The following is a 113,281-nucleotide window of genomic DNA, read 5'->3' as shown; positions in this document are numbered from 1 at the left end:
CGGTGGCGGCTCCCCACGGCTTCATGGCCCCATCGTGCCGCGCAGCACCGACATCCGTGGCGGTTTCGGGGATCCCGGCACGATCGTCCGCGCAGCACCATCGGATCCGGCAACAGGCAGCGCCGCGACGAGGTGGCCGGACCCCGCGGACGGACGGAGGAGGACCGCCGCCCGGGGGCCCGGCCGGCCCTGCTCCTACGACTCCCTCCGCCGCAGGAGCAGGACGCCGGTGGCCAGCATCAGGCTGCCCAGGAGCAACGACCCGGTGAGGCCGGCGGCCGCACCAGTGTCGGGTAGCAGCCCCGACAGGCCGCCGGCCCCACCGCCCCCGTTCCCGCCGCCGGTGTCGCACAGGATGGTGATCTCCTGCACGGGAGCGGGCGCGGAGCGGAGGGTCTTGCGGGCGGTGTCGACGCGCTGCACCGCGCCCACCTCGTGCGTGCCGCAGGAGAGCGGCTCGTCGAAGGTGAACGTCCAGGTGCCGTCGTCGTCGACCTCCGCGCTACCGACGACGGCGCCGTCGAGCAGGATGTCGACCGTCGAGCCGGGCTCACCGGTGCCGGTGATCGTCGGCGTGCGGTCGTCGGTCGTCCCCGGGGCGTCGACCGTCGGTGCGGCCGGCGCGGGGGTCTCGACCACGAAGTCCGAGGTGCCGGGCTCGCTGGTGTTCCCGGCGGCGTCGGTCTGCGTCACCTCGACCGTGTGGGGGCCGTCGGGCAGCGGCGAGGCGACGTCGAGCGACCAGGTCCCGTCGCCGCCGACCTCCGTCGTGCCGACCACGACGCCGTCGACCGTCACCTCCACGGTCGCCCCCGGCTCGCCGGTCCCCGTGATCGTCGGGGTGCGGTCGTCGACCTCCTCGCCGTCACCCGGCGAGGTGATGACCGGCGCCGCCGGCGCGGTGGTGTCGACGACGACCTCGACCGGTTCCGAGGGCCCGCTGGTGTTGCCGGCCTCGTCGGTCTGGGTGGCGGTGACCTCGTGCGGTCCCTCGGTGAGCGGCTCGGTCGGGGTGAAGGTCCACGTGCCGTCCTCGTCGACCGTGGTGGTGCCGGCGGGGGTGCCGTCGACCTCCACGGTCACCGTCGCGCCGGGCTCACCGGTCCCGGTGATCTCCGGGGTGCTGTCGTTCGTGAGGCCACCGTCGGGCAGGTCGTCGACGACGGGCGGCTCGGCGGTGAGGTCGACGGTCACCTGCACCGGCGCGGAGGCGGGGCTGGTGTTGCCGGCCTCGTCGGTCTGGGTGGCCGTCAGCGTGTGCACGCCCTCGGGCAGCGCGGTGGTCTCGGCCGACCAGCTGCCGGTGCCGTCGACGACCGCCGTGGCGACGGGGTCGCCGTTCTCGTCGCGGACGGTGACCGTGGCGCCGGGCTCACCCGTGCCGGTCAGCGGGACGGTCTGGTCGTTGGTGACGGTGCCGGAGGACGGCGAGGTGATCACCGGCGCCGCCGCCGTCGTGTCGACGACGAAGGAGCTGCTTGCGGCGGGACCGGTGTTGCCGGCCGCGTCGGTGGCGGTCGCGGTGACCTCGACGGGGCCGTCGGCCAGCGGCTCGGTGACCTCGACCGACCAGGCGCCGGTGCTGGCGTCCGCCGTCGTCTCGTACGACGTCCCGTCGACCACCACGGTGACGGTGCTCCCGGGCTCGGCCGTGCCGGTGATGGTCGGCGTGCTGGTGCCGACGGTCGACCCGTCGGCGGGCCCGGTGATGTCCGGCGCCCCGGGAGCGGTCGTGTCGACCTCGAACGTCGAGGTGGCGGGCGGTGAGGTGTTGCCCGCCTCGTCGGTCGCGGTCACCGACACGGTGTAGGAGCCGTCGGCCAGCGGGCTTGCCGGCGTGACCTCCCAGGTGCCGTCGCCACCGGCCTCGACCGTGTAGGTGGTGCCGTCGAGGACGACCTCGACCGTCGCGCCGGGCTCGGCGGTGCCGGTGACGGGCGGCTGCGGGTCGTTGGTGACGCTGCCGTCCGCGGGCGCGGTGATCGTCGGCGCCGCCGGGGCGGTGGTGTCGACGGTGATGGTCACCGGCTCCGAGGGCCCGCTGGCGTTGCCGGCCGGGTCGGTCTGGGTGGCGGTGACCTCGTGCGCGCCGTCGGGCTGGGGTGGCAGGGTGAACGACCACTCGCCGTCCCCGTTCGCGGTCGCGGTGCCGACGACCTCGCCGTCGACGCTGACGGTGACGGTGGCCCCGGGCTCGGCGGTCCCGGTCACCGTCGGGGTGGTGTCGGTGGTCACCGGCTCCGTCGGCGGGTCGACGACCGGCGGCTCGACCACGGTGTCGATGGTGATGGTGACCGGGGCCGAGGCCGCGCTGGTGTTGCCGACGGCGTCGACCTGCACGGCGGTCAGCGTGTGGGGCCCGTCAGCCATCGGGGCGGCGTCGAACGACCAGGTGCCGTCGGCGCCGACCACGGCGCTGCCGAGCTCCTGGCCCGAGTCGGTGGTGACGGTGACGGTGGCGCCGGGCTCGCCCGTGCCGGAGATGGTCGGGGTGTCGTCGTCGGTGAGCAGGCCGTCGAGGGTCGGGTCGATGGCCGGGGGCGCGGCAGCGGTGTCGACGGTGAAGGCGTTCGACGCCGCGTCACTGGTGTTGCCGGCCGGGTCGGTCTGGGTGGCCGCGACGGTGTGCGGGCCGTCGGCGAGCGGGGTGGCCGGCGTGATGGACCAGGCCCCGGTCCCGTCGGCGACGGTCGAGCCGACGAGGGTGCCGTCGATGCGCACCTCGACCGCCGCCCCGGGCTCGGCGGTGCCGGTGACCGACGGGGTCGGGTCGGCCGTGGTGCTGCCGTCGGCCGGGGTGCTGATGACCGGGGCGTCCGGAGCGGTGGTGTCGACGATCAGCTGCGACGTCGCGGGCTCGGAGGTGTTACTGGCCGGGTCGGTGGCGACGGCGCTGACGGTGTGCTCGCCGTCCGGCAGGGCCTGGCCGTCCGGGACGGTCACCTCCCAGGCGCCCGTGACCGGGTCGGCCGTCGTGGTCAGCTCGACGTCGCCGATGGTGACCACGACCTCGCTGCCGGGCTCGGCTGTGCCGGTGACGGTCGGGGTGTCGTCCGCGGTCACCTCGCCGTCGGCCGGCGTGAGGATGACGGGCGGCTCGACCTCGGTGTCGACGGTGAAGACCACCGGTGACGACGCGGGGCTGGTGTTGCCGGCCCCGTCGACCTGGGTCGCGACGGCGGTGTGGCTGCCGTCGGCCAGCGGGTCGGTGGTGACCGACCAGCTGCCGTCACCGTCCGCCGACGTCGTGTACGTCGTGCCGTCGACGTCCACCGTGACCGTGGCGCCCGGCTCGGCGGTGCCGCTGATGGTCGTCGTCGGGTCGTTGGTGACGGTGCCGCTGGTGGGGCTCTCGATGACCGGCGCGTCGGCGGTCGTGTCGACCTCGAACCCGGACGTCGCCGGTCCGGAGGTGTTGCCGGCGGGGTCGGTCTGGGTGGCCTCGACGGCGTGGGGCCCGTCGGCGAGCGGGGTGGTGGCGTCGATGGTCCAGCTGCCGCCGGGGTCGACGGTGGTGGTGCCGATGACGGTGCCGTCGACGCTGACCTCGACCTCGGCGCCGGCCTCGCCGGTGCCCGTGATCGTCGGGGTGGCGTCACCGACGACCGAGCCGTCGGCCGGCCCGGTGATCGCGGGCGGCGCCGGCGCCGTGGTGTCGACGGTGAAGCCCGACGTGGTCGGGTCGGAGGTGTTGCCGGAGGGGTCGGTCTGGGTGGCCGCGACGGTGTGGGGACCGTCGGCGAGCGGCGTGGTGGCGTCGAGGGACCAGCCGCCGCCCGGGCCGACGGTGGTGGTGCCGATGACGGTGCCGTCGATGCTGACCTCGACCTCGGCGCCGGGCTCGCCGGTGCCGGTGATCGTCGGGGTGGCATCACTGGTCACCGAGCCGTCGGCGGGTGTCTCGATCGCGGGCGGGTCGGGCGGGGTCTCGTCGACGACCGTGAAGGTGACCTCGGGCGAGGGTGCCGACGTCGCGTCGCCGGACGACTGGGTCGCGGTGATCGTGTGTGGTCCGGCGGCGAGCGGCGTCGCGGGCACGAGGGTCCACGTCCCGTCGGGCTGGACGGTCGCCGTGCCGATCACCGTGGCGCCCTCGCTGACGGTCACCGTCGCGCCGGCCAGGCCGGTGCCGGAGATGGTGGGGGTGGTGTCGGTGGTCGACGACCCGTCCGCCGGGGAGGTGATCGCCGGGGCGTCGAGCAGGCCGCACTGGACGCCGCCCTCCGGGGCGTGGGCCTCGGCGTGCAGCGGCAGGACGTCGATGCTGGCAGTCTCGGCGCCGAGAGCCAGGCTGACGTCGATCGACAGCAGCGAGACGTCGCCCACCGCGGTCCGGCTGTCCGGGGACTCCGTCACGGTCGGGACGCCCAGGTTCAGCGTGACGCTGCCGACGACGGGGATGCTCACGGTCACTGGCACACCGACCTGGAGGACCACGTCGAGCCCGCCCGGGCCCTGGACCCGGACCGACGGCGCGGAGTAAGTCACGTCCGCACCGCCGGGCTCACCGCTGGCGGTGGCGGTCAGCGTCGGGCTGCCGCCGACGTCGACCGTGACGTTGCCGTTCAGGAGCGTGAGCGCGGCGATCGTGCCGGTCGACGACGACACGACCGAGCGGGCGTCGCCAGAACCGCCGTTGCTGGTGAGCGCGGTGCTACCGGATGTGGTCACGGCACCCACGTCGAGGATCTCGGTGACGGCGTTCCCGAGGGTCACCCCGGCCACCTCGACGGTCGAGCTGTTGATCGCCGTCCCGCTCGGCGGGCAGGCGAGGTCGCCGGCCCAGTGCGCGTCGACGGTGCCGGTGATGACCCCGGTGTCGAGCAGGCCCGGCACGTCGACCTCGGTCAGCCCGGTCGACGTCGGTCCGCCGTCGTCCGGCGGGGCGGTCTCGCCGACGCTGGACACTGCGACGGGGATCCCGGCCACCGCGGCGGCGAGGTTGGCCGCCGAGGCCGCGCTGGGCGGCGAGCCCGCCGAGTCCACGCTCGTGTCGGTGTGCCCGAGCCCGACGCCGGCGAGGTTGAAGCCGAGCAGGCCGACGTCGAGGCCGAGGATCTCGTTGTCGGTGCTGCCGGAGAAGTCCGCTGGCAGCGGTTCCGCCTCGGCGACGGGGGCGGGCCAGGACAGCCCCACCAGCACGAGGATCGTGGCCGTGACCAGACGGCAGGCAGACAACAGCACGCGACGTCCCTCCCCAGAAACGTTGCGGTGGCCGGCGCGAAGTCTCCCTCCCCGCGTCCGTGCGACCTGCGCGAAGGCTATGCCTCCTGCGGCCCGGGTCTCAACTGTCGGTTGCGTCCCGGAGTGTCGAGCGGAGCACCTTCCCGGTCAGGGTCCGGGGCAGCGCGTCGTGGAAGGACCACGTCTTCGGCCGCTTCGGCGGGGCCAGGTGCTCGCGTGCGTACGACGCCAGGTCGGCCTCGGTGGCGGACCCGACGACCGCGGCGCAGACCCGCTGCCCCCACTCCGGGTCGGGCACGCCGTACACGGCGACGTCGTCGACGCCGGGGCACTCGCCGAGCACCTGCTCGACCTCGGTGGGGTAGACGTTGACGCCGCCGCTGATCACGAGGTCGACCCGGCGTCCGTCGAGGTAGACATAGCCCTCGTCGTCGATCCGCCCGAGGTCGCCGACCGAGAAGGCCGGTCCCTGCGGGGTCTCGCGCCAGGCCTCGGCGTTCTTGGCCGGGTCGCCGTAGTAGCTGAACCGGGCGAACTCCGGGACGACGCACCACAAGGTGCCGTCGGGGTCGACGGTCATCGTGCGGCCGGGACGGGCGCGACCGACCGTGCCGGGGCGCTCGAGCCACTCCTCGCTGCGGCAGGCGGTGAACTGGCCCTCGGTGGAGCCGTAGAACTCCCACGTGGAGCCGGGCGGGAACAGTCCGATCAGCCGGCGCTTGACGTCGGTGGGGCAGGGCGCGCCGGCGTGCGCGACCAGGCGGAACGAGGAGAGGTCGGGGACCCCGACCCGGTCCCAGTGGGCCAGCAACCGCTGCAGGTGGGTGGGGACGCAGAACATCGTGGTCGGTCGCTCCCGCTCGATCGCCTCGGTGACCGCCACCGGGTCGAACGGTCCGGGGATCACCACCCGGCCGCCGGCGAGCAGCGTGCCGAGGGCGAAGCGCAGGGGAGCGGAGTGGTAGAGCGGGCTCAGCACCAGGTTGACGTCGTCGGCGGTGAAGCCCCACAGGTCACGCTCCTCGGCCCACAGCGCCTCGGCGTCGGCGGGGCAGAGCAGCCCGGACCACACGCCCTTCGGAACGCCCGTGGTGCCGCTCGTGCAGTGCATCGGCCGGCCGAGCGGGAGGCCGGGTGCGGGCAGCCCGGCGCGCAGGTCGGCCAGCTGCTCCTCGTCGGTGACGACCAGCGTGGGCTCGAGGCCGGCCAGGATCCGGGCCCGCTCGGTGTCGGTGAGCCGGGGGTCGAGCGGGATGGGGAAGACCCCGGCGGTGAGCAGGCGCCACACCGCGTCGACGTACGCGTGGGAGCCGGGGACCAGGAGCGCGACGCGGTCGCCGGCGATGAGGGGACGGTTCGCCACGGGTGCCACGGGGCCACAGTAGGGTCGGCCCATGCGTGTCGGACTGACCGGGGGCATCGCCTCGGGCAAGAGCACCGTCTCCTCGATCCTGCGCGAGCTCGGCGCGGTCGTCATCGACGCCGACCAGCTCGCAAGGGAGGTCGTCGCGAAGGGCACGCCCGGCCTGGCCCGGGTGGTCGAGGAGTTCGGTTCGGACGTCCTCACCGAGGACGGGCACCTCGACAGGCCGAAGATGGGCTCGATCGTCTTCGCCGACGACGAGTCGCGCCGGCGGCTGGAGGCGATCGTCCACCCGCTCGTGTTCGAGCTCTACGCCCACCTCGAGGCCAGCGCCCCGGTCGGCGGCATCGTCGTCCACGACATCCCGCTGCTGGTGGAGTCGGGGCGCGCCGAGGAGTTCGACGCCGTGGTCGTGGTCGACGTGCCCGAGGAGGTGCAGGTCGCCCGGATGGTGCGCGACCGCGGGATGAGCGAGGAGGACGCGCGCTCGCGGATCGCGGCGCAGGCCTCCCGCGAGGACAGGGTCGCCGTCGCGACCTACGTCATCGACAACACCGGGACGCGCGAAGACCTCCGCCACCGGGTGACGGAGGTCTTCGCGGAGCTGCGGAACGCGGCGGTCTGAACCGACGAGGTCCGGTTCAGGCAGCCGAGCCGGACGCCAGGTCCGGGTCGCCGAGGCGACGCAGCTTCTGCAGCGCCTCGCGCTCGAGCTGGCGCACCCGCTCGGCGGAGATGCCGTGCTTGACGCCGATGTCGGCGAGCTTGTGCTGGCGGCCGTCGGTGAGGCCGTAGCGCGACCGGATGATGTCGGCGGCCCGCTCGTCGAGCTGGTCGACGAGGTTGTTGAGCCGGTTGCGGGCCTCGACGTCGAGGACGGTGAGGTCCGGGCCGGGCGCGGTCTCCTGCGCCATCAGGTCACCGAGCGAGGTGTCGCCGTCCTCGTCCACCGGGGTGTCGAGGCTGACGTGCTCGCGGCCCCACGACATCAGGTCGAGCACGCGGTCGACCTCGATGCCGAGCTCGGCGGCGATCTCCTCCGGCTCCGGGTCCCGGCCGAGCTGGCGCTCGAGCGTACGACGCGCGCCGCCGACCTGGTTGAGCTCCTCGACGACGTGCACGGGCAGGCGCACGACGCGGGCCTGCTGCGCGATGCCGCGGGTGATGGCCTGGCGGACCCACCACGTGGCGTAGGTGGAGAACTTGTAGCCCTTCGCGTAGTCGAACTTCTCGACCGCGCGGATCAGGCCGGTGTTGCCCTCCTGGATCAGGTCGAGCATGGGCATCTGGGCCCGGCCGTACTTGCGCGCGATCGACACGACCAGGCGCAGGTTCGCGTTGATGAACTCCGTGGTGGCCTTGCGGCCCTCCTCGGCGATCCACTCGAGCTCGGCCTGGCTGGCCTGCTTGGGGGCACCGCCCTTGCGACGACCGATGCGGCCCTCGTTCAGGAGGTGCTGGGCGTAGAGGCCTGCCTCGATGGTCTTGGCGAGCTCGACCTCGCGGGCTGCGTCCAGCAGGGGGGTGCGCGCGATCTCGTCGAGGTAGAGGCCGACGCTGTCGCGCCCCTCGATCTCCCGACCGGTGTCGCGCGTCCTGTTCGCAGTTGCCGTGGCCATTGCGTCCCTCCTTCGGCACGGATGTGGGACATCCGTACGTGTGTTCCAACACCGGGGATGGGTCCCGGATTCCCGGGTCCTCGCTGTGTCTCTATCCGCAATGACGTGCGGCAGTCCCCGTAAGTTGCCCGAAAGGAGGAATCTCAGGCAGTTCTCAACTTGCCGGGGGTCAGCTCACAGGTTCGGCGTCGGCCAGCCCGAGCCGGTCCAGGATCCACGCCAGGGTGAAGGCGCGGTCCTCCCAGGCGCGGTAGCGCCCCGAGACCCCGCCGTGGCCGGCCGCCATCTCGGTGCGCAGCAGCACGTCGGCCTGCGGGGCACGGGCCCGCAGCCGGGCGACCCACTTGGCGGGCTCGACGTAGAGCACCCGGGTGTCGTTGAGGGACGTCTCGGCGAGGATCGGCGGGTAGGGCAGGTCCGCGACGTTCTCGTACGGCGCGTAGCCGGCGATCCGCTCGTAGGCGACCGGGTCGTCGGACGGGTTGCCCCACTCGTCGTACTCCGGGACGGTCAGGGGCAGGCTGGCGTCGAGCATGGTGGTGAGGGTGTCGACGAAGGGGACGCCGGCCACGAAGCCGCCGAACGTCTCCGGTGCCTGGTTCGCGACCGCGCCGATCAGCAGGCCGCCGGCACTGGCGCCCTCGGCGACGATCCGCTCCGCGGTGGTCCAGCCGCTCTCGACGAGGTGGCGGGCCGCTGCGACGAAGTCGTCGAAGGTGTGTTGCTTGTGCTCGAGCTTGCCGTCGTCGTACCAGCGGCGGCCCATCTCGCCGCCACCGCGGACGTGGGCGATCGCGAAGGCCGCGCCCCGGTCGAGCAGGGAGAGCCGGGCGACCGAGAAGTAGGGGTCCATCGACGCCTCGTAGGCGCCGTAGCCGTAGAGGTGGACCGGGACCGGGTCGGTGCCGGACGGGCCGCGCACGCCCTTGCGGACGACCAGGGAGATCGGCACCTCGACGCCGCCGGTCGACGTCGCCCAGAGCCGGTGCTCCTCGTAGTCGTCGGGGTCGTAGCCGCCGAGGACGGGCGCCTGCTTGCGCAGCACCAGCTCGCCGGTGCGCAGGTCGTGGTCGTAGACCGCGGAGGGCCGGGCGAGGCTGCCCATGCCGACCCGGATCGTGGGCTGCTCCCACGCCGGGTTGCCGCCGGCGCCGACGCTGGCCAGCTCGCCGGGGAACTCGACGAGCCGGTCGGCCGCGATCGGCGCGGCGGGGTCGGTGGACAGCTCGAGGACACGGACCTGGCTGGCGCCGTTGCTGCGCTGCTGCACGACGAGGTGGCTGGCGAACGCGTCGACGTCCTCGAGCCGGACCGCCGGGTCGTGCGCCAGCAGCGGCTGCCACCCGGCCGGCGGCGTGGGCTCGGCGGGGGCGATGCCCAGCTCGAACTCGGGCCCGTTGGCGTTGTGCAGGACCAGGAACCGGTCCTCGCCGCCGATCACGGCGTGCTCGAGGGAGTACTCCACGCCCTCGGTGCGGGCGGCGAAGAGCACCGGCCGCGCGTCCGGGTCGTCGGCGTCGAGGACGTGGAACTCCGAGGTGGTCTTGGAGCTGGCCGCGACCACGACGTAGCGGCGGCTGCGGGTGCGGCCGACGCCGACGAAGTAGCGCCCGTCGGGCTCGTGGAAGACCAGCTCGTCCTCGGCCTGCGCGGTGCCGAGCCGGTGCCGCCAGACCTTGTCGGGACGCCAGGCGTCGTCGACGGTCGTGTAGTAGAAGTGGTCGGCCGAGCCGCCCCAGGTGACGCCGCCGAGGACGTCGGTCAGCACGTCCTCGCGCAGCTCGCGGGTGGACAGGTCGAGCACACGCACGGTGTAGCGCTCGTCGCCGACCACGTCGGTGGCGTAGGCGAGCAGCCGGTCGTCGGGGCTGACCGACGACCCACCGAGCGAGAAGAAGTCGTGGCCCTCGGCGAGCTCGTCGAGGTCGAGCAGGACCTCCTCGCCGGGCAGGGCCGGCTCGTCCGGGCGGGCGTCCGCGGCGGGCTGCGGGGGAGTCCAGTCGTCGGGGTCGGTGACGGCGACGCGGCAGGTGGCGCCGTACTGGCGGCCCTCGAAGGAGCGGCCGTAGTACCAGAACCCGCGCACCCGGGTGGGCACGGACAGGTCGGTCTCGAGGGTGCGTGACTTGATCTCGTCGAAGATCCGCCCGCGCAGCCCGGCGAGGTGGGCGGTGCGCGCCTGGGTGTACGCGTTCTCGGCCTCGAGGTGGGCGAGGACGGCCGGGTCCTCCTTCGCGCGCAGCCACTCGTACTCGTCGGTGCGGGTGTGGCCGTGGTGCGTGGTCGTGACCGGACGCTGGTCGGCGCGGGGAGGAACAGGCTGCACGTCGGACATGCGCCGAACGCTACTGCTCGTCTGGTTGGTCCGCGTCCGGCGGGCGCCACCTCGACAGCGCCGGGTCGTCGAGGGGGAAGGAGCGCACCGGGCCGGGTGGGGTGTCGGCGGTCTCGAAGCGCACCGTCACCACCCCGCGGCCCGAGCCCCACACCCAGCCGCGGCCGTGCTCGGCGTGCACCACGTCCATGCCCGGCGCCCACGTGGTGCCACGGGGGCGGGCGCCGGCCTCCTCGACCTCCTCCACCGGCGGCAGGTCCGGCTCCGCGGACTCCTCGGTGCTCGCGAAGAGGTCCTCCTGCACCCAGTCGGCGAGGCCGGAGACGCCGACGCCGAGCAGCCGGACGCCGCCGGAGGTGTCGAGGTCGGCGAGCAGGGTGCGGGCGAGCCGGGCGATGGTCGCGGCCTCCTCGGTCGGGGCGGGCAGCGTGGCCGAGCGGCTCAGGGTGGTGAAGTCGTACATCCGCACCTTGAGCGACACCGTCCGTCCCGACAGCCCGTTCTTCTTCAACCGGCGGGCGACCTCGCCGGCCTGGCGCACGACGATCGCCTCCATCTGGCGGCGGTCGGTGAGGTCGTGCTCGTAGGTGCCCTCGACGCTGACCGACTTCGCCTCCCGGTCCGGTACGACGGCGCGGTGGTCCTGCGCACGGGCCAGCTGGTAGAGGCCCTGGCCGAGCGCCCGGCCGACCTGGCGCACCAGCTCGTCCTCGCTGACCCGCTCCAGCTCGCCGACCGTGTGGATGCCCGCCCGGCGCAGCCGCTCGACGGTCGCCGGGCCGACGCCGGGGATGACGCCGACGTGCATCGGGCGCAGCAGCGCGAGCTCGGTGCCGGGCTCGACGACGACCAGGCCGTCGGGCTTGCGCAGGTCGCTGGCGATCTTGGCGAGGAACTTCGAGCTGGCGACGCCCACCGACGCGGTGAGGCCGCCGGTGACCTCGCGGACCCGGGAGCGCAGGTCCTCGGCGAACGCGGTGACCGTGGGCACCTCGAGGTCGGCGAGGCCCTCGGCCTGCTTGAGGTCGACGAAGGCCTCGTCCAGGGACAGCGGCTCGACCAGCGGCGAGGCCGAGCGCAGCAGCCCCATGACGGCGGCGCTGGTGGCGCGGTAGGCCTCGAACCGGCCGGAGAGGTAGGCCGCGTGCGGGCAGCGGGCCCGGGCCTCGCGGGTCGACATCGCCGAGCGGACCCCGAACTTCCGGGCCTCGTAGGACGCGGTCGACACGACACCGCGCCCGCCCACGCCGCCGACGACGACCGGCTTGCCCCGCAGCGAGGGCTTGTCCCGCTGCTCGACCGCCGCGAAGAACGCGTCCAGGTCGAGGTGGAGGATCGAGGCCCGGTCTCGCACGGCGTCACGATAGATGCCAGCACTCCCAGGACCGTCCCCCAGTGGTCCACAGGGGAGCCGCGGGGTGGGCTCGTGCACAGGGCCGGGCGCGCAGCGGGCCCGACGTCGGGCCCGGCGGCGAACCTGCCGTGCATGACCGCGACACCGCAGACCCCGCCCACCCCNCCCACCCCGCCCACCCCGCCGCGGGCGTCCCTGACCGCCCGCTGCCCGGAGGACCTGCTGGCGATGGCGCCGGCCGTCCTCGGGTTCTGGCCCGAGGAGTCCGTCGTGATGATGACCTTCGGCGCACCACGGCCCTTCCACGCCCGGCTCGAGCTGCCGCCCGCCGACCACGTCGACCCGTGCGTGCTGCTGGAGGTCGAGGAGCGCCTCGCCGGCACCGCGCAACTGCACGGGGCGCAGGCGGTCGTGCTGGTCTACTTCACGGCCGACACCGCCGCGGCGCAGACCGTGCACGACGCGCTCGGGCCGGCCTTCGGGAGCCGGGGGGTCGAGGTGGTCACCGCGCTGGTGGCCGACGGGTCGCACTACGCCGCAGTCGCACCGGGCGGGTGGCTCGGTCCGTGGTCGTCGTACGACGTGGAGGCGCACGCCTTCGTCGTGCAGGCGATCGTCGACGGCCGGCTGCAGCACCGCAGCCGCGACGACATGGTCGACTCCCTCGAGGCGGTGCCGGCCTGGGTCGAGCCGGTGCGCGACGCGCTGCTGGCCAGCGGCCTGCCGGACCGGGCCGGTCCGGTCGACGGGCGCACCGTGCGCCGCGAGGGGACCTGGACCGAGGCGCTCGTCCGACGGGCGGTCGCAGGCGACACCGTGCCGGGGCCCGCCGAGCTCGCCCGGCTGCTGTGGTGGCTGCAGGTGACCCGGGTCCGCGACGCGGCGTGGTCGGTGATCGACCGGGCCTCGGCGGTCCACCACGTCCGGCTCTGGACCGCCGTGCTCCGCTCCGCGCCGGAGCAGCTGGCCGCGTCTCCGGCGATCCTGCTCGGGTGGTCGGCGTGGCAGGCCGGCGACGGCGCCCAGGCCTGGGCGGCGATCGACCGGTGCCGCCGCGTCGACCCCGGCAACCGGCTCGCCGAGCTGCTCGACCGGCTGCTCGACCAGGCCGTCCCGCCCGACCTCTGGGAGGGGCACTTCGACTGGACGCTGGGCCTGCCCGTGGACACGTCGCGTGCCGACCTTGGGTGACAGGCCCTACTGTCTGGGCATGGGTGATGACGTCGCCGCACAGGAGTTCACGCCTGCCGACCGGACCCGCTACCGGGAGAAGGTCCGCCGCTGCCTCGACGTGTTCGAACGGATGCTCCGCGAGTCCGCCTTCGACGCCGACGACCCGTGGACCGGGATCGAGGTCGAGCTCAACCTCGTCGACGAGGCGGGCGACCCCGCCCTGCGCAACGACGAGGTGCTCGACGCGATCGACGACCCGGGCTTCCAGACCGAGCTCGGGCAGTTCAACATCGAGCTCAACCTGCCTCCGGGCCCGCTCGCCGACGGTGGGCTGACCGAGTGCGAGGAGCGCCTGCGCACCAGCCTCAACGCGGCCGAGGAGCGCGCCGAGGCGGTCGGTGCCCACCAGGTGATGATCGGGATCCTGCCGACGCTCGCGCCCGAGCACCTCACGGCCGAGGCGATCAGCACCAACCCGCGCTACATGCTGCTCAGCGAGCAGATCCTCGGTGCCCGCGGCGAGGACATCATGATCGACATCCACGGCGTCGAGCGCCTCCAGCGCCGGGTCGACACGATCATGCCGGAGGCCGCCTGCACCAGCACCCAGTTCCACGTCCAGGTCAGCCCGGAGCGGTTCGCGTCGTACTGGAACGCCTCGCAGGCCATCGCCGGCGTGCAGATCGCGGTCGGCGCCAACGCGCCCTACCTGCTCGGCAAGCACCTGTGGGCCGAGACCCGGATCCCGCTCTTCGAGCAGGCGACCGACACCCGTGCCGAGGAGCTCAAGGCCCAGGGGGTGCGCCCGCGGGTGTGGTTCGGCGAGCGGTGGATCACCTCGGTGTTCGACCTGTTCGAGGAGAACGTCCGCTACTTCCCGGCGCTGCTGCCCGTCATCGACGAGGAGGACCCGCTGACCGTCCTCGAGGCCGGCGGCACCCCGAACCTGTCCGAGCTGCGCCTGCACAACGGCACCATCTACCGCTGGAACCGGCCGGTCTACGACATCAGCGACGGGCTGCCGCACCTGCGCGTGGAGAACCGGATCCTCGCTGCGGGGCCGACTGTCGTGGACACCGTCGCCAACGCCGCCTTCTACTTCGGCCTGGTCCGGGCGCTCGCCGAGCAGGACCGGCCGCTGTGGTCGCAGATGTCGTTCAGCGCCGCGGAGGAGAACTTCCACACCGCCGCCGAGCACGGCATCGACGCCGAGGTCTACTGGCCCGGCGTCGGCCGGGTCCGCGCCACCGAGCTGATCCTGCGCCGGCTGCTGCCGCTGGCCCACGAGGGCCTGGCCGCGTGGGGCGTCGGTGCCGACGAGGCGCACCGCTACCTCGACCTCATCGAGCAGCGCTGCCTCAACGGCACCAACGGCGCGGCCTGGTTCGCCAGGCAGATGCAGCAGCGCCGCCACGAGGACCGCTACGACGCGCTGCGGGCCGTGCTGGGCGAGTACCGCCGGCGGATGAACGACAACCAGCCCGTCCACACCTGGTGACCGGCTGCCCGCGGGGCGTCAGCCGCCGCGGACCCGGCTCCACGACCGACCGGCGCCCGAGCGCGGGTCGTGCCACGCCCGGCGGGTGACGACCACCAGGTCCAGGCGCACCCCGAGCTCGCCGGAGGCGGCGCCGACGGCGGCCGCCCACGCCAGGTCCTCGGTGTCCGGGCCCTCGGTCATCCGGGTCAGCCACACCAGCGGCACCTGCTCACGGTCGAGGAACAGCCGCGCCATCGCCTCGACGACCTCCGTGCGCAGTGCCAGGTCGAGCCGCTCCTCGGGGGCGGCCTCGAACGAGCGCTGCTCGCCGCGCGGGATGCCGACGTGCAGCACCGGCGGGTAGCACCGGCGCCGCTCGGCCTGCGCGTGGTCGCGCACGGCTCCCCGCAGCACCCGCTGCAGCAGGGTGGGGAGCGGTTCGTGGAGCCCCGGGCCGGACGGCATGCGGCGAGCCTGCCCGATCCGGCCGAACGCCGCGGGCGTCCTCCACAGGTGGCCGGTTAGGTTGCTGCCATGACCTCGCCCCTCATCGCCGTGGACGAGCTGGCCGGCCGCCTCGAGGAGGTCACCGTCCTCGACGTGCGCTACCGGCTCGGCGGGCCGCCGGGTCCGGAGGAGTTCGCCGCGGGCCATGTGCCCGGTGCGTCGTACGTCGACCTGGGCGCCGCCCTCGCCGGGCCGCCGGGCGCCGGCGGTCGACACCCGCTGCCGGCGCCGGACGTGTTCGTCGCCGCCATGCGGGCCGCCGGGGTGTGCAACGACCGCCCGGTCGTGGTGTACGACGACTGGTCGGGCAACGCCGCGGCCCGGTGCTGGTGGCTCCTGCGCCACCACGGCCACCGCGACGTGCGGGTCCTCGACGGCGCGTGGCCGGCCTGGCGGGCGGCGGGCCTCCCGGTCGAGCAGGGTGCCCCCGCCCCGGCAGCGGAGCCCGGGGGCTTCACGGGCGAGCCGGGTGCGATGCCCGTCGTCGACGTGGCGACGGTCCGCGACGCAGGCGTGCTCGTCGACGCCCGCGCCCCGGAGCGCTACCGCGGCGAGGTCGAGCCGGTCGACCCGGTGGCCGGCCACATCCCCGGCGCGGTGAACCTGCCGAGCTCGGCCAACCTCGGCCCGGACGGTCGGTTCCGTCCGGTCGCCGAGCTGGCCGAGGCCTACGCTGCGGTCGGCGCCACCGCCGGTGCCGACGTCGCCGTCTACTGCGGATCGGGCGTGACCGCCGCGCACGACGTGCTCGCGCTCGAGGTCGCCGGCGTGGCTGCGGCGCTCTACCCGGGCAGCTGGAGCGAGTGGGTCGCCGACCCGGACCGGCCGGTCGAGACGTCCTGAACCGCCCGGGCGCACGGCGGCGCCGGCCGGTGGGCGGCTACCAGTGCACGCCCCGGAAGAGCTGGGCCAGCAGCATCTGCTCGGTCTCGCGGTGGTTCGCGGTGGGCGCCTCCTCCGCGGCCGCCGCGGCCTGGGAGGCCGGCTTGCGGCCCTTCGCCGCAGCCGAGTCCGGGAACACCTGGTAGGCGAGGTTGAGCACCCGGAAGGCGGTGCGCGGGGCGATCGTGTGCGCCAGCTCGCCCGCCGTGCCGAGGGCGGTGTTGATCTCGTGCGGCTTCTCGACCAGCGCGCGCACCACGATGTCGGCCGCCTGGGCCGGCGAGATGGTGGGGAACTTGTCGTAGATCTTCGTCGGCGCGATCATCGGCGTCCGCACCAGCGGCATGTGCACGTTCGTGAAGGTGATCCCGTGCCCGACCACCTCGGAGGACACCACGTTGCTCCACGCGTCGAGGGCGGCCTTGGAGGCGACGTAGGCGGAGAACCGCGGCGGGTTGGTCTGCACGCCGATGGAGGAGATGTTGACGATGTGGCCCGAGCGCTGCGCGTGCAGCTGCGGCATCAGGCCCATCACCAGCCGGATCGCGCCGAAGTAGTTGAGCTGCATGGTGCGCTCGAAGTCGTGGAAGCGGTCCTGCGAGAGCTTCAGCGACCGTCGGATGGAGCGGCCGGCGTTGTTGATGACGTAGTCGACGCTCGGCAGGTCCGCCACCAGCTGCTCGCACAGCCGGTCGATCGCCTCGAGGTCGGACAGGTCGCAGGGGAAGACGTGGGCCTGGCCGCCGCGGGCCTCGATGACGGCCCTGGTCTCCTCGAGCTTCTCCTTGCCTCGGGCGACGAGCACCGGGATGCCCCCGGCCTGGGCGACCTTGAGTGCGACCACCTTGCCGATGCCCGACGACGCGCCGGTGATCACGACGGTCTTGCCCTTGAGGGCCGCCCGCGCCTTGGGGTCGCGCCCGACGCTGTCGTCGAGGTGCTCCTCCCAGTAGCTCCACAGGGTGCGCACGTAGGTCTCCAGCGGGGGCACCGAGATGCCGGAGCCCGCCAGCGCCTTCTCGGTGGTGCGGGACTCGAAGACCGGCGCGAAGGAGGAGTGCGCGAGCGCCTCGGCCGGCATCCCGAGGCGGCCCAGGGTCTGGTCGAGCAGCAGCTGCGCGGGCGCGGAGCGGACGACCGAGGTGAGCACGTTGAGCGGGCGCAGCGGCCGGGGGAGCAGCGACACCGGGCGCGAGGTGACCTTGCGATCGACCGGCGTGGCGAACCGGGGTGCCCCGGCGGCCGCGCAGAACGCGTTGAGCATCTCCACGACCGGCTGCGGCTCCGGGTTGACCAGGTGGAAGGCCTCGCCGTCGCGGTCGGGCAGGTGGGCGAGGTGGTCCATCGCCTTGGCGACGTAGTCGACGGGCACCATGTTGGTGTCGCCGAGGTCGACGCCGACCAGCGGCAGCCACGACGGCAGGTGGTCGCGCAGGCGCTTGATCAGCGGGAAGAGGTAGTAGGGCCCGTCGACCTTGTCCATCGCGCCGGTCTCGGAGTGGCCGACCACGATCGCCGGGCGGTAGACCCGCCACGGCACGGTGGCCTCGTCGCGGACGATCTTCTCCGACTCGTACTTCGTGCGGTGGTACGGCGAGGGGAGCGGCTGGCCCTCCTCGAACATCGACTCGTCGAACCGCCCGTGGTAGTCGCCGGCCGCGGCGACCGACGACACCTGGTGGAAGCAGCCCGCGCGCAGCGAGTCGGCCAGCGCGAGCGCGTGCCGGGTGCCGTCGATGTTCATCGCGTCGTTCGTGGCGTCGTCCGCCGTGATGTCGTAGATCGCGGCGAGGTGGAAGAAGTGGTCGATGGTGCCGGCGTGCTCGGCCACCCACGCCGGGTCGACGCCGAGGCCCGGCTGGCTGAGGTCGCCGACCACGGGGCGTACCCGGTCGGACCTCCACTGCCGGGCGAGGGCCTCGAGCCGCCCGAGCGACGACTCACGGCACAGCACGTGGATCGGACCCTCGCGGTTCTCGACGAGCTCGGTGATGAGGAAGCGCCCGATGAAGCCTGTGGCGCCGGTCACGAAGTAGGCCATGCGCGCACGCTACGCGCTTTTGGCCCGGCTGGGTCCCCCTGGATCTAGGAGTCGGCGCCGCCGAACATGATCTCGTCCCAGCTCGGGACGGAGGCGCGGCCGCGCTTCTTCTGCACCGGCCGGCGGTGCTTGGCGCGCTCCGCCTCCGTGTCGCGGGCGACCGCCTCGTCGGCGGTGGCGCGGATCGGCTCGTCGAGCGGTGCCGGGGCCGGCGGCTCCTCGGCCTCGGTCGGCAGCTCGAGGACCTGGTCCACGTCGTACGCAGCGCCGAGCGGGAGCGCCTCGGACGGCGCCTCGCCGCCCAGCGGCAGCTCCTCCGGGACGGCGGCCAGCCGGCGCTCGCGCACCTGCTGGAGGTCGTCGCGGGCCGGGGCGGCCGGCTCCGGGAGCACGTCGCCGACCAGCCAGCGGGCGTCGTCGTTGTCGGACAGGGCGTAGTTGCCGGGCGCGTCGTAGGTGAACCGTGCGGTGCCGCTGCGACCCTCGGTGGTGTAGGTGGCGGTCAGCACCCAGCGGCCGGTCTCGCGGCGGTAGGCGTCCCAGGCCACGGCCGCGGGGTCGGCACCGAGCGAGCGCAGGTGCGCCGCGACCGCGTCGCCGAGCACGCGGCTCTGGGTCGGGGCGCCGCCGCCCTCGCCGGGCGTGCGGCGCAGCGAGGCCTTGAGCGCACGGCCGGCCACGTGCTCGCGCTCGGCCAGCACCGGCGCGACGTAGGGCATGATCGCGTCCACGGTCGTCCCGGCGGCCTCGGCGACCGTCTCGGGGGACTCGCCGGCCCGGATGCGGGTCTGGATCTCGCGCGGACGGATGCTGCTGCTCATCTTGGTCTCCAACGGGCCGACGCGGGTGGTCTCGGTGCGCACCGCGGCGCGCAGGTCAGGCGTGATGTCGAGGGTGAACTCGGCGCCCTGGTCGTCCACCATCAGCAGGCGCCTGCGGTCGGGGGACGTCCCGGCCAGGGTGAGCCGGACCGTGTCGGGGCCCGCGGCGTCCTGCGCCGTGCCCGTCTCGTCCTGCTCGGTCACTCGTCGTCCTCGGGATGTGCTGGGTCTGGTGCTGCCTGCTCCGGTGCCGCCGAGCCTACGCCTGCCAGCGGTCCGGATCGGGTTGCCCGCCCGGCGTGTGGGTGATCTGTCGACATTTTGTGAGCCGCGTCTCCGGTCACGACCCGCCCGCCTCGCTCACGACCAGGTCGCCTTCCCGCGGACGTACTGCCAACCGGCCGCGTCCCGGCGGAACCGGCTCACCTCGTGCAGCACCCCCGGCTGCCCGGCCAGCTCGTGGTGGGCGCGGAACTCGACCACCCCGCGCCGGTCCTCCGGGCCGCCGCCCTCGGTCGCCAGCACCTCGAGACCGGTCCAGCGGACCCCGTCGTCCAGGTCGAGGGTCTCCGGCCGGGTCGCCGGGTGCCACGTCTCGAGCAGGTACGCCGCCAGACCGACCACGAACGCGGAGTACCGCGAGCGCATCAGCTCCTCGGCGGTCGCCGGCCGGGCCGAGCCACGGTGGAACGGGCCGCAGCAGTCGTCGTACCCGCGGCCGGTGCCGCACGGGCAGGCGGCGCGGGTCATCGGCCGAGCACGCGGTCGAGGTAGGGGTTGGCGAACACCCGGTCCGGGTCGAGGCGGTCGCGCAGCGCGGTGAACTCGCCGAAGCGGGGGTAGCGCTCGGCCAGGTCGGCGGCGTCGAGCTGGTGCAGCTTGCCCCAGTGCGGCCGTCCGCCGTGCTCTCGCACCACCGACTCCATGAGCGCGAAGTAGGCGGTGTGGTCGGCGTCGCGGTGGGTGTGGAACGCGAGGTAGAACGAGTCCCGGCCCGAGGCGGTGGACAGCGCCACGTCGTCGGCCGGCGCAACCCGGATCTCGACGGGGAAGGACACCCGCAGCCCGGAGCGCTCCAGCGCGGTGCGGCACTCCCGCAGCGCGTCGAGGCCGACCTCGCGGGGCACGGCGTACTCCATCTCTCGGAAGACCACTCGCCGCTCGGTGGTGAACACCCGGTGGGCGACGTCGGTGTAGGTGCGCGGCCCGAGCAGCCGGGAGGCGAAGCGGTTCGCGGCGGGGATCGCGCGCGGCACCCGGTTGAGCAGTGCGGTCTGGGCGCCGAAGACGGTGTTGGCGAGCAGGTCGTCGTCGAGCCACGCCCGCCAGCCGGGCAGCGGCTCGGCGGCGTACAGGTCGGTGCCGACCCGGGTGTTGCGCTTGGTCAGCATGCGGTCGGAGTGCGGGAACCAGTACATGTCGACGTGGTCGTGCTCCGCGGTGAGGTCGTCGAACGCCGCGAGGGCGTCGTCCCACGTCATCGGGCGCTCCTCGGCGCGCAGCAGGAAGAGCGGCTCGACGGCGAAGGTGAGCGTGGTCAGCACGCCCAGCGCGCCGAGGCCGACCCGGCCCAGGTCGAACAGGTCGGCGTTCTCGTCGGCCGAGGCGCGCAGCACCTCGCCGGTGCCGGTGACCAGCTCGAGCCCGGCGACCTGGGCGGCGAGGCCGGCCGCCCGGCCGCCGGTGCCGTGGGTTCCGGTCGACACCGCCCCGGCGAGGGTCTGCTCGGCGATGTCGCCCATGTTGTGCAGGCTCAGCCCGAGCCGCTCGAGCTCGGCGTTGAGGACCTTGAGCTGGGTGCCGGCCAGTGCGGTCACGGTCATCGCGTCCCGGTCCACCGCGACGATGCCGCGCATCCGGTCGGGGCGCAGGTGCACGTCGCGCGGGGTCGCGATGCCGGTGAAGCTGTGGCCGGTGCCGGCGGCCTTGACGGTGCGGCCGGCGGCCCGCGCCGAGGTGACGACCTCGACGACCTCGGCCGCGTCGGCCGGGGTGACGGCCTGCAGGCCGCTCGCGGACTCCAGCCCGGACCAGCTACGCCAGCTGCTGCTCATGGACCGGGAGGGTAGCCGGGACCCGGGTCGCGAGCGCGCCCATCAGGGCGAGCAGGCCGCCGGCGACGCAGACGACGTACGCCGGCGAGGCGCCGTGCGCGTCGATCAGGACGCCTGCGACCGCGGCCCCGGGGGCGAGCCCGGCGGCGAGGCCGGTCTGGATGAACGCCATGCCCTCGGTCAGCCGGGCGGCCGGGAGCACCTGCTCGGCGAGCGACATCGCCGCGATGAGGGTGGGGGAGATAGCCAGTCCGCCGACCAGCAGCACCACGCCCATCACCGCCAGGGACGGGACGAAGGGGAGCGGCGCCATCGCGACCAGCATCCCCAGGGCGCCGTACCGCAGCCGGACCAGCGGCCCGCGCCGCCAGGTGATCGCCCCGGACACGACACCGGCGACCAGGCTCCCGAACGCCCAGATCGCGAGCAGGAAGCCGGCCGCGGCCTTGTTGCCCTCCTCCTCGGCGAACGCCACGGTGACCACCTCGGCAGCGCCGAAGAGGACGCCGAGCGCCGCCGAGACGACGGTCAGCGGCGCGATCGCCGACCACGGTATCGGCGGGCGGGCGCCCGTGTCCTCCACGCGGGCGTGGACCGGCGGCTCGGTGCCGCGCTGGGCGGCGAAGGCGAAGGTGCCGACGGTGCCCGCGACCAGGGCGGCGGTGAGGCCGGCGACGGGGTGCACGCCGGTGGCGAGCATCGTCACCGCGATCGGGCCGACGAGGAAGACGGTCTCGTCGGCGACCGCCTCGAAGGAGAACGCCGTGTGCAGCCGGTCGGGGCGCTCCGCCAGGGTGTGCGACCAGCGGGCCCGCACGCAGGTGCCGACCGAGGGGAGCGAGGCACCCGCCACGGCCGCGAGCAGGTAGGTCGACCAGCGCGGCCAGTCCCACTCCAGGGAGCCCATCGCGAGCGCCAGCCCGACGCCCCAGACCGTGATGACCACCGACAGCACCCGGCCCTGGCCGAGCCGGTCGATCAGCCGGCCCTGCGGGATCGCGAACAGCGCGTTGGCGATCAGCGCCACCGCCGAGACGGAGCCAGCGAAGCCGTAGGAACCGGTCTCGTGCTCGGCCAGCAGGACGATCCCGAGGCCGACCATCGAGATCGGCAGGCGCGCCACGAGGCCGGTCAGGCTGAAGGCTGCGGTGGCGGGGCTGAAGATCTGGCGATAGGTCTGCAACATGGGGCTTTCATCTTCCTCCCTACGATGGGCCCGTGCCGAATCCGGATCCGTACGACGCCCTGCTGCTGCTCTCCTTCGGAGGTCCCGAGAAGCCGGACGACGTCGTCCCCTTCCTCGAGAACGTCACCCGCGGCCGCGGGATCCCGCGCGAGCGGCTCGAGGAGGTCGGCCAGCACTACTTCCTCTTCGGCGGCAAGTCGCCGATCAACGACCAGAACCGCGCGCTGATCACGGCCCTCGAGGCCGACCTGGCCGAGCAGGGGATCGACCTGCCGCTCTACTGGGGCAACCGCAACTGGGACCCCTACCTCACCGACACGGTCGCGCAGATGGCCGCCGACGGTCACCAGCGGGTGCTGTGCATCGCCACGTCGGCGTACTCCTCGTGGTCGAGCTGCCGGCAGTACTGGGACAACATCGAGGACGCCGTTGCCGCGCTTCCCGAGGGCGTCGTCGCGCCGCGCATCGACAAGGTCCGCGCCTACTTCAACCACCCGGGGTTCGTCGAGGCCAACAAGGACGGCATCCTCGCCGCCCTCGCCGACCTGCCGGACGACCAGCGCGACGCTGCGCGCCTGGTCTTCGTGACCCACTCGATCCCCGACACGATGGCCGCCAGCAGCGGACCCGAGGGCGGGGCCTACGTCGCCCAGCACCTCGACGTCGCCGCGACCCTGGCCGCCGAGGTCGCGACCGCGACCGGCGTCGAGCGGGTGCACGAGCTCGTCTACTGCTCCCGCTCCGGCGCCCCGCACGTCCCGTGGCTGGAGCCGGACGTCAACGACCGCCTCGAGGAGCTCGCCGCCGAGGGCGTCACCGCCGTCGTCCTCGTCCCCGTCGGCTTCGTCTCCGACCACATGGAGGTCGTCTACGACCTCGACACCGAGGCCCTCGCCACCGCCGAGCGGCTCGGCATCGCTGCGCGGCGCGCCCCGTCCGCCGGGGTGCACCCCGCGTTCGTCGCCGCGCTGCGCGACCTGGTGCTCGAGCGGGCTGCCGTCGAACGCGGTGAGGACGTCGTCCGCCCGGCCGCCGGCGCGCGCGGGCCCTCCCACGACCGCTGCCCGGCCGGCTGCTGCCTGGGCGAGCGCACCCGGGCATGAGCACCGGCCAGCACGCGGAGCCGGCCGAGCTGCTCGACCTCGCGCTGGCCGTCGCCCGGGAGGCAGCGCAGCTGGTGCGCGAGCAGGCTGCCGGCGTCGTCGAGGTGGCCGACACCAAGTCGAGCGACGTCGACGTGGTCACCGCGGCCGACCGCGCCTCGGAGGAGCTGATCCGGGCCCGGATCCTCGCCGCCCGCCCGGACGACTCCTTCCTCGGCGAGGAGGGGGACGACGTGGTCGGCACCTCCGGCGTGCGCTGGGTCGTCGACCCGATCGACGGCACCGTCAACTTCCTCTACGGCATCCCCGCCTACGCCGTCTCCGTCGCCGCCGAGGTCGACGGCGAGGTCGTCGCCGGCGTCGTCGTCGACGTCGCGCACGACGACGTCTACGCCGCCACCGCCGGGGGACCGGCCACCCGCAACGGGACCCCGCTCGCCGTCCGCGGCCCCGCGCCGCTGGCCCAGCGGCTCGTCGCCACCGGCTTCAGCTACTCCGCCGAGCAGCGCGCCGTCCAGGCCGCCGGCGTCGCGCGGCTGCTGCCCCTCGTGCGTGACATCCGTCGCTTCGGCTCCTGCGCCCTCGACCTGTGCCACCTGGCCGCCGGCAGCGTCGACGGGTACGTCGAGGAGGGCGTCAACCTGTGGGACCACGCCGCCGCCGGGCTCGTCGCCCGGCAGGCAGGTGCCCGCGTCGAGCTGGCCCCCGGGGCCGGCGGCCGGACCGCCGTCGTGGCCGCCCCCGAGCACGGCTTCGACGAGCTCAGGAGGGCCGTCGTGGAAGCCGGCCTGGTCCGGGAATAGGACCGCACCCGGCGACGTTCTGGCGACTCGCACCAACCCGGGTGTCGCTCAGGGACTCCCATGGTGCACAATCTGCCGCGCCGTCCCGCACACCACCCAGGTGCGGAAGGCGGCTCGTTGAGGGGAGAGGACACGTCATGGCGACTGACTACGACGCACCACGCAAGAACGAGGACGAGCAGTCCGAGGAGAGCATCGAAGAGCTCAAGGCGCGCCGCCACGACAAGAACTCGGGCAAGGTCGACGAGGACGAGGCGGAGGCCGCCGAGTCCTTCGAGCTGCCCGGCGCGGACCTCTCCCACGAGGAGCTCGCGGTCGAGGTGAAGCCCAAGCAGGAGGACGAGTTCACCTGCATGAGCTGCTTCCTGGTCCACCACCGCAGCCAGCTGGCTGACGCCGACGCGATGATCTGCCGCGACTGCGCGTAGTTGATCGGTCCGAGCGTGTCGCTCGTTCCTCGCGCCACGCTGCCGGACGCGCGGTCGGCTTCCGCAGGTCCCGCCTCCGCCTGCTAGCGGTCCGTCAGGCCTTGTCCTTGCGCAGCGGCGGGGGCAGCTGGCCGGTCGAGCGCACGTAGTAGCTGGCCGCCCGGCGCTGGGCCAGCATCCGGGCCAGCGCCACGAACGTGCCGCTCACGGCCGCCCAGGCCACGGCCTCCCAGACGTCGACGTCTGGGTCCGCGGGGTTCGCGGGCGGCTGCTTGCCGGTCGCGGCCTTCCAGCCGCCGTCGAGCACCTTCTTCGCCACGGCGGCCGAGCCGAGTGCGGCGACGAGGGAGAAGACCGACCACGCCTTGGAGCTGTCCTGTGCCATGCGGCCGAGCCTATCGGCCTGCCGGTCAGGACCTACGCGTGCTCGGTGCGCGCCGCGTTGAGCGCGTCAGCGAGCGCCTGCGGGTGGCGCGAGCTCACCAGCCAGTACGGCGTCGGGTCGGCCGGGTCGAGGACCTCGACCTTGACCGCCTGCTTCAGGTAGGGCCGCAGCACCAGGAACGCCCGGGCGTCGGCGCCCGGCCCGGACACGAAGCGGGTCGCCTCCTCGTCCAGCGCCTCGGCGGAGCCCAGGTGGACGACCTCGATGCGGGCGCGGCCGGCGCGGAACCAGCCGTCGGCGACCACGAGCCGCGCGTCGCCGTACGAGCGCAGGAAGAGCGCGAGCAGTCCGAGCAGCACCCCGGTCACGAGCCAGGGGAGGACCGGCGCGGTCGCGTCGAGCGCGACGACCATGGCCAGCCAGAAGGTGGCGATGAACATGGTGCCCTGGGCCCACCACCGCAGGGGGACGCGGAGGCGCTCGTGGTAGGCCGTCGCGCGCGATGTCACGACGAGGATGATCCCATCCGCACCCGAGCGCGCGTGCGCGAGGGTGTCCTAGGGTCTCCCCGTGCCGCACGACCTCGAGATCGCCGTCAAGCAGCTGGACCCCGACCTGCCCCTGCCGTCGTACGCCCACCCGGGTGACGCGGGGGCCGACCTGGTCACCACCGTCGACGTCACCCTGGCGCCCGGCGAGCGGGCGCTGGTGCCGACCGGCATCGCCGTCGCGCTGCCCGACGGTTACGTCGCGCTGGTCCACCCGCGCTCCGGGCTGGCCGCCCGTCACGGCCTGTCCATCGTGAACACCCCGGGAACGATCGACGCGGGCTACCGTGGGGAGATCAAGGTGCTGCTGATCAACCACGACCCGTCCGAGGCGATCGTGCTGCGGCGCGGCGACCGGATCGCCCAGCTGGTGGTCCAGCGGTTCGAACGAGCCTCGTTCGTCGCGGTCGACGCCCTTCCGGACAGCGTGCGTGGTGGTGGCGGCTACGGTTCTACCGGCGGGTTCGGTGGAGCCTGACGGACAGGCTCTCGAGAGCCCGAGGAGGAGTACAACGTGAGGTTGCGGCGCAAGGGGGCCGCCGCGGCGGCCGAGGCTGCCACGGACGAGTCCGTGGAGGAGACGACCGGCGAGGCCGGCACGGCCGACGACACCCCCGCCACCGGTCCGTACGACGTCGATGAGCTGCCGGACGACGGCGTGCCCCGGCTCGACCTCGGCTCCCTGCTGGTCGCCCCGCTGGCCGACCGCGACCTGCGGGTCCAGGTCGACGAGAAGTCCGGCGAGGTGCGGGCCGTGCTGCTGGCCAGCGACGCCGGCGCGCTCGAGCTGCGTGCCTTCGCCGCCCCGCGCAACGGCGACCTGTGGAGCGACATCCGCCCGCAGATCGCCGCCGACGCCGCCCGCCGTGGCGGCACCGCCACCGAGCGCGAGGGCCGCTTCGGCACCGAGCTGGTGTGCGAGGTGCGGATGACCCGCGCCGACGGCCAGGTCGGCACCCAGACCTCCCGCGTGATCGGGGTCAACGGCTCCCGCTGGCTGCTGCGCGCCACCTTCCTCGGCGAGCCCGCCCGCGAGCCGGAGAAGGCCCAGGAGTGGGAGGACGCGATCGCCCGGCTCGCCGTACGCCGCGGCACGCACGCGATGCCGGTCGGCGAGCAGCTCCCGCTGTCCCTGCCCGACGGCGCGCAGCCGAAGGCCGTCCCGGCGAGCTGACTCCGATGGGCACGAAGAGCCGCCTGCGGCGCACGATCAGCCGGTGGGCCAGCAGTGACGAGGCCGACGTCCGTGAGCTCCGCAAGGAGTTCACCATCGAGGGCGTCGTCTCGATCGCCGACGCCCCCGAGCGGACCCCGGTCCGCCTGCGCGGCACCCTGCGCACCGTCACCCTGCGCCCGCGCGGCGGCGTGCCCGCCCTCGAGGCCGAGCTGTACGACGGCACCGGCACCGTCACCGTGATCTGGCTCGGGCGCCGGCGGATCGCCGGCATCGGACCCGGCCGGGCCATCGAGGTCCGCGGCCGGGTCGGCACCCAGGACGCCGTCCGGGTCCTCTACAACCCGCGGTACGAGCTCCTGTGAGCGGCACCGGGCGCACCGGCGAGGACCACCCCGACCACGAGCACACGCTCTCGGCCGAGGCCGGCAAGAAGATCGGCGTCGACACCGTCGAGGCGCTGGTGCGCCACCAGCTCGCCGCCGCCCTCGGCGGCCGCCGCGGGATGGTCGAGGCGGCCGTGCCCGGCCTCGTCTTCACCGCCATCTGGCTGCCCACTGACAACCTGCGCTGGGCGCTCATCGCCAGCCTCGGGGTCGCGGGCGTCGCGCTGCTGCTCCGGCTGGTGCAGCGCAGCAGCATCCAGTACGTCTTCAACGCGATCTTCGGCATCGGCATCGGCTGGGTCTTCGTGCAGTGGGCCGACAGCGCCGGTGCGACCGAGGACGAGAAGAAGCTCGCCTTCTTCCTGCCCGGCATCCTGATCAGCCTCGCCTACACCGTCGTCCTCGGCGGGTCCTGCCTCGTGGGCTGGCCGGCGCTGGGCTTCATGCTCGGCGCGGTCGCCGAGGACCCCGTCGGCTGGCACGACAATCCGCAGGTGGTCCGGCTGTGCAGCCGGCTCACCTGGGTGATGCTCGCCCCGGGTGCGATCGGGGTGCTGCTCCAGGGCCCGATCTGGCTGATGGGGGACCGCGGCGTGATCGGCACCGACCTCGCCGTCGTCCTCATCTTCAGCCTGCGGACCGTGCTCGGGTGGATCCTGCGGATCGCCTCGTGGTCACTGATGATCTGGCTGCTCGCCCGCAACGCGACCCCGCTCGAGGCGGAGCCGGAGGCGGCCTGAGCCGCGCCGTGCCCGCCGTTACTTCTCGGGGTGGGCGGAGGGCGCGAGCAGCCGCTCGAGCTCGTCCTCGGCCTCGGCCGGGACGACGAACAACAGCTCGTCACCGGCCTCGACCGGCTGCTCGGGCGTGGGCACGTAGACCTGGCTGTCGCGCAGGATCGTGACCAGCGCACAGTTCTCCGGCAGCGGGATCAGGCCCGACGCCTTGCCGACGTACGGCGAGTCGGTGGGCAGGGTCATCTCCACGAGGTTGGCGTTGCCCTGGCGGAAGGTGAACAGCCGGACCAGGTCGCCGACGGTCACCGCCTCCTCGACCAGTGCCGACATGATCCGCGGCGTCGAGACGTTGACGTCGACGCCCCACGCCTCGGTGAACAACCACTCGTTGTTCGGGTGGTTGACCCGGCCGACCGTGCGCGGCACGCCGAACTCGGTCTTGGCGAGCAGCGAGGTGACCAGGTTGGCCTTGTCGTCACCGGTCGCGGCGATGACCACGTCGCACTTGTCCAGGCGCGCCTCCTCCAGCGACGACAGCTCGCAGGAGTCGGCCAGCAGCCACTCCGCGTCCGGGACCCGCTCGGGGCGGATCGAGGCGGGCGACTTGTCGATCAGCAGGACCTCGTGGCCGTTCTCGATCAGCTCGCTCGCGATCGAACGACCCACGGCTCCGGCTCCGGCGATGGCGACACGCATCGGCTGCTCTCCTCGGTCTTGCTCGGGTCAGTCGGCCTGCTCGGGACCGCGCCCGAGGACCTCGTAGGTCAGCTCCGCGGTCTCCTCGCGGGTCACCAGGTGGAGCATGTCGCCCTCCTGGATCACGCTGTCGCGGTCGGGCAGGATGCCCTCGCCCAGCCGGTCGATCCACGCGACCCGGCACCGGCCCTGCTCCTGGAGGCGACCGACGCGCGCGCCGATCCAGCTCTCCGGGGAGGGGATGTGGTCGACCCGGATCGTGCCTGACGGGTCCCGGAAGTCCGGCTCGGCACCGGCCGGCAGGATCCGGCGCAGCACCTGGTCGGCCGTCCACTTCACCGTCGCGACCGTGGTGATGCCCAGCCGCTGGTAGACCTCGGCACGGCCGGGGTCGTAGATACGTGCCACGACCTGCTGGATCCCGAAGGTCTCCCGGGCCACCCGGGCGGCGATGATGTTGGAGTTGTCGCCGCTGGAGACCGCCGCGAACGCGTCCGCACGCTGGATGCCCGCCTTCTCCAGCACCTCCTGGTCGAAGCCGATGCCGGGGATCTTGTCGCCGTTGAAGCCCGGACCGAGGCGCCGGAAGGCGTCTGGCTCGCTGTCGATGATCGACACGGTGTGGTTGCGGTCCTCGAGGCTGCGCGCCAGGGTCGAGCCGACCCGGCCGCATCCCATGATCACGACGTGCACGCGAGAACGCTAACGCACCGGCGTTCACGGGCGCGGGCGCCGCATGCCCTACCGTTGCGCACGTGGGTGTCGGTGACGTCTCGAAGCGGATCCTGCTCGGGCGCAAGCTCCGCAGCGCACAGCTGGGGGAGACGCTGCTCCCCAAGCGGATCGCGCTGCCGGTGTTCGCGAGCGACGCCCTGTCCTCGGTGGCGTACGCGCCCGACGAGGTCTTCATCATGCTGGCCATCGCCGGCGCTGCGCAGTACGTGTGGTCGTGGAAGGTCGGCATCGCCGTCGTCCTGGTGATGGCGGCCGTCATCGCGTCGTACCGGCAGACCGTCCACGCCTACCCGTCCGGTGGTGGCGACTACGAGGTCGCCACGGTCAACCTCGGCCGGACCGCCGGGATGACGGTGGCGAGCGCGCTGCTCGTCGACTACGTGCTGACCGTCGCGGTGTCCATCTCCGCCGGCGCCAACTACGCCGCCTCGGCGATCCCGTCGTTCCAGCACCACGAGGCGACCGTGGCGGTGGTGATGGTGCTGCTGCTGGTGGCGATCAACCTCCGGGGCATCCGGGAGTCGGGATCCTTCTTCGCGGTGCCGACGTACCTCTTCATGTTCGCGATCCTCGGCATGTGCGCCTGGGGCTTCCTGGAGATGGGCACCGGCACGTTGCCGATGGCGGAGAGCGCCAGCCTCGAGATCACGCCGAAGGAGGGCTGGGAGGAGCCGCTGACCACGTTCGGCCTGATCGTCCTGCTCGCCCGCGCGTTCTCGTCCGGCTGCGCCGCCCTCACCGGGGTCGAGGCGATCTCCAACGGGGTCCCGGCGTTCCGGCGGCCGAAGAGCCGCAACGCCGCCACCACGCTGCTGATGCTCGGGATGATCGCGGCGACGATGATGATGAGCGTCATCGTGCTCGCCAAGCAGATGGGCGTGAGGTACGTCGACCCGCACGAGCTCGAGCGGCTGACCCGCGACGGCGTCCCGCTGCCCGAGGGCTACGACCAGCACGCGATCATCGCGCAGATCGCCGACGCGGTCTTCCACGACTTCAGCCCCGGCTTCTACTTCGTCGTGGTCGTCACCGGCGTGATCCTCGTCCTGGCCGCCAACACCGCCTTCAACGGCTTCCCGGTGCTCGGCTCGATCCTCGCCAAGGACGGCCTCGCGCCGCGCGCCCTCGGCGCCCGGGGTGACCGGCTCGCCTACAGCAACGGCATCGTCTTCCTCGCCGCGATGGCGATCGTGCTGATCCTCGCCTTCGACGCCGAGACGACGAAGCTGATCCAGCTCTACATCGTCGGCGTCTTCGTCTCGTTCAACCTCAGCCAGCTCGGCATGATCCGCCACTGGAGCCGGCACCTCGCGACCGAGCGCGACCCGGCCGAGCGGCGCCGGATGATCCGCTCGCGCGCCATCAACGCCGTCGGGCTGTCCCTGACCGCAGTCGTCCTCGTCGTCGTGCTGCTGACGAAGTTCCTCGCGGGCGCGTGGATCACCGTGCTCGCCATGGCGTTCTTCTTCGCCGTGATGCGCGCGATCAAGGGCCACTACGACCACGTCGAGCGCGAGCTCGCCGCCGACGAGACCGACAAGGCACTGCCGACCCGGGTGCACGCGATCGTGCTGGTCTCCAAGCTGCACAAGCCGACCCTGCGGGCGCTGGCGTTCGCCAAGGCGACCCGGCCGAACGCGCTCGAGGGCGTCTACGTCTCCGTCGACGAGCGGGAGACCGCACGACTGATGGAGGAGTGGGACGACCGCAACACCGGCGTCCCGCTCAAGGTGCTCCACTCGCCGTACCGCGAGGTGGTGCGGCCGATCGTCGAGTACGCCACGGCGATCCGGCAGGCCAACCCGCGCGGCGTGGTCGCCGTCTACATCCCCGAGTACGTCGTGGGCCGCTGGTGGGAGCAGCTGCTGCACAACCAGACCGCGCTGCGCCTCAAGGGCCGGCTGCTGTTCACCCCCGGCGTCATGGTCACCTCGGTGCCCTACCAGCTGCGCTCGTCGGAGATCGCGGCCGAGCGCGAGGCCCGCGAGGAGCACCGGGTGCGTCCCGGTGACCTGCGCCGGGGCCGGGTCGACGAGCGGCGCGACCGCCAGGTGCCACGGTGAGCCGCCCGCAGCGCCGTCCCGCTCGCCGGGGGCGGCCCGGTGGACCGCGCGCCCGCCAGGCCCGGGGAGCCTCCGTCGTCGGTCGCCGCTTCGAGGCCGAGGTCGGCCCGGTCGCCCACGGCGGCCACTTCGTCGCCCGCGTGCCCACCGGTGACGGCGACGAGCAACGCGTCGTCTTCGTCCGCCACGCGTTGCCGGGGGAGCGGGTGCTCCTGGAGGTCACCGAGGGCACCGAGGGCGACCGGTTCTGGCGCGCCGACGCCGTCGAGCTGCTCGGTGACCCCTCGCCCGACCGGGTCACCCCGCCCTGCCCGTACGCCGGCCCCGGACTCTGCGGCGGCTGCGACTTCCAGCACGTCGACCTCGGTGCCCAGCGCCGGCTGAAGGCCGACGTGGTCCGCGAGCAGCTGCGCCGCGTCGCCCGCCTCGACGTGGACGTCGCCGTCGAGCCGGTCCCCGGCGACGAGGCCGGCCTGCGCTGGCGCACGCGGCAGCGCTACGTCGAGCTGCCGGGCGGCGGGCGCGGCATGCGCAAGCACCGCTCCCACGACGTCGTCCCCGTCGACGAGTGCCTGCTCGAGGCGCCGACCGGTCCGTCGTACGCCGTGGCGGGGCGGGCCTTCGAGGTCGCCGACGGCGGCTTCTGGCAGGTCCACCCCGGCGCCCCGGGCGCCCTGGTCGACGCCGTCCTCGCCGCGGTCGACCCGCAGCCGGGGGAGTCCGTGCTCGACCTCTTCGCCGGCGTCGGCCTGTTCAGCCGCTTCCTGCTCGACGCCGTCGGCCCCACCGGCCGGGTGGCCGCCGTCGAGGGCGATCGCGCCGCCTCCGCGCTCTCCGAGCGCAACTGCCCCGGCGTCGTCGCCCGCGCCGGCGACGTGGCCACCGTGCTCGCCGGTGGCCTGCCGCCGGAGTGGGACCGCGTCGACCTCGTCGTCCTCGACCCGCCCCGGGTCGGCGCCCGCCGCGAGGTCGTGGAGCAGGTCGTCGCCCGCCGGCCCCGGGCCGTGGCCCACGTCGCCTGCGACCCCGCTGCGCTGGCCCGCGACGTCGCCCTCTTCGCCGAGCACGGCTACCGACTGGTCACGCTGCGCGCCTTCGACCTCTTCCCGATGACGCACCACGTCGAATGCGTTGCGTTGCTGGAGCCTGCGGACGTCTGCGCCCGGCCGCGCTGAACGATCGTGCAACAGGCCCGACAGCGGGCCGTCGTGCCGGCGCGGTATCGTCACGATCAGCCAGTCGTACTCCCACGTGGAGTCAGGGAATCCGGTGAGAATCCGGAGCTGACGCGCAGCGGTGAGGGGACGGGACGGACATGCCGGCAACGGCAGCCACTGGGGTCTGCGGATCCTGGGAAGGCGTCCGCGCCCGGTTGATCCAAGTCCGAAGACCTGCTGGCCCTGACGACAACCGTCGTCGGGTCATGGTGGGTCCCGCGTACGGACCCGGACTCGAAACATGGTGATCTCCGGTGACTCGTTCACGGCCCGACCGTTGCCCCGGCGCTCTGCGCCCCTGGTCCGCTGATGATGGACTCCTGGTCCGGTTGCGACTCCCCGGCGGCAACGTCAGTGCGGACGCGTTGCTGGCCCTGCTCGACGTGGCCGAGCGTCATGGCGATGGACACGTGCACGTGACCACGCGGACCAACCTGCAGATTCGGGGTCTACCCGCCAAGCCCGGCACCACACAGCTCGCCGAGCCCGCGCTCGCGGCCATCGAGGACACGGGCCTGCTGCCCAGCCGAACCCACGACCTGGCGCGCAACGTCATGGCGTCGCCCCAGACCGGGCTGGCCGGCGGGCGTGCAGACCTGCGCCCCGTGGTAGGTGCGCTGGACGCTGCGCTGCTGGCCGCACCTGCCCTCGGTGCACTCCCCGGGCGGTTCCTGTTCGTGCTCGACGACGGGCGCGGCGACCTGCTCGACCGCACCTGCGACCTCGGACTGGTCGCGCTCGGTCCCGACGAGGCGCAGCTGCGGATCGGCACCGGCTGGGGTCCGGTCGTCCCACTCGAGGGCGTCCAGGAGCGGCTGGTCCACCTGGCTCTGCGTTTCCTCGAGGTGCGCGGCGCGGGGCCGGGGGCTGCGTGGCACGTCCACGAACTGGCGTCGCAGCTGGTCGCCCCGGTGCCTGCCTCGGCGCAGTTGCCGGACCGGTCGCCCCCGCTGTCGTACGGCTCCGTCCCCGGCGGGGAGCACGTCCCCGTGCCGGAGGACGGCCTCGACCGTCCCGCCGTGGAGCGCCTGTGCGCCGCGGCGCCCGAACTCGTCGTCACCCCCTGGCGTGGCGTTCTCGTCCCCGAGGAGTCCTCATGAGCAACCTGTCCACGTTCCAGCCTCGTCGTCCGGGGCGCCACTACCCGTACATCGACCGGGGTGCGGCGATCTACGTCGACTCGTTCGCCACGATCCGACGCGAGGCCGACCTCTCCCGGGTACCGGTGAGCGCCGAGAAGATGGCTGTGCGGATGATCCACGGCAGCGGACAGGTGGACCTGGTCGGTGACCTCGTGGTCCACCCGGACCTCGTCCCGGCGGCCCGCGCCGCCCTCGAGGCGGGTGCGCCCGTGCTCTGCGACGCGACGATGGTGGTGAAGGGCGTGACGCGTAGCCGCCTCCCCGCGGACAACGACGTGATCTGCACCCTCAACCACCCTGAGGTGCCTGCCCTGGCGGAAGAGTGGGGAACCACCCGCACCGCGGCGGCGGTCTCGCTCTGGGAGCCGTACCTCGAGGGTTCGGTGGTCGCCATCGGGAATGCGCCGACCGCCCTCTTCCACCTGCTGGAGATGCTCGTGGACGGCGCCCCGCGCCCTGCGGCGATCGTCGGCTGCCCGGTGGGGTTCATCGGTGCCGCCGAGTCGAAGCAGGCCCTCGAGGACTTCCGCGTCGACCACGGCATCGACATCCCGTTCGTCACCGTCCGCGGCCGCCGAGGTGGATCCGCCATGACGTCGTCGGCCCTCAACGCACTTGCCCAGGAGCAGGAATGAGCACGTCCACCTCCGCCATCGGCCACTTCGCCGGCGTCGGCGTCGGTCCCGGGGACCCCGAGCTGATCACCCGCAAGGCCGCGCGCCTGATCGGGGATGCAGACGTCATCGCCTACCACGCGGCGCGGGGCAAGCAGTCCAACGCGCGCCGCATCGCCGCCGAGCTCTTCCCGGCCGATGTCCTGGAGGAGGAGCTCATCTACCCGGTCACCACCGGCACGACCGACCACCCGGGCGGGTACGCCGGGGTCTTGGCGGAGTTCTACGAGGAGTCGGCCGACCGCCTGGCCGCCCACCTGCTCGCTGGTCGCAACGTCGTCCTGCTCTCGGAGGGGGACCCGCTCTTCTACGGCTCGTACATGTACATGCACGACCGCCTCGCCGACAGCTTCCCGACCGAGATCGTGCCCGGCGTCCCGGCCTTCCTGGCGGCCACAGCCGCGACCGGGAGTCCACTGGTCCGTCAGACCGACGTGCTCACCGTGTTGCCCGGCACGCTGCCCGAGCCCGAGCTCGCGCGACGGCTGGCCGACACCGACGGTGCGATCATCATGAAGCTGGGGCGGACGTTCCCCGCCGTACGTCGCGCGCTCGCCGCGGCTGGTCGCCTCGAGCACGCCTTGTACGTGGAGCGAGCGTCGATGCCGGAGGAACGCTGGATCCCGGTGACCGAGGTCGACGAAGCATCGGTCCCGTACTTCTCACTGATCGTGGTCACCGGGGACAGCCTCAACGGACGGCGCTCCCGCGAGACGAGCGACCTGACGGCGGTCGCGGCAACAGCCGACCAGGCCGGTCCGGCCGAACTGCTGGTCGTCGGCCTCGGCCCCGGCCCCGACGGTTGGCTGACCCCCGAGGTGAGCGCCGCGCTCGCCGACGTCGACCACGTCGTGGGCTACGCGCCGTACGTCAGCCGCGTGTCGCAGCGTGCCGGGCTGACCCGTCACGCCTCCGGCAACACGGTCGAGGTCGACCGGGCCGCGTTCGCGCTGGACCTGGCCAGGCGCGGTGAGAAGGTCGCCGTCGTGTCGGGTGGTGACGCCGGCATCTTCGGCATGGCAGCAGCCGTCTTCGAGGCTGCCGAGGACCCCGCGTACGCCAAGGTCCCCGTCCGGGTGCTCCCGGGGGTGAGCGCCGTGCAGGCCGTGGCGGCCCGCGCCGGCGCCCCGGTCGGGGCCGACTTCGCGGTGATGAGCCTCTCCGACCGCCTCAAGCCCTGGGAGGTCGTCGAGAGGCGGCTGCGAGCCGTGGCCGAGGCCGACCTCGTCCTCGCCATCTACAACCCGGCCTCGCGCAGCCGCACCGAGCAGGTCGCCACGGCGCGCCGGGTGCTGCTGGAGCACAAGGACCCCGACACGGTCGTGGTGGTGGGCCGTGACGTCGGGAGGGCCGAGGAGGCGCTCACCGTGACCACCCTGGGCGCGCTCGATCCAGCCACGATCGACATGAAGTGCCTGCTGATCGTGGGCGCCTCATCGACCCGCGTTTCCTCGGCCGGCGTCTGGACCCCGAGGTACGTGCGGTGACCGTCCACTTCGTCGGTGCGGGTCCGGGGGCCGCCGACCTCCTGACGGTCCGCGCGACGCGACTGCTGGCTGACGCCGACGTCGTGCTCTACCCAGGGACCTACCTGGACCCCGAGGTCCTTTCCCACTGCGGTCCGCAGGCGACCCTGGTCGACACCCAGGACCTGGACCTCGACCAGATCACCGCGCACCTCGTCGACGGCTTCCACGCCGGCCACCAGGTCGTGCGCCTCACCTCGGGCGACCCGTCGCTGTACTCCGCCCTGCACGAGCAGACGAGTCGGCTCGACGCTGCCAGGGTCACCTGGCAGGTGACGCCCGGAGTCCCCGCGTACGCGGCGGCGGCCGCCCGGGTGGGCAGTGAGCTGACGGTGCCGCTGGTGGCGCAATCGGTGGTGCTGACCCGGACGCAGGCAAGGTCTACCCCGATGGGAGATGGCGAGTCGCTGACCCAGTTCGCCGCCACCGGCGCCACCCTGGTGCTGCACCTGGCGATCACCCGGACCCGGTCCCTGATGGCCGAGCTCGGACCGGTCGTCGGGGAAAGCTGCCCGGTGGTGATCGTCTACCGGGCCAGCCAGCCGGAGGAGCTGGTGCTGCGCGGAACCGTCGACACCATTGCCGATCAGGTGGATGCGGCTGGGCTGCGTCAGGCGGCTGTCATCCTGGTCGGACGCGCGCTGGCTGAGGCGCCTGCCCTTGCAGGAGGGGAGTCGTACCTGTACAGCCGCGAGCGGGACCGCCTCACGAAGCGACCCTCGTAGACCATGGTCGTTGCGAGACGCGTCCCTACGGGTTCAGAGGCGCAGGCTCCACTGCGTCACGGTCCGCAGGGGCGTCCAGCCGGTGAACGTGCCGACTGGGTGCGTCGTCTCGACCGCGAGGCGGGTGAGCTCGCCGCCGTGCGTCCGGTAGGCCTCGGCGAGGAGCGACTCCGTCTCGAGCGTCACACCGTGCACGACGAGGCGTCCGCCCGGACGCAGCGCAGCCAGGCACGCGTCGAGGACGCCGGGGCGCGTGGCTCCGCCGCCGATGAAGATCGCGTGCGGAGGCTCGAGACCTGCGAGCGCGTCAGGCGCGCGACCCTCCACCACACGGAGGTCGGGCACGCCGAGACGCGTCGCATTGCGTGCCACCCGTGCCGCCCTCTCCGAGTCAGCTTCCACCGCGGTCGTGCGGCAGGTGGGGTGGGCGCGCATCCACTCGATGCCGATGGAGCCGGCGCCTGCGCCGACGTCCCACAGGTGCTGACCGGGTGCCGGGGAAAGACGAGCCAGGGCCGAGGCCCGAAGGTCGCGCTTGGTGAGCTGCCCGTCGTTCTCGAAAGCCTCGTCGGGCAGGCCTGCCACCCACGACGAGCGCCACGCCGAGGCGCCCGCGGGGATCTCGATCGCCAGGACATGCAGCGGCGGGACGGTGTCGACGGCCGTCGCAGCCCACTCCTGGGCGGTCTTCGTGTACCGCGACTCGGTGTCGGTCCCGAGGTTCCCGAGCAGGGTGATGACAGCGTCAGGATGGCCCGCCTCGGTCAGCAGCCGGCCCACGCTCGCAACTGTCTGCGACCCGGACGTCAGGACGAGGATCCGTTGCCCTGGAGCGACCTCCCGCAGCACCCGTGCCTCGTGTCGTCCGACCAGCGTCACGACCACCGACTCCTCGGCTGACCAGCGCATACGTGCGCGTGCCAGGGCCACGGAGGAGACCGCGGGGATGACCAGGACGGCCTCGGCGCCGAGGGCGCGTACGAGTGTCGTGCCGATGCCCGAGACCATCGGGTCACCGGACGCCAGGGCCACCACCCGACGTCCGCGCAGCTCGTCGAGCAGAGCCGGCAGGGAAGGCGCGAGCGGCGAGGGCCACGGGCGTCGTTCCTGCCCCGGCACCGGGGCCACGAGGTCGAGGTGGCGTCGGCCACCGAGGACCACGTCCGCCTCCTGAAGGAGCGTCTCCGCAGCCGGCTGGAGCGACCCGTCGGCCCCCACTCCCACCACGGTCACGAGGTGTCCACGGGGAGGGGCCGTCACGTCATCCACGAGTCGAGAGGCTATCGTCAGCCCAACACGTGAGGTGCCCCCGCGCCCCAGCCATCGGAAACGGTGGGGACGGGCAACGGGGAGAATCTGGGAAGCCGGTGAGAGTCCGGCACAGGCCCGCTGCGGTGAGTCGAGCACTCCGTCAGGAGTGACTCGGCAAGTCCGAAGACCGGCCTCGCGTGAGCCAATCCACGGCCTACGAGCGGGAGCCTCAACGTGCCACTGAAGTACCCATTTTCTGCCGTCGTCGGCTGCGAGTACGACCCCACGACCGCCTCCGGTCTCGACGACATGGGCCTCGCCCTCGTGCTGAGCTCGATCAGTCCGGAGATCGGCGGCGTGCTCGTCCGCGGCGAGAAGGGCACCGCCAAGTCGACGACGGTCCGGGGGCTGGCCGAGGTGCTGCCCTGGATCGACGTCCGCGACGGCGACCGGTTCTCCGCCGACCCGCACGACCCGGCCGCGACCTCGCCCGACCTCCTCGCCAGCTCCGGTGCGGTCGTGAGCCGTCCGGTCCGTCTGGTGGAGCTGCCGGTCGGGGCCACGGAGGACCGGGTGCTCGGCTCGCTCAACCTCGAGAAGGCGCTCACTGCCGGCGCCGTCGAGTTCGAGCCCGGGCTCCTGGCTCGCGCCCACCGCGGCGTCCTGTACGTCGACGAGGTCAACCTGCTCCACGACCACCTCGTCGACCTGCTGCTCGACGCCGCCGCCACCGGCCAGGTGACGGTCGAGCGGGACGGCGTCTCGATCGGCCACAGCGCCCGGTTCGTGCTGATCGGCACGATGAACCCGGAGGAGGGTGAGCTTCGCCCCCAGCTGCTCGACCGCTTCGGCCTCACCGTCGAGGTGGCCGCCCCACGCGATCCCGCCCTGCGCGTCGAGGTGGTGCGGCGCCGCCTCGCCTTCGACCGCGACCCCGCGGGCTTCGTCGCGCGGTACGCGGCCAGCCAGGCCGAGCTCACCCGACGGATCGCGCTGGCTCGCGAGCGCGTCGAGGAGGTCACCCTGGGGGAGGCGGCGATGCTCAAGGTCGCCGAGGTCTGCGCCGCCTTCGAGGTGGACGGCCTGCGTGCCGACATCGTCACCGCCCGAACGGCCGTGGCGCACGCCGCCTGGGCCGGCCGTCGGTTCGTCACTCGAGCAGACATTCGCGCCGCGGCCCTGCTCGCACTTCCGCACCGCCGTCGCCGCAACCCCTTCGACGCCCCCGGCCTGGACGAGAAGCTGCTCGACGAGGTCCTCGGCGACGACGAGCTCCCCGAGCCGCCGCCGGAACCGGACGGGCCCACGGACCCCACCGACGGTCCCGAGGACAGCCAGGACCCGTCCGAGGACCCCGCGTCGCCGTCCGACGGCTCCGGGGCCGACGCCGGCAGCCCCGACGAGGTCCCGACCGACGGCAGGGACGACGTGCCCGAACCGGCCGGTGCCGAGGCGGACGTCCAGGCGCCATCCGCGCCGCCGGCGCCGCACCCCCCGGGGGAGGGCAGCTCCAGCACCGTGGCGGCCGAGTCCGCGTACCGACCGCGTCTGTTCACCGTCGACGGGGTCGGCCGAGGTACGCCGGGGCGCCGTAGCCGCGCCCTTGGCGCCAGCGGCCGCCGGGTCGGCGCCACCCGAGCTGGTGGGACCGGGACGCTCCACCTGGTGGAGACCCTGCGAGCCGCGGCGGAACGCTACGCCACCGGATCGACGCGTGGGCCGGGTGGGCGCTTCGCGCTCGCGGCGGTCGACCTGCGCACCGCCGTACGCGAGGGGAGGGAGGCCAACCTCCTGTTGTTCTGCGTGGACGCGTCCGGCTCGATGGCTGCCCGGCGTCGCATGGTCCAGGTGAAGACCGCGATCCTGTCGCTGCTCACCGATGCGTACCGACGCCGGGACAAGGTGGCGATGATCAGCTTCCGCGGCACTGACGCGGACGTGACCCTGCCACCCACCGGGTCGGTCGAGGTGGCCGCAGCCCTGCTCGACGAGCTCCCGGCCGGGGGGCGCACCCCTCTGGCGGAGGGTTTGCTGACCGCGGCGGACGTCGTCCGGCGGGAGCGGCTCCGGGACGACCGACTGCGGCCGCTGCTCGTGGTCGTGACGGACGGCCGCGCCACCTCCGGGGCCGACGCCGTCGACCGCTCCCGGCTGGCGGCGGCCCACGTCGCGGCGATGCGGGTCCCCAGCGTCGTCGTCGACTGCGAAGAGGGGCCGCTGCGGCTCGGGCTCGCGCGCATTCTCTCCGGCCACCTGCAGGCCGAGCACGTCCCCATGGCCCGGGTCAGCGCGACCGGCCTCGTCGACGTCGTGAACGGGCGGGTGGCCTGATGGGCTCGCTGGCGCCCCTGCTCCCCGGCACCGTCGCGCTGGTCGGCGGTGGCCCCGGCGACGCCGGCTTGATGACGGTCGCCGGACGGTCCGCCGTCGAGCAGGCAGACGTCCTGCTGGTCGACCATCTCGCGCCGGAGGAGGCGCTGGCCTGGGCCCGACCCGACGCGCTCGTCGTGGACGTCGCGAAGCTGCCGCGCGGGGCCTTCACCCCGCAGGAACGCATCAACGACCTCCTGGTGGAGCACGCTCGACGCGGTCGCCGCGTCGTCCGTCTCAAGGGTGGCGACGGGTTCGTCTTCGGCCGCGGGATGGAGGAGGTCCTCGCCTGCACCGAGGCGGACGTCCCGGTGCGTGTCATCCCCGGCGTCACCTCGTCGGTGGCCGTCCCCGCGCTCGGCGGCATCCCGGTCACCCACCGCGGAGTCGTCCAGGGCTTCAGCGTCATCTCCGGCCACGTGCCGCCCGGGCACCCCGCCTCCACTCTCGACTACGGCGCCCTCGCTCGCTCCGGCACCACGCTGATCGTCCTCATGGGCGTGGCCACCCTGCCGGCGATCACCGAGGCACTGATGGAGAACGGGCTCGACCCAGCCACGCCTGCGGCGGTCATCGCACGTGGGGGCCACCCGGACCAGCAAGTGGTGAGCGGGTCCGTCGCCGACATCGCCGTCCGGGCAGCCCATGTCGAACCGCCTGCCATCACCGTCATCGGAGAGGTCGCCTCGTTCGCGGCCGCCACCGACACCCACGTTCTGGAAGAGGTCATCTGATGCCCCAGGGCCAGCCGCTCACCGTCCCTGATGACGGTCTCTCCACGCGCCAGCGCCGCAACCGTCCGCTCCTGATGGTCCACACCGGGGATGGCAAGGGGAAGTCCACCGCCGCCTTCGGGCTCTCCATCAGGGCGTGGAACCAGGGCTGGAACATAGGCGTCTTCCAGTTCGTGAAGTCCGCCAAGTGGCGCATCGGGGAGCAGACCGTCCTCGAGCGCCTCGGTCGCCTGCACGAGGAGAGTGGCGAGGGCGGACCGGTCGAGTGGCACAAGATGGGCGCGGGCTGGTCCTGGACGAAGAAGCAGGGCGACGCCGAGGACCACGCACGGACCGCAGCCGAGGGATGGCAGGAGATCAAGCGCCGCCTCGCCGTCGAGACGCACGACCTGTACGTCCTCGACGAGTTCACCTACCCGATCGCCTGGGGCTGGGTCGACCTCGACGACGTCGTCACCACCCTGCGTGACCGCCCCGGGAAGCAGCACGTCGTCATCACCGGCCGCCGCGCCGCCCCGGAGCTGATCGAGGTGGCCGATCTCGTCACCGAGATGGGCAAGATCAAGCACCCCATGGACGCGGGCCAGAAGGGCCAACGGGGAATCGAGTGGTGACGGTGCGCGACCTCGCAACATCCCAGCCGGGATCGTCGGGCCCGACCACACTGCCGCGCGTTGTGGTGGCCGCCCCGTCGACGGGCCAGGGCAAGACCACCATCTCCACCGGCCTCATGGCCGCTCTCCGGGCCCGCGGCCTGGAGGTGTCGGGCCACAAGGTCGGGCCCGACTACATCGACCCCGGTTACCACGCCTTGGCGACCGGACGCCCCGGCCGCAACCTCGACCCGCACCTGGTGGGGGAGGAGCGCATCACCCCGCTGCTGCTGCACGGCGCCCGAGGCGCCGACGTCGCGGTCGTCGAAGGGGTGATGGGGCTGCACGACGGCCGGATCGGCGCCGACGGTTTCGCCTCGACGGCCCACGTCGCGAAGCTGACCCGTACGCCGGTGGTGCTGGTCGTGGACATCGCCCGGATGTCGCGCTCCGTGGGGGCCGTCGTCGCGGGCATGGCCGCCTACGACGCGGAGGTCGACGTCGTCGGCGTGATCCTCAACCGGGCCGGTTCCCCGCGCAACGTCGCCGAGGTCGAGCGGAGCCTGCGCCTGCCCGTGCTCGGCGTCGTCCCTCGTGACGACTCGATCTCCTCACCGTCACGCCACCTCGGGCTGGTCCCGGCAGGGGAGCGGCACGAGTCCGTCGAGGTGGTCGCCCGCCTCGGGGAGCAGGTGGCACGCCACGTCGACCTCGACGCCGTGCTCGAAGTCGCGCGTCGGGCCCCCGACCTCACCGACGCGGTGTGGGACCCGTTTCGCGAGGTACGCCGGGTGGAGGGCGAGTCTCCGGTCGTGGCCGTTGCTGGCGGACGAGCGTTCACCTTCGCGTACGCCGAGACGGAGGAGCTGCTGCGGGCAGCCGGCTGCACGGTTGTCCCGTTCGACCCCCTGCGTGACCGCTCGCTGCCCGAGGGGACCAGGGCTTTGCTGCTCGGCGGCGGGTTCCCCGAGGTGCATGTTCAGCAGCTGGCCCGGAACCGGGCCCTGCTCGACCAGGTGCGCGACGCCGTGCGGGGCGCTCTCCCGACGGTCGCCGAGTGCGCCGGACTGCTTTACCTCCTGGACGACCTGGACGGGTCCACGATGGCCGGTGTCATCGGGACCGGTGCCGCCATGTCGAAGCGCCTGACCCTGCGTTACCCGGCGGCAGTCGCTGCCGGCGACAACCTGCTCACGCGGGCGGGCGAGCGGGTGAACGGCCACGAGTTCCACCGCACCACCCTGACCGCCCCCACCCGGGGGTGGGCGCCCGCCTGGGAGGTCGACGGCGAGCTCATCGGCGTCGCCACCCCCACCCTCCATGCCTCCTACCTCCACACCCACTGGGCCGGGCACCCGGTGATGGCCGAGCGGCTGGCGCACGCGGCGTCCAGGGCAACGCCGGTCGTGGCTCCCGCCCCCCAGGCCGCGGCCGTGCCTCGCCCGAGGTCGGACGACGCCGTCGTTGATCCGCTGCTCCACCACGGGGATGTCGAGACCGGACGTGGACTGCTCGACTTTGCGGTGAACGTCCATCCCGAGCCTCGGCCCTCGTGGCTCGAGGCGGCGTTGCGGGACGGCCTCGAGCACTCGACCAAGTACCCGGACGTGACCCCGGCCCGCGAGGCCATCGCGGACCTGCATCACCGACGCGCCGACGAGGTTCTCGTGACTGCCGGCGCGGCCGAGGCGTTCGAGCTGATCGCCCGGTGGAAGCAGTGGCGGCACCCCGTCGTGGTGCACCCCCAGTTCACCGAGCCCCACGCCGCGCTCGAGCGCGCAGGTCACCAGGTGACCGTCGTCAGCTGCCGCCCCGAGGACGCCTTCCGTCTCGACGCCTCGGCCGTCCCCGAGACCGCCGACCTGGTGTTCGTGGGCAACCCGACCAACCCCACGGGGGTCCTGCACCCGGCCGAGGAGATCCTCAAGCTGCGCCGGCCCAAGCGCGTCGTCGTCGTGGACGAGGCGTTCATGGACGCCGTGACCGACCAGGGCCAGTCACTCTCGACGGACCGCCGGCGGGGCCTCCTGGTCGTGCGGAGCCTGACCAAGCACTGGTCGATCCCAGGCATCCGGGCCGGCTACGTGCTCGGGAACGAGCGCGCCATCGCGGGGCTCGCTGCCAGGCAGGTGCCTTGGTCGGTCTCCACGCCAGCCATCGCCGCGGCCATCGCCTGCACCGCCGGGGAGGCCGCGGCCGAGGCGGCGCGTCGGGCAGAGCGGGTCGAGCAGTGGCGCACCGGGCTCGTCGCAGCCCTGCAGCATCGGGGGTACGAGGTCGTGGACTCACGCACGTCCTTCGTGCTCGCGCGCCTGGGCTGTGGAACGCGCGAGGCGCTGCGCGCCCACGGCGTCGCCGTACGCCGCGCCGACACCTTTCCCGGGCTGGACGGCGCGTGGGCCAGAATCGCCGTCCGACCGCCGGACACGATGGCCGAGCTGCTCCGGGCGCTCGACGACGTCCCGGTGGGCCAGCCGTCCGCCATCGGCGCATGAACGGGTCGCGAGGCCTGTCCAGGTCGTCGGGCCTGTTGCTCGGCTTCGCCGCAGACCGCCTCCTGGGCGACCCGCGTCGGGGCCACCCCGTGGCGGCTTTCGGCACGGTCGCAGCCCGTCTCGAGCGGAGCCTGCACGCCGACTCTCGAGCGCGCGGGGTGCTGTACACCTCGCTCCTCGTGGGTGGGTGCGCGGCGCTCGGGGTCGGAGTCGAGCGGGCCACACGGGGCCGGCCCGTGCTGCACGCCGCGGTCACGGCCGCGGCCACCTGGACCGTCCTGGGCGGACGCAGCCTCGAGCGGGAGGCCCTGGCGGTGCACCGGTTCCTGGACGAGGACGACCTCGACGGCGCACGCCACCGGCTGACCTACCTGGTGGGACGTGACACCAGCTCGCTCTCGCCGCAGCAGATCACCCGGGCGGTGGTCGAGTCGGTCGCCGAGAACACCTCGGACGCCGTCACGGCCCCGCTGGTCTGGGGCGCCGTGGCAGGGGTACCGGGCCTGCTGGCCCACCGGGCGTCGAACACCCTGGACGCGATGGTGGGGTACCGCAACGCCCGTCACCAGAACTTCGGCTGGGCCTCGGCCCGGCTCGACGACCTGCTCAACCTTCCCGGTTCACGGCTTGCGGGTCTCGCCGTGCTGGGCGCAGCGCCCTCGCACGCCCCGGACGCGTGGCGGGTCTGGAGGCGGGACGCAGCCGGCCACCCCAGCCCGAACGGCGGCGTCGTGGAGTCAGCCTTTGCTGGTGCGCTGGAGATCGTGCTGGGCGGTACGAACAGGTACGGCGAACGCGTCGAGCACCGGCCCACGATGGGGGACGGCCCGCCGACGACCCCCGGGGACATCCCGAGGGCCACGGACCTGGCGAAACGCGTCGGCGCAGCGGCCGCCGTCGCGACGGGTGCGCTCGCGGCGGTCACCGGTCGCTCGTCGTGGCGGTGGCCTGCCGGCGGCGCACGCCCAGCTGGCTGACGTCGAGCGCGACCGTCAGTCCTTGCGGCGGCGGGGGAGTCGGAGCCGCTCCACCGGCACCCCGGCCACCAGGTGCTGCGAGACGATGGCGCCCGCTGCCTCCTCGTCGACGCCTCCGTACCAGACGTCGTCCGGCTGGACAGTGACCACCGGAGCGTGGTTACACGGAAACTGGCACCCGGTCTGGGTGACGAGGACGTCATCGTCACCCAGACCGGCTCCCATGAGCCCCAGCACGACTCCCTTCCAGGCCGGCTCCGCGCCGGCCGCCGTGCAGCGCGGGCCACGGCAGACGAACACCTGGTGACGGTGCTCGGGGACGTCCTCCCACGCGGCCGACGTCAGTCCAGGACCGCCGTGGGTGATCGGGCGTGCCAGCTCGACCAGCGCCCGCCACTGCGAGGTCTCCTCCATGAAGGCGGGCGCGGTGCTGACCCGGGGCGCGCCATCGCCGAACGCCCGCCACCAGTCGGCCGCGACCCGTCGCAGCCAGGAGACTCCCGGGCCCCCCAGGCCACCGGAGACACCGACGAGCACCACCTCGGTCTTGCCGCTCCTCGCGAGTCGCTCGAGGACCACCCCGAGGGACGGGGAGGCCAGCTGCAGGAACGCGAGCTCGGCGTCGAGCTCGTCGGCGAGCGCCGCCAGCTCCGCGCGCCGGGCGGCGTCGGCAGGCGATGTGCCCACGAGGACGTGGACAGTCATGAGTTCTCCTCGACATGGCCGTCCCAGACCAGGTGATGACGGTCCAGGCGGGGGTGGGGGTCCAGCGAAGCGTCGACGTGGTAGACCTCGCGCAGCAACGAGGCGGTGAGGGTGGAGGTCACCGGCCCCTGGCCGTGCACACGGCCGTGGTTGAGCACGACCACGTCGTCGCAGAAGGCCGTCGCCAGCTCGAGGTCGTGCAAGGCGGCGACCGTGGTCAGACCGAGGTCTCGAGCCAGAGCGAGGAACCGCAGCTGCTGCCCGAGATCCAGATGGTTGGTCGGCTCGTCCAGGAGCAGGACCGCCGGCTGCTGGGCCAGGGTGCGGGCCAGGTGGGCGCGCTGGCGCTCACCGCCAGACAGCGTGGTCCACCCGCGGTCAGCAAGGTGCGTGAGCCCGACGAGGTCCATGACCGTGTCGACGACTTCGGCACCCGAGTCGCCGCGCGCGCCGCCCAGCATCCGTCGGTGGGGGAGGCGACCCAGCGCGACCACCTGGCGCACGGTGAGGTCCGTGGTCGTGGTCGCATGCTGCTCGACCAGGGCGACGGTCTGGGCACGGCGGCGGTGCGACAACGAGCGGATCGCAACGTCTCCGACCAGGACGGTGCCGCGCTCGGGCTTCCGCAGGCCGGCGAGAACGTGCAGCAGGGTCGTCTTGCCGGACCCGTTGGGCCCCAGCAGTGCGGTGACCCGGCCGCCCCGGGCGAGGACGTCGACGCCGTCGAGCACGACGTCGACGCCGAGCCGGACGACGATTCCGCTCGCGCGCAGGTCGGGGGTCGATGAGTGCACGCACAGGTCGCGATGTGTCATGCGCGAGGCCTCCTTGCCATCAGCCAGACCAGGACGGGTGCGCCGAGCAAGGCGGTCAGCGCACCCACGGGGACTTCTTGACGGTCGACCAACGAGCGTGCGGCGGTGTCGGCCCACATCAGCAGGAGAGATCCGCCCGCTGCCGACGCGAGCAGGACGGCCCTGTGCCGGTTGCCCACCAGGGGGCGGACGAGGTGAGGAACCACCAACCCCACGAAGCCGATCACTCCGACGTAGGCAACCGTGGTCGCGGTCACCACGGCGGTGCCCACCATGAGCACCCAGCGCGTCGAGGTGACGGGTACGCCCAAGGACTGCGCGGACACCTCCCCGAAGGTGAAGGCGTCCAGCCGCTCGGCGTAGGCGAAGAACCAGACCAACGCCACCAGCGCCGCGCCCAGCAGCACGAGGGTGCTGTCCCACCGGAGCCCCGCGAGCGAGCCGAGCGTCCAGCTCAGTACCCTGCGGGCTGCATCGCCCTCGCCGTGCATGATGACCACGACCGAGGTGTAGGCGCTGCACAGGTAGGCCACCGCGACGCCGGCCAGCACGGTGCGGTGCGGGCTCAGCCCCCGACCGCCGGCGGACGCGATCACCAGGACCACGGCGAGCGCGGCCAGCGCCCCGGCGAACGCCGCCGCGGACACGGCCGCGCTGGCGACGAGCCCGCCTACTCCGATGCCCAGGACCATGATGGTCACCGCGCCCACCGTGGCGCCGCTCGAGACGCCGAGGAGGAAGGGGTCGGCCAGGTCGTTCCGCGTGAGGGACTGGAGGACGGCCCCGCACAGGGCGAGGACCGCCCCTGCCGCCATCGCCCCCATCACTCGTGGCAGCCTCAGCTGCCAGACGAGCTGGTCCTCCAGGACCGTGACCTCCCCGCCCGCCCCGAGCCGGCGCAGGAGAACGGCCAGGACGCGTGCCACGGGCACGTCCACCGATCCCAGGGAGAGCGCCACCGCAGCGCTGGCCACGAGTGCCGCCGCCGTGAGCGTCACCACGACCACTGCCCGGCCCGCTGCGAGGCGGGCCACACTCACGGCCGGAGGTCGAGATCCGCCAGCTGGCTGGCCACCGAGGCCGCGCCGTCGACCATGCGAACTCCGGGCGTGGCCTCGGAGTAGGCCACGGTCACGAACGCGCCCTTCTTCACGGCGGTGAGCTCGCTCAGCACGGGGTCCTTCTCCAGGTAGGCCTTCTTCTCCTCGGCCGACGACCAGCTGGCGTCCGCCAGGACGATGACGTCGGGGTCGGTTGCCAGAACGGCCTCCCAGCTGCCCTCGCCCCAACCCCGCTCGATGTCGTCGAACATGTTCTCGGCACCGACCGCGTCGAGGATCAGCTGTGGTCCGCTCTGGCCGCCGCCGACCAGCGGCGTCTTGTCACCTGAGTCGTACCACAGGGCAGTCAGGCCCTGACCGGGTGCAGCGTCGCGGATGCTCTCGAGCGTCTCCTTCTGCTCGGACACGAGCGCCTTCGAGGTGCCGGGCTCGCCGAGCAATTCCGCGACGTCGTCCAGCTCCTGCCACACGGCGTCGAAGGTCGGGGCCGGGCGCTGGCTCTCGTCCGGGCAGCCGAAGGGGGACAGGTACGACTGGGTTCCCGAGCCAGCCAGGACGGTGCGGTCACCCGCCACGCCCTTGTCGAAGGCGGAGGCGTACGACGCGTACACCAGGTCGGGTTCTGCCTCCAGGAGAGCCTCGTTCGTGGGGTACTCCGCGGCCAGCACCGGTACCTGCTCGTACTCCTGGGCCCACCGGTCCGAGATCGCGTCGTCGAGGTAGGCGGTGCCGGCGAGGCGGTCACCCAGCCCGAGGGCGAGCACCACCTCGGTGGCGCCCTGGTTCAGAGTCACCACACGCTCGGGCGCGGACGCCACGACGACCTCGTGGTCGCAGTTGACCAGCTCGACAGGGAAGCGGTCGCCGCTCTCAGCGGTCGCCGTCTCCTTCTCTGGCGCGCCGGCGCAACCGGCGAGGAGCAGGACGGCGCCTGCGGCGAGTGACAGTCCGGGCATGGCGGCACGGCGAATCATGGGATCTTTCTCCAAGGACCTCGTTGGATACGAAACGCGCCGTGGCCGGTCTCCTGGCTCGCGCATCGCCGTCCTGCGACCGACCTTCCCAGGTGTGCACCCAGTGGTCCCGACACCGGAGTGTCGGTGAGGTCGCGGAACTCCGCGCTCACAGTGGCGAGGGCCGCGCCGGTCTTCCACCGGCTTCCCGTGCACCACGGCACCGGCAACGTACCATCCGGTGGGTCGCGGTCGGCACGCGGTCCCGCACGGCGTAGGCTAGTCCCAGCGAATGCCATGGAAGCCGGTGTGAATCCGGCACAGTCGCGCTGCTGTGACACCGTCCTCGGGCGGTGAAGTCAGACCCAGGCGTTCGTCCATCCCCACATCACCAGGGCGCAGAACCCTGAGGAGGAAACATGTCGCACAGTGTTGCAGCGCCGCCTTCCGGCGCCGCCGCCATTCCCGCCGTCGAGATCCCAACGGTCGACCTTCGCGAGCTCGCCCCCTGGGCGCTGTTTATTGGCCTGCTCTCCGTGCTGGTCGTCTTCTTCGTCAGCACCGACCAGGGTGCGGTCTCGCTCTTCGCTGGCACGGCGATCCACGAGTGGGTCCACGACGGTCGTCACCTGCTCGGCTACCCCTGCCACTGACCCCTCGCTGGGTCAGCACAGCTGAGCTCCGACCGCCCCTGAGGGCGGTCTCCCTTCCCGGCCCCTGCGCCGATCACGGTGCTGGGGCGTCGGGCGCGCCGTGCTGCGTGCACGGCGCACATTCGACGACCACAGAAACTGGAATCTCAAGTGAACGCACGTACTTTCCTGGTCCGCGGCCTGCTCGCGGGCCTCATCGCCGGCATCGTGGCCTTCGGTGTGGCCTACACGGTCGGCGAGCCGCCGATCGACACCGCCATCGGCCTGGAGGAGGCCGCGGCAGCGGAGGCTCCCGCCGAGCCTGCCGCGGACGAGGCGCACACCCATGCCGAGGGTGATGCCGTCCACACACACGCCGCGGCCGACACGGAGGAGGGGCACACCCACTCGCATGGTGACGAGGAGGAGGGCGGCATCACCCGCACCACCCAGAAGACCTGGGGCCTGGCCACCGCGACGATCGCCATCGGCGTCGCCCTGGGCGGGATCATCGCGCTCATCGCCGCCGCTGTCGCTGGTCGTCTGGGACGACTGACCGTCGTCGGCTCGACCGCACTGGTCACCGCACTCGGCTTCGTCGCCTACGCGCTGGTGCCCTTCCTGAAGTACCCGGCTGCTCCGCCGGCCGTGGGCAGCGGTGACACGATCGGGTCGCGCACCGCGTACTACTTCGCCTTCGCGCTGATCTCCATCGTCGCGATGGTGGCCACGGTGTTCCTGGGCCGCTGGCTCGCCGCCGCACGTGGTGCGTGGACCGGTGTCGTCGGGGCCGGGGTCGCCTACGTCATCGTGGTCACCGTCGCGGCCCTCGCCATGCCGACGGTCAATGAGCTCGGTGACTTCCCAGCCGACGTGCTGTGGGAGTTCCGGATCTCCTCGGTCCTCAGCCTGGCAGCGCTCTGGGGCGCCCTGGGTGTGGCCCTGACGTGGCTGCTCGGGCGGGTCGACACCACCGCGAAGGCGGTCGCCTGAGTCAGCGGTGCGACAGCACCCACTCGAGAGCCGGGCTCACGGCGTGCACGACCTGCGCGCGGGGGTCCGGCTCCGGTCGTTCCACAACCACCACGGGGACGCCGAGCTGTGCAGCGGCCTGCATCTTGGGCCAGGTGTAGGTGCCGCCGGAGTCCTTGGTGACCAGGACGTCGCTGCCGTGGTTGGCCATGACCGCGAGGTCGCCCTCGAGTGTGTACGGCCCGCGGCTGGTGAGCAGCCGCCACGGCGCGGGGAGGTCGACGTCGGGGGCGTCCACGACACGGGCCAGGACGGCGGCTTCGCGCAGCTCGGGCACGAACCGGGCCAGCTCCTGCCGTCCGACGGTCAGGAAGGGACGTTGCCCCAGCGTTGCCGCCACCTGCGCTGCCTCGGCGTGCGAGCGGACGTACGTCCATGCGGGGTCGCGCTCCCAGCCCGGACGCTCGAAGCGCAGCAGCGGCACCTGCTCGACCGTGCAGGCCTCGACCGCGTTGGCGCTCATGCCGCGCGCGAACGGGTGGGTGGCGTCCACGACCAGGTCGTAGTCGGCCAACGCAGTCCGCAAACCCGCAACGCCGCCGAAACCGCCGATGCGGACCGGTCCCACCGGCAGACGAGGCCGGGCCACGCGACCGGCGAGCGACGAGGTGACGTCCACACGAGCCTCCACCAGCAGGCGGGCCAGGTCGCGCGCCTCCGCCGTGCCTCCGAGCAGCAGGACCTTCATCGTGCACCTTCCTGGGGGAGGGTGGGGACGGTGAGCACCGGCAGCGAAGCAGGCGCTCCGTCGCGGGCCAGTGCCAGCAGCATCTCGACGTCGAGGTGCTCCTCGACGAGGTCGGCGAGGAGCTCCATCCGGCGCTCCCGGGCGGCCGGGAAGCTGGCGCCGGAGGGGGCCAGGGCGGCGACCTCGGCGAGGAAGGCAGCCCGGAAGGCGTCCCCCTCCAGGCTGCCGTGCCACATCGTGCCGAACACCTGACCGGAGCGGACCCCGCCGAGGAACTCCTCAGCGCCTGCGTCGCGGCTGATCCGCCCGTGGTGGATCTCGTAGCCGGCCGTGGCCGCACCGAGCGCCTCGCCGACGGGCAGGCGCAGCGCCTTCTCCACGGCGAACGTGGTGGTCACAGGGAGCAGGCCCAGCCCCTTGGCGTGCGCGCCGACGGCCCCCTCGACGCCGTTGGGGTCGCTGACTGCGCGGCCGAGCATCTGGAAGCCACCGCAGATGCCGAGCACCGGACGACCCGCTGCGGCGTGGGCCGTGATCGCGGCGTCGAGGCCGCGCGAGCGCAACCACGCGAGGTCGGCGAGCGTGGCGCGCGTACCCGGCAGCACCACAAGGTGAGTGTCGGCGAGGTCGCGCGGGTCGGAGACGAAGACGACGTCGAGGTCCGGCTCGAGCCCCAGGGCGTCGACGTCGGTGAAGTTGCTGATCCGGGGAAGCCGTACGACCGCGACCCGCACCCGGGCACCGTCCCTGCTGCGGCGACCCTCCAGGTCGAGGGCGTCCTCGGAGTCGAGCCACAGGTCGGGGTGCCACGGCAGCACCCCGTGCACGGGCCGACCGGTCATCCGCTCCAGCTGGTCCAGGCCCGGGCGCAGCAGGCCGAGGTCGCCGCGGAACTTGTTGACCACGAACCCGGCAAGCAGCACCTGGTCCGCCGGCTCCAGCAGCGCCAGGGTGCCGAACATCGAGGCGAAGAGGCCTCCCCGGTCGATGTCGCCGACCAGGACCACCGGGAGGTCGGCGTGCCGGGCCAGCCCCATGTTGACGTAGTCGCTGGAGCGCAGGTTGATCTCGGCCGGGCTGCCCGCTCCTTCGGCCACGACAACGTCGAACCGTTCCGCGAGGTCGTCGTACGCGGCGTGCGCCGCCGCAGCGAGGTGCCGTCGCCCGGTGGCGAAATCGGTGGCGGAGACCTCCCCGGCGGGGTGCCCCATGACCACGACGTGGCTGCGTCGATCGGAGCCGGGCTTGAGAAGGACGGGGTTCATGGCAGGCTCGGGAGTCACCCGGGCGGCGAGCGCCTGGACCCACTGCGCCCGGCCGATCTCGGCGGTGCCTCCCGCGGGGTCCTGGCAGACCATGGAGTTGTTGGACATGTTCTGCGCCTTGTACGGAGCCACCCGGACCCCGCGGCGTGCGAACGCTCTGCACAGCCCGGTGGTCACCACCGACTTGCCGGCGTCCGAGGTGGTCCCGGCTACCAGCAGCCCGCTCACGAGGTGCCCTCCGGGGCGCGGAGCAGGTACACGTCCATCACCCAACCGGCGAGCTCTCGCGCTCGGGCGCGCATCTCGCGCACCTGCGACAGGACGTCGCGGACCGGGCCGGCCACCAGCTGTTCGCCGTCCGAGCCGAGATTGGCGCCCCACCAGATTTGCCAGCCGGGGAGCTCCTCGAGCTGGTCGAGGCTGGCCTCGGAGCCAAGCATGACCAGCACGTTGCGCTGGCCCGCAGCGACGGTGTCGCGCAGGCGACGGGCGGTGGTGACGTGCACTGGCGTGCCGACCGGGTGCAGCACGATGCGGTGCCGGGCGGCCAGCAGCTGGGGAGCGCTGATGCCGGGCACGACGTCCCAGGTGAGACCGGCCAGGCGGGGATCGGCCGCCATGCCCTCGACCACGCGCAGGGTCGAGTCGTACAGCGACGGGTCACCCCACACCAGGAAGGTCGCCCGCCCACCCCGCTCGGCCACCGCGTCGGCGAAGGCCGCCACCCGGGCGGCGTGCCAGTCGCGCACTGCGGCGGGGTAGTCGCTTGGGTCGTCCCGGTCACGCTGCGGGTCGGGCACCTCGACCAGCTCGACCTCGAACTCCTCGCAGATCGCGCGGCGCACCTGCAGCAGCTCGTCGTCCTCGTGCTTGCGCACCGCGAGCACGTAGTCGGTGTCCAGCAGGGCGCGGACGGCGTCCCGGGTCAGGTGGTCGGGACCCGTGCCGAAGCCGACGACGTGCAGGTGGGCACTCACGCCTCGTCCTCCAGGTCCCCCTCGACCTCGAGGTACACCTTCTGCAGCTGCGACAGCGTCTCCGGGTCGGGCTCCGCCCACAGGCCACGCTCGGCGGCCTCGTGCAGCCGCTCGACGATGCCGCGCAGGGCCCACGGGTTCGAGGTACGCAGGAACGCTTGGTTGGTCTCGTCCAGCACGTATGAACTGGCGAGCGACTCGTACATCCAGTCGTGGACGACCCCGGCGGTGGCGTCGAACCCGAACAGGTAGTCGACGGTGGCTGCGAGCTCGAATGCGCCCTTGTAGCCGTGGCGCTGCATCGCCCCGATCCAGCGGGGGTTGACCACGCGGGCCCGGAAGACCCGGTTCGTCTCCTCCTGCAGCGAGCGCGTCCGGACGGCGTCGGGGGAGGTCGAGTCGCCGACGTAGGCCTTCGGGTCGGAGCCGGTGAGGGCGCGCACGGTGGCCACCATGCCGCCGTGGTACTGGAAGTAGTCGTCGGAGTCCGCGATGTCGTGCTCAGCGCTGTCGACGTTCTTCGCAGCCACCTTGATCCGTCGGTACGCGGTGCGCATGTCCTCGGCCGCGGCGATTCCGTCCAGGCCTCGGCCGTATGCGAAACCGCCCCACGCGGTGTACACCTCGGCCAGGTCGTTGTCGTCGCGCCACGAGCCCGACTCGACCACCTGGAGGATGCCCGCACCGTAGGAGCCGGGCTTGGAGCCGAAGATGCGAGTCGTGGCCCGGCGCTCGTCCCCGTGCTCAGCCAGGTCGGCCCGGCTGTGGGCGCGGACGAAGTTCATCTCGTCCGGCTCGTCCAGGGCGGCGACCAGCTGCACCGCGTCGTCCAGCATCGACACCACGTGCGGGAAGGCGTCGCGGAAGAAGCCCGAGATGCGGACGGTGACGTCGATGCGCGGACGGCCGAGCTCGGCCAGGTCGATCACCTGCAGGTTGTTCACCCGGCGGGACATGTCGTCCCACTCGGGCCGTACACCGAGCAGCGCGAGCACCTCGGCCACGTCGTCACCGGAGGTGCGCATCGCGCTGGTGCCCCACACCGACAGGCCGACGGAGCTCGGGTACTCGCCGGTCTCGTCCAGGTAGCGCTGCACGAGGGACTCGGCCATCGCCTGACCGGTCTGCCAGGCCAGGCGCGAGGGGATGGCGCGGGGATCGACGGTGTAGAAGTTGCGGCCGGTCGGCAGCACGTTGACCAGGCCGCGCAGCGGCGAGCCGGACGGGCCGGCGGGCACGTAGCCGCCCTCGAGGGCGTGCAGCAGCACGTCCATCTCATCGGTCGTGCTGGCCAGGCGCGGCACCACCTCGGTGGCGGCGAAGCTCAGCGCGGCCCGCACGTCGGCGTCCTCGTGGAGCTGGGGCACCACTGTGGGGTCCCAGTTCGCTGCGGCCAAGGCCTCCACGAGACCCCGTGCCTCGGCCTCGAAGGCGTCCACCTGCGCGGTCGAGGCGCCGTCGGAGAGGCCGAGTGCTGCCCGGAGCCCGGGGACGGCGTTGCCGACCCCGCCCCAGACCTGCGAGGCGCGCAGCACCGCGAGGACCAGGTTCACCAGGGCCTCGTCGGAGGGTGCCTGACCCAGGACGTGGAGTCCGTCGCGGATCTGGACGTCCTTGATCTCGCACAACCAGCCGTCGACGTGCAGCAGGAAGTCGTCGAACTCCTCGTCGCCGGGGCGCTCGTCGAGACCGAGGTCCCGGTGCATCTCGGCGGCCTTCATCAGCTGCCAGATCTCCCCGCGGATCGCGGGCAGCTTGGCCGGGTCCATCGCGGCGATGTTGCCGTACTCGTCCAGCAGCTGCTCCAGGCGGGCGATGTCGCCGTACGTCTCGGCGCGCGCCATCGGCGGGATCAGGTGGTCGACGATGGTGGCGTGGGCGCGTCGCTTCGCCTGTGCGCCCTCGCCGGGGTCATTGACGAGGAACGGGTAGAAGAGGGGCAGGTTGCCCAGCACCGCGTCGGTGCCGCACTCGGCGGAGAGCGCCGCGTTCTTGCCCGGCAGCCACTCCAGGGAACCGTGCTTGCCGACGTGCACGACGGCGTGCGCGCCGAAGCCGCCGGACTCCGGGGACTCCTCCAACCAGCGGTAGGCCGCCATGTAGTGGTGGGTCGGGGCGAGGTCGGGGTCGTGGTAGATCGCCACGGGGTTCTCGCCGAAGCCGCGGGGCGGTTGGATCATGATGACCACGTTCCCGGCGACGAGCGTGGCGATCACGATCTCACCGGCGTCGTTGACGAAGAGGGAACCAGGAGCCTCCCCCCACGCCTCGGTCATGGAGTCGCGCAGGGCCTGCGGCAGGTGGGCGGTCCAGCGGCGGTAATGCTCGGCGTCGATGCGCACGTGCGCATCGGTGAGCTGTCCGGACGTCAGCCACTCCTCGTCCTGCCCACCCGCGGCGATCATCGCGTGGATCAGGGCGTCACCCGCCTGTGTGTCGTCCTCGAGGTCGAGGCCTGGTACCGCGCCGGGGCCGCCCAGGTCGTACCCGGCGTCTCGGAGTCGTCGGAGCAGGCGGATCGTGGAGACCGGGGTGTCCAGTCCGACGGCGTTGCCGATACGGGAGTGCTTGGTCGGGTACGCCGACAGGACGAGTGCGACCTTCTTCTCTGCGTTCGGGACGTGACGCAGTCGCGCGTGGTTGACCGCGATGGCGGCCACGCGGGCGCAACGCTCGGGGTCGGCGACGTAACGGGGGAGACCTTCGTCATCGATCTCCTTGAAGGAGAACGGTGCGGTGATGATGCGCCCGTCGAACTCCGGAATGGCGATCTGGTTCGCGGAGTCGAGCGGCGTGACGCCGTCGTCGTTGGCTTCCCACTCCTCACGGCTGCTGGTCAGGCACAGTCCCTGGAGGACGGGGATGTCGAGGGCGGCGATGCGCTCGACGTCCCAGGTTTCGTCGTCGCCGCCGGCACTGACCGAGGCCGGGACGCTGCCGCCGGCGGCCAGGACGGTCACCACGACGGCATCGAGCTGGCCGAGAGCTTCGAAGAGCTCGTCGGGCGCACTGCGCAGCGAGCCGGCGAAGATGGGTACGCCCACGGCCTGACCGGTGGCGTCGACGGCGTCCGCCAGGGCGTGCGCGAAGGCGGTGTTCCCGCTGGCCTGGTGGGCGCGGTAGTAGAGGATGCCGACCTTCGGCAGTGAGGGGTCGGAGGGTGCGCCTCGCTCGGCGAAGCCCCATGACGGCACGACCGCCGGGGGCTCGAAGCCCTCACCGGTGAGCAGGACGGTGTCGGAGAGGAACGCGTGCATCTGGGCCAAGTTGGCCGGCCCGCCCTCGGCCAGGTAGCGGTGCGCCTCGGTCGCGACGCCGATCGGGACGGTGCTGAGCTCCATCAGCTCGGCGCTGGGCTGCTGCTCACCGCCGAGGACCACCAACGGTGTGCCGGCGGCGCGGACGGCCGCCAGTCCCTCCCACAGGTCATGGGGCGAGCCCAGCTGACGTACGACGACGAGGTCGGCACCCGCGAGGACCGCATCCAGCTCGCTGCTCGTGCTGCGCGACGGGTTGGCGAGCGCGAAGCTCGAGCCGCTGGCCCGGGCCGAGAGCAGGTCAGTGTCGGACGTGGAGAGCAGGCAGATGTGTGCGGACGCGGCCATGTGCCGGGTTCCTCCTCCGGGGTTCTCGCCCCGTGTAGCGGTCGGATTCACCCACGGCCAGTGTCTGGCTTCGAGCACGCGTGCTCGATCACAGTGGCGGAACCGCCCCGGAGTCTCACCGGGTTCCTGCGCCGTGGATCTTCCGCAGCCTACGGGAGAATGGCGCGCGTGAAGCAGCCGGTCTACCTCCTGAGGCACGGAGAGTCGGAGTGGAACGCGCAAGGCGTTACACAGGGACAGACGCCACATCCGCGGCTCACAGGTGCTGGGCGTGCCCAGATGGTCGAGGCCGCTGATTTCCTCGCCCTATGTCTGACGTCCACAGACGCGGTGCGCGTGACCTCGAGCGACCTCACCCGGGCGGTCGAAGGGGGCGAGGTGGTGGCGGCCCGTCTGGGAGCCAGCCAACTTGTCGACGAACGTCTTCGGGAACGGCACTTCGGCCTCTTCCAGGGGACGAACCACCGACGCACGGTCTCCTGGACCGGACGGGCCTCGGCTGTCGCGCTCGCCCATGGTGGCGTGGAGCGCCGAGCTGAGGTCGTGCGCAGGACATTGGCTGCCCTTGCCGACCTCGACCCGGCGATGACGCACGTCGTGGTGGCGCACGGTGAGCTGTTCCGTCTCCTGCCCGGGGGCTCCGCGGTGGGGGAGGTCGCCAACGGCCAGGTCCTCCTCTGGGACGGCCGATCCGTCCAGCGGCTGTGACGTCGACGATCGGGGAGGGGCGTGTGACGGCCGTCGGGGGCTCGTCGCGCGCACCTCACGCGGACCATGAAAATCGGTCAGAACCGACCGACCTGCGGTACGGATTGGGTTCCAGATTCGGTGGCGAGTCGAGGGCCTGATCGAAAGGCTCCGAGAGTGCGTCGCTGCGGCGCTGCAACCGCGGTTTGGGTGCCCTCGTAGGCAGCTGTCGACGGGAGGGCTCGGATTGGGCTCGCTTTGATTCGCAAAGGTCTGCGACCCCGCGCCGACGCCCACAAGGGTCGAGAACGACATCGCTGCAGGTCAGGTGCGGTTTCTGGGATACGAAGGCGTCCGATCGCAAATGATCGCGTTGACGCTCAGGGGGCCGAACCTGTTCCCGATGACGCACCACGTCGAGTGCGGTCCGTTGCTGGAGCCTCAGCGCACCACCTGGTAGCAGAGCTTCTGCACCCCGTTGGCGTAGGACTCGGACTCGACGAGCTCCAGCTTCTGGCGGTCCTTGTCGGTGTCGCTCCACATCCGCTTGCCGGCGCCGAGGACCCAGGGGAAGACGAGCAGGTGGTAGCGGTCGAGGAGGCCGGCGTCGCCGAGGCTGCGGGCGAGGCTGGCGGAGCCGTGGATCGAGATGGGGCCGCCGTCGGTCTCGCGGAGCGCGGCCACGTCGTCGATCGAGCGGAGGATGGTGGTCTCGCCCCAGTTGTCGACCAGGTCCCCCTGCTGCAGGGTCGTCGACACGACGTACTTCGGCATCGCGTTGTAGTGCGGGAACTCGTCGGTCATGCCCGGCCACACCGGGGCGAATGCCTCGTAGCTGACCCGGCCCAGCATCAGGGCGGAGGCCTCCTCCTGCTCGCGGCCCTTGAGCTCGTACACCTCCTCGCGGAACTCGATGTCCTGGAACGTCCAGCCGCCGTTGCGGTAGTCGGGCTCGGGGCCGGGGGCCTGGACGACGCCGTCGACGGAGACGAAGGCGGTGTAGATCAGGGTGCGCATCAATGACCTCCTGGGTCGGTGAGGGGGTTCTCTCATCCTCTCCACGAACGAGGGTGGTCCACCACGACAGCCACGGTCGAAGAGTTTTCCCGTCGGCGCCGGATGGTCCCCGGCCGACGCGCCGCGGGTCACCTCGGGGTCGTGCCCGGGCGCACCGGCTTGTCCTCAACCCGACTTGAGGTTCTACCGTCGAGACCATGAGCATGGAGTCGATCGCGTGGAACCAGGTCTACCGCAGCATGCACGGGCCGCAGGAGGAGCGCGCGTTCAACCGGGCGACGGCCCGGCGCATCTTCGCCTTCGCGCGTCCGCATCGCGGCAAGCTCGTCGGCTTCGTGCTGCTCAGCGTGCTGACCTCGGCGCTCGCGGTGGCCACGCCGGTGCTGGCCGGCCGGGTGGTCAACGCGATCGTCGACGGCGGTCGTGAGGGGCTGGTCGCCTGGCTGGCCCTGGCCATCGCCGGCCTCGCTGTCGCAGACGCCGGGTTCGGGCTGCTGGCCCGCTGGCTCTCGGCGCGGATCGGGGAGGGGCTGATCCTCGACCTGCGCACGACGGTGTTCGACCACGTGCAGCGGATGCCGATCGCGTTCTTCAGCCGCACCCGCACGGGCGCGCTCGTCAGCCGGCTCAACAACGACGTGATCGGCGCCCAGCGTGCGTTCAGCACCACCCTGTCCGGCGTGGTCGGCAACCTGGTGACGCTGACCCTGACCCTCGTGGTGATGCTCGGCATCTCCTGGCAGGTCACACTGCTGGCCCTGGTCCTGCTGCCGGTGTTCGTGGTCCCGGCCCGGCGGATGGGGCGGCGCCTGGCCGGCATCCAGCGCGAGGCCGCCGACCACAACGCGGCGATGGGCAACCAGATGACCGAGCGCTTCTCCGCGCCCGGCGCCACCCTGGTCAAGCTGTTCGGCCGCCCCGACCAGGAGTCGGCCGAGTTCACCGCCCGCGCCGAGCGGGTGGCCCAGATCGGCGTGCGCACCGCGATGGTGCAGACGACCTTCGTGACCGCGCTGACCCTGGTCTCGGCGCTCGCCGTCGCCGTCGTGTACGGCGTGGGCGGGCTCGCGGCGATCCGCGGGAGCCTCGACGCGGGCGACGTCGTGGCGCTGTCCCTGCTGCTCACCCGGCTCTACGCACCGCTGACGTCGCTGGCCAGCGCCCGGGTGGACGTGATGAGCGCGCTGGTCAGCTTCGAGCGGGTCTTCGAGGTGCTCGACCTGCAGCCGCTCATCACCGACAAGCCCGACGCCAGCTCCCTGCCGGAGGGCCCGGTGTCCGTCGAGCTCGACGACGTCCGCTTCGCCTACCCCTCGGCCGACAAGGTCTCGCTCGCGTCGCTGGAGTCGGTCGCCGTGCTCGACGCCCGCGGGGGCGAGGAGGTGCTGCACGGGGTGTCCCTGCGCGCCGAGCCGGGCCAGGTCGTCGCCCTCGTGGGGTCCTCGGGGGCCGGCAAGTCGACCATCGCCCAGCTCGTCTCCCGCCTCTACGACGTGGACAGCGGCGCGGTGCGCCTGGCCGGTGTCGACGTGCGCGACCTCAGCGCGGAGTCGATCCGCGAGGCCGTCGGCATGGTCACCCAGGACGGGCACCTGTTCCACGACTCCATCCGCGGCAACCTGCTCTTCGCCCGCCCCGGCGCCGACGAGGCGGAGCTGTGGGACGCGCTGACCCGTGCCCGGCTCGCCGACCTGGTCCGCGCGCTGCCCGACGGGCTGGACACGGTCGTGGGGGAGCGCGGCTACCGGCTCTCCGGCGGGGAGCGGCAGCGGCTGACCATCGCCCGGCTGTTGCTCAAGCAGCCGCGCGTCGTGATCCTCGACGAGGCCACCGCGTCGCTGGACTCCACCTCGGAGGCGGCGGTCCAGGCAGCCCTTGCCGAGGCGCTGTCCGGGCGGACCGCACTGGTCATCGCGCACCGCCTCTCGACCGTGCGCGCCGCCGACCTGATCGCCGTCGTCGAGGACGGGCAGATCGTGGAGCGGGGGACCCACGCGGAGCTGCTCGGCGCAGGCGGGAGGTACGAGGAGCTCTACCGCACCCAGTTCGCCGACGACACGTCCCTCGCCGTCGTACCCGGACGTGGAGATGTGCCTTCGGATCGTGTATCTTGACATCAAGAGATATCGGGAACCGGTGCTCTGGAACACTTAGGTCAGCCTCACTATCCCGGCGCCGCACCCCGGCGGCAGGATGCAGGGGAGAGACCTACCGACAACGAGCTCAGTCGATGTGGCAGTCGACGGGGAGACGGAGACGCGATGGCCAGCAAGAACAGCTTCGGTGCCAAGAGCACCCTGGACGTGGACGGCAAGTCCTACGAGATCTTCCGCCTCGACGCGGTCAAGGGCGAGGGCCTGGACGTCGAGAGCCTGCCGTTCTCGCTGAAGGTCCTCCTCGAGAACCTGCTGCGCACCGAGGACGGGGCGGACATCACCGCCGAGGACATCAAGGCCCTCGCGGGCTGGGACGAGAACGCCCAGCCCGACAAGGAGATCCAGTTCACGCCGGCGCGCGTGATCATGCAGGACTTCACCGGCGTGCCCTGTGTCGTCGACCTCGCCACCATGCGCGAGGCGATGGCCGAGCTCGGCGGCGACGCCACGAGGATCAACCCGCTCGCGCCCGCCGAGATGGTCATCGACCACTCCGTCATCGCCGACGTCTTCGGCACGCCCGAGGCGTTCCAGCGCAACGTCGAGATCGAGTACGAGCGCAACCGCGAGCGCTACCAGTTCCTCCGCTGGGGCCAGGGCGCCTTCGACGACTTCAAGGTCGTCCCGCCGGGCACCGGCATCGTGCACCAGGTCAACATCGAGCACCTCGCGCGCACCGTCTTCACCCGTGAGGTCGACGGCGAGCTGCTGGCCTACCCCGACACCTGCGTCGGCACCGACTCGCACACCACCATGGTCAACGGCATCGGCGTCGTCGGCTGGGGCGTCGGCGGCATCGAGGCAGAGGCGGCCATGCTCGGCCAGCCGGTCTCCATGCTCATCCCGCGCGTCGTCGGCTTCAAGCTGACCGGCGAGCTCCCCGAGGGCTCCACCGCCACCGACCTGGTGCTCACGATCACCGAGATGCTGCGCCAGCACGGTGTGGTCGGCAAGTTCGTCGAGTTCTACGGCGAGGGCGTCGGCGCGCTGCCGCTGGCCAACCGCGCCACCATCGGCAACATGTCGCCGGAGTTCGGCTCCACGATCGCCGTCTTCCCGATCGACGAGGAGACCGTCAACTACCTGCGCCTGACCGGCCGCTCGGACGAGCAGCTCGCGCTCGTCGAGAAGTACGCCAAGGAGCAGGGCCTCTGGCTCGACCCGTCGGCCGAGCCGCGCTACTCGGAGAAGCTCGAGCTGGACCTGGCCACGGTCGTCCCGTCCATCGCCGGCCCGAAGCGCCCGCAGGACCGCGTCCTCGTGTCCGAGGCCAAGGCCGCCTTCCGCGGCGCGCTCGTCGACTACGCCGGCGAGGCCCAGGACACCAAGGGCTACGACGAGGCCGTCGAGGAGACCTTCCCGGGCTCCGACGCCCCCTCGCACGACCCGAACCAGTCCAACGGTGAGGACGCTCCGCGCGAGCACCTCTCGGCCGCGCCCGCCGACGGCGGCCGCGCGTCGAGCCCGATCGAGGTCACCCTCGAGGACGGCACGACGTTCACCCTCGACCACGGCGCGGTGACGATCGCATCGATCACCTCCTGCACCAACACGTCGAACCCGTCGGTCATGATCGGCGCCGCCCTGCTGGCGAAGAAGGCCGTCGAGAAGGGCCTGGAGCGCAAGCCGTGGGTCAAGTCGACCCTGGCGCCGGGCTCGAAGGTCGTCTCGGACTACTACGAGAAGGCCGGCCTCACGCCGTACCTCGACAAGCTCGGGTTCAACCTCGTCGGCTACGGCTGCGTCACCTGCATCGGCAACTCGGGCCCGCTCATCCCCGAGGTCTCCGCCGCGGTGCAGGAGAACGACCTCGCCGTCGTCTCGGTGCTGTCGGGCAACCGCAACTTCGAGGGCCGGATCAACCCGGACATCAAGATGAACTACCTGGCGTCCCCGCCGCTGGTCGTCGCGTACGCGCTCGCCGGCTCCATGGACGTCGACCTGTTCAACGACCCGCTGGGCAACGACTCCGAGGGCAACCCGGTCTACCTCAAGGACATCTGGCCCTCGCCGGCCGAGGTCGAGGAGACCATCGCCCAGGCGATCACCTCGGACATGTTCACCGACTCCTACGCCGACGTCTTCAAGGGTGACGAGCGCTGGCAGTCGCTGCCCACCCCGGAGGGCAACACCTTCGCGTGGGACGAGTCGTCGACCTACGTCCGCAAGGCGCCGTACTTCGACGGCATGCCCGACGAGCCGGCCCCGGTCACCGACATCGACGGCGCGCGGGTCCTGCTCAAGCTCGGCGACTCGGTCACCACCGACCACATCTCGCCGGCCGGCTCGATCAAGGCCGACTCGCCCGCGGGCAAGTACCTCACGGAGAACGGCGTCGCCCCGCGCGACTTCAACTCCTACGGCTCGCGCCGCGGCAACCACGAGGTGATGATCCGCGGCACGTTCGCCAACATCCGCCTGCGCAACCAGATCGCGCCGGGCACCGAGGGCGGCTTCACCCGCGACTTCACCCAGGCCGACGCGCCGGTCACCACGGTGTACGACGCCTCGGTGAGCTACCAGGAGGCCGGCATCCCGCTCGTCGTCCTGGCCGGCAAGGAGTACGGCTCGGGCTCGTCGCGCGACTGGGCGGCCAAGGGCACCTCGCTGCTGGGCGTCAAGGCGGTCATCGCTGAGAGCTACGAGCGCATCCACCGCTCCAACCTCATCGGCATGGGCGTCATCCCACTGCAGTTCCCCGAGGGCCAGAACGCCGAGTCGCTCGGCCTGACCGGCGAGGAGACCTTCTCGATCTCGGGCATCACCGAGCTCAACGAGGGCACCACCCCGCGCACCGTGAAGGTCACCACCGACTCCGGCGTGGAGTTCGACGCGGTCGTCCGCATCGACACCCCCGGTGAGGCGAACTACTACCGCAACGGCGGCATCATGCAGTACGTGCTGCGCAACCTGCTGCGCGGCTGACCCAGCCCGAGCGAACCGACGGCCCGTCCCTCCCGAGGGGCGGGCCGTCGGCGTTCCCGGGAGGTCATCGGAAAAGTTCCGGGGACGCCCCCTCCTTCCATCCCATTCGCGGCGTACGGGAGGGTGAGCCCACCCCAGGAGGACCCCGATGACCGACCTGCGCGACCTGCGCCACCTGCTCGACGAGCTCGCCGACCACGCCCCGACCGACACCGGCCCGACCGGCGCCGGCGCTGCGGGCACCCGCAGCCTCTGGCGCCGCGGAGTACGACGCCACCGCGCCCGGCAGGCCGTCCGGGTCGGCGCGGTCGCCGCTGCGACCGCCCTGGTCGCGTCGCTGGCCCTGGTCACGGTGCAGCACGATCCCGAGCCCCCGGTCGCGATGCCGTTCGCCGACCTCCACCTGCCGCGCACGGTGCACGCGCCCGACGCGCGGGCCGAGGGCACCGGGAGCGCCGGCGCACCCGGCCCGCTGGCCGTGGTCGGCTCGGCGCTCCGCGAGGGCAACCGGCAGGAGGAGGGCGCCGTCGAGCAGGCCGGGACGTGGCCCTTCGGGATCTCCGCCGTCGACGGCTCCGCGGTGTTCCTCGACCTGCCCGGGACGCGGCCGGAGTCCCTCGGCGACGACCACCTGGTGCTCTCGCCCGACGGCACGAAGGTGGGCTACACCCGCTACTCCGCGGACCTGGAGGTGGTCGGCTTCGCCGTCCTCGACACCGTCACCGGCCGCGCCCGCATGCTCGAGGACCCCGACCACGACGTGATCCGGGGGATGGACGTCTCGGGGCTCACCTTCTCCGGCGACTCGCGCTACCTCGAGACGTCCTACTCGCTGACCGGCAGCGACCGGCCCCGGGAGCGCTCACTCGTCCTGTGGGACGTCGCGACGGGGGAGCGGCTGGTCGCGGAGCCCGCCGGGCGCTACTGGCTGCCGAACATGGGCTCGGCACCCAGCGGCACGGTGTGGTCCCGCGGCACGCGCACGTTCCGCTTCGACCCGAGCACCGGGGGGACGACGTCGGTCGACATGGGCGTCGAGGTCTACGAGGCGTCGTACGGCCCGGAGGTGGAGGCGGTCGCCGTCGTCGCGCCCGGTGAGGCCGACGCCGCCGACTGGCGCCTGCTGGTGGGGCCGAGCCCCACGGACCTGCGGGAGGTGGACCTGCCGATCGACGCCAGCGAGGTGCTCGGCTGGACCGACGCCGGGCACGTCGTCGTCGGCGAGGCCCCGGGCCTCGGGGCGGTCGAGGTCGACGTGGCCACCGGGGACGTCGTCGACCTCGGCCTCGCCGTCCGCGGTGACGTCATGGGCCGACCCCACTACGCCGCCGACCTGTGGGCCAACCCGCTCGTCGAGGGCTACCGGACCACCGCCGCGGACCAGCCCGCGTGGCAGGCGTGGCTGGCCCTCGGTCTGCCGGTGGTGCTGCTCGCCGGCGCGGGTGCCGTCGTGTGGAGGTCCCGTGCGCGACGATGAGGAGCTCCCGGCCTCCTTCGAGGCCTTCGTGCTCGCCCGCCGCGGCGCCCTCCTGCGCACCGCCTTCCTGCTGACCGGCGACGCCCACGCTGCCGAGGACCTCGTGCAGACGGCGCTGGTGAAGGTGGTCGGCCGCTGGCGGCGCATCCAGGCCGACCCCGAGCCCTACGTCCGCACGGTGCTGGGGCGCGAGAGCGTCAACCGCTGGCGGCGCCGGCGCTGGCGCGAGGTGACCACCGACCAGCTGCCCGAGGCGGTCGGCCGCGAGGACGGCACGGTCGACCGGCTCGACCTCCGCGCTGCGCTCGACCGGCTCGCCCCGCGCCAGCGCGCGGTGCTGGTGCTGCGCTACTACGAGGACCTCACCGAGGCGCAGACCGCCGAGGTGCTCGGCATCGCCGTCGGCACGGTGAAGTCCCACGCCCGCGACGCCCTGGCCCGGCTGCGGCTCGAGGCCGTCGATACCGTGAGCCCATGATCGTCGCCTTCAGCATCAGTCCGTCGGCAGCGGACGACACCGGCGGGGTGTCCGAGGCCGTCGCCCGCGCCGTGCAGGTGGTCCGGGAGTCCGGGCTGCCCAACGAGACCAACGCGATGTTCACCAACATCGAGGGCGAGTGGGACGAGGTGATGGCGGTGGTCAAGCGGGCCGTCGACGTCGTTGCCGAGACCTCCCCGCGGGTCGGGCTGGTGCTCAAGGCCGACATCCGCCCCGGCCACACCGGTGAGCTCACCGCGAAGGTCGAGCGGGTGGAGAAGGCGCTCGAGCAGTGAACCAGCCGCCCCCGCCGCCGTACCAGCCGCCGAACCAGCCGCCGAACCAGCCGCCGAACCAGCCGCCGCCCGGGTGGGCCCCGCCGCCGCAGCAGCCCCCGGCCTGGGGGCAGGCCCAGCCGCCCTACCCGGTCGCGCCGCCGCCGTACCCGCCGGCCGGGTTCCAGCAGCCGCCCCCGCCGCGGCGCGGCCGCGTGGTGCCGGTCGTGATCGCGGTCGTCGCCGCGGTCCTCGTCCTCGCCGCGGCCATCCTCGTCCCGGTCCTGCTCAGCGGCGACGACGATGACGAGCCCGCCGTCGCCGACCGGCGCGGCGACGACGCGTCCGGGCCGAGCGACCTCGACGACGTCCAGTCCTTCGAGGACCTCACCAACCAGCACCTCGACATCGGCGAGGAGCACTCCTACCCGCAGTCCCCGCCGGTCGGCGGCGACCACGCGCCGATCTGGCTCGAGTGCGGCGTCTACGACGAGCCCGTGCCGGTCGAGTACGTCGTGCACGACCTCGAGCACGGCACCACCTGGCTGACCTACCGCCCCGACGACCTCGACGCCGACGGGATCGAGCGCCTCGCCGAGCAGCTGCCCGCCAACGGGATCATGTCGCCGTACGCCGACCAGTCGGCGCCGGTCGTGATCACGGTGTGGGGACGCCAGCTGGAGCTGACCGGCCCGGACGACCCCCGGATCGGCCTGTTCATCACGAAGTTCGGTGCGGGCGACACCGCGCCGGAGCCGTTCGCCTCCTGCAACGGCGGGGTCAGTCCCGACGACCTGGCGCCGCTCGGCGGGCCGGTCGTCTAGGTCCCCGGCGCCTGCCCGCGGGGTCGCTACGGTGGGCGCCGTGCAGCGGTTCGCCTCGGTCATCCTCGTCGACGAGCGGGGCTGGGTGCTGCTCCAGGAGCGCGACGAGCACCCCGTCATCGACCCCGAGCGCTGGGGCTTCGTCGGCGGCCACGTCGACGACGGCGAGGAGCCGGACGACGCCGCCTACCGCGAGCTGACCGAGGAGACCGGGCTCGAGGTCGCCCCGCCGGGCCTGCCGCTGTGGCAGGAGTTCACCGTCTTCCACGAGGCCTACGGCACCGACGACTCGGTCCGCGTCTACGCCGCCCGCACCACGGCGACCGACGCGGACGTGGTCGTCGGCGAGGGGCGGCAGATCGTCTTCGTCGACCCCGCCCGCGTGCCCGACCTGCCGCTGACCACCGCCGCGGCGGTGATCCTGCCCGCCTTCCTCGCCTCCGACCGCTACCAGGAGCTGCTGCGATGACCTTCTCCGCGTTCGCCGTCCCCGGCCACGGTGCCGAGGACGTCGTGGTCGCCACCTCCGGGCCCGACGAGGGCTGCGTGTTCACCGGGACCGAGGACGGCGCGATCTTCCGCGTCTCCCACGACGGTCGCCGCATCGATCGGGTCGCCCACACGGGCGGGCGTCCGCTGGGCCTCGAGCTCGCCCCCGACGGCCGGCTGCTCGTGTGCGACGCCCGCCGCGGCCTGCTCTGGGTCGACCCCGCGAGCGGTCACCTCGACCTGGTCACCGACGGCGTGGGCGGACGGCCGATGAAGTTCTGCAACAACGGCGCCATCGCGTCCGACGGCACGCTGTGGTGGTCGGACTCGTCCACGCAGTTCGGGATCGAGCAGTGGAAGCACGACTTCGTCCGCAACACCCGCACCGGTCGGCTGCTGCGCCGCGCGCCGGACGGCACCGTCTCGGTCGTGCTCGACGGACTCGCCTTCGCCAACGGGGTCACGCTCTCGGCGGCCGAGGACTTCGTGTGCGTCGCGGAGACCGGCGCCCGCACCGTGGTGCGCTACTGGACGAGCGGACCCCGCGCCGGTGAGCGCGACTTCCTGGTCACCGACCTGCCGGGCTACCCCGACAACATCGCCCGCGGCAGCGACGGGCTGGTCTGGGTCAGCATCGCCAGCCCGACCGACCCGGTCGTGGAGCGGCTCCAGCACGGCCCGATGGCCCTGCGCCGGCTCGCCACCGCCCTGCCCGAGGCGGTGCAGCCGAAGCCGAAGGAGACCGTCCGCGCGCTCGCGTACGACGACCAGGGCCGCCTCGTGCACGACGTCGACGTCCGCCCGGCCGAGCACGGTGCGTCGTACCACATGGTCACCGGCGTGCGGGAGCACGACGGGCGGCTGTGGATGGGCAGCCTGCACGAGCCGGCGATCGCGGTCCACGACCTGTGAGCGCATAAAGTGGGGCCCATGGCTGTCCTCGACCAGATCACCGCACCGCGCGACCTGCGCGGCCTGTCCGAGGACGAGCTGACCCAGCTCGCGGCCGAGATCCGCGACCTGATGATCCGGACCGTCGCGACCAACTCCGGTCACCTCGGGCCCAACCTGGGTGTCGTCGAGCTGACCCTGGCGATCCACCGGGTCTTCGACTCGCCGCGCGACAAGGTCGTCTTCGACACCGGCCACCAGTCCTACGTGCACAAGCTGGTCACCGGTCGGGCCGGTGACTTCGCCTCGCTGCGCCGCGAGGGCGGGCTCAGCGGCTACCCGAGCCAGGCCGAGTCCGAGCACGACCTGGTCGAGAACTCCCACGCCTCTACCGCGCTCAGCTACGCCGACGGCCTCGCGAAGGCGTACGCGATCCGCGGCGAGGACCGCCACACCGTCGCCGTCATCGGCGACGGCGCCCTGACCGGCGGCATGGCCTGGGAGGCGCTCAACAACATCGCGATCCAGCACGACAGCCGGCTGGTCATCGTCGTCAACGACAACGGCCGCTCCTACACCCCGACCATCGGCGGCCTCGCGACCGCACTGACCTCGCTGCGCACCGACCCGCGCTACGAGACCCTGCTCGAGGTGGTCAAGAAGCGGCTCAACGCCGTCCCGGGCGTCGGCCCCGCGGCCTACGACGCCCTGCACGCCATGAAGAAGGGCATCAAGGACGCGCTCGCCCCGCAGGGCCTCTTCGAGGACCTCGGGCTCAAGTACGTCGGGCCGGTCGACGGCCACGACCGCGGCGCGATGGAGCAGGCACTCTCCCAGGCGAAGAAGTTCGGCGGCCCGGTGATCGTGCACGCCATCACCCGCAAGGGCTACGGCTACGACCCGGCGGAGCGGCACGAGGCCGACCAGTTCCACGCCCCCGGCCCCTTCGACGTGCAGACCGGCGCCGAGAAGCCCAAGGGCCCGATCTGGACCGACCACTTCGCCGAGCACGTCGTCACCATCGGCGAGCGCCGCCCCGACGTCGTCGCGATCACCGCGGCGATGATGCACCCTGTCGGCCTCGACGAGTTCCAGAGGCGCTTCCCGGACCGCACCTTCGACGTGGGCATCGCCGAGCAGCACGCCGCGACCTCCGCGGCCGGGCTCGCCATGGGCGGGCTGCACCCGGTCTTCGCCGTCTACGCCACCTTCCTCAACCGGGCCTTCGACCAGGTCCTGATGGACGTGGCGCTGCACAAGTGCGGCGTCACCTTCGTGCTCGACCGCTCCGGCGTCACCGGCGACGACGGAGCCAGCCACAACGGCATGTGGGACATGTCGATCCTCCAGGTCGTGCCCGGGCTGCGGCTCGCCGCGCCGCGCGACGTCCCGCGGATGCGCGAGCTGCTCGACGAGGCCGTGGAGGTCTCCGACGCCCCGACCGTCGTCCGCTTCCCCAAGGGACCGCCGCCCGCCGACGTCGAGGCGATCGACACGGTCGGCGGCTGCGACGTGCTGGTGCGCGAGGGCGAGCAGGACGTGCTCGTGGTCTCGGTCGGCGCGATGGCCCCCGTCGCCGTCGACGTCGCCGCCCGGCTGCGCGACCAGGGCATCGGCGTGACCGTCGTCGACCCCCGCTGGGTCAAGCCGGTCGACCCCGCCCTGCTCGAGCTCGCCCGCAGCCACCGCCGCGTCGTCACCATCGAGGACAACGGCGTCGTCGGGGGAGTGGGCGCCGTCCTGCTGCAGACCATGGCCGAGGCCGGCATCCGCACCCCGGTGCGCCTGCACGGCATCCCTCAGCAGTTCCTCGACCACGCCAAGCGCGCGGCGATCCTCGAGCAGGTCGGCCTGACCTCGTCGGCCATCGCGCTGCAGGCGGTCCACGACATCACCGCCGAGCCCGCGGACCCCGACGGGGCCGCGCTGCTCGATGCCGACAGGAGCCGGTGAGCTGGCCAGGCGCCGCCTCGCGGCGCTCGCCTGCGCGGCGCTCCTGCCGCTGACGGCCTGCTCCGACGACCCGCCGCCGCCGACCCACGGCGGCTCCGCCTACGAGGACGTGGCCGCGCGGATGCAGGCCACGCTGGACCAGCGCGCCGCGTCCCTGCGCCGCGGTGACCTCGCCCGCTTCCGCGCGACCCTGGACCGCTCGGATGCCGGCCTCGTCGACACCCAGCAGGTGTACTTCGACAACATCGCCCAGCTGCCCGTCGGCCGGCTGCGGCTGCGGGTCCTGCCCGACACCATCACCCCGGTCGACGGCAGCGGGGTGGACAGCACGGAGTACTGGGCCGAGGTGGTCGTCGCCCTCGCGCTGGAAGGGTACGACGCTGCGCCGGTCCGCACCCGCGACCGCTACCGCTTCGTGCCCACCCGGGACGGCTCCCGCCTGGTCGTCGGCTCGACGACCGACTACGCGTGGGAGGAGCAGCACCCCGGCAACGCCCAGCCGTGGGACCTGCACGCCATCCACGTCGAGCAGGCGGCCGGGGTGCTCGGCATCTTCGACTCCTGGACCGACGAGGACGCCTGGCAGGTGCTCGACGCCGCCAGCAGCGGCCGGTCCGACGTCCGCAGCGTCGTCGGCTCCGACGACGCCTCCCCGGCCCTCGACGGGGTCGTCGTCTACGCCGTGCAGGACCTGTCCTTCCTCGACGGGCTCGCCGGGCAGACCGTCGGCGACCCCGACCGCGTCGACGGGCTGACGATCGCGGTGCCGGTGGACGCGGCCGCGCCGGGCAGGGGCGTGGCGTCGTACCGGATCTTCGTGAACCCGCGCGTCCTCGACGAGCCGTCTGCCGTGCTCGGCCGCCTGGTGCGCCACGAGCTCACCCACGCACTGCTCGGTGCCCGCGGCCGCGGCGCGCCGCTGTGGCTCAGCGAGGGCATCGCGGAGTACGCCTCCGTCCGCTCGATGTCGCCGGGCCAGCGGCGGCTCCCGTCGCGCGCGCTGGACGTGGGCGCGTCGGCGACCGACCTCCCGGGGCACGCCGAGTTCGGCAGCACCGACGCCGAGGCGTGGTACGCCGTGTCGTGGTGGGTGTGCGAGTACGTCGCCGCCACCTACGGCGAGTCCACCCTGCTCGGGCTGCTGGAGCAGCTCGCCGGCGGCGCCGACCAGGACCGGGTGCTGCCCGACGTGCTGGGCATCGACGGCCCCAGCCTCGTCCGGCGCGGCGTGGCCATGATGACGACCACCTACGGCTGACGCTGCCAGACCGGCAGACCGGCAGACCGGCAGACCGGCAGACCGGCAGACCGGCAGACCGGCAGACCGGCAGACCGGCAGACGGGCAGGACGAGCGTCACAGCCGCCTTCCGACCGGTCACCGGGGTGCGGGGAATAGGCTTCTCACGTGACTTCGCCGACCCGCCTCGTCCACATCGTCGACGAGGTGCCCGAGCTCGCCGACGTCGAGACCCTGCGGATGGTGGTCGCCCTGGACGGCTTCCTCGACGCAGGGAACGCGGGTGCCCTCGCCTGCCGCCACCTGGTTCGCACCGGGGCGTCGACGCCCGAGGGAGGCGGGGTGGTCGTCGCGACCTTCGACGTGGACCAGCTCCACGACTACCGGGCGCGGCGCCCACCGATGACCTTCGCCCGGGACCACTACGAGGGCTACGAGGCGCCCCGGCTGGTGGTGCGCCTGCTCCACGACCACGGCGGCACGCCGTACCTGCTGCTGCACGGCCCGGAGCCCGACATCCGCTGGGAGGCGTTCTGCCGCGCGGTGCGCGAGGTGGTCGAGCGGTTCCGCGTCGACCTCGTCGTGTCGATCGGCTCGGTGCCGATGGCGGTCCCGCACACCCGGCCGATCGCGATCACCCACCACGCCAACAACCCCGACCTGCTGACCGGCACCAGCCCGTGGCGCGGCGAGCTGCGCGTGCCCGGCAGCGCGCAGGCGCTGCTCGAGATCCGCCTCGGCGAGTGGGGCCACGACGCGCAGGGCTTCGTCGCGCACGTCCCGCACTACCTCGCCCAGCTCGACTACCCGCGCGCGGCGCGCAGCCTGCTCGAGCACGTCGAGCTCGCCGCGCGGCTCACCATCGACCTCAACGAGCTCGGCGAGCTGGCCGAGCAGCGCGACGAGGAGATCGCCCGCTACCTCTCCGCCAACGAGGAGGTGCAGGACGTCGTGACCGCGCTGGAGCAGCAGTACGACACCTTCGCCCGTGCCGAGGCGGAGGGCAGCAGCCTCCTCGCCGAGGACGAGCCCCTGCCGACCGGTGAGGAGATCGGTCAGCAGTTCGAGCAGTTCCTTGCCGGCCTGGAGGGCCCTGACGAGACCGGAGGACAGGCGTGACCGACCGCGTGATGGGGGAGGCGACGAAGAAGCTCGTCGACCTCCTGGACCTCGAACAGCTCGACACCGACCTGTTCCGCGGCCAGCAGCCCGAGACGATCCGCCAGCGCGTGTACGGCGGTCAGGTGGCCGCGCAGGCGCTCATCGCCGCGTCTCGGACGGTCCCCGAGGGCTTCCAGGTGCACTCGCTGCACTCGTACTTCCTGCTGCCCGGCGACTACAACGTGCCGATCATCTACGACGTCGAGCGGATCCGCGACGGCAAGTCGTTCTCGACCCGCCGCGTCCTCGCCCGCCAGCACGGCCGGCCGATCTACTACCAGTCGCTGAACTTCCAGCGCCCCGAGGAGGGCCTGGAGCACCAGGACGTCATGCCCGAGGTCCGGCCTCCCGAGGAGGGCCTGGACATGATGCAGCTGATGACCGAGCGCGGCGCCGACGACGGGCTCAGCAAGGAGTGGGCGGCGCTCGACGTGCGCTGGCTGGGCAACTCCGGCCACGGCGGCATCGAGGAGGACCCGATGCGCCCGTCGCGGACCCAGGTCTGGATCCGGGTCGACGGCCCGCTCAGCGACGAGCCGCTGGAGCACCTCGCGACCTTCACCTACGCCAGCGACGTGTCCCTGCTCGGCGCGACCCTCGCGGCGCACCCCCAGTCCGGGCCGCACGAGGTCCAGATGGCCTCGCTCGACCACACGATCTGGTTCCACCGGCCCTTCCGCGCCGACGAGTGGTGGCTCTACGACCAGTGGTCGCCGTCGGCCAGCGGCGGCCGCGGACTCGCGCTCGGCCGGATCTTCACCCAGGACGGCACCCTGGTCGCGACCGTGGCCCAGGAGGGCCTGATCCGGCCGCGCCCCGCACGCTGACCGTCCCGGACGGACGAGAAGGGCCGGCCCCCGCGTGGGGACCGGCCCTTCGTCGTACCGCTCAGAGTGCCGTCGTGCGGCCCAGCAGGTGCGGTGCGCCGTTCTTCGGGTTCACCAGGGTGAAGTCCCAGCCGCTGTCGGTGCGATCGGCGCCGAACTGCGCCTTGCCCGGCAGGAAGATCGGCTTCTTGAAGGCGACCTCGACCTTCACTGCGTCGGGCAGCCGGTTCTCCAGCGCGGCGATGCAACGCGCCTTGCTCCACATGCCGTGGGCGATGTGGCGCGGGAAGCCGAGCGCCCTGGCGGTCAGCGGGTAGAGGTGGATCGGGTTCCGGTCACCGGACACGGCGCCGTAGGTGCGGCCGATGTTCTCCGGGATGCTCCAGACCGGGCCCTTCGCCTCGACCTTCGCCAGGCTCATGCCCGGGTCGCCGTGCTCCTTGTCGCCGCCGCCGACGCGCAGGTACGTCGACACCGACTCCCACACGACCTCGTCGCCGACCGTGCCGGTGACGTTCATGTCCCACGCCCGGCCCTTGGTGCTGGCCCGCAGGTTCTGGGCCCTCAGCCGCAGCGACACCGTCTCGCCGATGGCGACCGGTCGGTGCTGGACGATCGTGTTCTCCAGGTGCACCGAGCCGATGGCCGGGAAGGGGAAGGCCGCGTCGGTCATCAGCTGCATGTGCAGCGGGAACGCGAGCATGTGCAGGTAGGGGACCGGTGCGACGTCGCGGTTCGGGAAGCCGCAGACGGCGGCGTACCGCTCCACGGCCGAGCGCTCCACGACCACGTCCGTGCGCTCGAGCGTGAGGTCCGGGAGCGTGCGGCCGGTCTTCTTGATGCCCGGCAGCTGGTTCACGCCGGGGACCGCCGGCAGGGCGGCCTTCAGCATCACGGGGAGGGCCATGGTCAGGCCCCCAGCATCATCTGGCCGCACACCCGCACGACGTTGCCGTTGACGGCGGTCGAGGCGGGGGAGGCGTACCACGCGATGGTCTCGGCGACGTCGACCGGCAGGCCGCCCTGCGACATGGCGTTGAGGCGCTGGCCGACCTCGCGGGTCGCGAACGGCACGGCGGCGGTCATCTGGGTGATGATGAAGCCCGGCGCCACCGCGTTGACGGTGATGCCGTCCGAGAGCTTCTCGCTGAGCGAGTCGACCAGGCCGATGACGCCGGCCTTGGAGGCGGCGTAGCTGGTCTGGCCCAGGTTGCCCGCGATGCCGGCGATCGACGCGACGCCGATGATGCGGCCGTTGGCGTTGACGACGCCCTGCTCGAGCAGCTCGGCGGTGATCTTCTCCGGCGCGGCGAGGTTGATCTCGAGGACCTTGCCGAAGCGCTCGGGGTTCTGGTTCGCCAGCTTCTTGTCCATCGTGACGCCGGCGTTGTGCACGACGATGTCGACGCCGCCGTGCTTCTCCTTGAGGTGGTGCGCGATGCGCTGCGGCGCGTCGACCGAGGTGATGTCGAGGGTCAGCCAGTCGCCGTCGATCTCCTTCATCACCTTCTGCAGGTCGGAGGCGGCCTGCGGCACGTCGAGGCCGACGACCGTCGCACCGTCACGGTGCAGCACGCGGGCGATCTCCTCGCCGATGCCGCGGCTCGCGCCGGTCACGAACGCGACCTTGCCGGCCAGCGGGGCGGTCCAGTCGGCGAGCGCGGAGCCGTGCTGCTCGTCGTGGGCGCCGATGCGCACGACCTGGCCGGAGACGTACGCCGACTTGGGGCTCAGCAGGAAGCCGAGCGTGGAGAGGACCGAGTCCTCGTAGCCCTCGGCGACGTAGACCAGCTGGACGGTGCCGCCCTTGCCGATCTCCTTGCCGAGGCTGCGGGTGAAGCCCTCGAGCGCGCGCTGCGCGATCCGCTCGCTGCCCTCGACCAGCGCCGGCGGCGTGCCGATGACGACGATGCGCGCGCAGCTCTCGAGGCTGCGCATCAGCGGGGTGAAGAACTGCTGGAGCTCGACGAGCTCCTCGACGGAGGTGATGCCGGAGGCGTCGAAGACGAGGCCCTTGTAGCGCTCGCCGTCGGCCTGGGCGGTCGTCGACGTGACACCCAGGACGTCGAGGAGGCCGGGCAGCGACTCGGCAAGCCGGCCGCGGCCGCCGACGAGCACGGTGCCCTTGACCAGCGGGTCGCCGGCCTTGTAGCGCTCGAGCCGGGTGGGGTTCGGCAGCCCGAGGTTCTTGACGAGGAGCTTGCCGATCGGGGTGCTCACGAAGCCCTGGTACTTGTCAGTCATGTGCACCATGTAACTAGATGTGTAACTCTGAGTCCACATTTCGTGATCTCGCCCTCAAAGGGTTCTGCGGAGGGCCACGCTGAGTGAGGATTGATCCATGACCAACACTGTTCGCCGTGCTGCCGTACTCGGCGGTAACCGGATCCCGTTCGCCCGCTCCAACGGCGCGTACGCCACCGCGTCCAACCAGGAGATGCTGACCGCGGCCCTCGACGGGCTGGTGGCGCGCTTCGGCCTCGAGGGCGAGCGCCTCGGCGAGGTCGCCGGTGGTGCCGTGCTCAAGCACAGCCGCGACTTCAACCTGGTCCGCGAGTCCGTGCTCAGCACCCGCCTCGCGCCGGAGACCCCGGCCGTCGACCTGCAGCAGGCGTGCGGCACCGGCCTGCAGGCGATCAACTACATCGCGAACAAGATCAAGCTCGGCCAGATCGACTCCGGCATCGGCGGCGGCGTGGACACCACCTCCGACGCGCCGATCGCGATCGGCGAGAAGCTGCGCAAGAAGCTGATCCAGCTCAACAACGCGCGCTCCACCAAGGACCGCCTCGCGATCCTGGCCACCATCCGCCCCGGCGACATCGGCCTGGCCATCCCGTCCAACGGTGAGCCGCGCACGAAGCTGTCGATGGGGGACCATCAGGCGCTGACCGCGCTGGAATGGCAGATCACCCGCGAGGCCCAGGACGAGCTGGCCGTCTCCTCGCACCACAAGCTCGCGGCGTCGTACGACGAGGGCTGGCAGGACGACCTGATCACCCCGTTCCGCGGCCTCGAGCGCGACAACAACCTGCGCCCCGACTCCTCGCTGGAGAAGCTGGCCAAGCTCAAGCCGGTCTTCGGCAAGGGCGAGGCGGCCACCATGACCGCCGCGAACTCCACCCCGCTGACCGATGGTGCCTCCGCCGTCCTGCTCGGCTCCGAGGAGTGGGCCGAGGCGCACGGCCTCGAGGTGCTGGCCTACTTCGTCGACTCCGAGGTCGCCGCCGTCGACTTCGTCAACGGCGCCGAGGGCCTGCTCATGGCCCCCGCGTACGCCGCGCCGCGGATGCTCGAGCGCAACGGGCTGACGCTGCAGGACTTCGACTTCTACGAGATCCACGAGGCCTTCGCCTCGCAGGTCCTCTCCACGCTCGCCGCGTGGGAGAGCCCGGTCTTCTGCAAGGAGCGCCTGGGCCTCGACACGCCGCTCGGCTCGATCGACCGCGCCAGGCTCAACGTCAAGGGTTCCTCGCTGGCCGCGGGCCACCCGTTCGCCGCGACCGGCGGACGGATCGTCGCCAACACCGCCAAGCTGCTCAAGGCCAACGGTGGCGGCCGTGCGCTGATCTCGGTCTGCGCCGCCGGCGGCCAGGGCGTCGTCGCGATCATGGAGCGCTGAGCGCCGACCCGCTGCACGACGTGCCGTGCCCGCCCGGGATGATCGGGCGCGCACGGCACGTCCGTTTTTCGGCCCCCGGAGGAACACATGGCGCACCTGGCACGACGGATGACCGGTGACCCGGACGCACTGGTCGCCCACCTGGACGCCCAGATCATGTCGGGCAGCGTGTCCGCGAGCCGTGAGCTCGCCCACGAGCACCGCATCGGCGACGCGCGGATGCTGGTGCGGGTCTACGAGCGCTACAGCGCGACCGGCGGCAACCGGGTCTCGCTGTGCTTCAGCATCCTCGCCGTCGGCGACGAGCTGGAGGTCACCGCCGTCACCGCCGGCGGCAGCCGGGCCACCTTCTTCAAGATGAACACCCTCGGCGAGGGATCGTTCCTCGACCGGGCCCGCAAGGCGCTCGACGACTTCCGCGGCTGACCCGGTCCGGCGGTCGCTCCCGCCTCGTCAGGCCGAGGCGTGCGGGGAGACCAGTGCCAGCGCCGAGTCGACCAGGTAGGAGCGCACCTGCGCGGCCGAGATCTCCCCGACGGTCGGGATGCCCGGGGCGACCTCGCTGACCAGGATCCCGAGCCGGGCCAGCTGGAGGGCGCCGAGGCCGCTGGCGTAGAGCGCGTTGGCGAGCAGGACCGGCTCCTCGCGCAGCGTGAACGCGCCCTGCTCCACTCCGTGGGCGAGGGTGTCGGAGAGCACCGTCAGGCACGACGTGATGCCGCGACCGAGCCGGAACAGGGCGCCCTCGGCGATCTCGTCGAGGAGCTCGTCGCCCGGGCGCACCATCAGGGCCTGCGCACAGTCGACGAAGGCGGGGTGGGCGACGCCATAGTCGACGAAGGCCCCGACGATGGCGGCCAGCTGCTCGCGCGGCACGTCCGTGCTCTGCGCTGCGGACACCATCGCCTCGTGCAGCTCCTCGAGGTAGCCGACGAGGGTGAGCGCGAACAGCTCCTCCTTGCCGGTGAAGTGCCGGTACACGATCGCGCGGTTGATGCCGACCGCGGACGCGATCTCCTCGATCTGGACGTCGCGCACGCCCCTGGAGTCGAAGATCTCGCGGGTCGCGGCGATGATCTCCGCCTGCCGGGCGCGCCGCCGGGCGGCTGCCGCCTTGCGGCGTCCGTCGGTCGCCGGTGCGTTCGTCATGGGCTGAGTGTACGGCTCGTGCAACTCGGTGTTGCAACATCCGTGACGCACGTCGCGCCGGAACGTCGCCGGGACTCAGGGTGCGGCGAGGTGGGCGCGCACCGCCTCGATCGTGTCGGCCTCGGCGGCGGTCTTGTCGTCGCGGTAGCGCACGACCCGGGCGAAGCGCAGCGCGAGGCCGCCGGGGTAGCGGGTGGAGCGCTGCAGGCCGTCGAAGGCGATCTCGACGACCTGCTCGGGGCGCACGGTGACGACCCAGCCGTCGTCGGACACCTCGAGCTCGCGGAACCGTGCGGTCTGCCACGCGAGCATCTCGTCGGTCATCCCCTTGAAGGTCTTGCCGAGCATCACGAAGCCGCTGGGGGACGACGGGTCGCGCGCGCCGAGGTGGATGTTGGACAGCCAGCCGCGGCGCCGGCCGGAGCCGTGCTCGACGGCCAGCACGACGAGGTCAAGGGTGTGCACCGGCTTGACCTTGACCCACGCCGAGCCGCGCCGGCCGGCGTCGTACGCCGCCTCCGCGTCCTTGACCACGACGCCCTCGTGGCCGTCGGCGAGCGCCTGCTGCGCGAACGCCTCGGCGGCGGCGCGGTCGGTGCCCACCCAGCGCCGGACCCGGTGCTCCTCGGGCACCAGGCCTTCCAGGGCGGCCCACCGCTGGTGCGCCGGCAGGTCGAGCAGGTCGGTGCCGTCCAGGTGCAGCACGTCGAAGAAGTACGGCGTCACCGCGGCCTGGTCGGAGCCCTGGCTCGCCGTGCGGGACGCGGTCTCCTGGAACGGGCGGGGTCGGCCGTCGGCGGCGAGCCACAGCGCCTCGCCGTCGAGCACGACCTCCTGTGCCGGCAGGGAGCGGACGACCTCCACGACCTCGGGGAGGCGGCCGGTGATGTCGTCGAGGCTGCGGGTCGCCACGACGACGTCGTCCCCGCGGCGGTGCACCTGGATGCGGATCCCGTCGAGCTTGGCGTCCACGCCGCACACGCCGTCGTCGCCGGCCGCCTTGTCCATCGCCGCGGCGACGTCGGGCGCGGACGAGGCGAGCATCGGCAGCACCGGGCGGCCGACGGTGAGGCCGACCTGCGCGAGGGCCGCCTCGCCCTCGAAGGCCGCGTCGACGACCCAGGTCGTGCCGCCCGCGAGCATCGCGGCGCGGCGCACCCGGGCCAGCGGGACCCCGGCGGCGAGCGCCAGTGCCTCGGTGGTGACCGCCTCGAGCGCGCCCTGCCGCACCTCGCCGACCGCGACCGAGCGCAGCCAGGCCTGCTCCGGTGCCGTCGCCCGGCCGAAGAGCGAGCCGACCGAGGCGGCGCGGACGCCCGCGGAGCCGGGGCCGGACAGGTCCGCCATCGCCGCGAAGGCGTCGTCGACGGCCGTGATGGTGAGGGTCGGCTCGTCCGCCGGCTCGGGCAGCTCGCGCAGGCTGCGCCAGCCGAGTCCCGTGCGGCGCTGCCGCAACCGGCCGCTCAGGTAGTGCGCGGCGAGCGCGCGCTCGTCCGGCTCGGCCGCGAGCAGCAGGTCGGCGATGAGCCGGACCTTCTCCTTGCGCGACCGCGTGGCTGCCACCGCGCCGGAGGTGTCCACCAGGGCACGGAGCAGCATGGCCGTCAGTGCGTCGACTCGAGGGACGCGGCGAGCACGGCGCCGTCGATGACCTGCTCGTAGACCTCGTCGAGGTCGAGCAGCTCGGCGCTGGTGCCCTCGAGGTCGCCGAAGTAGCCGGCCACCTCCAGCGACACGAACCCGTGGAGGGAGGCGAAGAGCGCCATCGCGGTCTGCAGCATCCGCTCCTCGGGGAGCCCGGCCGAGCGGACCATGACGGCCAGCGCCTCGATGGCGGTGAGGGCGGCGGCGTAGAAGCTCTCGCGGTCGATCGGGGGCCGGGTGAGCGCGGCGTAGCGCTGCGGGTGGCTGCGGGCGAAGTTGCGCAGCTCGCGGCTCAGCGCCCGCAGGCCGTCGGTGCCGGCGTGGCCCATGGCGGCGGCGCGGACGTGCTCGCCGAGCATCCGCATCGCGCGCACCTGCACCAGCGCGCGCAGGTCCTCGAGGTTCGCGACGTGGTTGTAGAGCGACGACACCCGGGCCTCGAGCTCGGCGGCGAGCGAGGTCATCGTGAGGGCGTCGTACCCGTCGCGGTCGACGAGCGCCTCGGCGGCCTGCAGCACGGCCTCCTGGTCGAGGCGGCCGCGCCGGGCGCGCGTGGTGTCCATGGTCAACTGCCCCTCCGGGAGCCTGAGGCGGTGAAAGTCCTTCGTTCTTCTGCGACAGAGCGTAGTGCAAACCGGACACCGGGACCGAGAGGCAGCCCGGATAGGCTCGACGGGGTGACCAGTCCGGACGGCGAACGGGTGTGGCGCCCTGGGCGGGTCGTCCCGGTGGGCGCGATCCTGCGCCAGCAGCGGCGCGGCGCCGGTGACCCCACGCACCGCCTCGCCGTCGGCCGGTGGCACTGGCGAGCCAGCCGCACGCCGGAGGGGCCGGTCACCCTCGCCGTCGCCGACCAGGACGCCGCCGGCGAGGTCGCCGCCCGGGCGTGGGGGCCCGGCGCCGCGTGGGCGCTCGAGCAGCTGCCCGCGCTCCTCGGCGACCTCGACGACTGGACCCCGTTCGAGCCCCGGCACCCGGTGCTCGCCGAGGCCCGGCGCCGTCACCCGCACCTGCGGCTGGGGCGGACCGAGCGGGTGCTGGAGGCGATCGTCCCCTCGATCATCGAGCAGAAGGTCACCGGGCAGGAGGCCTTCGCCGGCTTCCGCGCGCTGGTACGACGCCACGGCGAGCCCGCGCCCGGACCGGTGGCCGAGCTGCGCCTGATGCTGCCCCCGGACGCCGCCACGCTGTGCCGGATCCCGTCGTGGGAGTGGTTGCGCCTGCACGTCGACCCGGCCCGCTCGCGTGCGGTCGTGACCGCGGCCCGCCACGCCGAGGCGCTCGAGCGGGTCGTCGGCGTGACCGGATCCGAGAGCGACCGACGCCTGCGCAGCCTGCCGGGGATCGGGGTGTGGACCAGTGCCGAGGTGCGCCAGCGCGCGCTCGGCGACCCCGACGCCGTCTCGTTTGGCGACTACCACGTCGCCAAGGACGTGGGCTGGGCGCTCGAGGGCGTGCTCTTCGACGACGCGCGGCTGGCGTCGTACCTCGAGCCGTGGGCCGGGCAGCGCGGTCGGGTGCCCTTCCTGGTGGCCGCCGCGGGACTGTACCGACCGCGGCGCGGACCCCGCATGTCACCCCGCGATCACCTCGGTGCGTGACCTTCGTCCGTGATATCTGTTACACCGAGCAACAGTCAGTCGGTCCGGCCGGGCCGGACGGCTCCTGGCGGCGGTGGACGGACGAGGGGGACACATGGGGACGCTCGACTGGGCTGCCCTCGGGCAGGCCGCGCCCGCAGACGTCGCGGCGACCCTGCGTGACGCCGACCCCGCGGCCCTCGTCCGCGCGATCCGCACCGCGACCGACGAGGAGATCCTCGCGGTCGGCCATGACGCGGAGCGGGGTCCGGCCGTTGTCGAGGGCGTGATGCGTCGCATCGGCGATGTCGCCGTGCCCGACCGGCTGGCCGCCACCCGTGGGTGGGTGCGCTGGGACTCCGCGACGCGCGCACGGGAGTCGTGGCACCTCGACCTGCAGCACGGAGCGGCGGAGGTCGCGCCGGCCGGGCGCCGGTCCGGGGCGGCCGACGTCGTCGTCCGCGGCACGGACCTGCAGCTGCTGCGCCTGGTCGCCGGACAGCTGGACGTCGCGGCGGAGCTGCTCGCCGACCGCATCGGCATCGACGGCAGCGGCGACCTCGCCATCGCCACCGCCTCGCTCTTCGCCGTCGACGGCACGGACCCCGTCACCGGCACCCCCGTCGACGTCCGAGACATCGACCCGGTCGCGATCGCCCGGGCCCTCCACGGCGTCCCCGCCGCCCACCTGCGAGCGGTGCTGGCCTCGGACTTCCGGCCGGTCGTGCTCGAGGAGGTCTTCGGACGGATGCCGTCGTTCGTGAACGGCCGGAAGGCGGCCGGAGTGCAGGTGACGGTCGGCTTCCGGCTGACCGGACGCCCCGACGGAGAGGTGGACCGCTACGTGCTCCGACTCAGCGACGGTCGCGCGAGCGTCCTCAGCGGCACGGCGGCCGACGCCGTGCCCGTCGGGGACCGCGACGCGACCGTGACCTGCGAGGCGGCGGACTTCCTGCGCCTGGTGACCGGTCACCTCAGCGCGGTGTCCGGCGTGCTGCGCGGCCAGCTCAAGGTGCGCGGCGACAAGGTCGCCGCGCTCCGCCTCAACGCCGCCTTCGACATCCCGACGGCGGCCGCCGGATGAGCGCCGTCGCTGCGACCGGACGCTCCGTCGTCGACAACCTCACCGGCCGGTTCCGGGCCGGCGTCGTCACGACCGGCGAGCTGGTCAAGCTCGCCGTCGAGTCGATCCAGTGGGGCTTCTCCGACATCGTCGCCCGCCGCTTCTCCTGGTCGGAGTTCCTCCTCCAGTGCTGGTTCATGACCCGGGTCTCGCTGCTGCCGACGATCCTGGTCTCGATCCCGTTCGGCATCATCACCTCGGTCCAGATCGGCGCAGCTGCCAACCAGATCGGCGCGCAGTCCTTCATCGGGGCCGTCAACGGCATCGGCGTCCTCCGGCAGGGCGCCCCGCTGGTGACCTCGCTGATGATCGCCGGTGCCGTCGGCTCGGCGATCTGCTCCGACCTCGGTGCCCGCACCGTCCGGGAGGAGATCGACGCGCTCAAGGTCATGGGCATCTCGCCCATCCAGCGCCTCGTCGCACCGCGCATCCTCGCCGCGCTCCTGGTCTCGGTGCTGCTGACGGTCATCGTCGCGATGACCGCGATGACGACCGCGTTCATGATCGTGGTCGGCCAGGGCCAGATCTCGTCGGGCACCTACCTCGACTCGTTCGTCGGGCTGGCCCAGCCGGCCGACTTCGTCCTCGCGGAGCTCAAGGCGTTCATCTTCGGGTTCGTCGCCACCATCGTCGCCGCCCACAAGGGCCTCACCGCACGCGGTGGCCCCAAGGGCGTCGCCGACGCCGTCAACCAGGCCGTCGTGCTCAGCGTGATCCTGCTCGCCGTGATCAACGTCGGGCTCACCCAGGCGTACGTGATGCTCTTCCCCGGAGGTGCCTGAGATGTCCCAGGTCCAGCTCGGGCGCGGCGTCGGCGCCCGCGTCTCCGACGCGGTCGTCGGCACCGCCGACGCGGTGATGAAGAACCTCGCGGTCCTCGGCGACTTCGTCACCTTCGCGCTCAAGGTCTTCCGCGAGGTCCCTGCCACCGTCGCGCTCTACCCCAGGGAGTGCCTGCGCCAGATCAAGGACATCGCCTGGGGCAGCGGCGCGCTGTTGGTCGGCGGCGGCACGGTCGGCGTCATGGTGCTGCTGTCGGTCGCCGCGGGCACGTCCATCGGCATCGAGGGGTTCAACGGCCTCGAGATCGTGGGCCTCGCCCCGCTCACCGGCTTCATCTCCGCCAGCGCCAACACCCGCGAGCTCGCCCCGCTGATCGCGGCGCTCGCCCTCGGCGCCCAGGTCGGCTGCCGCTTCACCGCCCAGATCGGCTCGATGAAGATCCACGAGGAGGTCGACGCGCTCGAGGTGATGGCGGTCAGCGCGATGCGCTACGTCGTCACGACCCGCGTGATCGCCTGCATGGTCGCGATCCTGCCGCTCTACATGATCGGCCTGATCGGCTCCTACGCCGCCTCGCAGGCCTCGGTCGTCATCTTGTTCGGGCAGTCACCAGGGCAGTACGACCACTACTTCTCGACCTTCATCCAGGGCCGCGACATCTTCTTCTCGATCATCAAGATCCTCGTCTTCGCCCTCACCGTCGCGTTGATCCACTGCTGGTACGGCATGAAGGTCGGCGGCGGGCCGCAGGCCGTCGGCGAGGCGACCGGGACGGGCATCCGCGCCAGCATCGTGTCCATCGTCGTCCTCGACATGGTCCTGACCCTGGTGTTCTGGGGCGGCGACCCGGGCTTCAGGATCTCGGGGTGAGGTGACCATGGCTCGAGAGACCTCACGCAGCCAGCTCGCCCGGCGCGGGCTGATCACCCTCGTGGCCCTCGCGGTCATCGGGGCCTTCGTCACGCTGCGGACCAACGGCACCTTCGGGGCGCAGCCGCACGTCACCGCCGACGTCGCCAACGCCGGCGGCGCCCTCCGCGCCGGGTCCGACGTGAAGATGAACGGCGTCATCGTCGGCAAGGTCCGCGAGATCCGCCGCGCCGACGACGGCAAGGGCGTCACCGTCGAGATGGCGATGTCCTCCGACGACCTCGACTCGGTCCCCGGCAACGTCGTGGCCCGCATCCTGCCGGCCACCGTCTTCGGCACCACGTTCGTCGACCTCGTCGTCCACGGCGCGCCGACCGGCCGGCTCCGGGTGGGCGACCGGATCAAGGCCGACGCCACCCAGGAGACGCTCGAGCTCCAGCAGGCGCTCGACGACATCGACCGCCTCGTCAAGGCGCTCGGCCCCGCCGAGCTCGCCTCGGCGATCGGGTCCGCGGCAGAGGCCCTCGACGGCCGCGGCAACCAGATCGGTACGACGGTGCGCCAGCTCAACTCCTACCTCGACCGGCTCAACCCGCGGATGCCGCAGGTCGGTGCGGACCTGCGGGCCCTCGCCCGCACCACCCGCCTCGTCGACAAGATCGCGCCGGACCTGCTCGACGCGACCGAGGACGCCCTGGTCACGATGAACACGATCGTCACCCAGGAGGCCGCCATCACCGCGCTGATCAGCGGCGGCACGACCCTGGCCCGGACCTCCAGCAGGTTCCTGGCGAAGAACCAGCGCGACCTGGTCCGCTTCATCAACGGCTCGGCCGTGCTGCTCGACGCGGTCCACGACAACCGGCGGGCCGGCATCACCGACGCGCTCGCCGTCAACATCGCCCTCGGCACCACGCTGCCCGAGGCGGTCGAGGAAGGATTCGTGAAGACCGACGGCACGATCCGGCTGGCCCCGCCGCCGTACTACACGAGCAAGCCGCGCTTCCGGACCTCGGAGGTGGGCTTCGGGGCCCTGGGGGCCGAGCGATGACCGGCATCCGCACCATCGCGGCCAAGTTCACCGCGTTCGCGCTCGTCAGCGGCCTGCTCATGGTGCTGCTGGTCAACACCATGAACAACGGCGTCACCGGCGGCACCCGCGAGTTCTCCGCGGAGTTCCGCGACGTCAGCGGCCTGCGCGTCGGTGACGACGTCAAGGCCGCGGGTGTCCGCGTCGGGAAGGTCACCAGCATCGAGGCCACGACCGAGGGAGCGGTGATCGGGCTCGAGCTGGTCGAGGACCAGGCGCTGCTGCAGAACACCAAGCTCGTCATGCGCTACCAGAACCTGCTAGGCCAGCGCTACATCGGACTCGTCCAGCCCGCCGAGCGCGGCCCCGAGGTCGAGGAGGGGGCGACGGTCCCCATGGGGCAGACCGACCCGGGCTTCGACCTGACCGAGCTGCTCAACGGGTTCCGCCCGCTGTTCAAGGTGCTCCAGCCCGGCGACGTCAACACGCTCGCCACGTCGCTGGTGAAGGTGCTGCAGGGCGAGGGCGGCACCGTGCGGCAGCTGCTGGCGCAGACCGGCCAGCTCACCAACTTCCTCGCCGACCGCGACGCGGTCATCGGGGACGTGATGACGAACCTCAAGCCCGTCCTCGACAACCTCGCCGGCCAGGGTGACGAGATCACCGCCACCGTGCGCGAGCTGCGGGCGCTGATGACCGGGCTGGCGAAGGACCGCAAGTCGATCGGCGCGTCCATCGACGGCGTCAGCCGCCTGGTCGGGGCGACCAGCTCGCTGCTGAAGGAGGTCCGCGCCCCTCTGGTCGGCGCGACCGACCAGCTGGTGACCGTCGCCGACATGTTCGAGAAGTCCCGCGGCAACCTCAAGGACGTGCTGCCCGCCTTCGCGACGGTCTTCGAGTCGCTGGGCCGCACCACGTCGTACGAGAACGCGCTCAACGTCTACGTCTGCTCGCTGTCGATCGCCATCGGCCCGGACAGCAGCGGGATCAACCCGGCCGGCGGCAACGGCCCCTGGCGGCAGGTGTGCCGATGAAGCCCATGAACGAGCGCGACCCCCTGCGGATCGGCGTCATCACCCTGGTCGTCATCGGCCTCATCGGGGCCGCCGTGGTCGCCCTGAGCATCGCCAACTTCGGGACCAGGACCTACACCGCCGAGCTCGAGCACACCGCCGGGCTCCGCACCGGCGAGGACGTGCAGGTGCACGGGGTGAGCTCCGGGAAGGTCACCGGCATCCGGCTCGAGGAGGACCACGTCGTGGTGACCTTCGCGCTCGACAGCGACATCGAGCTGGGGGAGCGGACCACGGCCACGGTCAAGGTCGCCACCCTGCTCGGCAGCCACTACCTCGAGGTCGACCCGAACGGCACGGGCAGCCTGGCCGACGGCCGGATCCCGATCGAGCGCACCGGCGTGCCCTACAACCTCCAGGACGTCATCGAGGAGGGCACCACCGCCCTCGACGAGCTCGACCCGGAGCTGCTGGCCGAGGCGCTGACCGCGATGGCCGGCACCCTGGGCGCCAGCGAGAAGGAGATCGGTCCGGCCCTCCAGGGCGTCGCCCGGCTCTCCGAGGTCGTCGCCAAGCGCTCCGACCAGGTCGGTGACCTGCTCGAGTCCACTCGCAAGGTGACCGACCAGCTCTCCGACAGCAGCAAGGACATCGTCGGGCTGATGAAGCAGGCGAACCTGGTGGTCAGCGAGATCACCGCGCGCAAGGACGCGATCCACCGCCTCCTCGTCGAGACCACCGACCTGTCGAAGGCGCTGACCGCGGTCGTGAAGTCGACCAACGGCAAGCTGGACCCGGCGCTCGACGACCTCGACAAGGTGATCAAGACCCTCAACGGGCAGAGCAAGCAGCTGACCCACCTGCTGGAGGTGATGGCGCCCGCGGTGCGGTACGTCGCGAACGCCACCGGCAGCGGGCCCTTCCTGCCGCTCTACCTGGAGGCGCCGGCGATCCCGGCCGACGACACGACCTGCAAGCTGCAGGGGGCATGCTGATGACCGACCGGAACGTCCTGCGCACCCTCGCCGCCCTGGTCGCGGTCGCCGCCGTCCTGCTCACCTCGGCGTGCAGCGTCGTCGGCGGCGGCGACAAGATGACGATCAAGGCCTACCTCGCCGACTCCGCCGGCCTGTTCGTCGGCAACGACGTCGGCGTCCTCGGGGTCACCGTCGGCGAGATCAAATCGATCGAGCCCGACGGCGACAAGGTGCTCGTCACCATGGAGGTCGACGCGGACCAGCCGGTTCCCGCCGACGCCGGCGCCGTGGTGGTAGCCCGCTCCGTCGCCACCGACCGCTACGTCGAGCTCACCCCCGTCTACCGCGAGGGGCCGAAGATGAGGGACGGCGCGACGATCGCGCTGGACCGCACCCGCACCCCGGTCGACTTCGACCAGGTGCTCGCGTCGCTGAACGAGCTCGCCACCGGCATCGGGGGCAACAAGCGCACCACGAAGGCCGTCCAGCGCTTCATCGACGCCGGCACCCGTGCCTTGCGCGGCCGTGGCCCCCTGCTCAACCAGACGATCCACTCGCTGGCAGACGGCGTCGACGGCCTCGCCTCCCAGCGCGAGGACGTGGCCGCCACCCTGAAGTCCCTCGACGTGCTGCTGACCACGATCGCGAGCAACGAGGCGACTGCCCGTACCTTCATCCGGCAGGTGTCCCGGGCCTCGAAGCTGCTCGCCGACGAGCGCGAGAACTTCCGCGAGGCGCTGCGCGCGCTCGACTCCGCGGTCACCACGGTCGCGAAGTTCGCGGTGGACAACCGCGAGGCGATCGTCGCTGGCGTCGACGGCTCCACCCGGCTGATGAGGACGGTGCTGTCCAAGCAGGAGCGGCTGGAGGAGATCCTGCGGGTCATGCCCGTCGCCCTGGAGAACCTGCGGATGATGCCCGGCGACCGCCTCCCGGTCCGGATCAACCCCCTCATCCTCGACCCGCTGGGCGGGATCCTGCAGTCGGTGTGCGACCGGCTCCCGCTCGACCTCTGCCAGTTCCTCACCGCACCGATCGGGCCCCGGCCATGACGACGACCACGACGACGCCGATGCGCGGCCGCCGCGCCGCCCGGGCCTGCGCCGCCGCGATGCTGGCCCTGGGCCTGGCGACCACGACCGCCTGCAGCACGACGATGCGGGACCTGCCGATCCCCGGGACGGGCGTCTCGGGGGACACCATCGAGGTGCGAGCCGAGTTCGACGAGGCCCTCAACCTCGCCGTCGGCGCCCCGGTCAAGGTCAACGGGGTCGACATGGGCAAGGTCGAGGAGATCACCGTCAGCGACTTCGTCGCCGAGGCCACCCTCACGCTCAAGGCGGACGCCGGGCTGCGCGAGGGCGCACGAGCGAGGTTGCGCTACACCACCCCCCTCGGCGAGCTCTTCGTCGACGTCACCAACCCCACCGAGGGCCCGTTGCTCGGCGACGACGCGCGACTGACCCGCGAGAGCACCGAGACCGCGCCGACCGTCGAGGACGCGCTCGCCCAGGCCTCGCTGCTCATCAACGGCGGTGGCCTCGACCAGCTGCAGACCGTCACCGAGGAGCTCAACACGGCGCTCAGCGGCAACGAGGGCGACTACCGCACGCTGCTCGACCGCGCCTCGGTCTTCCTGACCCGGGCGAACGCGACCAGCCAGAGCATCGACGAGGTGCTCACCTCGCTCAGCTCGCTGTCGAGGACGCTGAGCTCGCGCGAGGACACGATCAACCGGGCCGTGCGCGAGATCGCGCCGGCGGCCCGTGTGCTGCGGGAGAAGACACCGGAGTTCACCGAGCTGCTGGCCGAGGTCGAGAAGTTCACCGGTGCGGCCAACGACACGGTCAACGCCACGCGCTCCCAGCTGCTGACGCTGCTGAAGGAGATCGAGCCGGTGCTCGCGGAGTTCGCGAAGAACAACGGCACCTTCGACCGGTCCCTGCGCCGGGTGATCCAGGCCGCCGGCTCCGCGGACGAGGTGATCGCCACCGACTACCTCAACATCGCGCTGGAGCTGCACCTCGACGGCCTCGACGTGGGCGGCGTGGTCGAGGGCACCCTCGCCAACCTGCTGCGCCTGCTCGGCATCGACACCGCGGCGCCCGGCATCGGCGGCCTGCTCGACAAGCTCGGCCTCGGTGGCCTGCTCAGCGGGCTGCGTGCCACCAGCACCGGCACGAGGTCCGGCGCGAAGCCGGGCGCGAAGCCGGGCGCGAAGTCCGGCGGCGGCCGGGGCGGCACCGACACGAGCGACCCGCTCGGCATCGACGCCCTCGTGAACGGGCTGTTCGGAGGGGGACGCTGAGATGAAGATCCTGACCGACAGGCTCTACCTGAGCCTCATCGGCATCATCGCGGTGCTCGTCCTCGCGGTGGCCTACGTGTTCGCCTCCGTCCTGGACCAGCCGCTCACGTCGCGCCCCGTCGAGGTCAAGGTCGAGCTCGCGCAGACCGGCGGCCTGTTCGAGGGGTCGGCCGTGACCTACCGCGGCATCAAGGTCGGCAAGGTGCGCTCGATCGTGCCCTCGGAGGAGGGCGTGCTGGCGACCGTCGCGATCACGTCCGGCACCGAGATCCCGAAGGAGTCGCTCGCCCGGGTCCGCAGCCTGTCGCCCGTCGGTGAGCAGTACCTCGACTTCCAGCCCATGACCGCCGAGGGCCCCTTCCTGGCCAGCGGGGACGTCGTACCCGCGGAGTCGACGGACCTGCCGAAGAGCCTCAGCTCGACCGTGGTCGCGGTCAACAACGTGCTGCGCCAGATCGACGACAAGAAGCTGCGCACCGTGCTCGGCGAGCTCAGCACCGGCCTCAAGGGCACGGGCGAGGACCTCGGGCTGATCCTCGACCAGGGCTCGGCGATCCTCGCGACGCTCGACGCGGTCTGGCCCGAGACCGACCGGGTGATCAGCAACGCCGGCTCGGTGCTGTCGATCACCACCGACAACGCGGACTCGCTGCGGCAGCTCGCCCGCTCCTCGAAGCAGTTCGCGAAGTTCCTGCGCGAGTACGACCCGGAGCTGCGCCGCATGCTGAAGCGCGGCCCCGGCCAGGTCGACGAGCTCATCGCCCTGGTCCGCGACGCCAACGAGGTCCTTCCCGGCTTCCTGTCGACCGGGGTCAGCTTCACCGACGTGTTCCGCTCCTACGAGCCGCACCTGCGGGCGCTGCTGCAGAACTACTCGCCCGGTCTGCGGTCGCTGCTGTCGAAGGTCCGCGGGGGAGAGCTGCGGATCACGATCCTGCCCTCCGCCGACCCGCGCTGCGACTACGGCGTGAGCCGCCTCGACCCGAAGGTGGACGAGCGGCGGGCGCTGCAGAAGAACGGGCGCTGCTCGTCGTCCTTCGCCACCCTCCAGCGCGGCGCGGCCGGTGCGCCCGGGCCGGTACGGTGACAGGCGTGACGGACTCCGGTACGACGGACGGCAGCACGGGACCCGGCAACCTCGTCATCGCGCTCGCGGCGGCGCTGGCCGTCGCCCTGGCGGCGTGCGCCTGGCTGCTCGTGGAGCGCAGGGCCGACGACGGGGCCGATGCCCGGGAGCAGGCCCGGGAGCTGCGGGCCGAGAAGGACGCCAACCAGGCGGCCGTGTCCGCCGCCGGGGCGTTCGTCGTCAAGGCCACGAGCTATTCCTGGAAGGACGGCGAGCACGACTTCGCCTGGATCGACGAGCTCCAGGACGACGAGGTCCGCAAGCGCCTGCAGGCCAACGCCGAGGACCTCAAGAAGGCGATCCGGGTCAGCAAGACGTCCGCGAAGGGCCAGGTCGTGGAGTCCGCAGGCCGGGTGGTCAGCGCCGAGCAGGTCGAGGTGCTGGCCTACTACAGCCAGGCGATCACCGACGAGGCCGGCGACGTCAGCGTCCAGGACGGCAGCATCCTGATGACGATGAAGCTGGCGGGTGGCGAGTGGAAGGTCGAGTCCCTCCAGTTCCTCAGCGAGGTCGGCGCCTGAGCGTCCGGCCGGGCGTCTGCCCGTGCCTCCGCCCCGGGGCCGCGGCGGGACGACTAGGGTGACGCCCGTGGCGCACCGTGACGACCCGCTGGACGGGCTGAGGACCGTGCTGCGCCGGACCCTGCTCGCGCTCGTCGGGGTGCCCTTCGTCGTCGCGATCGCGATGTCCCTGGTCGACTCCTACCGGCGGCGCGGGAAGCGGCCCAAGGCGTTCCCGACCCGGGAGCCGCAGACCGTCGCCGTCGGCGACGGCGAGGTGACGACCTACACCTACGGCCGCGACCTGTACGACGACATGCTCGCGGCCATCGCGTCCGCCGAGCGGCAGATCCTCTTCGAGACCTACATCTGGAAGGGCGACGCGACGGGGGAGCGGTTCAAGCGCGCACTCATCGACGCCGCCGACCGGGGCGTGGACGTGCACGTCATCTACGACGCGTTCGCCAACCTGGTCGTCTCCCCGGCGTTCCTCCGGTTCCCCTCGAACGTCAAGGTCCTGCGCTACCCGGTCTACGCCGCAGGCTGGCGCTTCTTCGACCTGCGCCGCTACGGCCGCGACCACCGCAAGATCCTCGTCGTCGACGACAACGTGGGGTTCGTGGGCGGCTACAACATCGGCTCGGCCTACGAGACCGAGTGGCGCGACACCCACGTGCGGATCACCGGCCCCGCGGTCTGGGACCTCAAGCGGGCGTTCGCCGACTTCTGGAACCTCAACCGCCGGCGGCGGCTGCGCAGCTCCGAGCGGCCGTTGCTGCTGGAGACCGCCTCGACCTGGGAGCCGCGGGTGCGCGTGCAGCGCAACGTGCCGCGGCTGTGGATGTTCCCCATCCGCTCGATGTACCTCGAGGCGATCAACCGGGCCAGCAGGAACATCTGGATCACCCAGGCCTACTTCCTTCCCGACCAGGACTTCATCGACGCGGTCAAGGACGCCGCCCGCCGCGGCGTCGACGTACGCCTGCTGCTGCCGCTGAAGTCGAACCACATCGTGGCCGACTGGATCTCCCGCGGCTACTTCAGCCAGCTGCTCGACGCCGGGGTGCGGATCCTGCGCTACCGCGACGCGATGGTGCACGCCAAGACCGCCACCGTCGACGGCAACTGGGCGACCGTCGGCACCGCCAACATCGACCGGCTGAGCCTGCAGGGCAACTACGAGATCAACGTCGAGGTCATCGACGAGGCGTTCGCCCGGGAGCTCGAGCGGGTCTTCGAGGTCGACCAGTCCCACTGCCTGGAGCTCACCAGCGGTGAGTGGGAGGCCCGGGACATGCACCGCAAGTTCACCGAGCTGGTCCTCGCACCGCTCCGCCCGCTGCTGTAGGCCCCGAGGAGGCCCCATGTGGTTCCGCGCACCCGTCCGTGACCTGGCCGGCAAGCAGGTGCTCGTCACCGGTGCGGCGAGCGGCATCGGTCGCTCCGTCGCCGAGCAGGCAGCCGAGGCCGGCGCGGTGCTGCACCTCACCGACCTCCAGGCGGACCGGCTGGCCGAGGTCGCCGACGCCATCCGGGCCCGCGGGGGACGGGTCGCCACCGCCGAGCCCGCCGACGTCTCCGACCACGAGCAGGTACGACGCCTCGCCGGCCTCGTGACGGAGCAGCACGGCCCGATGGACGTGGTGCTCAACGTGGCGGGCATCGCGATCTGGGGCACCGTGCGCAGCCTCGAGCCCGAGCACTGGCAGCGGCTGGTCGACGTCAACCTCATGGGCCCGATCCACGTGATCGAGGAGTTCCTGCCGCCGATGATCGACGCCGGCCGCGGCGGCCAGCTGGTGAACGTCTCGTCCGCGGCGGGCATCATCGCGATGCCCTGGCACGCCGCCTACAGCGCCACCAAGTTCGGCCTCCGGGGAGTCTCGGAGGTGCTGCGCTACGACCTGCGCAAGCACCGGATCGGGGTCAGCCTGGTCTGCCCCGGGGGCGTCGACACCGGGCTCGTCGAGACCATCCGGATCGCCGGCATCGACCAGCAGTCGCGAGCCTTCGTCCGGGCCCGTCGCCACTTCCAGAAGCGTGCGGTGTCACCCGAGCAGGCGGCGGCCGCGATCTGGCGGGGCGCGCTCCGCAACCGGTACTGGGTCTACACCTCGCCCGACATCCGCCTGGTGCACTGGCTGCAGCGCTATTTCCCGCCGGGCTACGCGGTCGCGATGCGGGTGTTCAGCTACGGCGCCAACCGGGTCCTGCCCGCCGTCGAGCAGGCCCGGCGATCGGACCTCGCGTGAGCACGCCGGCCGAGCCCCGGATCCGCCCCGGCGGCTGGCGCGACGTCGGCCCGTTCGTGGCGCTCTTCGCCCGCGTCGCCGGACGGGTTCAGGGCACCGAGCCGCCCGCGGTCTTCCTGACCCTCGGCCGCCACCGCCGGCTGTTCTGGGGCTGGCTGCACTTCGCCGGCCGATTGATGCCCGGCGGCCGGCTGTCGCGCCGGGAGTCGGAGCTGGTGATCCTGCGCGTCGCCAGCCGTCGCGGGTCGGCGTACGAGCTCACCCAGCACCGGCGGCTGGGCCGTCGCGCCGGGCTCGGCGCGGACGAGGTCGCGGCGATCGAGGCCAACGAGACCGGGGCCGGGGGAGCGGGGGAGACGTTCAGCGCCCGCGAGCTGCTGCTGCTGCGTGCGACCGACGAGCTGCTCGCCGAGGACGACCTGTCCGACGAGCTGTGGGCCGAGCTCGGTGCACACTTCGACGACCGGGAGCGGATCGAGGTGCTCCTGCTGGTGGGCCACTACGCGATGCTCGCGACGGCGCTGCACACCCTCCGGGTCCGCCCGGACCGTCCCCGCTAGCCGGCCGGGGGCCGGGCGCGGAGGGGTTGTCGGCGGCCCCTCGTACGCTGGAGCCCATGCGTCCGGTCACCGATCTCGAGCGTCGTGTCGCCCCCTTCCACGTGAAGTCGGAGTACACACCCTCCGGCGACCAGCCGACCGCGATCGCGGAGATCACCAAGCGGCTCAACGACGGTGTCCAGGACGTCGTCCTCCTCGGCGCGACCGGCACCGGCAAGACCGCCACGGTCGCCTGGGTCGCCGAGCAGGTCCAGCGACCGATGCTGGTGCTCCAGCCCAACAAGACCCTGGCCGCGCAGTTCGCCAACGAGCTGCGCCAGCTCTTCCCCGACAACGCGGTCGAGTACTTCGTCTCGTACTACGACTACTACCAGCCCGAGGCCTACGTCCCGCAGACCGACACCTACATCGAGAAGGACTCCTCCATCAACGAGGAGGTCGAGCGGCTGCGGCACTCGGCGACCAACAGCCTGCTCACCCGCCGCGACGTCATCGTGGTCTCCACCGTGTCGTGCATCTACGGCCTCGGCACCCCGCAGGAGTACGTCGACCGGATGATCCGCCTGCGCGTGGGCGAGGAGCACGACCGGGACTCGGTGCTGCGCCGCCTCGTGGAGATCCAGTACACCCGCAACGACCTCGCCTTCACCCGCGGCACCTTCCGGGTGCGCGGCGACACCCTCGAGATCTTCCCGGTCTACGAGGAGATGGCGGTGCGCATCGAGTTCTTCGGCGACGAGATCGAGCGGCTGATGACCCTGCACCCGGTGACCGGCGAGGTGCTCACCGAGGACCAGGAGCTCTACGTCTTCCCGGCCAGCCACTACATCGCCGGGCCCGAGCGGATGGAGCGCGCGATCGCCGGCATCGAGGCCGAGCTCGCCGAGCAGCTCGCCGTCTTCGAGAAGCAGGGCAAGATGCTCGAGGCGCAGCGACTGCGGATGCGCACGACCTACGACATCGAGATGATGCGCCAGGTCGGCTCGTGCTCCGGCATCGAGAACTACTCGATGCACATGGACGGCCGCAGCCGTGGCAGCGCGCCGAACACCCTGCTCGACTACTTCCCCGAGGACTTCGTGCTCGTGGTCGACGAGTCGCACGTCGCGGTCCCGCAGATCGGCGGCATGTACGAGGGCGACATGTCCCGCAAGCGCAACCTGGTCGAGCACGGCTTCCGCCTGCCGAGCGCGATGGACAACCGGCCGCTGCGCTGGGAGGAGTTCCTCGAGCGGATCGGCCAGACCGTCTACCTCTCGGCGACCCCGGGCGACTACGAGCTCGACAAGGTGCAGGGCGACGTGGTCGAGCAGATCATCCGCCCGACCGGCCTGGTCGACCCCGAGGTGGTGGTGAAGCCGACCAAGGGACAGATCGACGACCTGATCCACGAGATCCGCACCCGCGCCGAGAAGGACGAGCGGGTCCTGGTGACCACGCTGACGAAGAAGATGTCGGAGGACCTCACCGACTACCTCCTCGACGCCGGCATCCGCACCCGCTACCTGCACTCGGAGGTCGACACCCTCAAGCGGATCGAGCTGCTGCGTGACCTGCGGCTCGGCCTCTACGACGTCCTCGTCGGCATCAACCTGCTCCGCGAGGGCCTCGACCTGCCCGAGGTGTCGCTGGTGGCGATCCTCGACGCCGACAAGGAGGGCTTCCTGCGCTCCGACAAGTCGCTCATCCAGACCATCGGCCGCGCCGCCCGCAACGTGTCCGGCCAGGTGCACATGTACGCCGACCGGATCACCCCGTCGATGGAGTCGGCGATCGAGGAGACCAACCGGCGCCGCGAGAAGCAGATCGCCTACAACGAGGCGCACGGCATCGACCCGCAGCCGCTGCGCAAGAAGATCGCCGACATCACCGAGATGCTCGCCCGCGAGGACGAGACCACCCAGCAGCTGCTGCAGACCTGGGCCGACGTCGGTCAGAAGGGCCGCGCCGGCGGCGTGAAGCCGGCGAAGTCCCCGACCCCGGCACTGCGCTCCACCGACGTCGGCGGACACGCCGCCGAGCTCGCCGGGATGCCCAGCTCCGACCTGGCCCAGCTGATCCAGGACCTCACCGACCAGATGAAGGCCGCCGCCACCGAGCTCCAGTTCGAGCTCGCCGCCCGCCTGCGTGACGAGATCGGCGAGCTCAAGAAGGAGCTCCGCCAGATGATGGAAGCGACCAAGTGAGGAGGGAGCGCCGAGCGAGGGACGAGCTCGAGTGAGCCGGGGCACGTCGTCCTCGACGCCGGCTGCGCCCCCTGGCGTGGGTAACCTGCTCTGGTGAGTGCGGAGCCCGGGTCCAGGCCTGGGCGGCGCTACATCGTCTGGGCGGTCGGCCTGGTGGTCTACGGCCTCGCCGTCTTCCACCGCAGCAGCCTCGCGGTCGCCGGCCTCGCCGCGACCGAGCGCTTCGACATCTCGGCCAGCCAGCTGGCGTCGTTCACGATGCTCCAGCTGCTCGTGTACGCCGCCATGCAGGTCCCGGTCGGCCTCATGGTCGACCGCTTCGGCTCCCGCACGGTGCTCACCGCGGCGGTCACGGTGGTCAGCACCGGGCAGGCGGCGTTCGCGTTCGCCGGCGACTACCCGACTGCGCTGGTCGCCCGCGCGCTGGTGGGTGTGGGCGACGCGATGACCTTCATCTGCGTGCTGCGGCTGGTGACGTCGTGGTTCCCGGCCCGGCAGGTCCCGCTGGTCAGCCAGCTGACCGGCAACCTGGGCCAGCTCGGCGCACTCGGCGCCGCGGCCCCGATGACCTGGGCGCTGGGCCAGCTCGGCTGGACCCGTGCCTACCTCGCCGGCGCGGTCGCCGGCATGGTCATGCTGGTCGTGCTGCGCCTGGTGCTGCACGACACGCCCGCGCAGGCGCACCTGCGGGGCGTGCCGATGACGGCCCGCGCCCTCGGCCGGAGCCTGGCGGCGTCGTGGGAGCAGCCGGGCACGCGGCTGGGCCTGTGGATCCACTTCTCCACCCCGTTCAGCCCCGCCCTGCTCGGCCTGCTGTGGGGCTTCCCGTTCCTCGTCACCGCCGAGCACACCTCACGGACGACCGCGGGCGTGCTCATCTCGGTGCTCTTCCTGACCAACCTGGTCTACGGCCCGCTCTTCGGGTGGCTGGTCGGACGGCAGCCGTGGCACCGCTCGACGCTCGGGCTGACGATCATCGCCGCGATGGCCAGCGTGTGGGCGGCCGTGCTGCTGTGGCCCGGCGACGCCCCGCTGTGGCTGCTGGTCCTGCTGATCCTGGTGACCGGCGCCGGCGGACCGGGCTCGATGGTGGGCTTCGACGTCGCCCGCACCAGCAACCCCGACCACCGCACGGCCAGTGCCAGCGGCATCATCAACGTCGGTGGCTTCACGTCCTCGCTGCTCGTGATCGTCGCGGTCGGTGTGGTCCTCGACCTGCTCTCGCCGGGCGGCGCGGAGGGCACCTACACGCCGGAGGCGTTCCGCTGGGCGATGGCCGTCCAGTACGTCCTGTGGGCGCTCGGTGCCGCGCAGGTGCTCCGCTACCGCCGGCGCGTCCGCTCGCTGACCACCCGCGAGCAGGTCGCGGGCGGCAGCACGATGGTCGACCTCGGCCGCCCCTGAGGGACCGGGCCCTGCTCAGCCCCGCCGACGCGCGGTGAGCCCGACGATGCGTGCCACGACGAGGGCCACGTAGAACACCCCGACGACCTGCTCGACCATCACCACGCCGCGCGCCTGGGCGAGGACGGGGTAGATGTCGGACAGCCCGACGCTGGTCAGCGTCGTGAACGACAGGTACAGCAGCTCGAACCAGGGCAGCTCCGTCGCGCCCTCGGGGCTCGACCAGCCGACGAAGGAGCCCGGCCAGAGCACCTGCACGGCGGCGTACAGGTAGGCGAAGCCCCAGGCCACGACCGTGAACGCAGCCGCGGTCGCGAAGAGCTCGTCGCGGGTGACCTTGTCGTCGTGGAAGAGGTAGCGCACCAGCGCGTAGGACACGAAGAGGTAGAACGGCACGTGGAAGGCCGCCGAGGCGACCACGACCCAGCCGACGTCCGGCTGGACCGCCTCCGCGACGGCGAGCACGACGGACGGGCCGCCGAGCAGCAGCGCCACCCAGGTGAGCACCTCCGTGCGGCGCACGGCCCACACTGCGCTGAGCACGACGGCCATCTGGGCCACGCCCGCGACGGCGCGGCCGACGGTCGAGCCCTGGAGGCCGGGGTAGGCGAGCACGAGCAGCAGCTGGGTGACCAGGAGCACCGCTGAGGGGTGCCCCACCACCGCCCGCAGGGGCGTGGGCAGGTCGGACGCGGGAGGCGGCACGGAACGATCCTAGGGACCCGGATGTGAGTGGCGTCACTTCCCGTGACCCACGCGGAGGGGGTCCGTTGAGCCCTCAGAGGGAGGACGCCTGTGGGCGCCGTCACAACATGTCGCGTTGGTCACAACGAGAACGTGTTCTAGTATTGCCGGGCGCAAGGGGCCCGGTCCCGGCGCAGTCAGTACGGGGAGAGGAGTGGGGCGTGGCGTTCAACGCCGTTTCGGTCGTTCGCGGCCCCGGTGAGATCGCGGTCATGGTCGTCGAGGTGACCAAGCGGATCTTCACCCGCCCCTTCCAGGTCCGCGAGTTCCTCGAGCAGGCGTGGTTCGTCACCAGCGTGACGCTGATGCCGACGATCCTGGTCTCGATCCCGTTCGGCGCGGTCATCTCGCTGCAGGTGGGCAACCTGACCGGACAGCTCGGCGCCCAGTCCTTCGCCGGTGCGACGGCCGTGCTCGCGACCGTCCGGGAGGCAGCACCGATGGCCGCGGCGATGATCATCGCCGGTGCCGCAGGCTCGGCCATCTGCTCCGACCTCGGTGCCCGCAAGATCCGCGAGGAGATCGACGCGATGGAGGTGCTCGGCATCGACCCGCTCGAGCGCCTGGTCGTGCCCCGCGTCGTCGCCACCATGTTCGTCGCGCTGATGATCAACGGCATCGTGATCGGCACCGGCATCGGTGGCGGCTACTTCTTCACGGTCATCGTGCAGGGCGGCTCCGCGGGCGCCTTCCTGTCCTCGTTCACGGCCCTCGCCTCGCTGCCCGACCTCTACATCGCGATGGTGAAGGCGGTCATCTTCGGGTGGCTCGCCGCGATCATCGGGGCCTACAAGGGCCTCGGCGCGGGCGGCGGCCCCAGCGGCGTCGGCCGCGCCGTCAACGAGTCGGTGATCGTCGCGTTCATGGCGCTGTTCTTCCTGAACGCGGTGATCACGGCCATCTACTTCCAGGTCGCACCGCCGGTGGGGTTGTGATGGCGGGCTTCCCCGGTTTCATGTCCGACGGCGTACGGGCCGGCCGCTCCACGCTCGAGGGGTACGGCGACCAGCTGCTCTTCTACACGAAGGCGCTGATGTGGGCGCCGCGCGCGATCCGCCGCTACCCCCGCGAGATCAGCAACACCCTCGCCGAGGTCGCCTTCGGCGCCGGCGGGCTCAGCCTGATCGCCGGCTCGGTCGGCGTGATCGCGTTCATGGCGTTCTTCGCCGGCACCGAGGTCGGCATCCAGGGCTACGCCTCGCTCAGCCAGATCGGCGTCGCGAAGTTCAGCGCCTTCATCTCGGCCTACTTCAACACCCGCGAGGTGGCGCCGCTCGTCTCCGCGATCGCGCTGGCTGCGACGGTCGGCTGCGGCTACACCGCCCGCCTGGGCGCGATGCGGATCTCCGAGGAGATCGACGCCCTCGAGGTGATGGGCATCCCGTCGCTGCCCTTCCTGGTCACCACCCGGATGGTGGCGGCCTTCGTCGCGGTCATCCCGCTCTACATCGTGGCCCTCTGTGCGTCGTACCTCTCGCCGCGGCTGATCGTGACGCTCATCTACGGACAGTCCGCCGGCACCTACGACCACTACTTCCTGCAGTTCCTGCCGCCCATCGACATGGTGTGGTCGTTCTTCAAGCTGCTCTTCCTCGCCGTCGCGGTGATCCTCATCCACTGCTACTACGGCTACACGGCCTCCGGCGGTCCCGCCGGTGTCGGCCGCGCCGTCGGCAAGGCGATCCGGACGAGCATCGTGACGATCGTGGTCGCGGACTTCTTCCTGAGCTTCGCGATCTGGGGCTCGACGACCACCGTCAGGATCACGGGGTGATTCCAAGGTGCTGGTGAACATCCATCACGACAGCGCCCGCGAGCACAACCGTCTGGTCGTCGCGGGCATCGCGTTCATCTCGGTGATCGCGCTGCTGCTGTGGCTCTCGATCGCGCTCTACAACAAGACGTTCGAGGACGTCACGCGCGTCACCGTCAAGGCCGACCGGGCCGGCCTGCAGCTGGCGAAGTTCGGCGACGTGCGGATCAACGGGGTGCTCGTCGGGCGGGTCGAGAAGATCGACCAGGACGGCAAGGAGGCCGAGATCACCCTCGCCCTCCAGCCCGACGCCGCGAAGAAGATCCCGGCCAACTCGGGCGTGCACATCCTGCCGACCACGCTGTTCGGCCAGAAGTTCGTGGCCTTCATGAAGCCCGACGGCGAGCCCGGCCGGCCGCTGGAGGACGGCGACGTGATCCCCTCCGACCGGGTCGAGACCAACGTCGAGCTCAGCCAGATCCTCGCCGACCTCTTCCCGCTGCTGCGCGCCGTGCGCCCGGTCGACCTCAACCTGACCCTCAATGCGCTGTCGACCGCGCTCGACGGCCGCGGGCAGGACCTCGGCAGGACCATGGACCAGCTCGGCACCTACATCGGCGCCATCGACGACTCGCTGCCGACGCTGCGCCAGGACCTCGAGGCCCTCGCCGACGTCGCCGACGCCTACGACCTGGCCGCGCCCGACCTGCTCGACGTGCTCGACAACGTCACCGTCACCAGCAAGACGCTGCAGGAGAAGGCCGCTGACCTCGACGTCTTCTTCTCCGACCTCACCGGCCTCGCGAACACCGCCACGCGGGTGCTGGGCAACAACGAGCAGAACCTGATCCGGATGGGGGAGGTGACCGCGCCGGTGATCGCGCTGCTCGCAGAGTACTCGCCCGAGTTCCCGTGCCTCATCCGCGGCGCCGCCAACTACGAGCCCATCCTCTCCAAGACCTTCGAGGGCAACTGGGTGAAGCAGTACATCGAGCTCGGCGCCCCGCAGTTCCGCGTGTACGACGAGCGCGACCTGCCGACCTACGGCGAGGTCGGCCACGGACCGTGGTGCGCCGGCCTGCCGAGCTTCAAGGTCCCCAGCGACCGGAACCCGCTGGACCAGGGCACCGACCAGGACGAGAAGGGCGGCTACCTGCCGTTCCCGGTCCCCGGCCTGTCGAACCCGAACCCGGTCGCGCACCGCTCCGGCATCGACAGCGGCTACGCCGGCACCTCGAGCGAGCAGAAGATCGTCAACGTCATGCTCGCCGAGCGCAGCGGCGGCGACCCCACGGCGTACGGTGCCCTCGGCTCGCTGCTCTACGGCCCGGTCGTGCGTGAGGGGAGGGCTGCCGGGTGAAGGACGCGACCAGTGCCCTGCTGAGGAGGCGCAACGCCGCCACGACCGCCGCGGCGGTCAAGCTGGGCATCTTCACGATCATCTCCGTCGTGGTCACCGGCACCCTGGCCGTGATCATGGGCAACATCGGCTTCGGCGACCGCAACGAGTTCAAGGCGGTCTTCGCCAACGCGACCATGCTCGAGAAGGGTGACGACGTCCGGGTCGCGGGCGTCAACGTCGGCGAGGTCAAGAAGGTCGAGCACCACAACCGCTCCCAGGCGCTGGTCACCTTCAAGGTCGACTCCGGCGTCGAGATGACGACCGCCTCCCGCGCCGAGATCCGCTTCCTCAACCTCGTCGGCGACCGCTACATGGCGCTCGTGCAGGGCAACGAGGCGAAGGACGCCGAGCCGTTGCGCGACGGCGCGACCATCCCGATCGAGAACACCAAGCCCGCGCTGGACCTGACCGTCCTCTTCGACGGCTTCAAGCCGCTGTTCGCCGCGCTCACGCCCGACCAGGTCAACGAGCTCAGCATGAACCTGATCCAGGTGCTGCAGGGCGAGGGCGGCACGGTGCGCAGCCTGCTCGCGAACACCGCGTCGCTGACCTCGGCGCTCGCCGACCGCGACAAGCTGATCGGCGAGGTCGTCACCAACCTCAGCGAGACCATGGAGACCGTCCAGGATCGCCGCGGCCAGCTGAGCACCCTCGTCGTCGAGCTGAAGGACTGGATGACGGACCTGGCCCGCGACCGCGACGCGATCGGCTCCTCGCTCGACAACATCTCGCAGCTGACCGTGACCGTCGCCGACTTCGTGCGCCGCGGCCGTCCGCTGCTCAAGGAGGACATCGCGGCGCTGCGCTCCCTGGCGAAGCTGCTCAACAAGCCGGAGAACCAGAAGAACCTCGCCGAGCTGCTCGACCGGATGCCGGAGACGATGACCGACCAGACCCGCACGGGCACCTACGGCTCCTGGTACCAGTACTACGTCTGCGGGGTGTCGGCGAGCATCCGGCTGCCCCTGCTCGGCGAGCAGTCCCTGCTCAAGGAGCTCAACAGGTACCTCAACAAGATCGAGTTCCACTCCTCCGCGCCGAGGTGCAACGACTGATGGCCCGGGCGAGCGAAGCACGCGTCCTGCGCCTCGGCGTGATCACCCTCGTGGTGCTCGCCGTGGTCTCCGCGGCGACCTTCAACCTCGGCAAGTTCCCGGGCTTCCGCGGCACCACCTACTACGCCGAGTTCAGCGACGCCAGCGGCATCCACAAGGGCAACATCGTCCAGGTCGGCGGCATCCGGGTCGGCCGGGTCACCGACGTCACCCTCGACACCGACCGGGTGCGGGTGAAGTTCGAGCTCGACGGAGACGTGGAGTTCGGCGAGGAGTCGACGGCCTCGATCGAGGTGCTCAACCTGCTCGGCGAGAAGTTCCTCGACCTGCAGCCGGTGGGCAAGGGCCAGCTCGCCGCGGGGGAGACGATCCCGCTCGACCGCACCGAGGCGGCGTACGACATCGTCGGGGTCTTCGGTGACCTGACCGCCACCACCGAGGAGATCGACACCGACCAGCTCGCGACCGCCCTCGACACGGTCGCCGACACCCTCGACGTCGCCGCGCCGGAGATCCAGGCGTCCTTCGACGGCATTTCCCGGCTCTCGCGCACCGTGGCCCAGCGCGACGAGGAGCTGCAGTCCCTCTTCGAGAGCTCGCAGGTCGTCACCGAGGTGCTCGCCGAGCGCAGCGACGACCTGGTCGAGCTGATGAAGAACAGCGACCTGGTCTTCAAGGAGCTGCTGAACCGCAAGGACGCCGTGCACGACCTGCTCGTCAACGCCGAGACCCTCGCCAAGGAGCTGCGGGCGCTGGTGAAGGACAACGAGGAGCAGATCGGCCCGGCGCTGGAGGAGGTCGACGGCCTGGTCTCCTTCCTGGTGTCGAAGAAGAAGCGGATCAAGGAGACCCTCGACGCCCTCGGCCCGTACGTGTCCATCCTGAGCAACATCCTCGGCACCGGCCCGTGGTTCGACGCCTACGCGTCCAACCTGCTCGCGCTGCCCACGGGTGAGTTCCTGCCCGGGTTCGTGGAGGAGTGACGGCGATGGTGTCCACGATCCTCAGGCGCCTCGACCGCCGCGTGCTGGTCGTCGTCGGCGTGCTCCTGCTCGTCGGCGTGATGGTCAACGTGCTCCGCTCGCCGGCGGAGATGAAGACCGTCACCGCGCACTTCCCGCGCGCCGTCAGCGTCTACAAGGGCACCGACGTGCGGATCCTCGGCGTCAACGTCGGCCGGGTCACGGCGGTCATCCCCGAGGGCAACTCCGTGCGCGTCGACATCGAGTACGACGCGAAGTACCGCGTGCCCGCCGACGCGAAGGCCGTCATCGTCACCCCGACCCTGGTCGCCGACCGCTTCGTCCAGCTCACGCCCGTCTACGGCGAGGGTGACGACGTGATGGCCGACGGCGCCGACATCCCGCTCGAGGGGACCGGCGTCCCCGTTGAGCTCGATCGCATCTACAGCAGCCTCCAGGACCTCACCCGGGCGCTCGGGCCCAACGGCGTCAACGCCGACGGCACCCTCGACAACCTGCTGGAGGCAGGGGAGAAGGCCTTCGACGGCCAGGGGGCCAAGGGCAACCGGATGATCCGGGACCTCGCGGCCGCGGCCGAGACCTTCGGCAACGGCGCCGGGCCGCTGTTCGAGACGGTCACCCAGCTCGCGAAGTTCACCGCGACCCTCGCCGACAACGACCGCCTCGTCCAGGCGTTCATGAAGGACCTCACCGGCGTCTCCGCGATGCTGGCCGAGGAGAGCGACGAGCTCCAGCGCGCGGTCGCCGCCGTCGCCCGCGCGGTCGGCAGCGTCAAGGGCTTCGTCAACGACAACCGCGACGCGCTCGTGACCGACGTCCGCAAGCTGACCGACGTCCTCAGCACCATCGTGTCCGAGGCCGACAGCATCGAGACGGCGCTGCGCGTCGCGCCGACCGCGATCGGAAACCTGCACGTCGGCTTCGACCACGTCACCGGGTCGCAGAACAGCCGCGTCGGCATCGGCGGCTACATCTGGGACGCCGACGGGTTCATCTGCGCGATCATCCAGCAGAACCCGGCGATGCCCGCGGCCCTCAAGGACACCGCCTGCACCGTCATCGAGAAGCTCCTCGAGCCGATCCTGACGAAGCTCCCGTGGCTGCCACCCGAGTACAAGTCCCTGCTCCCCAAGGCGAAGACCGGGGCGGGCGCCAAGGGCGCGAAGGCCGGCTCGGACACCGACCAGGGCGTGCGGCTGCCCGAGGTCACGGAGATCTCCTACGCGACCGGCGACGGCGCCTCGGTCGAGACCCTGCTCGGAGGTGGCTCATGAGCACGCGCCCCCTGCGTCGCCGCACGCGTACCGCGCTCGCGACCGGTGTCGGCCTGGCCCTGCTGGCCGGCCTGACCGCCTGCAGCGACTTCGACGGCGCCTACGACCTGCCCCTGCCCGGGCACGAGGTCGACGCCGACGACGCGTTCGAGGTGACGGCGTACTTCCGTGACGTGCTCAACGTCGTGCCGCGCTCGCCGGTGATGGTCGACGACGTGGTCGTCGGCGAGGTCGCCGAGGTCGAGCGGTCCGGCTGGAACGCGGAGGTGAAGCTGCTCGTGCGCAAGGACGTCGAGCTGCCGGACAACGCCATCGCCGACATCCGCCAGGTCTCCCTCCTCGGCGAGAAGTACGTCGCCCTCGAGGCGCCGCGCCACGAGCAGCCCATCGGGCGGCTGGCCGACGGTGACGTCATCGAGCTCCCCGCCACCGGGCGCAACCCGGAGGTCGAGGAGGTGCTCGGCGCGCTCTCGTTCCTGCTCAGCGGCGGTGGCGTGGCCCAGCTCGGTACCGTCTTCCGCGAGGCCAACCAGGTGATGTCGGGCCGCGAGGACCGGCTCAAGTCGCTGCTGTCGTCCCTGGACTCCGTCGTCGGGACGCTCGACCAGCAGAAGGTCGAGATCATCAACGCCCTGGAGTCGCTGAACAACCTCACCGAGACGCTCAACGCCGAGAAGGACACGATCGGCGAGGCGCTGGACGCCACCGGCCCGGCGATCAAGGTCCTCGCCGCCCAGCACGACGAGCTCGTCGAGATGCTCGGCGCCCTCGACAAGCTCGGCAAGGTCGGCACCCGGGTGATCAACGCCAGCAAGAAGGACGTGCTCGCGATCCTCGAGGACCTCAGCCCGATCCTGCGCCGCCTGCGCGAGGCCGACGAGCAGCTGGCCCCCGGCCTCAACCTGCTGATCAGCTTCCCGTTCCCGCAGTCGGCCAACAAGATCGTCCAGGGCGACTACGCCGACACCATCGCCCGCGTCGACATCGACCTGGCGAACCTGCTGCGCACGCTGGGCATCCCCGACATCCAGCTGCCCGACCTCGGGCAGGTCCTCGACCAGGTCTCGCGCTGCCTCCAGAGCGGCAGCCTCACCGGCACCGCCTGCGCGAAGGTGCTCAACGACCTCGACCTGCTCAAGGACCTCAAGCAGAAGTGCAAGGCGCCCGACCTGCGCACCAGCCCGGTCTGCAAGCTGCTGAACTCGCTGCCGAACCTCGACCTCGGCAGCCTCCTCAAGGGCGGCCTGCTCGGCACCGACGGCATCTTGTCCGGCCTGACGAAGGGCCTGGCCGAGCCGGGGGCGTCGTACGACAACCAGAGCACCGAGAGCCTCCTGGGAGCCACAGCATGAGCCGCGGCGTACGGATCCGGCTGATGGCCTTCGTCGTGCTCAGCGCCGTCGGCATCACCTACATCACCGCCAGCTACCTCGGCGTGGTCGACCGGGTCACCGGCCGCAACATCACGGTGACCGCGAGCCTGCCGGGCTCCGGCGGCCTCTTCGAGGGCAGCGAGGTCACCTACCGCGGGGTGAAGGTCGGCAGGGTGACCCGCATGGACGCGACCGACGACGGTGTCGACGTCACCATCGACCTGCGCCACGACACCAGGCTGCCCGTCGACGCCCGGGTCGAGGTGCACAACCTCTCGGCCGTCGGTGAGCAGTACCTCGACTTCCTGCCCACCAGCGAGGGCGGCCCGTACGCCGAGGACGGCACCCGCTACGAGGGCGGTGCCGACTCGCTGCCCGTCGACGAGGGCGACCTGCTGGTCGACCTCAACCGCTTCGTCGGCTCCGTCGACCGCGACAGCCTCAAGAAGGTCGTCAAGGAGCTCGGGCTGATGTTCGGCGACACCGGCCGCGACCTCGAGCGCCTGCTCGACGGCGGCTCCGCCTTCATCGAGGAGGCCCAGGCGCACACCGACGAGACCATCGCGCTGCTCGACGACGGGCTCACCGTGCTGCGCACCCAGCGCGGACAGAAGGAGAACATCCGCCGGTTCGCGAAGGACCTCAACACGGTGACGTCGATGCTGCGCGGCAGCGACCGCGACCTGCGCACCGTGCTCCAGGCGACTCCCGGCGCTGCCCGCGCCCTGGACCGGCTGCTCAAGGACCTCGAGCCGACCCTGCCGGTGCTGCTGAGCGACCTGATCACCCTCGACCAGGTCCTGGTCAGCGAGCTCGACGGCATCGAGCAGCTGCTCGTGACCTACCCGGCGGTGCTCGCGAGCGGTCCGACCGGCTCCACCTCCGACGGCTGGGGCCACGTCAACCTGCAGCTCGACTACAGCGTGCCGCCGTGCACGAAGGGCTACCTCCCGCCGGAGGAGTGGCGCTCGACCCAGGACCTCACCGACGGGCCCATCGCCGACGTCAGCTGCGAGTCGGGGCCGCCGTACGTCATGCGCGGCACGAAGTACGCGCCGAGCAACCGTGCCGGCAAGGCGTCGCCCGGACGCGTCTACAGTGGCGTCTACGACCCGTCGACCGGGAGGGTGCCGGGGCTCGTGGACAACGCGGGGAACCCCGTCAAGCTGAACAAGCCGGAGGACCTGTCGGTCCTGGGAGGGGATGCGTGGAAGTGGCTGCTGATCGGGCCGGTGGCGAGCCGGTGACCGCGGCGCAGGCTGCGGAGGAGGAGCGGAGCCGGGTCCGGCTCAACATCGCGCTGTACGCCGCGACGGTGCTCTTCGCCTGCGTGACCGTGCTGCTCGGCGTGCTCCTCTGGGACGCCCGGGATGAGCGCGCCGGCGGCGTCGACATCGTCCCCGGCGCCGGCCAGGACGTCGGCCGCGGCACCGTCCAGGCCGTCCGCCTCGCCGACCGTGCCGACCAGGACCGCGTCGCCGACCAGCTCGAGGCCGCCACCACGATGGTCACCGCGTTCGTGAACTTCGACCACCGGGATCCCGACTCCACGATCGAGAAGGTCCGCAAGCTCTCGACCGGCGACTTCCGCAAGCAGTACGACGCCGGCGCCAAGGACCTGCGCAAGCTGGCCACCGAGGCGAAGTCGACGATGACCGCCCGCGTCGTGTGGGCCGGCCTCGTCGCCGGCGACGAGGACTCCGCGACCGTCATCGTCGCCACCGACGGCACCGTCACCAACAAGACGACCAAGTTCAAGGAGCAGGCCCGCAACTACCGGATCCAGGTCGAGCTCGTGAGCAAGGACGGCCAGTGGCTGACCCGCGACCTGCAGTACGTCGAGCTGGGCTGAGGAGTGACCCGATGAGCCGCCCCACGCCCCGCCGCCCCGCCAGCTCCCGCGGGCAGACCCCGCGGCCGCGCAAGATCGCCGGCCAGTCGTCCACGACGTCCAGCACGTCCACCACGCCCAGCGCGTCCACCACGTCGAGCACGCCCACCACGTCGACCACGCCCACCACGTCGACCACACCCGCCACGCCCGCAGCGGAGAAGGCCGGGAAGACCGCCACGGCGCACCCGTCCTCGGCAGGTGTCTCGTTGACGAAGGGCGAAGGCAAGCCGAGGGCTGCCGCGACCGGGCCAGGGGCCCCGGCCGCGCAGGACGGCTCCCGCCGGGGCGTGCTCGCCCGGCCCAAGACGACGCGGGTGCTGATCATCGCCCTGGGCCTGCTGGCCCTGCTGCTCGCCGGCCAGGCCGTGTGGTGGATCCGCCACGACGGCGGCACGAAGGCCGTCGACGCAGGCTCGGTCACCGTGCCCGACGACCGTCCGGTCGTCGCCGACCAGCTCGCCGTCCAGGACGGCGTCGAGTCGGCCGCCAAGGCGGCGCAGGAGATCGTCGCCGTCGACTTCCAGAAGTACGACGAGGAGGTCGACGCCGCCGCGGAGCTGATGACCTCGCAGTTCGAGGCGCAGTACCGCAAGACCGCCGGTGACATCCGCGACGACTTCGTCGCGAACAAGACCGTCGTCCAGGCCAACGTGGTCGCGCAGGGCGTCGTCCGCGCCAACCGCACCCGGCTCGAGGCGCTCGTGTTCCTCAACCAGGTCGTGACCCGCACCCGGGACGGCAAGCCGGAGACGGTGCTGACGCCGTTCAAGGTGCTGGTGACGATGGTGCACACCGACAACGGGTGGCTCGTCGACGGCCTCGACACCGACGCACCGCGAGACAAGAGCAAGTAGAACACGTTACAGTTCCGGCGTGGACACCACCGTGCGTTGCGACCTCGCCATCATCGGCGCGGGTCCCGCCGGCCTGTACGCCGCCTACTACGCGGGTTTCCGCGGGCTGAGCGTCGCGCTGGTCGACTCGCTGCCCGAGCTCGGTGGCCAGGTCACCGCCATGTACCCGGAGAAGGCGATCCTCGACGTCGCCGGCTTCCCGTCGGTCAAGGGCCGCGACCTCGTCGACGGCCTCGTCGCGCAGGCGCTCACCGCGCAGCCGGTGCAGCTCCTCGGCCGCACCGCGACCGGCCTCGCCGTGGACGAGGAGACCGGCGTCGAGCTGACCCTCGACGACGACACCGTCGTGCACGCGAAGGCGCTGGTCATCACTGCCGGGATCGGCAAGTTCAGCCCCCGACCGCTGCCGGCCGCCGACGGCTGGGTCGGCCGCGGCGTCGAGTTCTTCGTGCCCAGCTTCGAGCCCTACGCCGGAAAGGACGTCGTCATCGTCGGTGGCGGCGACAGCGCCTTCGACTGGGCCCAGCACCTCGAGCCGGTCGCCCGGTCGGTCACCCTGGTCCACCGCCGCGACGCCTTCCGCGCCCACCAGCGCACCGTCGAGGAGGTCCGGGCCTCCAGCGTCGAGATCGTCACGAAGGCGGAGGTCACCGCCCTGCGCGACGCCGACGGGGGAGACCGCGGCCCGCTCGCCGAGGTCGAGGTCGCCGTCGACGGCGAGAAGACCGTGCGCCCGGCCCAGGCCGTGGTCGCCGCGCTCGGCTTCGTCGCCGACCTCGGCCCGCTGCAGCAGTGGGGCCTGGAGACGCACCGCCGGCACATCGTCGTCGACAGCGCGATGCGCACAACGCTGCCGCGGGTCTTCGCCGCCGGCGACATCACCGAGTACGACGGCAAGGTGCGCCTGATCGCCGTCGGCTTCGGCGAGGCGGCGACCGCCGTCAACAACGCCGCCGTCGTCATCGACCCGTCAGCCCACGTCTTCCCGGGCCACTCCTCGGAAGGGGGCTGAGGTGAGCAACGGACGCGACCAGGTGCGGCTGACCGACGACGAGGTGCAGCAGCTGCTGCACGAGAACCTCAAGGTCCAGGTCGCCGCCAACGGCAAGGACGGCCACCCCCACCTGACCACGCTCTTCTACGTCGTGCGCGACGGGAAGATCGCGTTCTGGACCTACGGCCGCAGCCAGAAGGTCGTCAACCTCGAGCGGGACCCGCGCGTCACCGCCCTCGTCGAGGACGGCGTCGACTACTTCGAGCTGCGCGGCGTCTCCATCGAGGGGCGCGCGGAGATCGTCCGCGACCGCGAGGAGATCCTCGAGATCGGCAAGGCGGTCTCGGTGCGGATGTTCGGCGTCGACTCCTTCGAGGCGCTCGGCGACATCGGCATGAGGACCGTCGAGAAGCAGGCGACCAAGCGGGTCGGCGTGGTGATCCACCCCGACCGGGTCGCGTCCTGGGACCACCGGAAGATGACCTGAGAGGCGAGACATGAAGATCAAGGTCGACTTCGACCTCTGCGAGTCCAACGGCCTGTGCGAGGCCATGGCACCCGAGGTGTTCGAGCTGGACGACGACGACTTCCTCCAGCTCCACACCGAGCAGACCACCGACGAGAACATCGAGAACGTCCGGCGTGCGGTCGCCGCGTGCCCGCGGGCCGCGATCACGCTGGTTGAGGAGTGAGCATGACGGACGCGACGACGTCGCTGGAGGGCAAGGTCGCGATCGTGACCGGCGCAGGCGCCGGCCTCGGCCGCGCGGAGGCGGTCGCGCTGGCCCGCGCCGGGGCACGGGTCGTCGTCAACGACCTGCCCGGCGCCGGTGACGACGCGGTCGAGGAGATCCGCAGCCTCGGGGGAGAGGCGGTCGTCGTACCGGGCGACGTGAGCGAGCGGGCCACGGCCGACGCGATGGTCGCGGCCGCGGTCGACCAGCTCGGCGGGCTCGACATCGTGGTCAACAACGCGGGCATGACCCGCGACCGGATGCTCTTCAACATGTCCGACGAGGAGTGGGACGCCGTCATCGCGGTCCACCTGCGCGGACACTTCCTGCTCTCGCGCAACGCGGCGTCGTACTGGCGCGGCAAGGCCAAGGAGAGCGAGACCGGCACGGTCTACGGCAGCATCGTCAACACCGCCTCCGAGGCCTTCCTCGGTGGCTCGCCGGGCCAGCCCAACTACGCCGCCGCCAAGGCCGGCATCGCGGCGCTGACCCTGTCCAGCGCCCGCGGCCTGTCGAAGATCGGCGTGCGCGCCAACGCGATCTGCCCCCGCGCCCGCACCGCCATGACCGCGGCCGTCTTCGGCGAGGACCAGTCCGGCCGCGAGGTCGACCCGTACTCGCCCGACCACGTCGCGCCGCTGGTCGCCTACCTGGCCTCGCCGGCCGCCGAGCGGATCACCGGCCAGGTCTTCGTCGTGTACGGCGGCATGGTGGCCCTTGTCGCGGCCCCGGTCGTGGAGCAGCGCTTCGACGCCTCCGGCGAGCTGTGGACCGGCGAGGACCTCGACAAGCAGCTCGGCGGCTTCTTCGCCGACCGGGACCCGAACGTCGGCTTCGCGGCCGACTCGATCATGAAGCTGAGCGTGTGATGGCCGGACGGCTGGAGGGCAAGGTCGCGATCGTCACCGGCGGCGCGCAGGGCCAGGGCGCGGCGATCGCGCGCGCCTACGTCGAGGAGGGCGCGAAGGTCGTCATCGCCGACGTCGCCAAGGACGAGGGCCAGGCCCTCGCCGACGGGCTCGGCGACGCCGCGCACTTCGTCCACCACGACGTCAGCGACGCGGCCTCGTGGACCGCGCTGGTCGAGGACACCAACGCCCGCTTCGGCCCCGTGGACGTGCTCGCCAACAACGCCGGCATCCTGCGCTTCGGTGACATCGAGCGGCAGTCGCCCGAGGAGGTCGAGCTCGTCTGGCGGGTCAACCAGCTCGGCGTGTTCCTCGGCATGCAGGCCGTCAGCCGCACCATGCGCAAGAACGGCGGCGGCTCGATCATCAACGCCTCGTCCGTCGAGGGACTGGCCGGCATGCCGTCGTGCACCGCCTACGCCGCGACCAAGTGGGCGATCCGGGGCATGACCAAGTGCGCCGCGATGGAGCTCGGCCCGAAGGGGATCCGGGTCAACTCGGTGCACCCCGGCATGATCGACACCCCGATGACGCGGGTGCACGGCGGTGACGCAGCGATGGAGTTCGGCGCCAGCAAGGTGCCGCTGCGCCGGGTCGGCCAGCCGGGCGACATCGCCCCGGTCTACGTCTTCCTGGCCAGCGACGAGTCGTCGTACGTCAACGGCGCCGAGATCGCCGTCGACGGCGGGGTCACCTCGACCCACGCCTTCGGCGCCTGATCGTGCGCTCAGTCGCGCAGGATCAGCCGGATCGCGGTCTCCATGTGGGCGGCGGTCTCCGCCGCGGAGGAGCGGCCGGTCACCCAGGAGACCAGCGCGGAGAGCCACACGTCACCGATGACGCGGGCGATGGCGACGTCCTCGTCGTCGACCGCCTCCTCGCCCGGCACGCCGCCGTGCATGGCGTGGGTCACGATCGAGGTCATCGCCATGCCGACGACGTGGATCTCGTTGGCGACGCTGCTGTCGGCGAACATGAAGGCGCGGGTGAGGGCCTCGGTGAGCTTGGGGTCGCCCTGCATGCCGCGGGCCATCCGCTTGAGCACGTAGAGCACACGGTCGGCCTGGGTGTCGCCCGGGATCTCCCGCTCGCGCAGGCGGACGGCGGCCTCGTCGAACTGCCGGCCCAGGGCGCTCACCAGGAGGTGGATCTTGGAGGGGAAGTACCGGTAGAGCGTGCCCAGCGCCACGTCGGCCTGCTCGGCGACGGCGCGCATCTGGACGGCGTCGAAGCCGCCGGACTTGGCGAGCTCGTAGGTCGCGTCGAGGATCCGCTTGCGGCGCTCCCGTTGTGCTGCCGACCCGAGGTCGTCGGAGGTGGACGGGTTGGCGATGCTCACGGACTGACCCCCTGGAGTGGTGTGACGAGGCGGGTTGTTCGGACCCAGTCGATAGGCTACCGGCAGGTAGCGCATAATTTGGAACACGTTCCACTACGTTTTTGTTTCGGCCCTGCTCCCCGGGAGCTAGTGAAGGGGAGAGGTAACTGAATGCGGATCGCAATGCTGTCCTACCGCAGCAAGCCACACGTCGGGGGACAGGGGATCTACATCCGCCGGCTCACCCGTGAGCTCGTGGCGCTCGGCCACACCGTCGAGGTGTTCTCCGGCCAGCCCTACCCGGAGCTGGACGAGGGCGTCACCCTCACCAAGGTGCCGAGCCTGGACCTCTACCGGCCCGGTGACGAGTTCCGGAACCCGCGCCCCAGCGAGTTCCGCGACCTCGTCGACGTCGAGGAGTGGCTGACCATGCGCAGCGGGGCCTTCCCCGAGCCGGTCACCTTCAGCAAGCGCGTGGTCAAGCTCCTCGCGGAGCGCCGCGACGACTTCGACATCGTCTTCGACAACCAGACGCTGGCGACGCCGCTGCTGGGCATCGAGGACCCCTCGGCTGTCGGCCTGCCGCTGGCGACCACGATCCACCACCCGATCACGATGGACCGCCGCATCGAGCTGTCCGCGGCGCCGTGGCTCAGGCGCAAGCAGGGCTCCAGGATCCGCGTCGAGCTGCCGAAGCTCGGTGTGTGGCGCTGGTACTCCTTCCTCAACCAGCAGAAGCGCACCGCCCCGCAGCTGCGCCGGGTGATCGTCCCGTCGGAGTCGTCCAAGCGCGACGTCGTGCGCGAGTTCGGCGTGGACCCGGCGCGGATCGAGACGATCCTGCTCGGCGTCGACGACCGCTTCGTGCCGCCGACCGAGCCGCGCGTCCCGGGCCGGATCCTGGCGATGGCCAGCGCCGACGCCCCGCTCAAGGGCATCTCCGTGCTGCTCGAGGCCTTCGCCAAGCTCGTCACCG

104 protein-coding genes and 4 riboswitches (2 of these 108 only partly in view) are annotated in these 113,281 nt (G+C 72.2%); of the genes, 71 read left to right on the top strand and 33 right to left on the bottom strand.

What is annotated here, in order from left to right; genetic code table 11:
* From NOCJ54_RS0103330 to NOCJ54_RS0103320, 3 genes are all read right to left on the bottom strand, one after another.
* Nucleotides 1-25, bottom strand: the start of a protein-coding gene (locus NOCJ54_RS0103330) for a hypothetical protein (protein ID WP_028654342.1). The gene continues 206 nt to the left of window position 1, outside the view; 25 of the gene's 231 nt are visible here — the first part of the coding sequence; the start codon lies at nt 23-25; the stop codon falls past the left edge of the window.
* Nucleotides 26-195: 170 nt separating this feature from the next.
* A complete protein-coding gene (locus NOCJ54_RS27990) occupies nt 196-5,184 on the bottom strand; it encodes an Ig-like domain-containing protein (protein ID WP_051485426.1) in 4,989 nt (1,662 codons plus the stop codon).
* Nucleotides 5,185-5,284: 100 nt separating this feature from the next.
* Entirely contained in the window at nt 5,285-6,556 is a 1,272-nt protein-coding gene (locus tag NOCJ54_RS0103320; protein WP_036516637.1) for a class I adenylate-forming enzyme family protein, read from the bottom strand.
* 22 nt (nt 6,557-6,578) lie between these two features.
* On the opposite strand from NOCJ54_RS0103320, the gene coaE reads away from it, so the two are divergent.
* Nucleotides 6,579-7,172 (top strand): dephospho-CoA kinase, encoded by a 594-nt coding sequence (gene coaE / locus NOCJ54_RS0103315; protein WP_028654340.1) that lies wholly within the window; start codon nt 6,579-6,581, stop codon nt 7,170-7,172.
* Between the two features lie 16 nt (nt 7,173-7,188).
* On the opposite strand, the gene NOCJ54_RS0103310 is transcribed toward coaE, so the two are convergent.
* From NOCJ54_RS0103310 to NOCJ54_RS0103300, 3 genes are all read right to left on the bottom strand, one after another.
* Nucleotides 7,189-8,166 (bottom strand): sigma-70 family RNA polymerase sigma factor, encoded by a 978-nt coding sequence (locus NOCJ54_RS0103310; protein ID WP_028654339.1) that lies wholly within the window; start codon nt 8,164-8,166, stop codon nt 7,189-7,191.
* 169 nt (nt 8,167-8,335) lie between these two features.
* Nucleotides 8,336-10,501 (bottom strand): S9 family peptidase, encoded by a 2,166-nt coding sequence (locus NOCJ54_RS0103305; RefSeq protein WP_028654338.1) that lies wholly within the window; start codon nt 10,499-10,501, stop codon nt 8,336-8,338.
* A 10-nt stretch (nt 10,502-10,511) separates the two neighbouring features.
* Nucleotides 10,512-11,855, bottom strand: coding sequence for a DNA polymerase IV (locus NOCJ54_RS0103300; RefSeq protein WP_028654337.1), 1,344 nt, complete (start codon nt 11,853-11,855; stop codon nt 10,512-10,514).
* 132 nt (nt 11,856-11,987) lie between these two features.
* Between NOCJ54_RS0103300 and NOCJ54_RS0103295 the strand changes: the two genes are divergently transcribed.
* The gene (locus NOCJ54_RS0103295; RefSeq protein WP_028654336.1) at nt 11,988-13,046 is read left to right on the top strand and encodes a DUF4192 domain-containing protein; all 1,059 of its coding nucleotides are present in this window, start codon (nt 11,988-11,990) and stop codon (nt 13,044-13,046) included.
* Between the two features lie 19 nt (nt 13,047-13,065).
* Nucleotides 13,066-14,526 carry a glutamate--cysteine ligase gene (locus tag NOCJ54_RS0103290; RefSeq protein WP_028654335.1) on the top strand — a complete coding sequence of 487 codons (1,461 nt, stop codon included), beginning with the start codon at nt 13,066-13,068 and terminating at the stop codon, nt 14,524-14,526.
* Between the two features lie 18 nt (nt 14,527-14,544).
* Here the strand turns inward: NOCJ54_RS0103290 and NOCJ54_RS0103285 are convergent, their stop codons facing one another.
* Nucleotides 14,545-14,973, bottom strand: coding sequence for a hypothetical protein (locus NOCJ54_RS0103285; RefSeq protein ID WP_036516636.1), 429 nt, complete (start codon nt 14,971-14,973; stop codon nt 14,545-14,547).
* 69 nt (nt 14,974-15,042) lie between these two features.
* Between NOCJ54_RS0103285 and NOCJ54_RS0103280 the strand changes: the two genes are divergently transcribed.
* The gene (locus NOCJ54_RS0103280) at nt 15,043-15,858 is read left to right on the top strand and encodes a sulfurtransferase (RefSeq protein ID WP_028654333.1); all 816 of its coding nucleotides are present in this window, start codon (nt 15,043-15,045) and stop codon (nt 15,856-15,858) included.
* Between the two features lie 37 nt (nt 15,859-15,895).
* Here the strand turns inward: NOCJ54_RS0103280 and NOCJ54_RS0103275 are convergent, their stop codons facing one another.
* The 5 genes from NOCJ54_RS0103275 to NOCJ54_RS23605 form a co-directional block, all read right to left on the bottom strand.
* Nucleotides 15,896-17,938, bottom strand: coding sequence for an SDR family oxidoreductase (locus NOCJ54_RS0103275; protein ID WP_028654332.1), 2,043 nt, complete (start codon nt 17,936-17,938; stop codon nt 15,896-15,898).
* A 44-nt stretch (nt 17,939-17,982) separates the two neighbouring features.
* Nucleotides 17,983-18,963, bottom strand: a complete 981-nt coding sequence (gene sepH, locus NOCJ54_RS27985) for a septation protein SepH (RefSeq protein WP_051485425.1) — start codon at nt 18,961-18,963, stop codon at nt 17,983-17,985.
* Between the two features lie 156 nt (nt 18,964-19,119).
* The gene (locus NOCJ54_RS0103265) at nt 19,120-19,509 is read right to left on the bottom strand and encodes a YchJ family protein (RefSeq protein ID WP_028654331.1); all 390 of its coding nucleotides are present in this window, start codon (nt 19,507-19,509) and stop codon (nt 19,120-19,122) included.
* A complete protein-coding gene (locus NOCJ54_RS0103260) occupies nt 19,506-20,813 on the bottom strand; it encodes a D-arabinono-1,4-lactone oxidase (RefSeq protein ID WP_028654330.1) in 1,308 nt (435 codons plus the stop codon). Before NOCJ54_RS0103260 ends, NOCJ54_RS0103265 begins: the two co-directional genes overlap by 4 nt.
* Nucleotides 20,794-21,999 carry an MFS transporter gene (locus NOCJ54_RS23605; protein WP_051485424.1) on the bottom strand — a complete coding sequence of 402 codons (1,206 nt, stop codon included), beginning with the start codon at nt 21,997-21,999 and terminating at the stop codon, nt 20,794-20,796. Before NOCJ54_RS23605 ends, NOCJ54_RS0103260 begins: the two co-directional genes overlap by 20 nt.
* Before the next feature lie 32 nt (nt 22,000-22,031).
* Here NOCJ54_RS23605 and NOCJ54_RS0103250 point away from each other — a divergent pair, with 32 nt between their 5' ends.
* From NOCJ54_RS0103250 to NOCJ54_RS0103240, 3 genes are all read left to right on the top strand, one after another.
* Nucleotides 22,032-23,102 carry a ferrochelatase gene (locus tag NOCJ54_RS0103250; protein ID WP_028654329.1) on the top strand — a complete coding sequence of 357 codons (1,071 nt, stop codon included), beginning with the start codon at nt 22,032-22,034 and terminating at the stop codon, nt 23,100-23,102.
* Nucleotides 23,099-23,905, top strand: coding sequence for an inositol monophosphatase family protein (locus NOCJ54_RS0103245; RefSeq protein ID WP_028654328.1), 807 nt, complete (start codon nt 23,099-23,101; stop codon nt 23,903-23,905). The genes NOCJ54_RS0103250 and NOCJ54_RS0103245 overlap by 4 nt, the downstream gene beginning before the upstream one ends.
* Before the next feature lie 137 nt (nt 23,906-24,042).
* A complete protein-coding gene (locus NOCJ54_RS0103240; RefSeq protein WP_028654327.1) occupies nt 24,043-24,333 on the top strand; it encodes a DUF4193 domain-containing protein in 291 nt (96 codons plus the stop codon).
* A gap of 94 nt (nt 24,334-24,427) precedes the next feature.
* On the opposite strand, the gene NOCJ54_RS0103235 is transcribed toward NOCJ54_RS0103240, so the two are convergent.
* Nucleotides 24,428-24,718, bottom strand: coding sequence for a DUF4235 domain-containing protein (locus tag NOCJ54_RS0103235; protein WP_028654326.1), 291 nt, complete (start codon nt 24,716-24,718; stop codon nt 24,428-24,430).
* A 32-nt stretch (nt 24,719-24,750) separates the two neighbouring features.
* Nucleotides 24,751-25,227 carry a DUF3093 domain-containing protein gene (locus NOCJ54_RS0103230; RefSeq protein WP_036516635.1) on the bottom strand — a complete coding sequence of 159 codons (477 nt, stop codon included), beginning with the start codon at nt 25,225-25,227 and terminating at the stop codon, nt 24,751-24,753.
* Nucleotides 25,228-25,288: 61 nt separating this feature from the next.
* On the opposite strand from NOCJ54_RS0103230, the gene dut reads away from it, so the two are divergent.
* The 4 genes from dut to NOCJ54_RS0103210 are packed head-to-tail and all read left to right on the top strand — an operon-like array spanning nt 25,289 to nt 27,566.
* Nucleotides 25,289-25,744, top strand: a complete 456-nt coding sequence (gene dut, locus NOCJ54_RS0103225) for a dUTP diphosphatase (RefSeq protein WP_036516634.1) — start codon at nt 25,289-25,291, stop codon at nt 25,742-25,744.
* 36 nt (nt 25,745-25,780) lie between these two features.
* Nucleotides 25,781-26,440 (top strand): DUF3710 domain-containing protein, encoded by a 660-nt coding sequence (locus NOCJ54_RS23600; RefSeq protein ID WP_051485423.1) that lies wholly within the window; start codon nt 25,781-25,783, stop codon nt 26,438-26,440.
* A 5-nt stretch (nt 26,441-26,445) separates the two neighbouring features.
* On the top strand, nt 26,446-26,805 hold the full coding sequence (locus NOCJ54_RS0103215) for an OB-fold nucleic acid binding domain-containing protein (protein ID WP_028654323.1): 360 nt from the start codon (nt 26,446-26,448) through the stop codon (nt 26,803-26,805).
* Nucleotides 26,802-27,566 carry a DUF3159 domain-containing protein gene (locus NOCJ54_RS0103210; protein ID WP_084254885.1) on the top strand — a complete coding sequence of 255 codons (765 nt, stop codon included), beginning with the start codon at nt 26,802-26,804 and terminating at the stop codon, nt 27,564-27,566. The genes NOCJ54_RS0103215 and NOCJ54_RS0103210 overlap by 4 nt, the downstream gene beginning before the upstream one ends.
* A gap of 18 nt (nt 27,567-27,584) precedes the next feature.
* Here NOCJ54_RS0103210 and NOCJ54_RS0103205 read toward each other — a convergent pair whose 3' ends face one another.
* Nucleotides 27,585-28,259, bottom strand: a complete 675-nt coding sequence (locus NOCJ54_RS0103205) for a potassium channel family protein (protein WP_028654321.1) — start codon at nt 28,257-28,259, stop codon at nt 27,585-27,587.
* A 27-nt stretch (nt 28,260-28,286) separates the two neighbouring features.
* Nucleotides 28,287-28,937 carry a potassium channel family protein gene (locus tag NOCJ54_RS0103200; protein ID WP_396954759.1) on the bottom strand — a complete coding sequence of 217 codons (651 nt, stop codon included), beginning with the start codon at nt 28,935-28,937 and terminating at the stop codon, nt 28,287-28,289.
* Between the two features lie 77 nt (nt 28,938-29,014).
* Between NOCJ54_RS0103200 and NOCJ54_RS0103195 the strand changes: the two genes are divergently transcribed.
* The 6 genes from NOCJ54_RS0103195 to NOCJ54_RS0103170 all read left to right on the top strand — a co-directional run bounded on the left by NOCJ54_RS0103195 (nt 29,015) and on the right by NOCJ54_RS0103170 (nt 36,341).
* Nucleotides 29,015-31,057 carry an APC family permease gene (locus tag NOCJ54_RS0103195; RefSeq protein ID WP_028654319.1) on the top strand — a complete coding sequence of 681 codons (2,043 nt, stop codon included), beginning with the start codon at nt 29,015-29,017 and terminating at the stop codon, nt 31,055-31,057.
* Nucleotides 31,054-32,232 carry a class I SAM-dependent RNA methyltransferase gene (locus tag NOCJ54_RS0103190; RefSeq protein ID WP_028654318.1) on the top strand — a complete coding sequence of 393 codons (1,179 nt, stop codon included), beginning with the start codon at nt 31,054-31,056 and terminating at the stop codon, nt 32,230-32,232. The genes NOCJ54_RS0103195 and NOCJ54_RS0103190 overlap by 4 nt, the downstream gene beginning before the upstream one ends.
* A 45-nt stretch (nt 32,233-32,277) precedes the next feature.
* Nucleotides 32,278-32,470: riboswitch (cobalamin riboswitch) on the top strand.
* A 58-nt stretch (nt 32,471-32,528) separates the two neighbouring features.
* Complete coding sequence (locus tag NOCJ54_RS0103185; protein ID WP_028654317.1) at nt 32,529-33,374, top strand: nitrite reductase; 846 nt, start codon at nt 32,529-32,531, stop codon at nt 33,372-33,374.
* On the top strand, nt 33,371-34,051 hold the full coding sequence (locus tag NOCJ54_RS0103180) for a precorrin-8X methylmutase (RefSeq protein ID WP_028654316.1): 681 nt from the start codon (nt 33,371-33,373) through the stop codon (nt 34,049-34,051). Before NOCJ54_RS0103185 ends, NOCJ54_RS0103180 begins: the two co-directional genes overlap by 4 nt.
* Nucleotides 34,048-35,577: a precorrin-2 C(20)-methyltransferase gene (locus tag NOCJ54_RS0103175; protein WP_036516632.1), complete on the top strand. Its 1,530-nt coding sequence runs from the start codon at nt 34,048-34,050 to the stop codon at nt 35,575-35,577. Before NOCJ54_RS0103180 ends, NOCJ54_RS0103175 begins: the two co-directional genes overlap by 4 nt.
* On the top strand, nt 35,574-36,341 hold the full coding sequence (locus tag NOCJ54_RS0103170) for a cobalt-precorrin-4/precorrin-4 C(11)-methyltransferase (RefSeq protein ID WP_198020083.1): 768 nt from the start codon (nt 35,574-35,576) through the stop codon (nt 36,339-36,341). The genes NOCJ54_RS0103175 and NOCJ54_RS0103170 overlap by 4 nt, the downstream gene beginning before the upstream one ends.
* A gap of 33 nt (nt 36,342-36,374) precedes the next feature.
* On the opposite strand, the gene cbiE is transcribed toward NOCJ54_RS0103170, so the two are convergent.
* Nucleotides 36,375-37,610 carry a precorrin-6y C5,15-methyltransferase (decarboxylating) subunit CbiE gene (gene cbiE, locus NOCJ54_RS0103165; protein WP_051485422.1) on the bottom strand — a complete coding sequence of 412 codons (1,236 nt, stop codon included), beginning with the start codon at nt 37,608-37,610 and terminating at the stop codon, nt 36,375-36,377.
* Between the two features lie 32 nt (nt 37,611-37,642).
* Nucleotides 37,643-37,786: riboswitch (cobalamin riboswitch) on the top strand.
* 46 nt (nt 37,787-37,832) lie between these two features.
* On the opposite strand from cbiE, the gene NOCJ54_RS0103160 reads away from it, so the two are divergent.
* From NOCJ54_RS0103160 to NOCJ54_RS23585, 5 genes are all read left to right on the top strand, one after another.
* Nucleotides 37,833-39,923 (top strand): VWA domain-containing protein, encoded by a 2,091-nt coding sequence (locus tag NOCJ54_RS0103160; protein WP_442937281.1) that lies wholly within the window; start codon nt 37,833-37,835, stop codon nt 39,921-39,923.
* The gene (gene cobA / locus NOCJ54_RS23595; protein WP_051485421.1) at nt 39,923-40,696 is read left to right on the top strand and encodes a uroporphyrinogen-III C-methyltransferase; all 774 of its coding nucleotides are present in this window, start codon (nt 39,923-39,925) and stop codon (nt 40,694-40,696) included. Before NOCJ54_RS0103160 ends, cobA begins: the two co-directional genes overlap by 1 nt.
* Nucleotides 40,696-41,310 (top strand): cob(I)yrinic acid a,c-diamide adenosyltransferase, encoded by a 615-nt coding sequence (cobO, locus tag NOCJ54_RS0103150; RefSeq protein ID WP_028654311.1) that lies wholly within the window; start codon nt 40,696-40,698, stop codon nt 41,308-41,310. The genes cobA and cobO overlap by 1 nt, the downstream gene beginning before the upstream one ends.
* Nucleotides 41,311-41,375: 65 nt before the next feature.
* The gene (locus NOCJ54_RS23590; RefSeq protein WP_198020082.1) at nt 41,376-43,784 is read left to right on the top strand and encodes a cobyrinate a,c-diamide synthase; all 2,409 of its coding nucleotides are present in this window, start codon (nt 41,376-41,378) and stop codon (nt 43,782-43,784) included.
* Nucleotides 43,781-44,761 (top strand): cobalamin biosynthesis protein, encoded by a 981-nt coding sequence (locus NOCJ54_RS23585; protein ID WP_051485419.1) that lies wholly within the window; start codon nt 43,781-43,783, stop codon nt 44,759-44,761. Before NOCJ54_RS23590 ends, NOCJ54_RS23585 begins: the two co-directional genes overlap by 4 nt.
* A 15-nt stretch (nt 44,762-44,776) precedes the next feature.
* Here the strand turns inward: NOCJ54_RS23585 and NOCJ54_RS0103135 are convergent, their stop codons facing one another.
* Genes NOCJ54_RS0103135 through NOCJ54_RS0103120 form a run of 4 tightly spaced genes read right to left on the bottom strand, consistent with a single transcriptional unit; the run spans nt 44,777 to nt 48,316 of the window.
* Entirely contained in the window at nt 44,777-45,466 is a 690-nt protein-coding gene (locus NOCJ54_RS0103135) for a (2Fe-2S) ferredoxin domain-containing protein (protein WP_028654310.1), read from the bottom strand.
* Nucleotides 45,463-46,281 (bottom strand): ABC transporter ATP-binding protein, encoded by an 819-nt coding sequence (locus tag NOCJ54_RS0103130; RefSeq protein WP_084254882.1) that lies wholly within the window; start codon nt 46,279-46,281, stop codon nt 45,463-45,465. Before NOCJ54_RS0103130 ends, NOCJ54_RS0103135 begins: the two co-directional genes overlap by 4 nt.
* Complete coding sequence (locus NOCJ54_RS0103125; protein WP_036516630.1) at nt 46,278-47,315, bottom strand: FecCD family ABC transporter permease; 1,038 nt, start codon at nt 47,313-47,315, stop codon at nt 46,278-46,280. The genes NOCJ54_RS0103130 and NOCJ54_RS0103125 overlap by 4 nt, the downstream gene beginning before the upstream one ends.
* 2 nt (nt 47,316-47,317) lie before the next feature.
* Nucleotides 47,318-48,316, bottom strand: a complete 999-nt coding sequence (locus NOCJ54_RS0103120; protein WP_028654307.1) for an ABC transporter substrate-binding protein — start codon at nt 48,314-48,316, stop codon at nt 47,318-47,320.
* A 26-nt stretch (nt 48,317-48,342) separates the two neighbouring features.
* Nucleotides 48,343-48,530, bottom strand: a riboswitch (cobalamin riboswitch).
* Nucleotides 48,531-48,714: 184 nt separating this feature from the next.
* On the opposite strand from NOCJ54_RS0103120, the gene NOCJ54_RS0103115 reads away from it, so the two are divergent.
* Nucleotides 48,715-48,948 carry a CbtB domain-containing protein gene (locus tag NOCJ54_RS0103115; protein WP_028654306.1) on the top strand — a complete coding sequence of 78 codons (234 nt, stop codon included), beginning with the start codon at nt 48,715-48,717 and terminating at the stop codon, nt 48,946-48,948.
* Nucleotides 48,949-49,098: 150 nt separating this feature from the next.
* The gene (locus tag NOCJ54_RS0103110; RefSeq protein WP_028654305.1) at nt 49,099-49,920 is read left to right on the top strand and encodes a CbtA family protein; all 822 of its coding nucleotides are present in this window, start codon (nt 49,099-49,101) and stop codon (nt 49,918-49,920) included.
* Nucleotide 49,921: 1 nt separating this feature from the next.
* Here the strand turns inward: NOCJ54_RS0103110 and NOCJ54_RS0103105 are convergent, their stop codons facing one another.
* Genes NOCJ54_RS0103105 through cobN form a run of 4 tightly spaced genes read right to left on the bottom strand, consistent with a single transcriptional unit; the run spans nt 49,922 to nt 56,494 of the window.
* Nucleotides 49,922-50,647, bottom strand: a complete 726-nt coding sequence (locus NOCJ54_RS0103105) for a cobalt-precorrin-6A reductase (RefSeq protein WP_028654304.1) — start codon at nt 50,645-50,647, stop codon at nt 49,922-49,924.
* On the bottom strand, nt 50,644-52,140 hold the full coding sequence (locus NOCJ54_RS23580) for a cobyric acid synthase (protein ID WP_036516628.1): 1,497 nt from the start codon (nt 52,138-52,140) through the stop codon (nt 50,644-50,646). The genes NOCJ54_RS0103105 and NOCJ54_RS23580 overlap by 4 nt, the downstream gene beginning before the upstream one ends.
* Nucleotides 52,137-52,889, bottom strand: coding sequence for a precorrin-6A synthase (deacetylating) (cobF, locus tag NOCJ54_RS0103095; RefSeq protein WP_028654303.1), 753 nt, complete (start codon nt 52,887-52,889; stop codon nt 52,137-52,139). The genes NOCJ54_RS23580 and cobF overlap by 4 nt, the downstream gene beginning before the upstream one ends.
* A complete protein-coding gene (gene cobN, locus NOCJ54_RS0103090; RefSeq protein ID WP_028654302.1) occupies nt 52,886-56,494 on the bottom strand; it encodes a cobaltochelatase subunit CobN in 3,609 nt (1,202 codons plus the stop codon). Before cobN ends, cobF begins: the two co-directional genes overlap by 4 nt.
* Nucleotides 56,495-56,532: 38 nt before the next feature.
* Nucleotides 56,533-56,663, bottom strand: a riboswitch (cobalamin riboswitch).
* Here cobN and NOCJ54_RS27980 point away from each other — a divergent pair.
* Nucleotides 56,663-57,202, top strand: coding sequence for a histidine phosphatase family protein (locus NOCJ54_RS27980; protein WP_169720945.1), 540 nt, complete (start codon nt 56,663-56,665; stop codon nt 57,200-57,202). (Overlaps the previous riboswitch by 1 nt.)
* Nucleotides 57,203-57,622: 420 nt before the next feature.
* Here the strand turns inward: NOCJ54_RS27980 and NOCJ54_RS0103075 are convergent, their stop codons facing one another.
* Entirely contained in the window at nt 57,623-58,198 is a 576-nt protein-coding gene (locus NOCJ54_RS0103075) for a dihydrofolate reductase family protein (protein WP_028654301.1), read from the bottom strand.
* A 197-nt stretch (nt 58,199-58,395) separates the two neighbouring features.
* On the opposite strand from NOCJ54_RS0103075, the gene NOCJ54_RS23570 reads away from it, so the two are divergent.
* From NOCJ54_RS23570 to NOCJ54_RS0103015, 12 genes are all read left to right on the top strand, one after another.
* Complete coding sequence (locus NOCJ54_RS23570; RefSeq protein WP_051485417.1) at nt 58,396-60,312, top strand: ABC transporter ATP-binding protein; 1,917 nt, start codon at nt 58,396-58,398, stop codon at nt 60,310-60,312.
* 147 nt (nt 60,313-60,459) lie between these two features.
* Nucleotides 60,460-63,279, top strand: a complete 2,820-nt coding sequence (locus NOCJ54_RS0103065) for an aconitate hydratase (protein WP_028654300.1) — start codon at nt 60,460-60,462, stop codon at nt 63,277-63,279.
* A 148-nt stretch (nt 63,280-63,427) separates the two neighbouring features.
* Nucleotides 63,428-64,756 (top strand): hypothetical protein, encoded by a 1,329-nt coding sequence (locus tag NOCJ54_RS0103060; RefSeq protein WP_028654299.1) that lies wholly within the window; start codon nt 63,428-63,430, stop codon nt 64,754-64,756.
* The gene (locus NOCJ54_RS0103055; protein WP_028654298.1) at nt 64,743-65,234 is read left to right on the top strand and encodes a SigE family RNA polymerase sigma factor; all 492 of its coding nucleotides are present in this window, start codon (nt 64,743-64,745) and stop codon (nt 65,232-65,234) included. Before NOCJ54_RS0103060 ends, NOCJ54_RS0103055 begins: the two co-directional genes overlap by 14 nt.
* Nucleotides 65,231-65,530 (top strand): thiamine-binding protein, encoded by a 300-nt coding sequence (locus tag NOCJ54_RS0103050; RefSeq protein ID WP_028654297.1) that lies wholly within the window; start codon nt 65,231-65,233, stop codon nt 65,528-65,530. The genes NOCJ54_RS0103055 and NOCJ54_RS0103050 overlap by 4 nt, the downstream gene beginning before the upstream one ends.
* Nucleotides 65,527-66,333: a DUF3105 domain-containing protein gene (locus NOCJ54_RS27975; protein WP_051485416.1), complete on the top strand. Its 807-nt coding sequence runs from the start codon at nt 65,527-65,529 to the stop codon at nt 66,331-66,333. The genes NOCJ54_RS0103050 and NOCJ54_RS27975 overlap by 4 nt, the downstream gene beginning before the upstream one ends.
* A gap of 40 nt (nt 66,334-66,373) precedes the next feature.
* Nucleotides 66,374-66,802 (top strand): NUDIX domain-containing protein, encoded by a 429-nt coding sequence (locus NOCJ54_RS0103040; RefSeq protein ID WP_036516696.1) that lies wholly within the window; start codon nt 66,374-66,376, stop codon nt 66,800-66,802.
* Entirely contained in the window at nt 66,799-67,734 is a 936-nt protein-coding gene (locus tag NOCJ54_RS0103035; protein WP_028654295.1) for an SMP-30/gluconolactonase/LRE family protein, read from the top strand. Before NOCJ54_RS0103040 ends, NOCJ54_RS0103035 begins: the two co-directional genes overlap by 4 nt.
* An 18-nt stretch (nt 67,735-67,752) precedes the next feature.
* The gene (gene dxs, locus NOCJ54_RS0103030) at nt 67,753-69,666 is read left to right on the top strand and encodes a 1-deoxy-D-xylulose-5-phosphate synthase (protein WP_028654294.1); all 1,914 of its coding nucleotides are present in this window, start codon (nt 67,753-67,755) and stop codon (nt 69,664-69,666) included.
* Nucleotides 69,647-70,924, top strand: a complete 1,278-nt coding sequence (locus tag NOCJ54_RS0103025; protein WP_028654293.1) for a hypothetical protein — start codon at nt 69,647-69,649, stop codon at nt 70,922-70,924. The genes dxs and NOCJ54_RS0103025 overlap by 20 nt, the downstream gene beginning before the upstream one ends.
* Nucleotides 70,925-71,072: 148 nt before the next feature.
* Complete coding sequence (locus NOCJ54_RS0103020) at nt 71,073-72,023, top strand: proteasome assembly chaperone family protein (protein ID WP_051485415.1); 951 nt, start codon at nt 71,073-71,075, stop codon at nt 72,021-72,023.
* Complete coding sequence (locus tag NOCJ54_RS0103015) at nt 72,020-72,892, top strand: acyl-CoA thioesterase (RefSeq protein WP_315897789.1); 873 nt, start codon at nt 72,020-72,022, stop codon at nt 72,890-72,892. The genes NOCJ54_RS0103020 and NOCJ54_RS0103015 overlap by 4 nt, the downstream gene beginning before the upstream one ends.
* A 61-nt stretch (nt 72,893-72,953) precedes the next feature.
* Here NOCJ54_RS0103015 and NOCJ54_RS0103010 read toward each other — a convergent pair whose 3' ends face one another.
* Together NOCJ54_RS0103010 and NOCJ54_RS0103005 are read right to left on the bottom strand one after the other, a co-directional pair.
* The gene (locus NOCJ54_RS0103010; RefSeq protein WP_036516627.1) at nt 72,954-73,799 is read right to left on the bottom strand and encodes a MaoC family dehydratase; all 846 of its coding nucleotides are present in this window, start codon (nt 73,797-73,799) and stop codon (nt 72,954-72,956) included.
* A gap of 2 nt (nt 73,800-73,801) precedes the next feature.
* Nucleotides 73,802-75,136: a 3-oxoacyl-ACP reductase gene (locus NOCJ54_RS0103005; RefSeq protein WP_028654289.1), complete on the bottom strand. Its 1,335-nt coding sequence runs from the start codon at nt 75,134-75,136 to the stop codon at nt 73,802-73,804.
* Between the two features lie 97 nt (nt 75,137-75,233).
* Here NOCJ54_RS0103005 and NOCJ54_RS0103000 point away from each other — a divergent pair, with 97 nt between their 5' ends.
* The gene (locus NOCJ54_RS0103000) at nt 75,234-76,514 is read left to right on the top strand and encodes an acetyl-CoA C-acetyltransferase (RefSeq protein ID WP_028654288.1); all 1,281 of its coding nucleotides are present in this window, start codon (nt 75,234-75,236) and stop codon (nt 76,512-76,514) included.
* An 87-nt stretch (nt 76,515-76,601) separates the two neighbouring features.
* A complete protein-coding gene (locus NOCJ54_RS0102995) occupies nt 76,602-76,940 on the top strand; it encodes a DUF6054 family protein (RefSeq protein WP_028654287.1) in 339 nt (112 codons plus the stop codon).
* A gap of 27 nt (nt 76,941-76,967) precedes the next feature.
* Here the strand turns inward: NOCJ54_RS0102995 and NOCJ54_RS0102990 are convergent, their stop codons facing one another.
* The 3 genes from NOCJ54_RS0102990 to NOCJ54_RS0102980 all read right to left on the bottom strand — a co-directional run bounded on the left by NOCJ54_RS0102990 (nt 76,968) and on the right by NOCJ54_RS0102980 (nt 79,870).
* Nucleotides 76,968-77,663 (bottom strand): TetR/AcrR family transcriptional regulator, encoded by a 696-nt coding sequence (locus tag NOCJ54_RS0102990; RefSeq protein WP_028654286.1) that lies wholly within the window; start codon nt 77,661-77,663, stop codon nt 76,968-76,970.
* Nucleotides 77,664-77,738: 75 nt separating this feature from the next.
* Nucleotides 77,739-79,262, bottom strand: coding sequence for an ATP-dependent DNA ligase (locus NOCJ54_RS0102985; RefSeq protein WP_028654285.1), 1,524 nt, complete (start codon nt 79,260-79,262; stop codon nt 77,739-77,741).
* Between the two features lie 5 nt (nt 79,263-79,267).
* Entirely contained in the window at nt 79,268-79,870 is a 603-nt protein-coding gene (locus tag NOCJ54_RS0102980) for a TetR/AcrR family transcriptional regulator (protein WP_028654284.1), read from the bottom strand.
* Nucleotides 79,871-79,984: 114 nt separating this feature from the next.
* On the opposite strand from NOCJ54_RS0102980, the gene NOCJ54_RS0102975 reads away from it, so the two are divergent.
* From NOCJ54_RS0102975 to NOCJ54_RS0102900, 16 genes are all read left to right on the top strand, one after another.
* Nucleotides 79,985-80,908 (top strand): DNA-3-methyladenine glycosylase family protein, encoded by a 924-nt coding sequence (locus NOCJ54_RS0102975; RefSeq protein ID WP_051485412.1) that lies wholly within the window; start codon nt 79,985-79,987, stop codon nt 80,906-80,908.
* 94 nt (nt 80,909-81,002) lie between these two features.
* Nucleotides 81,003-81,971, top strand: a complete 969-nt coding sequence (locus NOCJ54_RS0102970; RefSeq protein ID WP_028654282.1) for an SCP2 sterol-binding domain-containing protein — start codon at nt 81,003-81,005, stop codon at nt 81,969-81,971.
* Nucleotides 81,968-82,792: an MlaE family ABC transporter permease gene (locus NOCJ54_RS0102965; protein ID WP_028654281.1), complete on the top strand. Its 825-nt coding sequence runs from the start codon at nt 81,968-81,970 to the stop codon at nt 82,790-82,792. Before NOCJ54_RS0102970 ends, NOCJ54_RS0102965 begins: the two co-directional genes overlap by 4 nt.
* A 1-nt stretch (nt 82,793) precedes the next feature.
* Nucleotides 82,794-83,663, top strand: coding sequence for an MlaE family ABC transporter permease (locus NOCJ54_RS0102960; protein WP_232221661.1), 870 nt, complete (start codon nt 82,794-82,796; stop codon nt 83,661-83,663).
* 7 nt (nt 83,664-83,670) lie between these two features.
* Complete coding sequence (locus NOCJ54_RS27970; protein WP_232221667.1) at nt 83,671-84,714, top strand: MCE family protein; 1,044 nt, start codon at nt 83,671-83,673, stop codon at nt 84,712-84,714.
* Nucleotides 84,711-85,727 carry an MCE family protein gene (locus NOCJ54_RS0102950; protein ID WP_051485410.1) on the top strand — a complete coding sequence of 339 codons (1,017 nt, stop codon included), beginning with the start codon at nt 84,711-84,713 and terminating at the stop codon, nt 85,725-85,727. Before NOCJ54_RS27970 ends, NOCJ54_RS0102950 begins: the two co-directional genes overlap by 4 nt.
* On the top strand, nt 85,724-86,701 hold the full coding sequence (locus NOCJ54_RS0102945) for an MCE family protein (RefSeq protein WP_028654278.1): 978 nt from the start codon (nt 85,724-85,726) through the stop codon (nt 86,699-86,701). Before NOCJ54_RS0102950 ends, NOCJ54_RS0102945 begins: the two co-directional genes overlap by 4 nt.
* Nucleotides 86,701-87,735: an MCE family protein gene (locus tag NOCJ54_RS23555; protein WP_186449844.1), complete on the top strand. Its 1,035-nt coding sequence runs from the start codon at nt 86,701-86,703 to the stop codon at nt 87,733-87,735. Before NOCJ54_RS0102945 ends, NOCJ54_RS23555 begins: the two co-directional genes overlap by 1 nt.
* Entirely contained in the window at nt 87,732-88,991 is a 1,260-nt protein-coding gene (locus NOCJ54_RS0102935; protein WP_028654277.1) for an MCE family protein, read from the top strand. The genes NOCJ54_RS23555 and NOCJ54_RS0102935 overlap by 4 nt, the downstream gene beginning before the upstream one ends.
* 1 nt (nt 88,992) lies before the next feature.
* Nucleotides 88,993-90,078: an MlaD family protein gene (locus tag NOCJ54_RS27965; RefSeq protein WP_028654276.1), complete on the top strand. Its 1,086-nt coding sequence runs from the start codon at nt 88,993-88,995 to the stop codon at nt 90,076-90,078.
* A gap of 5 nt (nt 90,079-90,083) precedes the next feature.
* The gene (locus NOCJ54_RS0102925) at nt 90,084-90,638 is read left to right on the top strand and encodes a hypothetical protein (RefSeq protein ID WP_028654275.1); all 555 of its coding nucleotides are present in this window, start codon (nt 90,084-90,086) and stop codon (nt 90,636-90,638) included.
* A 67-nt stretch (nt 90,639-90,705) separates the two neighbouring features.
* Nucleotides 90,706-91,965, top strand: a complete 1,260-nt coding sequence (locus tag NOCJ54_RS0102920; RefSeq protein ID WP_232221660.1) for a phospholipase D-like domain-containing protein — start codon at nt 90,706-90,708, stop codon at nt 91,963-91,965.
* A gap of 16 nt (nt 91,966-91,981) precedes the next feature.
* Nucleotides 91,982-92,869 carry an SDR family oxidoreductase gene (locus NOCJ54_RS0102915; RefSeq protein WP_028654273.1) on the top strand — a complete coding sequence of 296 codons (888 nt, stop codon included), beginning with the start codon at nt 91,982-91,984 and terminating at the stop codon, nt 92,867-92,869.
* Entirely contained in the window at nt 92,866-93,429 is a 564-nt protein-coding gene (locus NOCJ54_RS0102910; RefSeq protein WP_028654272.1) for a carboxymuconolactone decarboxylase family protein, read from the top strand. Before NOCJ54_RS0102915 ends, NOCJ54_RS0102910 begins: the two co-directional genes overlap by 4 nt.
* 56 nt (nt 93,430-93,485) lie before the next feature.
* Nucleotides 93,486-95,615 (top strand): excinuclease ABC subunit UvrB, encoded by a 2,130-nt coding sequence (gene uvrB, locus NOCJ54_RS0102905; RefSeq protein WP_028654271.1) that lies wholly within the window; start codon nt 93,486-93,488, stop codon nt 95,613-95,615.
* 93 nt (nt 95,616-95,708) lie between these two features.
* Nucleotides 95,709-97,019, top strand: a complete 1,311-nt coding sequence (locus NOCJ54_RS0102900; RefSeq protein ID WP_051485408.1) for an MFS transporter — start codon at nt 95,709-95,711, stop codon at nt 97,017-97,019.
* A gap of 15 nt (nt 97,020-97,034) precedes the next feature.
* Here NOCJ54_RS0102900 and NOCJ54_RS0102895 read toward each other — a convergent pair whose 3' ends face one another.
* Nucleotides 97,035-97,724, bottom strand: coding sequence for an ion channel (locus tag NOCJ54_RS0102895; protein WP_051485407.1), 690 nt, complete (start codon nt 97,722-97,724; stop codon nt 97,035-97,037).
* A 251-nt stretch (nt 97,725-97,975) separates the two neighbouring features.
* Here NOCJ54_RS0102895 and NOCJ54_RS0102890 point away from each other — a divergent pair, with 251 nt between their 5' ends.
* The 15 genes from NOCJ54_RS0102890 to NOCJ54_RS0102820 are packed head-to-tail and all read left to right on the top strand — an operon-like array spanning nt 97,976 to nt 111,706.
* Complete coding sequence (locus NOCJ54_RS0102890) at nt 97,976-98,698, top strand: MlaE family ABC transporter permease (protein WP_051485442.1); 723 nt, start codon at nt 97,976-97,978, stop codon at nt 98,696-98,698.
* A gap of 20 nt (nt 98,699-98,718) precedes the next feature.
* Complete coding sequence (locus NOCJ54_RS0102885; RefSeq protein WP_028654267.1) at nt 98,719-99,537, top strand: MlaE family ABC transporter permease; 819 nt, start codon at nt 98,719-98,721, stop codon at nt 99,535-99,537.
* A 13-nt stretch (nt 99,538-99,550) separates the two neighbouring features.
* The gene (locus NOCJ54_RS0102880; protein WP_232221659.1) at nt 99,551-100,876 is read left to right on the top strand and encodes an MCE family protein; all 1,326 of its coding nucleotides are present in this window, start codon (nt 99,551-99,553) and stop codon (nt 100,874-100,876) included.
* Nucleotides 100,873-101,973: an MCE family protein gene (locus tag NOCJ54_RS0102875; RefSeq protein ID WP_232221658.1), complete on the top strand. Its 1,101-nt coding sequence runs from the start codon at nt 100,873-100,875 to the stop codon at nt 101,971-101,973. Before NOCJ54_RS0102880 ends, NOCJ54_RS0102875 begins: the two co-directional genes overlap by 4 nt.
* Entirely contained in the window at nt 101,973-102,956 is a 984-nt protein-coding gene (locus NOCJ54_RS0102870) for an MCE family protein (protein ID WP_028654264.1), read from the top strand. Before NOCJ54_RS0102875 ends, NOCJ54_RS0102870 begins: the two co-directional genes overlap by 1 nt.
* A 5-nt stretch (nt 102,957-102,961) precedes the next feature.
* Nucleotides 102,962-104,230: an MCE family protein gene (locus NOCJ54_RS23545; protein WP_051485406.1), complete on the top strand. Its 1,269-nt coding sequence runs from the start codon at nt 102,962-102,964 to the stop codon at nt 104,228-104,230.
* Entirely contained in the window at nt 104,227-105,582 is a 1,356-nt protein-coding gene (locus tag NOCJ54_RS23540) for an MCE family protein (RefSeq protein ID WP_084254881.1), read from the top strand. The genes NOCJ54_RS23545 and NOCJ54_RS23540 overlap by 4 nt, the downstream gene beginning before the upstream one ends.
* Nucleotides 105,579-106,850: an MCE family protein gene (locus tag NOCJ54_RS0102855; protein ID WP_028654263.1), complete on the top strand. Its 1,272-nt coding sequence runs from the start codon at nt 105,579-105,581 to the stop codon at nt 106,848-106,850. Before NOCJ54_RS23540 ends, NOCJ54_RS0102855 begins: the two co-directional genes overlap by 4 nt.
* A complete protein-coding gene (locus NOCJ54_RS27960) occupies nt 106,817-107,455 on the top strand; it encodes a hypothetical protein (protein WP_051485404.1) in 639 nt (212 codons plus the stop codon). Before NOCJ54_RS0102855 ends, NOCJ54_RS27960 begins: the two co-directional genes overlap by 34 nt.
* Nucleotides 107,456-107,466: 11 nt before the next feature.
* Nucleotides 107,467-108,351, top strand: a complete 885-nt coding sequence (locus NOCJ54_RS0102845; protein ID WP_028654262.1) for a hypothetical protein — start codon at nt 107,467-107,469, stop codon at nt 108,349-108,351.
* 19 nt (nt 108,352-108,370) lie between these two features.
* Nucleotides 108,371-109,363 carry an NAD(P)/FAD-dependent oxidoreductase gene (locus NOCJ54_RS0102840; RefSeq protein WP_028654261.1) on the top strand — a complete coding sequence of 331 codons (993 nt, stop codon included), beginning with the start codon at nt 108,371-108,373 and terminating at the stop codon, nt 109,361-109,363.
* Nucleotide 109,364: 1 nt separating this feature from the next.
* Complete coding sequence (locus NOCJ54_RS0102835) at nt 109,365-109,832, top strand: pyridoxamine 5'-phosphate oxidase family protein (RefSeq protein WP_028654260.1); 468 nt, start codon at nt 109,365-109,367, stop codon at nt 109,830-109,832.
* Between the two features lie 10 nt (nt 109,833-109,842).
* Complete coding sequence (locus NOCJ54_RS0102830; protein ID WP_028654259.1) at nt 109,843-110,037, top strand: ferredoxin; 195 nt, start codon at nt 109,843-109,845, stop codon at nt 110,035-110,037.
* Nucleotides 110,038-110,039: 2 nt separating this feature from the next.
* Complete coding sequence (locus NOCJ54_RS0102825; RefSeq protein ID WP_036516624.1) at nt 110,040-110,948, top strand: 3-oxoacyl-ACP reductase; 909 nt, start codon at nt 110,040-110,042, stop codon at nt 110,946-110,948.
* The gene (locus NOCJ54_RS0102820; RefSeq protein ID WP_036516621.1) at nt 110,948-111,706 is read left to right on the top strand and encodes a glucose 1-dehydrogenase; all 759 of its coding nucleotides are present in this window, start codon (nt 110,948-110,950) and stop codon (nt 111,704-111,706) included. The genes NOCJ54_RS0102825 and NOCJ54_RS0102820 overlap by 1 nt, the downstream gene beginning before the upstream one ends.
* Before the next feature lie 8 nt (nt 111,707-111,714).
* Here the strand turns inward: NOCJ54_RS0102820 and NOCJ54_RS0102815 are convergent, their stop codons facing one another.
* Entirely contained in the window at nt 111,715-112,326 is a 612-nt protein-coding gene (locus NOCJ54_RS0102815; RefSeq protein ID WP_028654256.1) for a TetR family transcriptional regulator, read from the bottom strand.
* Between the two features lie 150 nt (nt 112,327-112,476).
* Here NOCJ54_RS0102815 and NOCJ54_RS0102810 point away from each other — a divergent pair, with 150 nt between their 5' ends.
* Nucleotides 112,477-113,281, top strand: the 5' portion of a protein-coding gene (locus tag NOCJ54_RS0102810) for a glycosyltransferase family 4 protein (protein WP_028654255.1). The gene runs 515 nt beyond the window's last position; only the first 805 of its 1,320 coding nucleotides appear in the window; it begins with the start codon at nt 112,477-112,479; its stop codon lies beyond the right edge, outside the window.

This window comes from Nocardioides sp. J54 (assembly GCF_000519005.1).
Classification (GTDB): domain Bacteria; phylum Actinomycetota; class Actinomycetes; order Propionibacteriales; family Nocardioidaceae; genus Nocardioides.
Note: the sequence above shows the minus strand (reverse complement) of the source record. Positions and strands in the feature narration are given on the sequence as shown.

Excerpts from the sequence above, each read along its gene's own strand:
- coaE (WP_028654340.1), top strand. The coding sequence starts at position 6,579 with ATGCGTGTCGGACTGACCGGGGGCATCGCCTCGGGCAAGAGCACCGTC.
- NOCJ54_RS0103310 (WP_028654339.1), bottom strand. The coding sequence starts at position 8,166 with ATGGCCACGGCAACTGCGAACAGGACGCGCGACACCGGTCGGGAGATC.
- NOCJ54_RS0103305 (WP_028654338.1), bottom strand. The coding sequence starts at position 10,501 with ATGTCCGACGTGCAGCCTGTTCCTCCCCGCGCCGACCAGCGTCCGGTC.
- NOCJ54_RS0103290 (WP_028654335.1), top strand. The coding sequence starts at position 13,066 with ATGGGTGATGACGTCGCCGCACAGGAGTTCACGCCTGCCGACCGGACC.
- NOCJ54_RS0103285 (WP_036516636.1), bottom strand. The coding sequence starts at position 14,973 with ATGCCGTCCGGCCCGGGGCTCCACGAACCGCTCCCCACCCTGCTGCAG.
- NOCJ54_RS0103280 (WP_028654333.1), top strand. The coding sequence starts at position 15,043 with ATGACCTCGCCCCTCATCGCCGTGGACGAGCTGGCCGGCCGCCTCGAG.
- NOCJ54_RS0103275 (WP_028654332.1), bottom strand. The coding sequence starts at position 17,938 with ATGGCCTACTTCGTGACCGGCGCCACAGGCTTCATCGGGCGCTTCCTC.
- NOCJ54_RS0103265 (WP_028654331.1), bottom strand. The coding sequence starts at position 19,509 with ATGACCCGCGCCGCCTGCCCGTGCGGCACCGGCCGCGGGTACGACGAC.
- NOCJ54_RS0103260 (WP_028654330.1), bottom strand. The coding sequence starts at position 20,813 with ATGAGCAGCAGCTGGCGTAGCTGGTCCGGGCTGGAGTCCGCGAGCGGC.
- NOCJ54_RS23605 (WP_051485424.1), bottom strand. The coding sequence starts at position 21,999 with ATGTTGCAGACCTATCGCCAGATCTTCAGCCCCGCCACCGCAGCCTTC.
- NOCJ54_RS0103245 (WP_028654328.1), top strand. The coding sequence starts at position 23,099 with ATGAGCACCGGCCAGCACGCGGAGCCGGCCGAGCTGCTCGACCTCGCG.
- NOCJ54_RS0103240 (WP_028654327.1), top strand. The coding sequence starts at position 24,043 with ATGGCGACTGACTACGACGCACCACGCAAGAACGAGGACGAGCAGTCC.
- NOCJ54_RS0103235 (WP_028654326.1), bottom strand. The coding sequence starts at position 24,718 with ATGGCACAGGACAGCTCCAAGGCGTGGTCGGTCTTCTCCCTCGTCGCC.
- NOCJ54_RS0103215 (WP_028654323.1), top strand. The coding sequence starts at position 26,446 with ATGGGCACGAAGAGCCGCCTGCGGCGCACGATCAGCCGGTGGGCCAGC.
- NOCJ54_RS0103205 (WP_028654321.1), bottom strand. The coding sequence starts at position 28,259 with ATGCGTGTCGCCATCGCCGGAGCCGGAGCCGTGGGTCGTTCGATCGCG.
- NOCJ54_RS0103200 (WP_396954759.1), bottom strand. The coding sequence starts at position 28,937 with ATGGGATGCGGCCGGGTCGGCTCGACCCTGGCGCGCAGCCTCGAGGAC.
- NOCJ54_RS0103180 (WP_028654316.1), top strand. The coding sequence starts at position 33,371 with ATGAGCAACCTGTCCACGTTCCAGCCTCGTCGTCCGGGGCGCCACTAC.
- NOCJ54_RS0103175 (WP_036516632.1), top strand. The coding sequence starts at position 34,048 with ATGAGCACGTCCACCTCCGCCATCGGCCACTTCGCCGGCGTCGGCGTC.
- cobA (WP_051485421.1), top strand. The coding sequence starts at position 39,923 with ATGGGCTCGCTGGCGCCCCTGCTCCCCGGCACCGTCGCGCTGGTCGGC.
- cobO (WP_028654311.1), top strand. The coding sequence starts at position 40,696 with ATGCCCCAGGGCCAGCCGCTCACCGTCCCTGATGACGGTCTCTCCACG.
- NOCJ54_RS23585 (WP_051485419.1), top strand. The coding sequence starts at position 43,781 with ATGAACGGGTCGCGAGGCCTGTCCAGGTCGTCGGGCCTGTTGCTCGGC.
- NOCJ54_RS0103135 (WP_028654310.1), bottom strand. The coding sequence starts at position 45,466 with ATGACTGTCCACGTCCTCGTGGGCACATCGCCTGCCGACGCCGCCCGG.
- NOCJ54_RS0103130 (WP_084254882.1), bottom strand. The coding sequence starts at position 46,281 with ATGACACATCGCGACCTGTGCGTGCACTCATCGACCCCCGACCTGCGC.
- NOCJ54_RS0103120 (WP_028654307.1), bottom strand. The coding sequence starts at position 48,316 with ATGATTCGCCGTGCCGCCATGCCCGGACTGTCACTCGCCGCAGGCGCC.
- NOCJ54_RS0103115 (WP_028654306.1), top strand. The coding sequence starts at position 48,715 with ATGTCGCACAGTGTTGCAGCGCCGCCTTCCGGCGCCGCCGCCATTCCC.
- NOCJ54_RS0103105 (WP_028654304.1), bottom strand. The coding sequence starts at position 50,647 with ATGAAGGTCCTGCTGCTCGGAGGCACGGCGGAGGCGCGCGACCTGGCC.
- cobN (WP_028654302.1), bottom strand. The coding sequence starts at position 56,494 with ATGGCCGCGTCCGCACACATCTGCCTGCTCTCCACGTCCGACACTGAC.
- NOCJ54_RS0103075 (WP_028654301.1), bottom strand. The coding sequence starts at position 58,198 with ATGCGCACCCTGATCTACACCGCCTTCGTCTCCGTCGACGGCGTCGTC.
- NOCJ54_RS23570 (WP_051485417.1), top strand. The coding sequence starts at position 58,396 with ATGAGCATGGAGTCGATCGCGTGGAACCAGGTCTACCGCAGCATGCAC.
- NOCJ54_RS0103065 (WP_028654300.1), top strand. The coding sequence starts at position 60,460 with ATGGCCAGCAAGAACAGCTTCGGTGCCAAGAGCACCCTGGACGTGGAC.
- NOCJ54_RS0103060 (WP_028654299.1), top strand. The coding sequence starts at position 63,428 with ATGACCGACCTGCGCGACCTGCGCCACCTGCTCGACGAGCTCGCCGAC.
- NOCJ54_RS0103050 (WP_028654297.1), top strand. The coding sequence starts at position 65,231 with ATGATCGTCGCCTTCAGCATCAGTCCGTCGGCAGCGGACGACACCGGC.
- NOCJ54_RS0103035 (WP_028654295.1), top strand. The coding sequence starts at position 66,799 with ATGACCTTCTCCGCGTTCGCCGTCCCCGGCCACGGTGCCGAGGACGTC.
- dxs (WP_028654294.1), top strand. The coding sequence starts at position 67,753 with ATGGCTGTCCTCGACCAGATCACCGCACCGCGCGACCTGCGCGGCCTG.
- NOCJ54_RS0103025 (WP_028654293.1), top strand. The coding sequence starts at position 69,647 with ATGCCGACAGGAGCCGGTGAGCTGGCCAGGCGCCGCCTCGCGGCGCTC.
- NOCJ54_RS0103010 (WP_036516627.1), bottom strand. The coding sequence starts at position 73,799 with ATGGCCCTCCCCGTGATGCTGAAGGCCGCCCTGCCGGCGGTCCCCGGC.
- NOCJ54_RS0103005 (WP_028654289.1), bottom strand. The coding sequence starts at position 75,136 with ATGACTGACAAGTACCAGGGCTTCGTGAGCACCCCGATCGGCAAGCTC.
- NOCJ54_RS0103000 (WP_028654288.1), top strand. The coding sequence starts at position 75,234 with ATGACCAACACTGTTCGCCGTGCTGCCGTACTCGGCGGTAACCGGATC.
- NOCJ54_RS0102995 (WP_028654287.1), top strand. The coding sequence starts at position 76,602 with ATGGCGCACCTGGCACGACGGATGACCGGTGACCCGGACGCACTGGTC.
- NOCJ54_RS0102990 (WP_028654286.1), bottom strand. The coding sequence starts at position 77,663 with ATGACGAACGCACCGGCGACCGACGGACGCCGCAAGGCGGCAGCCGCC.
- NOCJ54_RS0102985 (WP_028654285.1), bottom strand. The coding sequence starts at position 79,262 with ATGCTGCTCCGTGCCCTGGTGGACACCTCCGGCGCGGTGGCAGCCACG.
- NOCJ54_RS0102980 (WP_028654284.1), bottom strand. The coding sequence starts at position 79,870 with ATGGACACCACGCGCGCCCGGCGCGGCCGCCTCGACCAGGAGGCCGTG.
- NOCJ54_RS0102970 (WP_028654282.1), top strand. The coding sequence starts at position 81,003 with ATGGGGACGCTCGACTGGGCTGCCCTCGGGCAGGCCGCGCCCGCAGAC.
- NOCJ54_RS0102965 (WP_028654281.1), top strand. The coding sequence starts at position 81,968 with ATGAGCGCCGTCGCTGCGACCGGACGCTCCGTCGTCGACAACCTCACC.
- NOCJ54_RS0102960 (WP_232221661.1), top strand. The coding sequence starts at position 82,794 with ATGTCCCAGGTCCAGCTCGGGCGCGGCGTCGGCGCCCGCGTCTCCGAC.
- NOCJ54_RS27970 (WP_232221667.1), top strand. The coding sequence starts at position 83,671 with ATGGCTCGAGAGACCTCACGCAGCCAGCTCGCCCGGCGCGGGCTGATC.
- NOCJ54_RS0102950 (WP_051485410.1), top strand. The coding sequence starts at position 84,711 with ATGACCGGCATCCGCACCATCGCGGCCAAGTTCACCGCGTTCGCGCTC.
- NOCJ54_RS0102945 (WP_028654278.1), top strand. The coding sequence starts at position 85,724 with ATGAAGCCCATGAACGAGCGCGACCCCCTGCGGATCGGCGTCATCACC.
- NOCJ54_RS23555 (WP_186449844.1), top strand. The coding sequence starts at position 86,701 with ATGACCGACCGGAACGTCCTGCGCACCCTCGCCGCCCTGGTCGCGGTC.
- NOCJ54_RS0102935 (WP_028654277.1), top strand. The coding sequence starts at position 87,732 with ATGACGACGACCACGACGACGCCGATGCGCGGCCGCCGCGCCGCCCGG.
- NOCJ54_RS27965 (WP_028654276.1), top strand. The coding sequence starts at position 88,993 with ATGAAGATCCTGACCGACAGGCTCTACCTGAGCCTCATCGGCATCATC.
- NOCJ54_RS0102915 (WP_028654273.1), top strand. The coding sequence starts at position 91,982 with ATGTGGTTCCGCGCACCCGTCCGTGACCTGGCCGGCAAGCAGGTGCTC.
- uvrB (WP_028654271.1), top strand. The coding sequence starts at position 93,486 with ATGCGTCCGGTCACCGATCTCGAGCGTCGTGTCGCCCCCTTCCACGTG.
- NOCJ54_RS0102890 (WP_051485442.1), top strand. The coding sequence starts at position 97,976 with ATGGTCGTCGAGGTGACCAAGCGGATCTTCACCCGCCCCTTCCAGGTC.
- NOCJ54_RS0102885 (WP_028654267.1), top strand. The coding sequence starts at position 98,719 with ATGTCCGACGGCGTACGGGCCGGCCGCTCCACGCTCGAGGGGTACGGC.
- NOCJ54_RS0102870 (WP_028654264.1), top strand. The coding sequence starts at position 101,973 with ATGGCCCGGGCGAGCGAAGCACGCGTCCTGCGCCTCGGCGTGATCACC.
- NOCJ54_RS23545 (WP_051485406.1), top strand. The coding sequence starts at position 102,962 with ATGGTGTCCACGATCCTCAGGCGCCTCGACCGCCGCGTGCTGGTCGTC.
- NOCJ54_RS23540 (WP_084254881.1), top strand. The coding sequence starts at position 104,227 with ATGAGCACGCGCCCCCTGCGTCGCCGCACGCGTACCGCGCTCGCGACC.
- NOCJ54_RS0102855 (WP_028654263.1), top strand. The coding sequence starts at position 105,579 with ATGAGCCGCGGCGTACGGATCCGGCTGATGGCCTTCGTCGTGCTCAGC.
- NOCJ54_RS0102845 (WP_028654262.1), top strand. The coding sequence starts at position 107,467 with ATGAGCCGCCCCACGCCCCGCCGCCCCGCCAGCTCCCGCGGGCAGACC.
- NOCJ54_RS0102830 (WP_028654259.1), top strand. The coding sequence starts at position 109,843 with ATGAAGATCAAGGTCGACTTCGACCTCTGCGAGTCCAACGGCCTGTGC.
- NOCJ54_RS0102825 (WP_036516624.1), top strand. The coding sequence starts at position 110,040 with ATGACGGACGCGACGACGTCGCTGGAGGGCAAGGTCGCGATCGTGACC.
- NOCJ54_RS0102820 (WP_036516621.1), top strand. The coding sequence starts at position 110,948 with ATGGCCGGACGGCTGGAGGGCAAGGTCGCGATCGTCACCGGCGGCGCG.